This is a genomic window from Nonomuraea sp. NPDC049419 (assembly GCF_040676995.1).
GTDB classification, from domain to species: Bacteria; Actinomycetota; Actinomycetes; order Streptosporangiales; family Streptosporangiaceae; genus Nonomuraea; species Nonomuraea salmonea.
The window spans coordinates 111,216-216,879 of record NZ_JBFAQB010000017.1; the positions used below are offsets into that span (position 1 = coordinate 111,216).

The window sequence follows — 105,664 nt, forward strand, 5'->3', positions numbered from 1 at the left end:
CGCTCCCGCCCAGCTCGGCGGCCCCGGCGGTGCCGACCCATTCGCCCTGCTCGTCGTGGACGCGCAGGGTCACCCCGATGAAGCCCGAGTCGATCATCTCCTCGATGATCTGCTGCAACTGGGGGCGGGCCTGGGCGGAACGCGTGATGGACATGGTGCTCCTTCGGTGAGACGGGTGGCTTTACAGGCTGCGGGCGGTGATGTCGCCGTACGCGGTGGTCGCGTGGATGGTCAGGTCGGCGGCGCCGCTGTTCGTCAGGGAGTTGTTGATGCGGCCGTACGTGGTGCCGGCGTCCAGCGAGGCCGAGGTGCCGCGGGCGGCGCCGACCTCGATGTCGCCGTGCTCGGTGCGCAGCGTGACGGTGCCGCGTACGGCCTCGGCGACGCGCAGGTCGCCCTTCAGGGTGCTGATCCGCGCCGGGCCGGTGAGGCGGCCGACGGTGACGTCACCGGCCTGGAGCGTCAGGTCGGCGCTCGCGGCCTCGTCGAGCTTGACCGTGCCGCTCGCGGCGGTGTAGGACACCTCCCCGAGCCGCCCGACGCCCCGGAGGTCGCCGGCGGCCGCCTTCGCCTCGACCCGCGAGCCGGCGGGCAGCTGCACCGTCACCTCGACGGAGCCGGAGGGGCCGAAGAACTGGTTCTTGGGCTCGGGGGTGTGGATCCGCAGGACGCCGTCGTCGTAGGTGACCGCGGTCTCCTCGGCGGCCTTCACGTCGCGGCTCTTGGAGGCGTCCGCGGGCCGGACCTCGACCGTGGTGTCGGCGCGGTCGGCGGCGACGAACGTGATGTGCCCGGCGGCGATGTCGAGGACCGTCGAGATGGTGGCGGGGGTGTCGAAGCGCTGCATGGTGTTGCTCCTCTTGTCCGTTCGTTTCCGACGAACGAAAAGCTACGTTGCTTTCCAAATTCTGACAACACAATCGTTGCTCTAGGACGGAGTATTAGCAGCTAGTAGCCATGAAATCATTGCAACCGCCTTGAATCTAACGCAATGAACGCGACCCTGTTGCGTTGCAACAGATCAGCGATGAACGCTATGGTGTGCGGACACCGCGGATCACGGAGGAGGCCCACGATGCCGGGCGGCAGACTCACCCAGCAGGAACGCCAGCAGATCGCACTGGGCCTGGCCGACGGCCTCGCCTACGCCGAGATCGCCCGCCGCCTCGACCGCCCGACCTCGACCGTCACCCGCGAGGTCATGCGCAACGGCGGCCCCACCTCCTACCGCGCCGACCTCGCCCACCTCACCGCGGAACGCCGCGCCCACCGCCGCAAGAAGCCCGCCACCCGCGCGCCGGGCGCGGCCCCGCAGCCCGACGGCCGCGACACCGAGGCCGTACGCGAGTACGAGGAGACCTTCACCACCGTCTTCATGCAGTCGGGCCTGCCCAAGATGACGGCCCGCCTCCTGACCGCCCTCTACACCACCGACAGCGGCAGCCTCACCGCCGCCGAGCTGGCCGCCCACCTCCAGGTCAGCCCGGCATCGGTGTCGAAGGCGGTCACGTTCCTCGAGAGCCAGGGCCTCATCCGCCGCGAGCGCGACGAACGCCGCCGCGAACGCTACGTCGTGGACGACGACGTCTTGTACCAGTCCACGATGGCCAGCGCCCACTCCATCGCCCACCTGGGCGAGATCGCCCGTCAGGGCGTCGGCATCCTCGGCCCCGGCACCCCGGCCGCCGCCCGCCTGGAGAACATCGCCCGCTTCGTCGACTTCGTCGCGGAAAGCATCACCCGCGCCGCCGGCCAGGCCCGCGAAATCCTCCACACCAAACCCACCGAACGGTGATCGGTGCTGTCGGTGGCAGCGCGTGGCATCGCCGGGCATCCGACTGGGCTCACACGAAAGGGAAGACATGGAGACGGAGCTGCAGGTCGCGTTCGACTGTGCCGATCCGCAGCGGGCCCCCGAGTCCAAGGCCACGAAGAACCGGCTCCACCTCGACATCCGGGTCTCGAAGGGCCTCACCGGCGACGAGCGCAAAAGCCGCATCGAGGAGGAAGTGACCCGCCTGACGAAGCTCGGCGCCACGGTCGTCGAGCGCCGCACGCCGCCGGAGCTGTGGGTGGTGACGGCCGACGTCGAGGGCAACGAGTTCTGCGTGATCTGAGACCGTCGCGGGGACTGTCGGTGGGGTCGGCCATACTTCGCCGGGTCAGGTGATCACGAGGTGAGGGTGGCGGGCGATGGCGCGGTTGTTGCGGAGTCTCGATGACGAGGTCTACGTCGAGTACAACTCGATCGGGCTCGACGGCACCGACCTGCCGGCCTGGGGGTCGCCCACCGAGGAGATATACCACTTCACCGCGGCCGTCCGGCTCGAGTCCTGGGACGCCGAGCCGGAGCCCGCGCACGGCTCGTGGACGCCGGTCAGCTCGTCGACGTTCGTCGCGGAGAGCGGGGTGGTCGCCGTCCTCGCGTCGATGGACGGCAGAGGGCACGACTTCCTGATCGGGCCGCCGCACTTCGAGTACGGCGTCCAGATGCACTTACGCGAGCCCCGGCCGGGCGACGGGCACGGCACGGGCGAGTGCGACGAGACGTGGCTGCTGAGGTTCTGGCCGATCCGGGACGTCTTCGACCCGATCGTGCACGCGGCCCCGTTCTCCTACATCGCCCGCGGCGTCCTCTACTACTCGATCGACCTCGAGCCCGAGCAGCTCGTCCAGCCTCCGTCGCGCCGGGAGGCGCCGGTGCCGGTCTCGGCGGCGGCCGACTGGGCGTCGCTGCGGGCCGAGCCCGACCTCGACACCTTCGACGGCTGGCTGCGTCAGGTCCACCGCCTGGCCGAGAAGGAGGGCGTCACCGTACACGCGTGGCTGCGCGAGAAGGGGCTCGACATCGAGGACGGCGCCGACCTCACGGCGGCGACCTGCATGCCGCCGGGCATGCGTGCGGGCCGGTACGCCGATCCGCTGCTCGACCGCTACTACGCCGAGCAGCGGCACCGGAACCCGCTGTCCGGGCAGGACCCCGACGAGGACCGGCTGCGCGAACGCGCCGACGCCGACCGCATCGCCAAGGAGCTGTGCCGCGCCGGCACGCACACGTTCTCGGTGCCCGTCGAAGGCCGGGGCGGCCTCTACCTGCGGCCGGGCGTCAGCCGGCGCGTGTGGCGGTGGGAGGACGACTACCTGGGCGGCGAGCTCATGGACGGCGGGCTGACGGTGGACCGGCAGGTGCTGGCCAGGAACCCGTGGACCAGGCAGGTCCTCGTCTCCGGCATCGTGACGATCCTGTGCCCCGACCCCGACAGGGGCGCCTCCGGCGACACCGTCCGGTACCGCGTACGCGATGCCGAGCCGCACGAGGCGGCCAGGGTGCTGTGCGCGGAGGCCACCTGGGAGGAGGACCCGGAGCATCGGCGGGCCCTGGACGAGGTGGCCAAGCAGAAGCTCATCGAGCTGCGCGCGACCTACCGGAGCCGGGAGGGCTGAGCGGCGAGAACCCAGGTGAGCGCCGCCGGGGTCGGCGATCGACCGCGCCCGAGCACGGGGCTGCACGCTGGTGCAGCTCACCAGCAACAAGCGCCGCACCGGCGCCCACCGCTTCTACGACTCCCTCGGCTTCACGAGGAGCCACGACGGCTTCGAACTGCCCCGCTGACCCCCGGCTCAGGCGGCCGGGGAGTCTGACGAGGCCAGGCCCGCGCCACCCAGCAGATCCAGCTCGATCATCTCGGCCGACTGAACGAGCCGCATCGCCGCGGCAGCCTCCGGACTACCGGCCACCTGCTGCAGAGCGTCGTCGAGGTCGGCCTGACTACGCCAGAGCTCGGTCACCCAGATGGTGTCGGGCGCATCAGTCTGCCGATTGACCAGGTACAACTCACACCCGGCCACTCCCTTCAGAGCGTTCGCGGCCCCGAGCAACAGCTCGGCCAGCTCCGCCCCCTGCCCATCCTGAGCGACGAACTTCCCATATCGCGTGACCTTCTCCATAGCGCCCGAGCTTACGCGGTTCTCGGTGCAGGTCGCCGGTGCTGGTCCTGACGCAAAAGGAAGGGGCCCTGCGTCGAGGGGCCCCTTCCTGGCGAGCGTCAGCCGCAGCGGGTCCAGCCGGACTGCCAGCTGTCGCCGGCGCCGGCGCCGTTCGAGGCGACGCCGCCCCACGAGACGCACGTGCCCTTGGCGCTCACCTTCACGGGACCGGCGTAGATCTTGTAGAAGTCGGTGTCGTCGATCCGGCCGCCGCCCTGCTTCTGGATGGAGGCGCCCGTGGTGCTGAGCCTGCCCTGGTACTTGCCGGCCTTCCAGGTCACCACGCAGTTGGTGCTGGGGTGGTTCATGCGCGGTTCAGGGTTTCTCGGACGCCGTGTTCTGCGAAGTCGGACAGTGTGGCGCGGAGGTGGGTGACGAAGTCCGGGTGGTCGGCCAGGTCGGGGGCCACCTCGGCGAGCAGGCGTCGGGGGGTGTGGGCCAGGCGGCGGAGGTCCTCTGCCCGGGGATCGTTGACGTCCACCGGGCGGCCTGCGTCGTCTACGGAGACGGTGACGTGTCTCAGCCAGGCGGCCACCGCCAGGCAGGTCCAATGGGGGAAAGCGCCGGCGGACAGGCGGTCGCGGGCGGTGCCCAGAAGGCGGATCGGGACCTTCAGGGAGCCGTCCATGGCTATTTGGGCGCAGCGGTGGCGCAGCGCGCGGTTGCGCATTCTGGTCACCACCTGCTCGCCGTACGAGGGCAGGTCCACGCCGGGAGGCGGGGTCAGGGTGGGCAGGACGTCCTCAGCCAGCAGTCGCTCGGCGAGGTGGGCGAGTGACGGGTCGTCGAGGGCGTCGGCGATGTACTCGTGGCCGGTCAGCGCGCCCGTGTAGGCGAGCGCGCTGTGCACGCCGTTGAGCACCCGCAGCTTGGCCCGCTCGTACGGCTCCACGTCCGCGACGAACCGCGCCCCCGCCCGCTCCCAGGAAGGCCGCCCACCGGGGAAGTCGTCCTGGAGCACCCACTGGCTGATCGGCTCGGCCACCACGGCCGCCAGGTCAGGCCGCCCGGTCAGCCGTTCCGCGGTCGTGAGGTCGTCGGGGGTGGTGGCGGGCACCATCCGGTCCACGACGGTGGCGGGGAACGACACGCCTTCCGGCACGTTGCCGCAAGCGTGCTGCACGGCTGCACGTACGCGGGCGCCGTTGGCGAGCAGGTTGTCGCAACTGACCACCGCCACAGGACCGGCACCGGCGGCGGATCTGCGGGACAGCCCGGCCGCCAGCAGGCCGATGGGGCTGCCGGGCGCGGTGTCGGCGTACGCCTTCTCGGTGATCGTGAGCGTGATCACCCGGACCGAGGGGTCGGCGACGTACCGGATGACCTGCTCGGCCTCGGTCGGCGCGTGCAGGGTGCGGCGGATGGAGGTGACCTCGGTGGCGGAGACGCGGTCGCCGTCGCGTACCAGCAGGGTGTAGCGGTGGTCCTGGGCCCGCAGCGCGCGCACGACGTCGGGGGAGCGCGGCGCGACGGCGCAGATCGTCCAGCCGTCGCCCGCCTCCTGCGTGTGGACGGCCTGGTGGGCGCGGTGGAAGGCGCCGAGGCCGAAGTGCAGGATCATGACAGGAGTCCGGGAATGTCGTCGAGGTCGCGGGCCGGCGCGGCCACGACGGTGCCGACATGGGTGTGGTCGGGGGAGGCGACGATCACGATGCCGGGCGCCGGGTCGTCCACCATGCGGTCGAAGTCGTCAGGCGCGTACCAGGCCGGCGGCTCGTGTCCGCCGGGCGGCACCGAGTGGTCGAACGCCGCCACCCTTGCCCGGTCGGGGTCCATCACGCCGGCCAGGGTGTCGCCGCGCTCGATGAGCGGCAGCACGAAGCTCGTCAGCCCTCGGCTGGACAGCCCGCACATGACGTACCGTTTCATACCGCTCGCCTCCGCAAACGCAGTCATGGGATCCTCCTCGGTTCCTGTGTCATGATGCCGAGAGCGGTCATGAAATTGCAACAAACGATTGCAGAAGGCGTGTCGTGGACGACCCGGCGGCGATCAACAGCACCCGGGGTGATGGTCATTACGGCTCATCGACGCGCTCGGCGTACCGGAGAAGCGGGAGAGAGGTGAGGAAGAAGGCGCGGCAATCGATGGCAGCAATAGCAGCATGATCCTGCAATCGCAGTCGGCCTCGGCCGGTCCGCGCCTGCGATATGGTCGCCTTCGTTGCAGCAAACCAGGAGGGCCAGGCACATGCCAGTCACGCTTGCGGACGTCGCTCAGGCAACGGGGCTGTCCGCGTCGACCGTCTCGCGGGCGCTGTCCGATCCCGACAAGGTCAACGTGCACACGCGCGAAAGAGTGCGCCGCGCGGCCCGCGAACTGGGCTACGTCCCCAACCAGACGGCCCGCTCGCTGATCTCGGGGCACCACGACATCCTCGGCCTCATCGTGCCCGACATCGCCAACCCGTTCTTCCCGCCGATCATCAAGGCGATCCAGGCGCGGGCGGGCCTCAAGGGCAAGACCGTGATCATCACGGACGTCGACGAACACCCCGGCGACGAGGTGGAACGGGCGCAGATCCTCCGCAAGCGGGTGGACGGGCTCATCATGGTCTCGCCGCGCACCGGCGACGAGCGGCTCGCCGAGCTGGCCAGGCTCAAGCCCATCGTGTTCGTCAACCGGCGGGTCGAGGGCGCGGCCAACGTCCTGGTCGACAACGCCGACGGCATGATCGAGGCCGTCGAGCACCTCACCGCGCTCGGCCACCGCAAGCTCGCCTACCTCAACGGGCCACGGCGTTCGTGGTCCAACGCGCAGCGGCGCAAGGCCGTCGTCGCGGCCTGCCTGGCGCAGGACATCGAGCTGGTCGAGTACGGCCCCTTCGAGCCGCAGGTCCAGGCCGGGGTACGGGCCGCCGACCTGGTGCACGCCGGCGACGTCACCGCGGTCATCGCCTACGACGACCTGATCGCCCTCGGCCTGATGACCCGGTTGGCCGAGCGCGGCGTACGGGTCGGCCAGGACCTCAGCGTGATCGGCATCGACGACAGCCCGATGTCCGGCATGGCTTACCCGACGCTGACCTCCATCCACGTGCCGGGCACGGAAGCCGGGATGGCCGCCGTCGACCTGCTCCTCGACATGATCGCCAACCCGACGGACGAGGCACCTCCGGTCGTCCAGCTGGAAACCCGCCTGGTGGTCCGCGGCTCCACCACCCCGGCCCCCACCACCTGACCATCGGCCTTCCAGGGCGGACGCGGCGTCGAAGGGTGAGGCGTCGTGCCGGTCCTGTCATGCGACGGACGCGGGGCGAGAGGCCGCGGGGTCGTTCCGCGCGACCTCCCGTCCGGGGTCACATGACGGCGCCGAGTTGCCAGGGGGCGAACTCCTCGTCGCCGAAGCCGAGCAGTTCGCTGGCCGTCTGCCGGCCAGATGCGGTGGCCAGGATCAGGTCGTAGATGGCGCGGCCGATCTCATCGATCGTGGCTTCGCCTGTGGCGATCGGGCCGCAGTCGATGTCCATGTCGTCGCGCATGCGGCGGTAGACGTCGCTGTTGGTGGCGAGCTTCAGGCTCGGGACCGGTTTGCAGCCGTAGACGGAGCCGCGTCCCGTGGTGAAGCAGACGATGTTCGCGCCGCCGGCCACCATGCCGGTGACCGAGACGGGGTCGTAGCCGGGAGTGTCCATGAAGGCGAGGCCGGGCTGTCGTACGGCCTCGGCGAAGCCGTGGACGCCGGTCAAGGGCGCGCTTCCGGCCTTGGCGACCGCGCCGAGCGACTTCTCCAGGATCGTGGTGATCCCGCCCTCCTTGTTGCCCGGGGACGGGTTGTTGTCGAGGGAGCCGCCGTGCCGCGCGGTGTAGTCGCGCCACCAGTCGATGCGGTCGAGCAGCGCCCGCGCGACCTTCTCGTCCACGGCCCTGGCCGCGAGCAGCCGCTCGGCGCCGTAGATCTCCGGCGTCTCGGCCAGGATCGCCGTGCCGCCCTGCGCGATCAGCAGGTCGGCGGCGACGCCCAGCGCCGGGTTGGCGGTGATGCCGGAGTAGCCGTCGGAGCCGCCGCACTTGAGCCCGAGCACCAGGTGCGAGGCGGGCACGGGCGTGCGGGTCACGTCGAGCACGGGCAGCAGCTCGCGGATGGCCTCGACGCCCTTGCGCACGGCCGCCGCCGTGCCGCCCGCCTCCTGGATGGTCATCGTCGCGATCGGGGTGCCGGTGGGCAGGTCGAGCTCGGCGATCTGGTTGACCTCGCAGCCGAGGCCGAGCACCAGCAGCGCGCCGAAGTTGGGGTGGGCGGCGTAGCCGGACAGCGTACGGCGCAGGAGGTCGAGCCCCTCGCCGTCGGAGGCCAGCCCGCATCCGCTGCCGTGGGTGATGGCGACGACGTCGTCCACGTGCGGGGCCGCGTCCAGCACCCCTGAGCGGCGGGTCTGGTCGGCGATGAGCTTGGCGACGGTCGCCGAGCAGTTGACCGAGGTGATGATGCCGACGTAGTTGCGGGTGGCGATCCGGCCGTCGGGACGCACGATGCCCTGGAACGTCTCGGGCTCCTGGGGGACGACCGTCCCCGGCGTGGGGACGACCTCGGCCCGCTCGGTGTCGTGGAAGCCGAGGTTGTGCGTGTGCACGTGGCGGCCGGGTGCGATGGGTTCGGTGGCGTGCCCGATGACCTGGCCGTACTTGATGACCTCCGCCCCGGGCTCGACGGCGGTGAGGCTGACCTTGTGGCCGGGCGGGACGTCCTGGGCCGCCGTGAGCCCGTACCCGATGGGGTCGCCGGGGGCGAGCCCGTCGAGCGTGACGGCCACCGTGTCGCCCTCTCGCAACCGGATGACTCTGGTCATGCGCTGTTCCCTTCTGTGCCGATCCACCTGCCGCGCAGGACGGTCGCCCACGGATGGAAGCCTTCGTCGAAGACGGCGAGGTCGGCGTCGGCGCCGGGCGCGATCACACCCTTGCGGCCGGTCAGGCCGAGCACCCGCGCCGGCGTGGCGGTGGCGGCGGCCACGGCCTCGGGTACGGGCCAGCCGAGGTCGCCGGTCAGGTGGCGGAGCATGGCGGGCAGCGCCGAGGTGGATCCGGCGAACGCGTCCGCGCCCACCACGAGCCCGACGCCGTCGCCGACCTCGCAGGTCACGGTGCCGAGGCGGTAGCGGGCGCCGCGCGGCAGGCCGGTGCCGGGCGTGCCGTCGGAGACCACGCACAGGCGCTCGCCCACGCAGCGGCGGGCGATCTCCAGCAGCGCAGGCGGCAGGTGGCGGCCGTCGGCGATCACCTCGGCGGTCAGGTGGTCGGCGGCCAGCGACTCCTCCAGCAAGCCGGGCAGCCGCCACGGGCCCTGCCTGATCGTGCTCGACTGGCCGCTCCACAGGTGGGTGACGTGGGTGAGCCCGGCGTCGACGGCCGCGCGCAGGTCGTCGCCGCGTGCCTCGCTGTGACCTGCGGCGACGACGACCCCGGCGGCGGCGAGGCGGGCCGTGGCCGCGACGGCGCCGGGCAGCTCGGGGGCGAGCGTGATCATGCTGAGCACGTCGCGGTGCTCCAGGAGCACGCCGACGTCCGCGGTGGTCGGCGGGCGCAGCACGGCGGGGTCGTGCGCGCCGCACTGCGCCGCCGCCAGGAACGGCCCTTCCAGGTGGACGCCGAGCAGCTCCGCGCCGCCCTCGACGGTACGGTCCACGCCGCCGAACCCGGCCAGCGACTCCTCCAGCCGCCCGACGGACGCCGACACCAGCGACGCCTGTACGCTGGTGACTCCTTGCCCGGCCAGGCCACGCAGCACCGCGACCCCCTGGCCTGGTCCCTCGTCGAAGCACGCGCCCGCGAACCCGTGCACGTGCAGGTCGATCAGCCCCGGCGTGACCAGCCGCCCACCGACGTCGATCACCTGCCCGTCGGCACGGCTCCCGCGCGCCGCCACCGCCGCGACGCGCCCACCCGAGACGACCACGTCCACGTCATCACGAACCCCCTCGGCCAGCACCACCCGGCCACCGGTCAGGATCACGTCCACGTCACCACGCTTCGGAAGGGGGCCGCCGGTCAGGGTCGCGTCCACGTCACCACGCTTTTCGGATGGGGGCCGCCGGTCAGGGTCGCGTCCGTGGCGTCGCGGACGCCCTCAGGAGGGATCACGTCGGCGACGCCTTCGCACCGGAGCACCCGATCACCGTGGCAGGTCGAGCTTGCCGGCGGAGTCGCAGTCGAGGAACAGGGTGGCGTGGGGGGTGCGGCGGAGGATCGTGGCGGGGCAGGCGGGTGAGATCGGGTCGGTGAGGGTGGCGGCGACGGCGGCGGCCTTGCGCTGCTCGGGGACGCACACCTGCACCGACGCGGCCGCCAGCAGCGCGGGCACGGTGAGTGAGATCGCGGTGGCGGGCACGTCGGTGACGGTGGCGAAGTGGCCCTCGCCGACCTGCTGCTCGCGCGAGCGCTGCGTCAGCGTGATCACCCTGGCCCACCGCTCGTCGTCGAAGCGCGCCTGGTGCGGCTCGTTGAAGGCCAGGTGGCCGTTCTCGCCGACGCCCATGCACACCAGGTCGAGCGGCAGCGTACGCAGCTCGGCCTCGTAACGGGCGCACTCCGCCTCGGGGTCGGGGGCGTCGCCGTGGATGTAGTGGACGGCGGCGGGCGCGAACGGGTCCTCGATGCGCTCCTTGATCCACCGGCGGAACGAGGCGGGGTGGTCGGCCGCGATGCCGACGTACTCGTCCATGTGGAAGACCGTCACCCGATCCCACGGGATCTCCTGCTCGCGCAGCGCGTCGGTGAACGCGTACTGGGAGTTTCCCGTGGCTATGACGACGCGGGCGGCGCCGCGCCGCGCCACCGCTTCCCCGATGGTCGCGGCGGCGCGCTCGGCCGCGGCGCGGCCGAGGTCCGCCTCGCTCGGGTGAACCTCGACGGGCAGGCTGTCCGCCGTGAATCGGGTCAGTGGGGTGGACAAGGTGCTCCTCCTCGGGCCAGGCGTACACCACCATACTGCAAACGTATGCAGCACTTGCAAGGAGAAGCAGCGATCATCCCGGGGACGATTGGGGTGATCTCGGTGGAAGCGATTGCCACACGAGCGTCCGTGCGGCAATCGCTGCAAGCCCGCTACGGGCGGCGCGCGTCCGTCCGCCGGAGTTCGTGCCTGATGGCGAGCCTGATCGTCCAGTAGAGGAAGAAGAGGACGACTGCCGCTGGAATGACCCAGTAGAACAGCAACATCATCACTTCGGCCAACCCGATGTTCATCACGTCGCTCCTCCTCTGGACGGCAGGCGTCCAGCATCCCTCAGGCGTTTCCGCGCGTACAGCGGATCATCGATCGCGTGGGTCCTTCAGCGAGCGCATGGTGTCGACCAGGGTCTCGTGGATGTACTCCAGCTCCGGCGAGGTGAAGTCCGTCCAGTCACCGGCGTCCTCACCGGCGTCCTCGGCGGTGTCCTCGGCGGTGTCCTCGGCGGCGTCCGCCGACGCGTCGTCGGAGTCGCTCCAGGTGCTCCCGGCCGCCGCAGGGTCGTGGCGGTACACCCACCACAGGTTCCCCGAAGGGTCCTGGAAGCGGGCGAGGATGTCGCCGAAGAAGCCGGTCGGGCGGGTCACGACGCGGGCCCCGCGCGCCGCCGCCCGGTCGAGGGTGACCTCGACGTCGTCCACGTAGACGCGGGTGAGCGCCGGCGTGAACGGCCAGTCGGGCTTGCGGTCGGCGATGGTCAGCAGCGAGTCACCGACGCGCAGCTCGGAGTGCAGGACGAGCCCGTCCTTGTCGTTCGTACGGGCCTCGGGCACGTCCACCGCACCGAACACCGCGATGAGGAAGTCGATCAGTCCGGCGGCGTCGTCGGTGACGATGAACGGGTTCACGGTGTTGGAACCCGCGGGCACTGCGGTCATGGTGCGTCCTTTCAGCAAGCGGAACGAAGGGATGCACGCATGGTCGCCAGCGGTGCGGCCACTTGATGTCCTGAATGCGGCCGCTTTTCAGATCGGGAAGCGGCCGTCGCGCCACTGCCAGTGGCGGCCCGCCTTGAGGTGGTCGATGACCGCCCGCTGGAGCGCGGTGCGGCGCGGCAACTGGTCGAGCGGCGTGGTCAGCGTACGGAAGACGAACCGCAGCACCTCGACGTCGGCGTCTATCCCCTCGGGCTCCTCGTACGGCTGCAGCTCGAACCTGCGCTGGAACCGCACGATGTTGGAGTCGGCCGGCAGGTATTCGCTGAGCTGCGGATCGAGCAGCCACGAGCCGCAGGAGAACGCCGTGTGGCGCTCGTCGGGGAAGTGGCGGGGGAAGAACGCGCGGGCCCGGTCGAGCGAGGCGTCGATGGCCTCGGGGGTCAGCGGACCCGACTCGGGGATGTGCAGCTGAACGGCGGTGTCGCCGCGGTGGAACTGCAGCCGGCCCAGGTCGTAGAGGCCGCCGCGGACGTGCAGCGTCAGCCAGTTCTGGATGACCGGCCAGCCCTCGCGCTCCATCCGCCGGTCGATGGCGAGGTTGCGGCCGAGGTCGGCGAGGGTCGTCCAGGACACGTCCTCGGGTACGCCGTGGTCGCGGTGGTAGCCGAGGACGACGTCGATCAGCGCGAGGTAGGCGTAGACGTACAGGTGCCGCCAGGCGGGGCCCCGATCGCGCGGCAGCGAGGGGCCGAACGGCAACCAGCCGTAACCGCCGAGGTCGGCGCGGACCATGGCGGTCGCGCGGTCGAGCAGCCAGCGCAGCTCCGGCGTCCACAGCGGGGAATCGGGGTCCGGCCAGCCCTCCATGATCTCGGCGGCGTCGTCGGGGCGTACGGCGAGCCGGTCGAGGATCGCGGGTGCGTCGGCCTTGGCGGGCGGCGGCGCGGACGGGAGATCGCCGGCGAGGCGATGCACGCGCTCGACGTCCTCGAGGGGAACCCCGAGCCGGGAGGCGATGTCGTCAAGCTTCATCTGGCCGACTTTACCTGCGGGAGGTTAGGATACAACTGTATCCATAAGGAGATCGCCAGCATGCCCGACCAGCCGTCCGCCTTCACCAGCGACCGTGCCCGTGACCGCTACCACGCCGTCTACGACCGCCTGCTTCAGGAGCTGTGGCCGGTGCCTGTGGACGCCTTCGACGTCGAGACCCGGGCCGGCACCGTCCGCGTGCATCGCGCGGGCCCCGTCGGTCGAGGCCCCCGAGCTGGTCGCCGACCGTATCCTCTCCTTTCCCGGGACCGAGCAGGCGGGAGACGCGCATGCCCCGACAGGTGGATCATGACGAGCGGCGGCGGCAGCTGACCGAGGCGCTGCTGCGCATCGCGAGCACGCGCGGGCTGGGGGCGGTGTCGATGCGGGAGATCGCCGCCGAGGCCGGGGTCTCGCTGCGCGTCGTCCAGTACTACTTCGCCAACAAGCAGGCCCTGCTCGAATCGGGCCTGACCGAGCTGGGCGCCCGCATGAACCGCCGGGTCAGGCGGCGCATCACCGACTCGGGCACGCCGGCGCCGCGCGAGCTGCTCGCCGCCGTGCTCGCGACGATCGTCCCGTACGACGAGCAGAGCCGCCTCGACTCCCTGGCCTGGACCGCCTACTACACGGCCGCGCTCACCGACCCGGCGCTCGCCGCCGCCGGCCTCACCCTGCCCGACGCGCTGGAGGACTTCCTCACCGTACGGCTGGCCGGCGCCATCGCCGCGGACCGCGACCCGCGCATCGAGGTCGCGTCCCTGCTGGCCCTCGCCAACGGCCTGACCTCCAGCGTCCTCAGCGGCCAGCGCAGCCACGAGGACGCACTCAGAATCATCGACTACCGCCTGGACCGCCTCTTCGAGCAGGACTGACCGGCGACACGCACCCCTGACCACCGTGCCGCGGTCTTCACGTGAGGGACACTCGGCTCGTGACCCTGGAGACTCCCGCCTCTACGGCGGCGCTGGCGGTGGCCCGGCGCTTCTACCCGCCGGCGCTGCTCGACCACTGCGTCCGCACCCGCCTGTGGGGCACGACGTACGCCGCGGCGCACGGCATCGCCATCGACGACGAGCTGTTCTCCGTCGCCGCCCTGCTGCACGACATGGGCCTGACGAAGGCGTTCGACAGCCACACGATGCCGTTCGAAGAGGCGGGCGGGTGCCTCGGCTGGGTCTTCTGCACGGCGGCCGGCTGGCCGGACGAGCGGGCCGCCAGAGCCGAGGAGATCATCGTGCTGCACATGCGCGCCGACGTGTCCGCCGCCGACGACCCCGAGGCGCACGTCCTCCAGGTCGCGTCCAGCTTCGAGGTGGTGGGACGCTGGCACGAGCGGTTCCCCGACGACGTGCGCGCGGACGTGCTCGCCCGCCACCCCCGCCGCGACTTCGCCGCCGACCTCCTGGCCGCCTTCGAGGACCAGGCGCGCCGCAAACCCGGCAGCGCCGCCGCCCGATCGGTGCGCAACGCGCTCGCCGAGCGGATGGCCGCCAACCTCCTCGAAAGCTGAGGTCTCCCAGGGCGGCGGCCATGCGTCGGCCGCTCGGGTGATGCGGGCGACGCGAGAACCCCTGGCCCACGCCGCCCGAGCAACCGTCCCCACGCTACGGCTCCGCGGGCCCGTCCGGTGTCCGGTGAACACCCGACAAACCGCGCCTTCCCGTACGGTGGCGATCATGACGGACGCATTCCGGGAGCGGCTGGCGCGACAGGTCGCCGGCATCACCCCGTGGGACGAGCAGGAGGCCGCGCACCTCGCCGAGACGCTCGCCTGGATCGCCAGCGGCGTGCCGCTGCACCGGGCGGACGCGCCCGACGTCCCCGACCCGCATCTCGTCGCCTACACCGTGGTCATGGACCCGGACGGGCGGCTGCTGCTCGTCGACCACCGCAAGGCGGGGCTGTGGCTGCCCAGCGGCGGGCACGTCGAGCCGGGCGAGGAGGTGTGGGAGACCGTCGAGCGGGAGTGCCGGGAGCTGCACATGGCGGCGCGGCCGGGTCCCGTCGCCGGGCGGCGGCCGTTCTTCGCCACCGCGACGCGGACCAGGGGCGCGCACCCGCACACCGACGTCTCGCTCTGGTTCCTGCTGGAGGCGGACGCCGTCACCTCCTACGACGAGGGGGAGTTCGCCGGCATCAGGTGGCTGTCGCCGCGGGAGGTGCTCGACGAGCCGGCCGGGCGGCTCGACCCGCACATGCACCGCTTCACCGCGAAGCTCATCGACGCCGTAGGGGCGTGACGCCTCACCACCATCCGAAGGCGGCCCAGGTCAGGGCCGGTGCGACGACGATCGAGATCAGTCCGTACGTGAGGAGCTGCCGGAACAGCCTGGGCCGCACCGCGGGCTCGGCGGCGCCCAGGATGAGGCCGCCGGTGATGCCCAGCGGGTTGAGGTCCACCAGCACCGAGGCCAGCGCCAGGGCCAGCACGCCGCCGACCGGGGGGAGGCCGGCGTCCACCAGCGGGGGCAGCAGCGGCATGACGGTCGCGAACACCGCGATCGAGCTGGCCGCGAAGGACGTGATGCCGGCGACGTAACACAGCACGAGCAGGCTGAGCAGCGGCGCGCCCGTCACCCCCAGCAGGTCGCTGATCTGCTTGAACGCGCCCAGGTGCTGCATCAGCCCCACGTACGTCAGCAGGCCGCCGATCAGCAGCACCACGTTCCACGGGATCCTGGACACCACCTCGCCGATCGGCATCCTGAACGCCAGCTGCAGGATCAGGGCGGCGGTGAGGCCGAGGTACCCCACGTTCATGCCGAACCCGACGGACAACACGACCACCGCACCCATGCACACGAGGGTGAAGGCGCGAGCCCCCGGCCGCTGCGGCGCCATGGCAGGCGCCTCCGGCTCAGCGGTGACCGTCACTGTCCCGCCCCCTGACGACGTGGGGGTGGGAGTGGTGGGCGCGATGGGAGGGGTTCGGGCGGGGGTCGAGGTGCGGCCGCGGGGGATGCCGCCTTTCCAGCGGCCCACCGCCAGGACGCCCGCGCACACGACGAGCCCGGCGAGCAGGCCGCCGGCCAGGAACGTGACCGGGGCGGAGCCGGGCAGGCCGATGCCGAGCTTGCCGCCCAGCTCGCGCGCCGTGACCCCGTACACGGCAAGGGGCGACAGCAGGCCGCTGATGATGCCGGTGACGCCGAGCACGGCGGCGAGCATCGGTGAGATGCGGTAGCGCGCGGCGAAGCCGAGCGCGATGGGGGAGACGATGGCGGTCGCGGCGGCGGGCAGGGTGCCGGCGGCGGTGAGGACGGCGCCGATGGCGAACGGGGCCAGCGCGATCAGCACGAGCCGCCCGCCGGCCAGCCGCAGCAGCAGGTCGAGCAGCCAGTCGAGGGTGCCGTTGTGGTGGGCGACGGCGAACAGCGCGGTCACCCCGACGATGAGCACGAAGAAGTCGGCGGGGAAGAACGCCGTCACGTCGTTCTCGGTGACGCCGGCCGCGAGCCCGAGCAGGAACGCCGCCGCCAGGGCGCCGAGCCCGAGGTCGAAGCCGGGGATCAGGGTGGCCGCGAGCAGTCCGGCCAGCACGATGATGGACAGGGTCGCCAGGGTCATGGGCAGCCTCTTCCGTCGGTCAGGCGAGCCCTGCGCGGGCAGGGAAGGTTCGCTCGGAGGTTGTCAGGGTCAGGTCGGTCAGACCACTCCTCGGTGGCGCAGGGCTTGGATCTCGGGGTCGGTGAGGCCGGCGAGGTCGCGGAGGACGTCGGCGGTGTGTTCGCCCAGGGCGGGGGCGGGGATGCCGGGTGCGAGGTCGAAGCCGGAGAAGCGGCCGGCCGGGGCCTGCATGAGCCGGGCGCGGCCGGTCCTGGCGTCGGGCACCTCGACGATCGAGCCGCGGGCGCGGATGTGCGGGTCGGCGCAGATGTCGGCGGCGGTGTTCACCGGTCCGGCGGCCACGCCGGCCTCGGTGAGCAGCGCCATCAGGGGGTCGAGGTCGTGCGCGGCGACGAAGGCGGCGACCCGCGCCTCGATCTCGGCGCGGTGGTCCAGCCGGGCGGTCATGGTGTCGTGGACGGCGAGGTCGCCCGCGTCCATGACCTTGACGAGCCGGCGCCACATCTGCTCGGTCGAGGCGGGCAGGGCCAGCCAGCGGCCGTCGCGGGTGCGGTAGAGGTCGTTGGGGCTGATGTGCGGGTTGCGGTTGCCCTGGCGCTCGCGGTTCTCGCCGGTGACGCCGTACTCGACGATGAAGTCCTCCATCATCCGCAGCAGCGGCTCGTACAGGGGGATGTCGGCGAGCTGGGCCTGCCCCGTGCGGTCGCGCTGGCGCAGCGCGAGCATGGCGGCGAACGCGGCGTAGATGCCGGTCACGCCGTCGGCCACGGGATAGCCGGCGAAGACGGGCGGCCCGTCGGGCGATCCGGTGCGGTGGGTGAGGCCGGCGAACGCCTCGGCGACGCGGGCGAAGCCGGGCCGGTCGGCGTAGGGGCCGGTCCTGCCGAACGCGCTCACCTGCACCATCACCAGGTCGGGCCGGTAGGCGCGCAGGTCGTCGAAGTCGATGCGGAAGCGGCGCAGGGTGGCGGGGCGGAAGTTGGTGACGACGACGTCCACGGCCGCGGCCAGCCGCCCTACCAGGGCGGCGGCCTCGGCGTGGTGCAGGTCGATGGTGACGCTGCGCTTGCCGCGCCCGACCATCGTCCAGGCGGCGGACTCGCCGTCCTCCAGGGGCGGGTAGTGGCGGGCCGGGTCGCCCGTGGCGGGATGCTCGACTTTGATCACTTCGGCGCCGAACTCTCCGAGCAGCGCGGCCGCCAGGGGCCCCGCCAGGATCGTCGACACGTCCAGGACGCGCACCCCGCTGAGCGGACGGTCAGACAAAGAACTTTCCTTTCACCCGAGAGTACGAGGGTCACGATCCCCCTCAGCCGGAGCGGCGGGAAGACGGCGGAGGGATTCACAGGTGGAAGGCTTCGCCTTTATGGTGGCGCGGTGCGGGTGGAACGGGCGCGATACTTCCTGGCCGCGATCGAGACGGGCTCGCTGCGTGCGGCGGCGGCCAGGTGCGGGGTCAGCCAGCCGACCGTCGGGCAGCAGATCGCGCTGCTGGAGGAGGAGCTCGACGTCGTGCTGCTCACCCGCAGCAGGCACGGCGTGCACCCGACACCGGCGGGCCAGGCGCTGATCGAGCCGCTGCGCAGGCTGGTCGCGGCCGAGGAGGCGGTGCGCGAGTCGGCGATGGAGACGAGCGGCTCCTATCGCGGGCGGGTGCAGATCGGCGGCGTCACGGTGGCCGTGGAGACCGTGATCGCGCCGGTGGTGGGCCGGTTGCGGCGCTATCACCCGGGGCTGCGGTTCAGCGTGCGCGAGGGGGCGTCGGCGGCCGTGGAGGCGGCGGTGCTGGACGGCGAGCTGGACTTCGGGGTGGTCACCATGCCGGCCGGGCCGGCCGCGCCGGGGCTGCGCAGGATCCCGCTGGCGTCCGCGCCGGTCGGCGTGTACGCGCGTACCGACCACCCCTTGGCGGGCCGTGACCAGGTGCAGTGGCGTGACCTGGAGAGCTGGCCGGTCGTCACCATGCGGGCGGGCACCGTGATGTGGGAGACCCTGCACCGGCATGTGCCGGCACCCGACGTCGTCGTGCAGGCGATGTCGGCGCGGACGGTCAAGGTGATGGTCGGCCAAGGGGTCGGGCTGGGCGTGCTCGCCCGCTTCGACACCTCGGCCGACATCACCGACGTGGTGTGGATCCCGCTGTCCGACGCCGAGCCCGTGCACCTGTGCCTGACCCAGCGTCAGGACAGCAGGCCGTCGCCGTCCGCGCTCATCGTGCGCCGGCTCATCAGGGACCGGGCGGGCGAGCTGGTCAGCTGATGGCGCAGGTGTTGACCAGGTCACCCGAGGTCGCGCGGGGGACGGTGGCGCTGCGCGGCGGCTGCTCGCCGCGGTCCGTCCAGCGCTCCAGGGCCTCGAACGCCGTCCGCATGCACGGCAGCAGGGGCCGCATGCGGTCGGGGAACATGTCGTACTCGATGTCGAGGTGCGAGGCGCCCTCCATGCGGTAGTAGCGGTGCAGCGCGCTCCTGCCCTGCTCGCGCACGGCCTGGGCGTACGCGTCGCCGTGCACCCTGATCGGCAGCAGCGTGTCGAGCGTGCCCATCACGGTGATCAGCGGCTTGCCGATGCGGCCGGAGTGGGAGGCCCGCCGTACGGCGTCGTGCACGCTCTTCGGACGATTGGCGTAGTCGTAGTCGGCGTCGCAGTTGGGGGTGCCGCTCCGGCAGTACGGGATGCCGGCGTCCAGGTCGCCGTCGAAGCCGGGGTCCACCTCCTCGCGGTAGCGGCGCTGGGTGCCGTCCCACAGGACGCTGTAGTTGAAGTCCCACAGGAACTCAGAGCCGGGCGCGAAGCCCGCCCGCAGCATCGCGGCGTGCGCCTGCTCGTCGCCCGTGGCCTTGTACGTGGGGTATTCGCGCAGCGCCACCGGCAGGTACGTCAGCGCGTTGCGCTGCTGCCTGCCCGGCGGCCAGTAGGTGCCCTCGGAGTCGACGCCGCCGTCGTACAGCTCGGGGTGGTTCTCCAGCGCCCACCGGACGAGCTGGCCGCCGTTGGAGATGCCCATCGCGTACGTCCTGCGCGCCTGCCGGCCGTAGTGGCGGGCCACGGTGGCCTTGGCGGCGACCGTCACCTCGGTCATCCGGTGGTACCACTCCCTGATGGCGTCCCCTGGCCGCTTGCCGTCGTGGTAGAAGTTCGCGTCCACGTTGCCCTTGTCGGTGGAGGCGTAGGCGTACCCCTTGGCCAGCACGAAGTCCGCGATCGTGTAGTCGTTGGCGTACTGGCGGCGGTTGCCCGGCGCGCCGGCGACGACCAGCCCGCCGTTCCACCGCTCGGGGAGGCGGATGACGAACTGGGCGTCGTGGTTCCAGCCGTGGGTGGGGTTGGCGGTGGAGGTGTCGGCGAAGTAGCCGTCGAGCTGGATGCCGGGCACGCCGCTCGGGTTGCGGGTGCCGGCCGCGTGCAGGCCCTGCCAGTCGGCCTGGTCGGTGTGGCCCGAGGCGACCGTGCCCGCGGTGGTGAGGTCGTCCAGGCAGGCGGCGACCTGGTGCTGCGCGCCGGGCACGCGCAGCCGGTTCATGCCGTGGCAGCGGGCGTCCGCGGCGGCGGGGGACGCCATCGGCGCCAGGGGGATCGCCACGAGCGCGGCCATCAGGGCGGAGAGAGACGTTCGGCGAAGGGACAGAGGCATGTGCGACTCCCATCGATCAGACGGACGCCATGCTGATCCAGCGTTCCCGGCGCGGCGACGTACGTGGTCTCCACTGTTCGGCGGCGACCTGTGGAGAGGGTGTCCATCGGTTCGCCGGTGAGAGCCCGATCGGCCGGCCGGAAAGCCGGAACAGGCGACGGATGCCGCGTACCGGTGTGTGTCACCGCATAGCGGGCGGTCCGAATGTGTGGGTGCCTCACCTGGTCCGCCGTCGTGGGCGCGACCTAGCGTTCACGGTGTCCGAGGTCGCGTTGTGACACGTGAGGAGGGCGCATGGGAGCAGGACCCACGGGGTCCGCAGGTCCCGCGGCGCAGGCTGCGAGCCCGCCCGCCGGGCCGGTGCTGCGGGCGCGCGGGCTGGTCAGGGAGTTCCGCGGGTTCCGCGCCGTGGACGGCGTCGATCTCGACGTGGCCGAGGGCAGCGTACACGCGCTGGTGGGGCCGAACGGCGCCGGCAAGACCACCCTGTTCAACCTGCTCACCGGCTTCCTGAAGCCCACGGCGGGCAGCGTGGTGATCGACGGGCACCGCGAGCTGGCCGGCCGCAGCCCCGAGGCGATCAGCCGGCTCGGCGTGGCGCGCTCGTTCCAGATCACCAGCCTGTTCACCGACCTGACCCCGCAGCAGCACGTCGAGCTGGCGCTGGCCGGGCCGACGGGCCTGGGCTGGCGGTTCTGGCGCTCCGACCGGGCACTGGACCGCTTCGCCGCGCCCGCCGCCGAGCTGCTGGACCGGGTCGGGCTCGCGGGCCACGCGGGCGTCCCCGCCGGCTCGCTGTCGTACGGCCGCAAGAGGGCGCTCGAACTGGCGCTCGCGCTGGCCATGGACCCCAAGGTGCTGCTGCTCGACGAGCCGACCGCCGGGATGGGCGTCGAGGACGTGGACCGCACCATCGAGCTCGTCCGCACGATCCGCGCGGGCCGCACCGTCGTCATGGTGGAGCACAACATGAACGTGGTCGCCAGCCTCGCCGACCGGGTGACCGTGCTGCAGCACGGCAAGGTGCTGGTCGAGGGCGCGTACGCCGAGATCCGCCACGACCCCCGCGTCATCACCGCCTACCTCGGAGACTCCGATGCTGCGCGTTGAAGGACTGTCCGCCTGGTACGGCGAGGCGCAGGCACTGCGCGAGGTGTCCATGCGGGTCGACGAGGGCGAGATCGTCACCCTGGTCGGCCGCAACGGCGCCGGCAAGACCACGCTGCTGCGCTGCCTGATGGGCCTGCACGGCACGTACGGCAGGACGACCGGCACGATCGCGCTGTCCGGCGCCGACATCACCGCGCTGCCCCCGCATGCCAGGGCCCGGCGCGGCCTCGGCTACGTCCCCGACGACCGCGGCATCTACGCGACGCTGTCGGTGGAGGAGAACCTGACGCTGGCGCCGCCGGTCAAGGGCGGCGGCCCCGCGCCGTGGTCGCTGGAGCGGGTCTACGAGACGTTCCCGCATCTGAAGGAGCGGCGCCGCTCGCCCGGCACCACGCTGTCGGGCGGCGAGCAGCAGATGCTCGTGCTGGCCAGGGTGCTGCGCACCGGCGCCAGGCTGCTGCTCTGCGACGAGCCGACCGAGGGCCTGTCGCCGCTGTTCGTGCAGCGCATCGGCGAGATCCTGCGCGAGGTGCGCGCGGCGGGCACGACGGTGCTGCTGGTCGAGCAGAACGTGCACTTCGCCGCGACGGTCGCCGACCGCCACTACCTGCTGGCCGAAGGGCGGATCGTCGAGTCGCTCGACCGCGACCAGGTGCGCGAACGCGAGCACCAGCTCCTCGAATACCTCGGAATCTGACGACATATGGACGATTCGCCACCCCTGAGGAAGACAGAACGGTAGAGGAGATGCCGCACATGAGAATCACGGGCTGGAGCGGCGGGCTGGCCGCCGCGACGCTGGTGCTGGCCGGATGCGGCGGCGGGCCCGGCGGTGGCGGCGGCGCGATCAGCGACGGCGGGGTGGTGCTGGCCGTGCTGAACGACCAGTCGGGCATCTACGCCGACACCTCGGGCCGCAGCACGGTCGAGGCCGTCAAGATGGCGGTCGACGACTACCGCGCCAAATACGGCGACAAGGCGGTGGCCAAGCAGGTCGAGGTGGTGGCCGCCGACCACCAGAACAAGCCCGAGATCGCCAACTCCAAGGCGCAGGAGCTCTACGACCGCGAGCACGCCGACGTCATCCTCGACGTGCCCACCTCGTCGGCCGCGCTCGCCGTCGCCACGGTCGCCAAGAACAAGAAGAAGGTCTTCATCGACGTCGGCGCCGCCAGCACCGAGCTGGAGGGCAAGGCGTGCAACAAGTACACCTTCCACTACGGCTACAACAGCTACATGCTGGCCCACGGCACCGGCACCGAGGTCACCAAGGACGGCGCGAAGAACTGGTACATCGTCTACCCCGACTACGCGTTCGGGCAGGACATGAACAAGACATTCAGCACCGCCATCCAGGGGGCCGGCGGCTCCGTGGTGCAGTCGGACCCGACGCCGTTCCCCAACGACAACTTCTCCACGTTCCTGCTCAAGGCCCCCGGACTCGACCCGAAGCCGCAGGTGCTCGGCACCATGCACGCCGGCGGTGACCTGATCAACCTGGTCAAGCAGTACAACGAGTACAAGCTGCGCGACAAGGGCGTGCAGCTCGCGCTCGGCCTGCTGTCGATGAGCGACATCCACTCGCTCGGGCCCGACGCCCTCGCCGGCACCCGCTACACCACCATGTGGGCCTGGACCTTCGACGAGCAGACCCGCGCCTGGGCCGACAAGTTCCAGGCCAAGGTCGGCAAGCGGCCCACCTCCAACATGGCCGCCAACTACTCGGCCGCCCTGCAGTACCTGGAAGCCGTGCAGCGCGCCGGCACCGACAACTCCGACAAGGTGGTCGCGCAGCTCGAAGGCCACTCCATGGAGGACATGTTCGTCCGCAACGGCACCATCCGCGCTCAGGACCACCTGCTGCTGCACGACGCGTACCTGACGGAGGTCAAGGCGAAGAGCGAGGTCAAGGAGCCGTACGACTACGAGAAGGTGCTCAAGACCATCCCGGCCGCTGAGGCGTTCCAGCCGCAGCCCGACCCGGCCTGCAAGCTGTAGGCGGCCGGCGTGCTCCAGCAGGCGTTCAACGGGCTGGTGGGCGGGTCGTTCTACGCCCTGCTCGCCCTCGGCCTGGCCGTCATCTTCGGCATGCTGGGCGTGGTCAACCTCGCCCACGGCGCGTTCTACATGCTCGGCGCCTTCGGCGCGTTCATCGCGCTCGACTCGTTCGGGCTGAACTTCTGGGTGGCGCTCGCGCTGGTGCCGCTGCTGCTCGGCGTGGCGGGCGCGGTGCTGGAACGGCTGTTCATCCGGCGGCTCGCGCCGCTCGACCCGCTCTACAACTTCCTGTTCACGTTCGGGCTCGCGCTGATACTCCAGGACCTCATCCGCCGCGAGTACGGCGTCAACTCCCAGCCCTACCCCCGGCCGCCCGCCCTGGAGGGCACAGTGGATCTGGGGCTGTTCACCTACCCGGCGTACCAGGTGTTCGTGCTCGGCGTCTCGGTCCTGATGTGCCTCGCGGTCTGGGTGGTGCTCACCAGGACCCGCGTCGGCATGATCGTCAGAGCCTCGACCGAGCGGCCCGAGCTGACCCGCGCGCTCGGCATCGACGTCGGCCGCTGGGTGACGCCGGTGTTCGGGTTCGGGATCGCGCTGGCCGCCTTCGCCGGGGTGCTGGCCGCGCCGATGCGCGCGGTCAACCCGCTGATGGGCGCCGACCTGATCATCACGGTCTTCGCCGTGGTCGTGATCGGCGGGCTCGGCTCGGTGTTCGGCTCCGTCGCCGCCGGGTTCGCCGTGGGGCTGGTGTCGGCGCTGGGCAACCTCTACGTGCCCGCGCTCTCCCAGATCCTCGTCTTCATCCTGATGGCCGCCGTGCTGCTGTGGCGGCCCGCCGGGTTGTTCGGACGCGAGGAGGCGTACCGGTGATCATGTCCAGGCTGGCCCGCTCCGGCAGGGGCGGGATCGTGCTCCTGGTGGCCGGGCTCGTCGCCGCCCTCGTCCTGCCGTGGCTCATCTACCCGCCGGTCGCGCTCGACATCGTCTGCTGGGCGCTGTTCGCCGCGGCCGTGGACCTGCTGCTCGGCTTCACCGGGCTGCTGTCGTTCGGGCATGCCGCGTTCTGGGGCGGGTCGGCGTACGCCACGGGGCTGATCGTGCTGCACGGCGGGCTGCCGTTCCCGGTGGCGATCATCGGCGGCGCGGCGTTCGCGGCGCTGCTCGCGCTGCCCATCGGCTATCTCTCGGTACGCCTGACCGGCATCTACTTCGCCATGGTCACCCTGGCCTTCGCCCAGATGCTCTACTTCCTGGCCAACCAGTGGCGCGGCGTCACCGGCGGCGAGAACGGCCTGCAGGGCATCCCGCGCGACCTGCTCGGCCTCGACCTCAACGACCCCTTCTCCTTCTATTACGCGGGCCTGCCGTTCGTGCTGCTCGGCCTCGCCGCCGCCTGGCGGATCGTGCGCTCGCCGTTCGGCCGGGTGCTGGTCTCCATCAGGGACAACCCCTCCCGCGCCCGCGCACTCGGCTACCCCGTCGAGCGCTACCGGCTGCTCGCGTTCGTGCTGTCGGCCGCGCTCGCGGGCGTCGCCGGCGGCGTCTTCGCCATCGGGCACGGCTTCGCCTCGCTCGACGGCCTCTACTGGACCACCTCGGGCCAGGTCGTGATGATGGTCATCCTCGGCGGCATCGGCACGCTGTGGGGCGGTGCCATCGGCGCCGCGATCGTCGTCCAGCTCCAGGACTTCCTCGCCACCGCCGGGTTCGAGGGCATCGGCATCGTCACCGGCACCATCTTCATCGTCATCGTGCTGCTGTTCCGCCGCGGCATCTGGGGGACCGTCCGCCACCTGCTCGCCACCCGCCGTACCGCGCCGCCGCTCAGCTCCGCAGCCGATGCAGGCGCAGCGCCAGCTGGATCTCCAGAGCCCGCTCCGGCTCCTGCCAGTCCTCGCCCAGCAGGCGGCTCACCCGATGCAGCCGCTGGTGAACGGTGTTGATGTGGACGTGCAGCCGCTCCGCCGTCCTGGACAGCGCGCACCTGCTGCCGAAGTACGTCTCCAGCGTCCGCACCAGCGACGTGCCCCGGCGCGCGTCGTAATCCAGCACCGGGCCCAGCGTCGCCTCCAGGAACCCCTTGGCGTCGCGGTGCGCGCCGATCAGCAGGCCGACGAAGCCCAGCTCGCGGGCGTCGGCGCCGTCGTCCATGCGGTCGAGCGCGAGCAGCGTGTCGGCGCAGCGCCTGGCCTCCCGGTGCGCGGCGGGCACCCCGGACAGGTCGCGCACCGGGCCCGCCGCGCCGACCGTCACCGGCGCCGCCAGCGCCGCCCCCAGCTCCTTGGCCACCCGTCGTGCCGTCTCACCTGGCACGTCGCCGGGCAGCAGCAGGACGACCTCCTCGCCGCGCGCCGCCGCCAGCCCGTGCGCCGCCGCCGCATACGACGCCGCCCAGAACGCGGCCCGTCCGCGATGCCTGGGCGAGGCGCAGCGCGCCGACAGCACCACGTAGGGCACGTCGCGCTCCAAACCCACGCGCCGGATCCGCGCTTCGAGCCCCGGCACCCCATCCGCCGCGCCGCCGCCGGTCCGGCCCGTCACCCCGTCCGTCACCCCGTCCGTCACCCCGTCCGTCGCCCCGTCCGTCGCCCAGCCGTCGGACCAGCCGCCGGTCCTTTGACCCACTTTGCCGTCCAGGAGGTCGTCCAGAAGTTCGCCCTGGACGCGCGCCTCCGCCTCCGCCGGGCTTCTGCGCAGGAGCATCGCGAGCGCCGTCACCAGGGCGGCGCGTTCCAGGATGCGGCGGTCGGCGTCGTCCAGGTCGGCGTCCGTACGCAGGGCCAGCGTGCCCAGCACCTCGCCGGGCGTCGAGATCGGGGTGACCCATAGGTCGCCGTGGCGGGTGGTGCCGCCCCGGGGATGCGCGGCGGCGGTGACGGCCGGCAGGTCGTCCTCGGCCGGCGGCACCGCCCCGCCCGAGGCGACCAGGCAGCGGCCGGCCGCGTCCAGCACGTACAGGGTGCCGCCCAGCACCTCGGTGACCACCGCCGCCACGTCGCCCGCGTCGCCGCCCTTGACGACCAGCGCCGTCATCCGGTCGTGCGCCTGCGCCGCCCGCTCGATCGCCGCGCCGCGCGCCCGCAGCCGCCCGTTGACCGCGTCCAGCTCCTCGACCGTCGCCCTGGTCTCCGCCAGCAGCCGCGCGGTGCCGATGGCCAGCGCCGCGTGCGCGGCCAGCGAGCCCAGCAGCACCGCCTGCTCGGGCGCGAACGGCCGCTCGGTGCGGTTGGCCGCGTACAGCACGCCGATCACCCGGCTGCCCACCCGCATCGGCACGCCCAGGATCGCCACCAGCGCCTCCTCGGCCACCGCCGCGTCGATGAACGCCTGGTGCCTGAACTGCGGGTCGCGCAGGTAGTGCTCGGTGCTGTACGGCATCGCGGTCTGCGCCACCAGCCCGCCGAGCCCGTCGCCCAGCGGGATCCGCAGCCGCCGGAACGCGGCCGAGATCGAGCCGTCCGTCATGCGCATGCGGGTCTCGCCGCACTCGTCGTCGTTGAGCGTCACGTACGCGATGTCGGCGTTCAGCAGCCGCCTGGCGCGGCGCACGATCGCCTCCAGGATCGCGTCGAGGTCGCGCAGCCCGGCCAGGTCGCCGGCCAGGTCGAACAGCGCGGTCAGCTCGGCCTCGCGGCGCGCCTGCCTGCGCATGCCGGCGCTCACCCGCAGCGCGGTCAGCTTGGCCGCCTCCAGCTGGGCCAGCGTCTCAGGGGTCGCGCCCGCCGCGCGGGCCGAGGCCACCGGCTCCTCGAACTCGACCGGCGCGGCCTCCCTGGCCAGCAGGTCGAGGAAGACGTTGCACGATGCGAGGGGGGTTTGCACGGTCATTTGCACGGTCATCGGCGCGTCCGTCCGGGTGCGGGGGGTCGGCGGCGGCACAGTCTGGGGCACGCCCTGGGGCGCTGGCCGGGGCGCTGCTGGGGGCGCTGCTGGGGGCGCTGTCGGGGGCGCTGCCCGGGGTGCGGGCCGGGGCGCTGGCCGGGGCGCGGGCACGGCATGGTCACGCATGCGGGCCGGCGGGTCGTGGGCGTGGAAGGGTGGTCAGGTCCTGCGACAGGGCATGCAATGGGGCCTCCAGAGCACAACGAGCAGGGGTCTGATCGGAGTCCGCCAGGTTACTAAGCGCATAGTCAGTCCGTGAACGGTCGCTTGTCAACCGGTGGCCGGACTATTCGCCGTCCGGCGCCAGCAGCTTCAGCGCGAGGTCGGCATAGAACTCGCCGAGCTGCTCAGGGGAGTCGGCCCCGTCCAGCCGGTACCACCGGACCAGGTCTATGGTCAGCGACAACATCGCCCGCGTGACCCGCTTGACGTCGACTTTCGCGAACGACCCGTCCGCCACGCCGCGCGCCACCGCGCCCCTGAAGTAGCCGTTGGTCTGGTGGCGCAGCTCCACGATCTCGCCGTAGTGCTCGGGGGTCAGATGGTTCAGCTCCATCTGGCAGACGCGCGCCGTCACGTGGTGACGGGCATGCCACACCGTGTACGCCGACACGATCGCCCGCAGCCGCTCCGCCGAGCCCTCAAGCGCCACGATCGCCGGGTCCCTGATGTGCGCGAGCACCCGCTCATGACCGGCCCTGATCACCTCGAACAGGACCAGCTCCTTCGACGGGAAGTGCACGTAGAGCGCGGCCGGGCTGAGCCCGACGCACTCGGCGATGTCGCGCGTCGTCGTGGCGTGGAAGCCGTTGGCGGCGAAGCAGCGCACCGCCGACGACAGCAGGCCGCGCTGCACCTCCCCGAGGTCCGCCCTCCACAGATCGGGAGAGTGGTCACGCAGCCGGGGATCTGCCGCCAAGTCCTGCGCGGTGAATCGGGCCTGCCGTCGGGCCATCCGCGACCCTCGCCCCCTTCGACTCCGAGTGCGTGGTATCGATGCCGCCCGCGGAGCCCGCCGGCCACCTGGTCGTGACCTCTTGCCGCGAGTGTTTCGTACTCGCAGTCTAGAGCTGACTATGCGCTTAGTCACCACCTCTCTCGGAGCTCGTTGCTCAGCCGGGCAGCGCGTCCCGGATGAGCGCCGCGTCACGGTCGAGCAGGCCCCGCGCCCGCCGCCGCCCACCGGCGGCGAGCACGATCCCGTCACCCGGATAACGCGGCACCACATGGAGGTGAAGGTGAAAGACCTCCTGCCCGGCAGCCTCCCCGTCGGCCGACGACACCCGCACCCCCTCACACCGCAGCCCGGCTCCCTGTGGGCCGGCCGCTGCGCGCAGGGCGGCGGCGACCCTTCGGGCGGCGCGCCAGAGGGGCGCCGCCCATCGCATCCGCATTACGCGTCGCCGCAGCCGCAGCCGCAGGAGTCGCCGTCGCCGGTGCCGCGTCCCGGGTCGTCATCGGCGCTTCTCCAGCGCGGCGTACGCGTCCCTGACCCCGCACTCACTCAGGCCGCCGCAGGCGCGGGACGGGCCACCTACCGCTCATGCCACCAGGAAAGCGCCGCTGTCGGTTCTGTACAAGACCGGCAGGGACTCGGCCGCCTAGTGTCTCGTTCATCGACGAAAGCGAAAGAAGGAAAGAGGACCCAACCGTGGGCAAGATCGTGTCGAGCTTCTTCATCTCGGTGGACGGCGTGGTCGAGTCGCCGGACCAGTGGCACTTTCCGTACTGGTGCGATGAGATGGGAGCGTTCGTCCAGGCGGGGATGGAGAGCGCGTACGGCTTCCTGATGGGCAGGAAGCTGTACGACGAGTGGTCCAGCTATTGGACGACCACCGACGCCGACCCGGAGATCGCCGCGACGTTCAACGAGGCCAGGAAGTTCGTCGTCTCCAGCTCCCTGGAGAAGGCCGACTGGGCCAACACCACCGTCATCTCGGGCGACGTCGCCGCCGGGCTGCGCGAGCTCAAGGAGCGGAGCGAGGGCGACCTGCAGATGTCGGGGTCGGCGACGACCGTGCGGTGGCTGCTCGCCAACGGCCTGCTGGACGAGCTGCACCTGCTCGTCCACCCGATCGCGGTGGGACGCGGGCAGCGACTGTTCGAGGACACGCCGACGCACCCGCTCAAGCTGACCGGGTCGGAGACGTGGTCGTCGGGCGTGATCCTGGCGAGCTACGCCCCTGCCGACGCCTGAGGGGTCGCGCTCAGCGGGGGGACTCGCGCGGGTAGCATGTGGCGAACCCGCGCCATCTGGCCGCGACCGCTGATCGTCTCACCGCCGCGCAGGGTCACGTCTTTGATTCGGCCGACGACGACGATGCGCCGATCTTGGCGGTGGCGTACTGCGTGAGCACCCATTCGGCGCAGTTCGGCGCCCAGATGCCGACCCATGCCGCGCGCGAGCAGGCCGAGCGCCACCTCGTTCACGGCGGCGTCGAACTCCGCGTACGTCCACCGCCGCCCCGTCGCCACCTCCACCAGCGCCTCCCGCCCTGCGGTTTTCCGCAGGGGAAGTGGACGGAGCACCGCATTCTGCCGCGATCCGGCGGTCCCTAGCGTTGGGGATCATGATGCAGACGCTGATGAACGTGCTGGTGGCGGCGAGTGTGGCGACGGCGAGCCCGGGGGTGGGCCAGGACCTGGAGAAGATCGTCGCGGGCAAGGGCGCGACGGCCGCGCTGGCCCGCGTGACCGACGGCGGGAAGACATGGGCGGGCGCCGCCGGCGTACGCGACCTGCGCCGCGCCGGCAAGCCCGCGCCGAACGGCTACTTCAGGATCGGCAGCGTGACCAAGACCTTCGTCGCCACTGTGGTGCTCCAGCTCGTGGACGAGGGCAAGGTGCGCCTCGACGACCCCATCGCCGATCACCTGCCAGGGCTGGTGCCCGGCGGCGAGAAGATCACCGTCCGGGCGCTCCTCGACCACACGAGCCACCTGTACGACTACATGAGCGAGCCCGGCCACTCCACCAACCGGTGGCGCGGCACGGCCAGGTTCCGCTCGTACCGGCCGAAGGACCTGCTCAAGGTGGCCTTCGCCAAGAAGCTGCCCGACGACGGGAAGTGGCACTACTCCAACACCAACTACGTGGTGCTCGGCCTGCTGGTGGAGAAGCTGACCGGCCGCCCGTACGGGAAGGAGGTCGAGCGCCGCATCCTGCGCCCGCTGAGGCTGCGGCACACGCTGGTGCCGGGGAACAGGGCGGGGGTGCCGTCGCCGCATGCCAAGGGGTACGAGCCGGTGGACGGCAAGCTGGTGGACGCGACCAGGATGAATCCGTCGCTCGACTGGGCGGCCGGCGAGATGATCTCGACCGCGGCCGACCTCGAGCGGTTCATGGCGGCGCTGCTGGGCGGCAAGCTGACCAGCGCCGAGTCGCTGCGCGCCATGCGCACGACCGTCGAGACGGGGGCCGGGTTCGGTTACGGGCTGGGGCTGCAGGCGTACAAGCTGCCGTGCGGCACGGTCTGGGGGCACAGCGGCGAGCTGATCGGCTACCTGACCTTCGTCTTCCGCTCCGACACCGGCAAGTCGCTCACCCTCTCGCTCAACCCCTCGACCCGCAACCCGTCGACGGAGGAGGTCATGGGCATCGCGGTGCGGACGTTCTGCGGCTGACGCGAGGTCCGAAGGCCGCCAGCGCACGCGGTGAGCACCCGCGACAGTGGACGTTCATGACCACGACCGTCCACGCTCACACCGCGATCGAGCCGAACATCCTCTACTTCGGCACCCCCGTCGTCCTGATCTCCACCGCGAACGAGGACGGCACGCCCAACCTGGCCCCGATGTCGTCGGCCTTCTGGCTCGGCTGGCGGGCCGTGCTCGGCCTCGGCCGGCGCGCCAAGACCGCGCAGAACCTGCTGCGCACCCGCGAGTGCGTGCTGAACCTGCCGTCGGACGCGCTCGCCGCCGCCGTGGACCGGCTGGCGCTCACCACCGGCTCCGACCCCGTGCCCGAGGGCAAGCAGCGGCGGGGATACCGGTTCGTCCGCGACAAGTTCGGCCGCGCCGGGCTCACCCCGCTCGCCTCGGAGACGGTGGCGCCGCCCCGCGCGGCCGAGTGCCCGGTCGCCATGGAGGCCGTGCTGGAGCGCCACCACGCCGTCGACGACGGCGGCGTGCTGGCGTTCGAGGTGCGGGTGCAGCGCGTCTGGGTGCACGAGGGCATCCGCATGACGGGCACGGACGACCGCATCGACCCGGACGCCTGGCGGCCGCTCATCATGAGCTTCCAGCACCTGTACGGCCTGGGCCCCCAGGTGCACCGCTCGACGCTGGCGACGATCCCCGAGCGCCTCTACCGGCCGGACGACGACCTGGAGCGGGCGCACAGCGTCTAGAGCAGCAGCGACCACGTCTGCTCGCCGCAGAGGCGGTCGATCTCGGCCCGGGTGAGCCACGCCGCCCTGGTGCTCTCGGACCCGGCCGGCGGGCGGGTGGCGGCGCCGGGCCCCGGCAGCGCGGCCCGGCACATCACCATGTAGGCCAGCGAGGGGTAGCGGTAGCCGGCGGGCGGCGGCTCCAGCAGCTCGATGCGCTGCCAGGCGAAGACCGACAGGGCGGACGGCGGCAGCCGCAGCCCGGTCTCCTCATGGAGCTCCCTGGCCGCCGCCTCGACGGCGCCCTCACCGGGCTCCAGGTGGCCGCCCGGAATGTCCCAGCCGCGGCCCACGCGATCGACGCACGTCATCAGCGTGCGGCCGGCGGAGTCGGACACGAACGCGAACGCCGACGTCGTCCGCCCGTCGGGCGGCAGGCTCGCGGTCCTGACGACCTCGAGGCGGTGGGCCACCGGGATCCACGGCACGGTCAGCGTGGCCAGCACTTGAGTCACCGGCTCACTCTGGTCCCCGCCGCGCGCGGGTGTCAAAACGGCTCAGAGACCCTTGCTCATGGCGCGGTTGCCCAGGTAGAGGCCGATCGCGGCGACGACGCAGGCGGTGAGCGTGCCGTACAGGACGCTGGGCGCGGCCAGGTTCCCGGCGAAGAGGGCGCGCTGGGCGTCCACGATGTACGTGACCGGGTTGATCTGCCCCAGCACCTTCAGCCACCCCGGCGCGGTCTCCAGCGGCAGCAGCACCCCCGACAGCAGCAGCAACGGGAACAGCAGCGACTGGCTGACCACGTAGAACAGGGTGCCGCTCGGCACCGACTTCATCGCCAGCACGAACGACAGCGCCCCCAGCCCCACCCCGAAGATCGCCAGTTGTGCCAGCCCGGCCAGCACCCCCGCCGCGTGCAGCTCGAACCCGAGCGGCAGCGCCAGCACGATGATCAGCACGGCCTGCACGACCAGCGTGACCACCGCTTTCATGCTCTTGCCGACCAGCATCGCCGTACGGCTCAGCGGCGTCACCATCATGCGCTCCATCGCGCCGCCGATCAGCTCGACCAGCAGCGTGTAGCCGGAGCTCATCGGCCCGGTCAGGCACATCATGACCAGGATGCCCGGCACGAACCACTGCCACGACGACCCGACCGCCCCGCCCAGCAACGACCCGAACAGGAACAGGAACAGCAGCGGCTGCCCCATGTCGAACAGCATCGCGGCCGGGTTGCGCAGGCTGGGCCGCAGCTCCCTGGTGAAGACGGTGGCGGTGTCACGCAGGAACGTCGTCATCTTTGATGCTTCTCCCCGTGAGAGTCAGGAACACGTCGTCGAGGGTCGGGCGGGTGGTCTCGGCCGTGGTGACCTTGATGCCGGCGGCGTCGAGCGCCCGCAGGTAGTCGGGCAGCGCGGCGGGGGCCTGGGCGACCCGCAGCCGCACGGTGGTGCCCTCGGCGCTGCCGCCGCCGATCCCGGCCGCCGCCGCGGCCTCGCGCTCGGTGCCGGTGGTGATCGTGATGTGGTCGCCGGCCAGGTCGTTCTTGAGCCGCTCCGCGGTCCCGTCCGCGATGATCAGGCCGTTGTCGATGATCACCACCCGCTCGGCCATGGTGTCGGCCTCCTCCAGGTAGTGGGTGGTCAGGAACAGCGTCGTCCCGTACGTCTCGCGCAGCCGCAGGATGTGCCGCCAGACGTCGGCGCGGCTCTTGGGGTCGAGCCCCGTCGAGGGCTCGTCGAGGAACAGCAGGTCGGGGCGGTGGATGAGGCCGAGCGCGATGTCGAGGCGGCGGCGCTGCCCGCCCGAGAGCGTGCCCGGCGCCCGCTTGGCCAGCGGGGTCAGCTCCAGCAGGTCGAGCAGCTCGTCGGCGCGGGCGCCCGCCTCCTTCGGGCGCAGGCCGTAGCAGCGGCCCTGGGAGACCAGCTCGTCGCGGACGAGCTGGTCCTCGCCCGCGCCGTTGCGCTGCCCGACGTAGCCGATGCGGGAGCGCACCGCCCTCGGGTCGGCGGCCACGTCGTGGCCTGCCACGGTGGCGGTGCCCGAGGTGGGCGGCAGCAGCGTGGTGAGCATCCGCAGGGTGGTGGACTTCCCCGCGCCGTTCGGGCCGAGGAACGCGACGAGCTGGCCGGCTTCGACGTCGAGGTCGATGCCGCGTACGGCGGTGACGGTCTCCTTCTTCACCTTGAAGTCACGGGTCAGTCCCCGTGTGTGGATCATGGTCGGCCTCCTGCGGGCATGACGAAGAAACCCCTGGTCGGGGCCGCATTCGTGGGTCGGCTCAAGTTTGGGCGCCGGATCGGATTTCAGCAAACGTGAATGTCACGTACACAAATGCCTCTGACCTGCGAAAACGACGTCATTCCCACGTCCTTGACATAAGCCGATTTCCGGCCGCTGAAGTGCGGTTTCTCCCTACGTCATGAAGATTTTTTGCGACGATGCCCGTCATGTGCGAACTGGTCGTCCTCGTGAACGGACTCCCGGGCTCAGGAAAGAGCACCCTGGCCCGCCGGCTCGGCCGGCGGCTGCGGCTGCCGGTCTTCGGTAAGGACCTGCTGAAGGAGACCCTGGCCGACTCGATCCCGCGTCCCGAGAGCCTGGAGCCGCGCGAGTGGAGCAGGCATCTCGGCAGGGCCGCGGCCGAGAGCCTGTGGACGCTGCTCGCCACCGCCGGGCCCGGCGCGGTCCTGGAGAGCCCCTGGCTTGCGCCGCTGCGGCCGGTGGTGGAGGCCGGGCTGCGGCGGGCGGGCGTCGAGCCGGGCCCGCACGTGCGCGAGGTCTGGTGCGACGTCCCGCTCGACCTCGCCAGGAGCCGGTACGAGAGCCGCGTACGGCATCCCGTGCACCACGACGACGAGGTCGGGGACGAGCGATGGGCCGAATGGGCGGCCGGGGCGCGGCCTTTGGCACTGGGCCCGGTCCAGCGGGTGGGCACCACAAAAGACGTTGATATTTCCGAGCTTGCGAAATGGTGTAAGGGTCCGGAATGATCACCGGCGTGAAACGTCTGTTGTTATCTACGGTGATCGCCTCGATCGGCATGACCGGCGTCGCCCATGCCGCCGATGACGTGCCCGGCGTGGACGTCAGTAATTGGACGGGCGAGATCGACTGGCCCGCCGTCGTGGCCGGTGGCGGGAAATTCGCGTTCGTGCAGGCCACCGAGGGTACGAACTATCGCAATCCGATTTTCGACTCCCAGTACGGCGGCGCCGCCGCGGCCGGTCTCATCCGCGGCGCATATCACTTCGCGCAACCGCACGAATCCGATGGGACAGCGCAGGCCGACTATTTCCTGCAGAACGGCGGTAACTGGGTCAGCGACGGCCAGACACTTCCGGGTGTGCTCGATTTGGAGGACAACCCGTACCAGTCGAAGAACGGCAAGAACTCGTGTTACGGCCTGTCCGCCAAGGACATGGTCACCTGGATCACGGACTGGACGAAGAAGTACCACGAGGCCACCGGGCGGCGGGCGATCATCTACACCACCACGAGCTGGTGGCGTACGTGTACGGGCGACTCCAAGAAGTTCGCCGCCAACCCGCTCTGGCTGGCCCGCTGGGGGAGCGAGCCGGGCGAGCTGCCGAAGAGCTGGAAGAAGCACACGTTCTGGCAGTCGGCGGAGAAGGGGCCGCTGGTCGGCGGCGGCAACGCGTTCAACGGCTCGGAGCCGAGCCTGAAGGAGCTGGCCAACCCGCCCGCCGAGGTGCGGGTGTCGGGCCGGGTCGGCGGCAGGACGTCGTACGCGGTCACGATCGGCAACACCGGCCCGCACCCGGTCACGAACGTCAAGTTGTCCGGCCGCGCCTTCGGCGGGCAGCGCGTGGTGAAGGCGCCTGGCTGCACGTTCAGCGGCACGGCGGTGCGCTGCGTGGTCAAGGAGCTGCCGCGCGGGAAGAAGATCACCTTCGTGTTCACGACCAAGCCGAGGAAGTCGAAGGGCACGGTCGGGATGAACGTGACGGTGGGATCGGTGAAACTTACCCTTAAAGCCCGATAAATCGGTGTTTGGGGGGCGGAATGAGGCGGCGGTCAGCCGTGACGGCGGCGCTGCTCCTGCTGACCGCCCTGGCATCGGTCATGGCACTGGTCACGGCATCAGTGCCACTGGGGCTGTCCCTGCCCCCATTGACCGTGCGGCTCGCGTACGAGATCCAGCAGCGCGGCATCGCCTACTCCTGGGGCGGCGGCCACGCTCCCGACCCCGGACCGTCCAAGGGCACCTGCAGGGGCTACCGCGGCTCGATCAAGCCCTGCCCGGCCGCCAAGACGCGCGGGCTCGACTGCTCCGGCTTCACCCGCTGGGTGTACGCGCTCGCTCACGGCCGCGACGTGCTGGGCCCCGGCAACACCGACGCGCACGTACGCAGGATGCGCCGGGTCAGCCGGCCCAAGCCGGGTGACCTGGTCTTCTTCGGCAAGATCGGCAAGAAGCGGATCAGGACCCACCACGTCGGCATCTACCTCGGCGGCGGCAGGATGATGAACGCCCCCGAGACCGGGGCCGTGGTGCGCGTCGACTCCATCGCCGAGAAGAAGGACCTCGCCGGCTTCTACCGGTACTGAACGCCCGGCTCCTACCGATTCGGTATGCCGGTAACGCGTGGTGCGCGACGAAAAATGAGAGACCCCAGGGCTACTCTGTGCCGTTGTGGAAAGGCCAACGGGAAGGCGCTGGGTCGGCGTCGACGGCTGGGAGGTCGTCGGAGCCGTGCGCGCGGGGCGGCAGGTGCTGCGGGTGCGCAGAAACGGGTGGGTGGTCGCCGACTGCACGTCCGTGGCGGAGGTGGCCTCGCTCGTCGATCTGGCCGATCTGTGCGAGGTCGTCGAGTTCCCGCGGCGGCGGCCGGTCGGCCCCGTGACGGACCCCGTGACGGGCTCTTCGGCGGGTGCTTCGGCGGGCTCTTCTGGAGAGGGCCGAACGAGTTCGCATCATCGGTGAGTGCCGTGTATGGTTACACCTGTCCGCAGCGCCGGACAGGCCCCTATAGCTCAGTCGGCAGAGCGTCTCCATGGTAAGGAGAAGGTCAACGGTTCGATTCCGTTTGGGGGCTCCACTTCGCACCGACATCACGCCCGCTCCGGGTTTCGGAGCCGGGCGTTTTTCGTTGTCCGGACCCGCCCGCTGGGGGGAGCGGCCGGGGGGCGGCGCGGATTCGCGCCGGGACCGTCAAGGCCCGGGACCGTCAGGGCAGGGTGGCGGGCGCGTGCGGGTTCGCGGCGGTCGGGTGGCGCTGCTACGCTGATCACCCTCGCGTGGTGCGGCATGGGGGATGCCGCACAAACGATTTCGATTGACGGGGGTTCCTGAGGCATACTGGGAGCACCCCACCCGATCGGGCGAGTTACTCACGTGCTCACCGCTTCGGGTATCCTCTACGGGCCGGGTCGTTCCGGCTCAAAGGCGGAGTAGCTCAGTCAGGCAGAGCAAACGGCTCATAATCGTTGTGTCGCCGGTTCAAGTCCGGCCTCCGCTACTGCCCTAGCCCAGGTCCACCGACCTGGGCACGGGCGTGTCCATGTCCCGAACGTAGAAAGGCACTCCCAAGTGGCTGCCACCGACGTTAGGCCGAAGATCACGCTGGCCTGCCAGGAGTGCAAGCACCGCAACTACATCACGCGGAAGAACCGGCGCAACGACCCGGATCGGCTTGAGCTGAAGAAGTACTGCCCCAACTGCCGCTGCCACCGCGCGCACCGCGAGACCCGCTAGGTTCTCCGGGCAGGGCTTCTGCCTCCATATCTCTCATAACGCACAACCGGCGTCCCTTCGCAGGGCGCCGGTTCGTCGTGTCTGAGGCCCCGGTTCCGTGCCCTCGGCAAAAAGGCTTTCATCGTAGGGACAGCCGAACGTTGTTCTGTTAGCGTCTCGCTCATTGACGCCGGTACGGAGACATGCGAGGGAGCAACCATGGCCTTGAACCGTGACTTCGTGGGCAGAACGTATCCGCCCAGTGCCCCGTACGAGGTCAGCCGGGTGAAGATCAAAGAGTTCGCGGCCGCCATCGGCGACAACAACCCGCTCTACCGCGACCGCGAGGCCGCCAGGGCCGCCGGCCACCCCGACGTCATCGCGCCCCCCACGTTCCCCATCGTCTTCAGCCTGCAGAGCGGCGGCGAGGCGCTCGTGGACCCCGACCTGGGCCTCAACCTCGCCATGGTCGTCCACGGCGAGCAGCGCTTCGAGTACGTCCGCCCGATCCACGCCGGTGACGAGCTGGTCATCACCTCCGCCATCACCGACATCCGCACCGCCGGGCACAACGAGCTGCTGACCGTCAGGAGCGACGTGCGCACGGTCGAGGGCGAGCCGGTCTGCGTGACCTACAACACGATCGTCGAGCGCGGAGGGGCGAGCTGAGATGGGCGCTGCCGTGAAGTACGACGAGGTCGAGGTCGGGCAGGAGATCCCGGCCGTGGACTACCGGGTGCGCCGCCTGGACCTGGTGATGTACGCCGGCGCCTCGGGCGACTTCAACCAGATCCACTGGAACGAGCGCTTCGCCAGGATGGTCGGGCTGCCCGACGTGATCGCGCACGGCATGTACACGATGGCGCAGGCCGGCCGGTTCGTCACCGACTGGGCGGGCGATCCGGGGGCGGTCGTGGACTTCGGGGTGCGGTTCTCGTCGATGGTGGTCGTGCCGGACGACGACAGGGGCGCGACGATCACGGTGAGCGGGGTCGTCGAGGACAAGCTGCCCGACAAGCGGGTGGTCATCGGGCTGACCGCCACGTCGGGCGACGCGAGGGTGCTCTCCAAGGCCCGCGCGGTCGTCCAGCTCGCGTGACTCGTTTCCCGGCCGCGTGGGTCGTCCGGCTCGCGTGACTCGCTTCCCGGCCCGCGCGGTCGTCCGGCTCGCTTAAACGCTCAGTGATAAGTGGGCGGGTCTCGGGTAGCGCGTGACCCTATGAGTGAAGCCGTACGACACATTTGGCCCACGGTTCGATCGATCCCCGTTTCCGCCGTGACCGACGCGAGACCCCCAGGACATCTCAAGGCCGCCCGCATCGAGCAGGTCGCGGGCGGCACCGGCACCGGGCGTGACACGGCGGGCGGTGCGCGTACCGGTGCGACTACCGGGGTGGAAGGCAGGCGGGCGTCCGGGGTGGGGACGCGCGGCACCCACGCCCGCATGAACCCGGCCGCCGAGCTGGGCTTCTCCGGCGACCCCGGCCAGCACGGCGCTCCCGGTGACGAGATGCTGCATGCCCAGCGCACCTGGGACGGCACGCTGGCCACCAACCGGCTCGACGACCTCGGCGTGAACGTCGAGCGGCAGCGCGTGGCGACGCAGGACGTGACGGAGTGCGTCGGCGTGCTGGTGGACGGCTGGCCCGAGGACGTCAGGCGCTGCCTGGAGTCGGTGATCGCGCACACCAGGGCGAAGGTGCTCGCCCTGGACCTGGGCAACGTGGACGGCGCCGGAGACGTGCTGGCCGAGCTGGCGCAGCGGCACCCCGAGCGGATCACCGCCTGGCACGTGGCCGAGACCCCGCACTGGCGCGGCGGCACCGCCACCTGGGGTGAGAGCCGCGCGAAGCTGCTGCACCTGGACGACTCCGAAGTGCACGTCCTCATGGAGACCGGCCTGGAGCTGCACGGCGACGCGCTGACCCCGCTCGTGGCCGCGGTCAACGAGGGCGCGGTCGCGGCCGGGTGGCGGGGCGCGGAGCCGGCCGACGACGAGCGTACGTGGCTGGAGGCGGGCCCCGGCAAGGTGCGGGCGCTCACGGGCGGCATCATCGCCGTACGGCGGGCGCAGGCCCTGACCGCGCTGCCCGAGGACGCCCACTACGGCCGCCACGCCGACCTGGAGCTCTCCCTGGCCCTGCCGGGCGACCTGGTGGTGCCCCAGGGACGGCCGCCGGTGCTGCCGCTGCAACCGCACGACGTCCCCGCCGACTATCTGGAGCGCGAGTCACGCCGCAACCACGACGAGGTGCTGCGCAGGCTGCATGCCTCATAAGCTTGTCGGTCATGGAGATGCTCGCGCCGTACACCACGCTGCGCCTGGGAGGCCCCGCCCGAGACTTCGCCGAAGCCACATCGGCGGAGCAGCTCGTCTCGCTGGTCGCGGAGGCCGACAGGACCTCGACCCCCACGCTGGTGCTCGGCGGGGGCAGCAACCTCGTGGTGGCTGACGAGGGCTTCGACGGGCTGGTCATCAAGGTCGCCACCGAGGGAGTCACGTTCACCCGCGACCGTGAGCAGATCGTCGTGACCGCCGAGGCCGGCGAAGACTGGGACGCCCTGGTGGCCCGCGCGGTCAGCGAGGGCTGGTCGGGCATCGAGTGCATGTCCGGCGTGCCGGGGCAGGTCGGCTCGACGCCGATCCAGAACGTCGGCGCCTACGGGCAGGAGGTGGCCCAGACCGTCCGGTGCGTGCGGGCCTACGACCGGCTCACCCGGCAGGTCGTGGACATCGAGGCGCGGCAGTGCGGGTTCTCCTACCGCGACAGCGTCTTCAAGCGTGACCTCTCGCGTTACGTGGTGCTCGCGGTGACATACACGCTCGACGTGTCCGCGCTGTCGGGGCCGCTGGCGTACGAGGAGCTGGCCCGCAGGCTCGGCACCGAGGCGGGAGGCCGGGTGCCGCTCGCTGAGGCCCGAGAGGCCGTGCTGGCGCTGCGCAGGGGCAAGGGCATGGTGCTCGACCCCGACGATCCCGACACGCGCAGCGCGGGCTCGTTCTTCACCAACCCGATTCTGACCGCCGAGCAGGCGGCGGAGCTGGCGGTCCGCGCGCCGGGGCATCCGCAGTGGGAGGTGCCCGGCGGGCTGGTCAAGGTGCCGGCCGCGTGGCTGATCGAGCAGGCGGGCTTCGCCAAGGGCTACGAGCGCGGGCCCGTGCGCATCTCGACCAAGCACACGCTCGCCCTCACCAACCCCACCGGCGCCGCCACCACGCGCGACCTGCTGGCCCTGGCCAGGGAGGTGCGCGACGGCGTGCGCGAGAAGTTCGGGGTCACGCTCGTCAACGAGCCGGTGATGGTGGGCTGCACCCTGGGGGAATAGCCACGGGCGGGCTGCTGTTAGGGTGTTCTGGAATTACCGAAGGGGAGTAGTCCCAATCGTGTGATCGACACACTGGCGCCTCAGGGCGCCCGGTCATGCGGGCCTTCGCGGGCGGACGAGACCTTCGGCCTGGCAAGCCATGTTGACGAGGCGTTGCCGGGCCGAATGTCGTGCCCGAAATCCCCTCGGTGCCGCGCTTCCGGTCCGGTCGCGCGGAAGGGGACCCCCTCTCTTGGAAGCGTTCTGGATCAGTCTCGGCGCGATCTTCATCGCCGAGCTGGGCGACAAGAGCCAGTTGATGGCCATGACGTTCGCGACCCGGTTCAAGATCTGGCCCGTGCTGGCCGGCATCACGATCGCCACCACCGCCGTCCACCTGGCGAGCGTTGCCCTGGGCGGGCTGATCGGCACCGCGCTGCCCACCACGGCCATCTCGATCGTGGCGGGAATCGCCTTCCTCGGCTTCGCGGTGTGGACGCTGCGTGGCGACGAGCTGACCGAGGAAGAGAAGAGCAAGGCCCGCCGCACCACCAGGAACGCCGTGATCGCGGTGACCGTGGCGTTCTTCCTGAGCGAGCTGGGCGACAAGACGATGCTGGCCACGATCACGCTGGCCACCCGGCACGACTGGCTGGGCACGTGGATCGGCTCGACGATCGGCATGGTCGCCGCCGACGCCCTGGCCATCGTGGTGGGCCGGCTGCTCGGCAAGCACCTGCCGGAGAAGGCCATCAAGTACGGCGCCGCCGCCGCGTTCGCCGTCTTCGGCGTCGTGATGCTGGCCGAGGCGATCTTCTAGGGCATTCCGTCAGCTCAGCAGCGACAGGCGGTGGGCCGCGGCGGCGGCCTCGCCGCGCGTCGTGACGCCGAGCTTGGCGAGGATGTTCGAGACGTGCACGCTCACCGTCTTCGCCGAGATGAACAGCTCGGCGGCGATGTCGCGGTTCGTCCGGCCCTGGGTGACCAGGCGCAGCACCTCCAGCTCGCGCGGCGTCAGCAGCTCCGACGGCTCCTGGGCGAGGTCGAGCCCGCCCACCCGGCGGCAGAGCGTCTCGATCTCCTCGATCAGCGGCGTCGCGCGCAGCGCCTCGGCCAGCGGCAGCGCCACCTTCAGCCGGGCCGCGGCGCCCTCCCTGTCGCCGGACCGCGCACTCACCCCCGCCGCCCTGAGCAGGGCCTTGGCCTGGTTGTGCGGGCGGCGCAGCCGCTCCCACGCGGCCGCGGCGGCGTCGAAGTCGCCCGTGTACGACAGCCGGTACGCCTCCACGACGGGCCCGTCCACCGACAACCCAGCGGCCACCTCGGCGGCGTGCGCACGCACGGCGGCGCTGCGTTCGGGCTCGGTCTCCTGGGCCGCGTCGCACACGTTGCGCAGCACCGCGAGCAGCCGCCAGGACAGCATGGCCTTGCTCGACCGCTTGGGCTGGGCCAGCACCTGCTCGGCCGCGGCCAGCGCGGCGGCCGGCTCACCCCGGGTGAGGTGCCAGCCGATGAGCAGCCTGGCGTTGCTGATGATGTCCTGGACGAACTCCTCCGCGCGTGACGTGAACAGCCCGATCTCCGACAGGATGCCCTTGACGAGCGGCATCTCGCCCCTGGCCAGCGCGATGTCGGCGCGGACGCGCAGCAGGGCATAGCGGGTGCGCAGCACGGGGCCGTGGCTGAGCGCCGTCTCGACGGTCTCGACGGCCTCGTCCCAGCGGCCCAGCGCCTCCAGCGCCTCGGCCCTGTTGTTCAGGATGAACGTGCCGCTGCCGCGCAGCCGCCCGTACTTCTTGGCGACCCGCCAGCCCTCGTCGGCCCGGCGCAGGGCCTCGTCCGCGCGGCCCATGTCGATCAGCGTGTCCACCAGGTTGCCGATCGCGCGGCTGATGACGCGGCCGCTGCGCTGCTCGCGGCCGATCGCGATCGCCTGCTCGTTGATGACGGTCGTGCTCTCCAGTTGCCCGCGCAGCGAGTGGCCGAGCGCCTGGTTCATCAGCAGGTCGCCTTCGAGGCAGCGGTCGCCGTGCTCCCTGACCCAGCGCAGGCCGTCGCTGATGAGCCGGTCGGCCTCCGCCAGCTCGCCGCGCAGCATCAGGTGGCGGCTCAGCGGGGTGACGACCTCGGCCCAGTCGAGGGTGTTCTCGGGGACGAGCCGCAGCGCGTGCCTGAGGTCGTCGATGACGCCGGGCTGGTTCTTGGAGTTCTTGAACGCGGCCCTGCGCACGATGAGCTGCGACACCCTGGCGGGCTCGCGGGTCTCGTCCAGCTCGGCGAGCGCCGCCTTGACGAACTTGACCCCTTTGTCCACGTCGCCGCCGGCGTTGGCGGCCTCGGAGGCGCGTTCGAGCACGGCGGTGTGGTCCACGCCGGTCAGCTCGGCCGCGTCGGGGACCCGGTCCCAGAGCATGAGCACGCGTTCGAGCAGCTGCAGGGCCTCGGTGTAGGCGAACGTCTTGAACGACTTGTGGGCGGCGTCCCAGGCCGACAGCAGGGCCCAGCGGTCGTCGCGGGCGCCGTACCAGTGGTGGGCCAGCTCGACGGCGGCCCTTCCCGGCGGGACGAGCGTGCGGTCCTTGGAGATCTCCTCGGCATAGCGCGCGTGCAGGCGCTGGTGCTCGCCGGGCAGCAGCTCGTCGTGGACGGCCTCGCGGATGAGCGAGTGGCGGAAGACGTACGCGCGGTTGTCGGCGATCTGCAGCACGTTGCCGGCGATCGCGGGGCGCAGCGCGGTCTCAAGCGCGACGTCCGTCAGGCCGCTGACGGCGGCGAGCAGCGCGTGGCCGACCCGGTTGCCGCCCGCGGCGGCGACCCGCAGCACCCGCTGGGTCTCCTCGGGCAGGCGCTCGACGGAGGCGAGGATGAGGTCCTGCATGGAGTCGGGGAACGTGCACCCGTCACCGTTCTCCAGCATGGCCTCGACGAACAGCGGGATGCCCTCGCTGCGCTCGTAGACGTTCTCGATCTTGGCGTACTCGGGGGTCCTGCCGAGGATGGCCGTCATCTGCTGGGCGACCTCGTCCCTGGACAGGCGGGGCAGGTCGACGCGGAGCACGCCCTGCACGCGGCCCAGCTCGGCCAGCACGGGCCTGAGCGGGTGCTGGCGGTGCAGGTCGTCGGAGCGGTAGGTCATCACCAGCAGCACCTGCGGGGTGCGCAGGTTGCGGCTGAGGAAGGCGATGAGGTCGCGGCTGGAGCGGTCGGCCCAGTGGATGTCCTCGATGACGAGGACCGTGGGGCGGTGGTCCGCGAGGCGTTCGAGGAGGGTGAGGAACTGCTCGAAGAGCCGGGCGCGGCCGGTGTCGGTCTCGCCGTCGCCGTTCGGCTCGCCGAACTCGGGCAGCAGCCGGGCGAGGTCGCGCTCGGCGCCGTCGGGCAGCAGCCCGGTCACCGCGGCCGGGCCCTGCTCCCTGACGAGCTGGCGCAGGGCGGCGGTGAAGGGCGCGTACGCGAGGCCCTCGGCCGACAGCTCCACGCAGCCGCCGACGAGCACGTGGGCCCCGCCGGCCGTGCACTGCTCGGCGAAGCGCTGCACCAGCCGCGTCTTGCCGACTCCTGCTTCGCCGCCCAGCAGGACGGCGGTCAGTGTGCCTTTCCTGGCGTCGTCGAGGCTTTCCGATAGAGCCGTCAGCTCCTCTTCCCGCCCGACGAAGACGGGACTGACAGATCGTCCCCGCATGTCATCCAGCATGTCACGCCACATCCGCTGTTATCGACGCTTTTGTCCGGCTGTTGGACACGGTCTCAAGGGGGCTGGGAGGCCCGGCCACGTGGCAGTGGGTGGCCGGGCTCTCGTGCGGCGGTCATGCGTGACGGCGGCGGCCGAAGAGCGAGCGGCGCTCGGACTTGTTGCGCCGCTCGGCGTCGCGGGCGAGGCGGTGCTCGGCGGCGGCCGCGCGCAGCTCGCGGGCCTGGCTCTTCATGAACTCGAACTCGATCTCGGGATGCATCGAGAATCTCCTGAAATGTTGTGCTTCTTGCTGACATATTCAAGATTCGGGCTAAGGCCCGGACTCGCACATCAGGTGGATGCCCTATCTCTCCCGTCGCGCCGCCTCCGGCATACCTAGCCCGGCCGCCTCAGACCTCCCCGCATCCCTAGGACCAGGCCCGCCGTGCCCTAAGGTGATCCGGTTTGGAGGAGGCGGCCCTGGTCGGCGATGCTGTCTAGGTGTCAACTGTGACTACCTCGCTTGCCGACGTCGCCTCATCCGACGCGGCGCTGCGAGCATTCCTGCACGGCCTGCCCGGCGTCGACCGGGTCGGCGCCGACCAGCGGGCGGCGATGCTCGGCACCCGATCGATCAAGACCACGGCCAAGGCGCAGGCCATCGACCTGGCCATCTCCATGGTCGACCTGACCACACTCGAAGGGGCCGACACGGCCGGCAAGGTGCGCGCGCTGTGCGCCAAGGCCGTGCGCCCCGGCGGCGACGCGCCCTCCGTCGCGGCCGTCTGCGTCTACCCCGACCTCGTCGCCGTCGCGGCCGAGGCGCTCAAGGGCAGCGGCGTCAAGGTCGCCTCCGTCGCCACCGCGTTCCCCAGCGGGCGCACCTCGCTGGAGGTCAAGGTGAGCGACACCAGGCTCGCCGTGGCCGCCGGCGCCGACGAGATCGACATGGTGATCGACCGCGGCGCGTTCCTGTCCGGCCAGTACATGAAGGTCTACGAGCAGATCGTCGCCGTGAAGGAGGCCTGCGGCGCCGCCCACCTCAAGGTGATCCTCGAGACCGGCGAGCTGTCCACCTACGACAACGTGCGGCGCGCGTCCTGGCTGGCGATGCTGGCGGGCGCCGACTTCATCAAGACCTCCACCGGCAAGGTGTCGCCGGCCGCCACGCCGCCGGTGACGCTCATCATGCTGGAGGCCGTACGCGACTTCCGCGAGGCCACCGGCCGCCAGGTGGGCGTGAAGCCCGCGGGCGGCATCCGCACGTCGAAGGACGCCATCAAGAACCTCGTGCTGGTCAACGAGACCGCCGGCGACGACTGGCTGACCCCCGACTGGTTCAGGCTGGGCGCCTCCTCGCTCCTCAACGACCTGCTCATGCAGCGCGAGAAGCTCGCCACCGGCCGCTACGCGGGCCCCGACTACTTCACCCAGGACTAGACGATGTTCGAATATGCACCGGCACCCGAGTCGCGCGACGTCGTCGATCTGAAGTCCTCCTACGGGCTGTTCATCAACGGCGAGTTCGTCGACGGCTCAGGGCCCTCGTTCAAGACCGTCAACCCCGCCACCGAGGAGACGCTGGCCGAGGTCGCCACCGCCTCGTCCGACGACGTCGACCGCGCCGTGCAGGCGGCGCGCAAGGCGTTCGGCGTGTGGAGCGCCCTGCCCGGCGCCGAGCGGGCCAAATACCTCTTCCGCATCGCGCGGATCATCCAGGAGCGGGCCAGGGAGCTGGCCGTGCTGGAGACGCTCGACAACGGCAAGCCCATCCGCGAGTCGCGCGACGTGGACCTGCCGCTGGTCGCGGCCCACTTCTTCTACTACGCGGGCTGGGCCGACAAGCTGGAGTACGCCGGGTTCGGCACGCCGAAGCCGCTCGGCGTGGCCGGCCAGGTCATCCCCTGGAACTTCCCGCTGCTCATGCTGGCCTGGAAGATCGCCCCCGCGCTGGCCTGCGGCAACACGGTCGTGCTCAAGCCCGCCGAGACCACGCCGCTGACCGCGCTCGCGTTCGCCGACATCTGCCGCCAGGCCGACCTGCCGCCCGGCGTGGTGAACATCGTCACCGGCGCGGGCGAGACCGGCGCCGCCGTGGTCGCGCACCCCGACGTCGACAAGGTCGCCTTCACCGGCTCCACCGAGGTCGGCCGGATCATCGCCCGCACGGTCGCGGGCACCGGCAAGAAGCTGACGCTGGAGCTGGGCGGCAAGGCCGCCAACATCGTGTTCGACGACGCCGCCATCGACCAGGCCGTCGAGGGCATCGTCAACGGCATCTTCTTCAACCAGGGCCACGTCTGCTGCGCCGGGTCGCGGCTGCTGGTGCAGGAGTCCGTCCAGGAGGAGCTGCTGGCCGCGCTCAAGCGCCGGCTCGGCACGCTGCGGCTCGGCGACCCGCTCGACAAGAACACCGACATCGGCGCCATCAACTCCGCCGACCAGCTCGCCAAGATCCGGCAGCTCAGCGACCTGGGCGAGACGGAGGGCGCCGAGCGCTGGTCGCCCGCCTGCGAGCTGCCCGAGCGCGGCTACTGGTTCCCGCCGACGCTGTTCACCGGGGTCGCGCAGTCCCACAGCATCGCCAGGGAGGAGATCTTCGGGCCCGTGCTGTCCGTGCTGACCTTCCGCACCCCGGCCGAGGCCGTCGAGAAGGCCAACAACACCCCGTACGGCCTCTCGGCCGGCGTCTGGACCGAGAAGGGCTCGCGCATCCTGTGGATGGCCGACCGGCTGCGCGCCGGCGTGGTGTGGGCCAACACCTTCAACAAGTTCGACCCCACCTCGCCGTTCGGCGGCTACAAGGAGTCGGGCTACGGCCGCGAGGGCGGACGCCACGGGCTGGAGGCATACCTTGACGTGTGAGTACCGCAGGCCCCGCCGCAGGAAGCTGCGCGCCCAGGCCACCAGGGGGCACGCCTACGCCAGGGCCGGGCGGCCCGTACGCACCGGCTGGTACGCCCACCGCTGCGGCGTCAGCCGGTGCGGTCAGGTCTTCGTGCCGGTCCAGATGTCGCAGGAGTCCACGTGGAGGGGTCGGGGCGATGAATAGGTTGTCCGTCAGAAAGACCTACAAGCTGTACATCGGCGGGGCCTTCCCGCGCTCCGAGAGTGGGAGGTCCTACCCGGTGACCTCGGCCAAGGGCGACTTCCTCGCCAACGCCTCGCGGGCCTCGCGCAAGGACGCCCGCGACGCCGTGGTGGCCGCCCGCAAGGCGTTCCCCGGCTGGTCGGGGGCGACGGCGTACAACAGGGGGCAGATCCTCTACCGCGTCGCCGAGATGCTGGAAGGGCGGCGCGCGCAGTTCGCCGACGAGCTGGGCGGCACCAAGCGGGCGGCGCTGGAGCAGGTCGACGCGACGATCGACCGGCTCGTCTGGTACGCGGGCTGGTCCGACAAGATCGCCTCCGTGCACGGCGGCGCCAACCCCGTCGCCGGGCCCTACTTCAACCTGTCCACGCCCGAGCCGACCGGCGTCGTCGCCGTGGTGGCGCCCGACGACCCGCTGCTCGGCCTGGTGTCGGCGGTCGCGCCGGTGATCGTGACCGGCAACACCTGCGTCGTGGTGGCGTCCGAGCCGTCCCCGCTGGCGGCGATCACCCTGGCCGAGGTGCTCGCCACGTCCGACCTGCCCGGCGGCGTGGTGAACATCCTCACCGGGCGGCGCGCCGAGCTCGCCCCCTGGCTGTCCGCCCACATGGACGTCAACGGGCTCGACCTGACCGGCGTCGCCGACGCCGAGCTGGCGCTGAGCTGCGAGCAGGCGGCCGCCGAGAACCTCAAGCGGGTCTCGCGGCCGGTCCAGGAGGACTGGACGGCCGACCCCGGGATCGGGCGCATGACCCGCTTCCTGGAGACCAAGACCGTCTGGCACCCCGTCGGGATCTAGGGGTTGAAGCCCGGTGGGCTGAGTGGTGGGTGTGCGGCCTGGAGCTGGGCGGCCAGTCCCAGGAGGTGGGGCTCGCCGCCCGGCGGGGCGACGATCTGCACGGCGATCGGCAGGCCGCTCGAATGGGTGGCCAGCGGCACGGCGACGGCGGGCCAGCCGCACATGTTCCACGGCCCGGTGGCGGGTGCGTAGGCGACGTTGGTGAGGGCGTTGCGCAGGAAACCGCGCTCGCCCCACCGCTCCGCCTTGGGCGGGATGCCGGCCAGCGCCGGCGTGACGAGCGCGTCGGCCCGGCCGAACCACTGGTCGGCGCCGTAGCCGCTCCAGCGCTCCCGGCCGCGCACGCCGTCCAGCTTGAGCGCCGCGAGCACCCGGCCCGTCCTGGCCAGCCCCTTGGTACGCCGTTCGAGCCGCTGCCGGTCGAGCCCCTCCACCGCCTCGGCGGCCCTGACCAGCCAGGTCGCGATCGTGCTCGGCCCCAGCCAGGCGGGCAGCGACCGTTCGTGCTCCACCACCGTGTGCCCGGAAACCCGCAGCGTCTCGGCTGCGCCGCGTACCGCCGCCTTGAACTCGGCGTCCACCCGCAGCCCCGGCGGCAGCGGCTGCGGCGCGTACGCCACCCGCAGATCGAACGGCTCAGGGCTGTCGGGCGGCGGCTGCGGCTCCCACACCTCGTCGTCGTCCGCCCAGACCGAGCGCAGCATGCGCGGCGGCGGCTCCACGCGACGCCCCGCGCGCCACGCCTCGGCCAGCGCCGGATCGGCGGCCAGCACGGACAGCGCGAGCGCCAGGTCGGCGGCGGTCCGCGCGATCGGGCCGTTCTCGGTCAGGTGATCCCAGTCGTTCGCCGGCGGCGGCACCAGGCCGAGGCCCGGCTTGATCGCCAGCACGCCGCAGCAGGCCGCGGGGATGCGTAACGAGCCCATGCCGTCGTTGCCGAGCGCGATCGGCACCATGCCGGCCGCCACCGCCGCCGCGCTGCCCGAGGAGGAGCCGCCGGCCGTCCGTGCGGGGTTCCAGGGGTTGCGGACGATGCCGTACGCGCTGTCGCCGAACGCCACCAGCCCCAGCTCCGGCAGGTTCGTCAGCCCGACGATCAGCGCGCCCGCCGCCCGCAGCCGCGCCACCGTCTCGTGATCGTGCGGCGCGGGAGCCTCGGACGTCGCCGCCGAGCCGCCCCTGGTCGCCTCGCCCGCGACCTCCAGGTTGTCCTTGACCGCCACCGGCACCCCGGCCAGCGGCAGCTCGGCCAGGTCGCGCCGCTTCCGCAGGGCCCGCGCCTCGTCCACGGCCTGCTCCCTGACCAGCCGGAACGCCCCGATGCCAGGATCGCGCCGCGCGATGACGTGGAGATGCTCCTCCACCACGGTCGTGGCCTTGACGTCACCGCTCCTGACGGCCGCCGCGATCTCGATGGCGGACCTTCCTGCCCACACCATGGTTAGAGTGTGCAGCTTTTCACTGATCGTTGCGAGGATCGGTAGGGTCCTTGCACGTGAACGGACCTTCGCTTGCCCTCCGCCAGCGCTCCCTGGGCGATCCCTCGGCCGAGTTCCCGCTGTTCCCGCCGCTGACGCGCGGCTGCCCCAAGACCAGCACCGCCGAGCTGGCCTACCCGCTGGAGGTCGTCTACGACTACGCGAAGGTCGACAGAGGGCTCTTCACCCGGCCGCCCGGCCCCGACATCGCGCGCTGGTCGCCGCTGCTGCCGCCGCTCGACGCGCCCACGCTGGGCGAGGGCGGCACGCCGCTGATCGGGTTCGGTGACGTGCACATCAAGGACGAGTCGCGCAACCCGACCTGGTCGCACAAAGACCGGCTCAACCGGGTGGCCGTCAGCGCCGCCGTGGCGTCCGGGGCGCCGGGCGTCGTCGTCGCCTCCTCCGGCAATCACGGCGCCTCCGCCGCCGCCTACGCGGCCAGGGCCGGGCTGCCCGCGATCGTGCTGGCCTCCGCCGACTCGCCGCCCGCCGTGCAGGCGTTCGTGCGGTCGTACGGCGCCAAGGTCGTCTCCGTGCCCGTCGAGGCGCGCTGGCCGCTGCTCCGGCAGGTCGTGGACGAGCTGGGCTACCACCCCGTCAGCAACCAGACCGTGACGCACACCGGGCATCCGTTCGGGCCCGAGGGCTACAAGACGATCGCGTACGAGCTGTTCCTGCAGCTGGGCGCCGTCCCTGCCGCCGTCTTCACGCCCACCGGCTACGCCGAGCTGCTGTACGGCGTGTGGAAGGGGTTCGCCGAGCTGCGGCTGCTGGGGGTCGCCGACCGGACGCCGCGGATGTTCTCCTGCGAGACGGCCGCCGGCGGGCCGCACGCCAAGGCCCTGGCCACCGGCGCCCCCGCGGCCGTCGTCGGGCTGGGGCCGACGGACGCGTACGGGGTGGCCTGTTCGGTCGGCGGGCACCGGGGCGTGGTGGCCGTCCGCGACAGCGGCGGCGACCCGGTCCTGGTCACCGACGAGGAACTCCGCCTGGCCCAGCGGGATCTCGCCCGTGCCGGCCTGTGGCAGGAGCTCTCCGGCGCCGCCGGCCTCGCCGGCTACCGCCGCCTGCGCCGCGACTTCGACGGCCCCGTGGTGTGCATCGCGACGTCCAGCGGCTTCAAGGACACCGGCGTGGCCACCGAACGCTACCCCGGCCTCCCAGAGCCGACCTTGGAGGACCTCATCCCCTGAGCTTCAGGGTTTGTGCCAGACCCGGAGGGGACCGGTGGTGGTGAAGCCGTGGGTGAGGGCGTCTGAGGGGTCGATCTCGTAGCCGACCAGCGGGCGGCCGGGGAACAGGTGGGCGGCCATGGCCGTCACGCCCTCCCAGGCCGAGCTCGGGCCGAACACGTTCGAGACGCCCACCACGGGGCCGGTCGAGGTGAGGACCGCGCCCTCGGTGATGGCGTCGCCGGTGCGGGCGTACACGATCGTGGCCCCCTGCTCTTCGAGCAGGGCCGGGGTGAACAGGTCGGTGAGGTCGCAGGCGCTCGCCCAGGCGGCCAGCGTGGCGGCGTCCTCGACCGCCTGCCAGGTCGTCTCCGCCGGGCCGGGGGCCGGGCGGTGGATCCAGCGCGCCTCGAACAGGACCTCGAAGCCCGGCAGGTCGAGCGTGGCGAAGCTGTCCTTGACCGAGGCGCCGGAGCCGGCGTCGATGTGGGGCAGCACGTCGGTGGCCGTGGCGAGCGGGGAGAGCGTGACGGCGTCGGGGTAGAAGGGCGGGGTGCGGACGGGGTTCGTCCACGCCACGCCGGCGAACGTGCCGGGCCTGCCGTGCGCGCGGCACATCAGGTCGCACCAGGCGGCGTTGTCGCGGGCCGCCGCGATCACTTCGTGCGGCGCGTCGGCTGAGCGGTGAGGGGGTCTTCCGGCCATGGGTGCTTAGGGTAACGACCGCGCATTTCAGCCCGTACGTGCCGGTAGCCCTCACGCCAGAACGACGCCAGGTCAGCCGTCACCGCCAGCGGGCGGCCTGCGGGGGAGAGCAGGTGCACGAGGACCGGCACCCCGGCGATCCGCGGGGTCTCCTGCCAGCCGAACAGCTCCTGCAGCTTCACCGCCAGCACCGGCTGCTCGCCCGAGTAGTCGATGCGGATCCTGGAGCCGGTGGGGACCTCGATGCGCTCCGGGGCGGTCCTGTCCAGGCGCTCGCTCCACGGGACGAGGCGTTTGAGCGCGCTCGCCACGTCGATGCGTTCCAGGTCGGCGCGGCGGCGGGCGCGGGACAGCTCGGGCTCCAGCCACTGGTCGGCCAGGTCGATGAGGTCCTTCATGCCGCCGGTCGGTGGCCAGGGGGCGCCCAGGGCCCGATGGCAGAAGGCCAGGCGGTCTCTGAGGTCTTTGGCGGCCTTCGTCCAGGTGAGGACGTCTTCGGTGCGCAGGCCGTACAGGATGGCCTCCCGTACGTCGGCGTCCTTGAGCGGGGTGGCGTTCAGCTCGATCGCGCCCATCCGCTCCACGCGGCGGGCCGACACGTCGCCGCGGCGCTCGCCCGGCGGGACCTTCCAGGCGACCTCGTCCTCGACCGTCGTGCCCACGGCCATGCGAGCGGTGGCCTCGTCGATCGCCACGGCCTGCCTGATGCGGGCCGACGCCGCCCCCGCCGGACGGTCGGCGACCGCGATCGCCAGCCACTCGGCGCTCCCCAGCCGCGAACCCTCCTGCAGTTGGGCCTGCGTCCCCGACACCATGAGGTACCCCCCACCCCGCCGCCGCGCCACCCTCTCGGGAAACGCCGACGCCACCACCATCCCCGCCACCTCATCCTCGGACCTCCCCTTGGAGGGGGTGCTGGTGGCGCTGTGGCGGAGGCGGCGGGTTTCTTGCTTCCAGCGGGTGGCGAAGGGGGTGGTGGTGCGGCGGGTGGTGCGCCAGACGTGCACCAGGTCGTCCGATGCGTCGCGGGGGAGCTGTTCCGAGAGCAGGGCGACCACCTCGGCCGCTTCCTGGCCGAGGTCGAGGAGGGCGCGGGCCAGGCGTGGGTGGACGCCCGCCAGGGCCATCCGCCGGCCTCGCTCGGTCACTCGGAGGCCGGCTTTGCCGGGTTCGAGGGCGCCGAGCATGGTGAGGGTCTCGGTGGCGGCGGCGATGGCTGCGGGCGGGGGCGGGTCCAAGAGGGCGAGGGCCTTGGCGTCAGGGGTGCCCCAGCAGGCGGCCTGGAGGGTGAAGGCCGTCAGGTCGGCCAGGGCGATCTCGGGGCGGGGATGGTCGGCCAGGCGGGCGTGGTCGGTCTCCGTCCAGCAGCGGTAGACCGTGCCGGGGGCCTCGCGGCCCGCCCGGCCCGCTCGCTGGGTGGCCGCGGCCTTCGAGGCTCTGACCGTGGTGAGCGAGCCCAGGCCGCGGGAATGGTCGGTACGCGGCTCGCGGGCCAGCCCGGAGTCCACCACCACGCGTACGCCGGGGACGGTCAGGCTCGACTCGGCCACCGACGTGGCCAGCACCACCCGGCGGCCCGCCCCGGGGGTCAGGACGGCGTCCTGGACGTGCGCCGGGGCCTGGCCGTGCACCTGGAGGACCTGGTCCACGTCGCCCGCCAGCTGCCCGGCCACCCTGGCGATCTCGGCGACGCCGGGCAGGAAGCACAGCACGTCGCCGTCCCGCTCCGCGAGAGCCCTGCGGACGACCGAGGCCACATGGGTCAGCAGCGCGGGATCGACACGCAGGCCGTGCGGCGGGGCGACCGGGCGCGGTGGCGGGGCCCAGATCGTCTCCACGGGGTGGGTGGCGCCGGTGGCGGCCACCACCGGGCCGCCGATCAGCCGCGCCCACGGCTCGGCGTCGGCGGTCGCGGACGTGGCCAGCAGGCGCAGGTCGGGCCGGAGCGTGTCGCGTACGTCGAGGAGGAACGCGAGCGCGGTGTCGGCGTCGAGGTGGCGTTCGTGGCACTCGTCGAGGATGACCGCGTCGACGCCGGTCAGCTCCTGGTCCCGCTGGAGGCGCTGGAGCAGGACGCCGGTGGTGACGACCTCGACCCTGGGGTTGGCGCCTTTGTGGCGTTCGCCCCTGATCGTGTAGCTCACGCCCATGCGGCGGGCCGCCGCGCGTACGGCCAGGCGGCGCGGCTCGGCCACCAGCACGCGCAGGCCCGGCTCGGCCAGCGCCAGCGGCACCACGGTCGTCTTGCCGGTGCCGGGCGGCGCGGTCAGCACCGCGCTGCCGTGCCGGTCGAGCACGGCGAGCAGCTCGGGCAGGACGCCCCTGATGGGCAGGTCGGTTCCGGTCACAGGCGGCGACTCTGCTCGTCAGCGGGACCCGGCGGACACGTGAGGGCCCGCGGCGCTCGCCTCGCCCACGTGGGGCGCGGCGGGTTCACCTGCGCGGGACGCCGCGGATTCGCGCGGGCGCGCGGCGGGTGCGTCGCCCGTGACGCTCATCGTGCTCGCGTGCGTGATGGGAGTGCGGTGGAGGGTGGTGGCGGTGAGGATGGCCGGCAGGAGGCCGGGGAAGCGGGATTCCAGGTCCTCGTGGCGCAGGCTCATGTATTTCAGGCGGCCGTCCTGCTCCGTTCGCACCACGCCGGCCTCGCGGAGGGTGCGGTAGTGGTGTGAGGCGGTCGACTTGTGGACGCCGAGGGCGTCGCCGGCGACCGTGCAGTTCATCTGCCCGGCGGCGGCCAGGCGAGCGACGATCTCCAGGCGCACGGGGTCGCTGAGCGCCCGCAGGACCTCGGTGAGCTGGATGTTCTCCGTGGCGGGTTGCGGGAGCAGGCGCATGGGGAAACCCTACCTCCGTCCCATGGTTTGACAACAATCCAACTATACGTCAGTTTGATGGGCATCCAACTTTCTCGGGGGAGGCCCACATGCGCTCGCGGCTTTATCCGTTGGCCGCCGGAAATTTCGCGATCGGTACCGGTACGTTCGTCACCGCCGGTCTGCTGGCACCCATCTCCGCCGACCTGGGAGTGTCCCGGCCGGCCGCGGGCCAGCTGATGACGGTGTTCGCCCTCGCGTACGCCGTGCTCTCCCCCGTGCTCGCCGCCCTCACCGCCCGCATGTCCCGCAGGACCCTGCTGCTGCTCGCCATGGGCGTGTTCGTGGCGGGCAACGTGCTGACCGCGCTGGCCCCGACGTACGCGCTGGTGCTCATCACCCGCGTGGTGGCGGCGGCGGGTGCGGCGATGTTCACGCCGACGTCCTCGGCCGTGGCCAACGCGCTGAGCGCCCCCGAGCGGCGCGGGCGTGCGCTGGCACTCGTGATGGGCGGGCTGAGCGTGTCCTCGGCCATCGGGGTGCCGCTCGGCACCTGGTTGGGCGAGGCCGTGAGCTGGCGGGCCACGCTGTGGCTCGTCGCCGGGCTCGGCGTGCTGGGCCTCGCCGGGGTGGCGGCGCTGGTGCCGGAGCTGCGGCTGCCGGCGTCGGGACGGCTGCGCGAGCGGTTCGAGCCGCTGCGCGACCGGCGGGTGCCCGCGGTGATGGTGACGCAGCTGCTGTTCTTCGCCGCCGGGTTCACCGCCTACACCTACATCGGCTCCCTGTTCGACCTGCCGCTGGCCGCGCTGCTGTGGGCGTGGGGGCTGGGCGGCATCGTGGGCAACCTGCTCGGCGGGCGGCTCACCGACGCGTACGGCCCCCGCCGCATGATCATCGGCGGCCTGGCCATGGCCGTGGTGTTCGTGGCCCTGATCCCGGTGGCGAACCTGGCGCTGCCCGCCGCCCTCGTGTGGGGCTTCCTCTGGGGCGCGACCGGCTGGATGATCGCTCCCGCACAGCAGTTCAGGACGGTCACGGCGGTGCCGGGCAACGTCTCGATCGGGCTGGGGCTGCTGTCGTCGGCGCAGTACCTCGGGCTGGTGGTGGCGGGGCTGGCCGGCGGGGCGGCGCTGGAGACGTACGGGAGGACGGGCGTGGTCGTGCTGTCGGCCGGGCTCGGCCTGGCGGTGCTGATCTTCACGCTGGTGACGTACCGGCCGGCGAGAGTCCTGGCGGCCGAGCCCGCGCCCGCCTCCTCCTGACAGCGGACGCCCGGTCACCCGCCGGGAGGACGACCGGCGACCACCCGCCCGCCTACGGTCGGCGGCATGCTCAGAGACCAGGTGACCTTCCGCCGCGTCGCGGCGGGCGTGCTGCTGATCGTGGCACCGCTGCTCCAGGCCGTCGCCGTCGCCGTCGATCCAGGGACCTGGGGCGACGAGCGCGAGGCGGTCAGCTTCGGCGCGAACCCCGCGCTGGCCCAGGCGCAGTCCGTGCTCTACCACTGGAGCTGGCTGCTGATGGCGGTCGCGGTCATCGGCCTGACGCACCTGACCAGGCGGCGGGCCACCCGGCTCGGGCACGTCGGCGGGGCGCTGGCGGTGATCGGCTACCTGCAGCTGTCGGGGCTGCTGATCGTCGACCCCGTCGAGTGGTGGCTCGGGCGTCACCACTCACCCGAGGAGGCGCAGCGCATCCTCGACGAGATGATGGACCTGCCGGGCGTGACGTTCGGCTTCCAGTTCCCGTGGATGTTCCTCGGCTTCGTCGGGCTGCCGCTGCTGACGGTGGCGGTGTGGCGGGGCGGGTTCGCGGGGTGGTGGGTGCCGGTGCTGGTGGCGGCCGGGTATCTCGGCGGCTTCCTGGTGTCGTACGGGCCGCTGACCGTGCCGCTGTGGGCCGCCCCCGCCGTCGCCCTCGGCTTCCTGGGCCTGAAGGTGCTGCGCATGGGCGACGACGCGTGGGCGGCCTACTACCGGCTCAGCCCTGAGCGGGAATCCAGCCCAGTGTGACGGCCAGGATGACGAAGAAGCCGAGCGCGATGCGGTAGATGACGAAGCCGGTGAAGCGGTGGGTGCTGATGTAGCGCAGGAACCAGGCCACCGCCGCGTAGCCGACGAGGAACGAGATGACCGTGGCCAGGATGGTGGGGCCCCAGTCGGGGGCCGGCCCCTCGCCGATCTCGGCCAGTTCCAGCACCCCCGAGGCCAGCACGGCCGGGATGGCCAGCAGGAACGAGTATTTCGCCGCGTCCTCGCGGCGGTAGTCGAGCAGCAGACCGGCGGTCACCGTGCCGCCCGAGCGGGACACACCGGGGACCAGGGCGAGCGACTGCGCGAAGCCGTAGATGATCGCGTGGGTGAAGCTGAGGTGCTTCTCCAGCGTCAGCTTGTTGCGCGCCGTGTGGTCGGCGAACCACAGGACGACGGCGAAGACGATGAGCGTGGTGCCGACCAGGCGCAGGTCGCGGAACGAGGTCTCGATCTGGTCCTTCAGCGCCAGGCCGAGTATGGCGATGGGCAGGGTGCCGACGATGACGTACCAGCCCATGCGGGCCGCCCAGTGGCCGCGCAGCTCTTTGACGAACAGCGAGCGGGTCCAGGTGGAGATGATCTCCCAGATCTCCTGACGGAAGTAGATGAGCACGGCGGCCTCGGTGCCGAGCTGGATGACCGCCGTGAACGCCGCCCCGGGGTCCGGCCACTGGGCGAAAGCGGACACCACCCGGATGTGGGCGCTGGAGGAGATCGGCAGGAACTCCGTGAGCCCCTGGACCAACCCCAGAACCACCGCTTCTAGCCAGCCGATCACGACGACACCTTCCGTGGACGCAGCGAGTGTGAGGGTGAGGCTAGCGGAATCGGAGGTCAAGCGATTGCTCTCGTAAGGCGTTGAGCTGCTGTGATCGCGCGCCGTGGCGAGGTCGATGCGTCCTGTTCATGAAGAATTGGCCGGTTGTTCGCCCGCTCATAGGGCCGGGCGCCCCGCTGGTTGAGCAGGGGAATCCCATGTGCCATCGTCTGACGCATGGATCAGCTCGCGGCGCTGCTCGACGGGCCCAGAGCGCACGGCGCCTTTCTCCTTCGCTCGATCCTCGATCCGCCGTGGTCCCTGCGCATCCAGGACGAGGCTCCGCTGTCGGTGGTGGCGCAGGTGCGGGGCGAGTCGTGGATCACGTTCGATGGCTGCGAGCCCGTACGCGTCGAGCCGGGGCGGGTGGCGATCGTCCGGGGGCCCGAGCCGTACACGGTGGCCGACGACCCGGCGACGAAGCCGCAGATCGTCATCCACCCCGGCCAGCGCTGCACCACCCTCGACGGTGAGTCCGTCTACCAGGCGATGGACCTCGGCGTCCGTACGTGGGGCAACGACCCCGGCGGCGGCACCGTGCTGCTCACCGGCACCTACAACCTGGAGGGCGAGGTCAGCAGGCGGCTGCTCGACGCGCTGCCCCGGCTGATCGTGGAGCCAGGCGGGCCGCTCATCGGGCTGATGAGCGGCGAGATCGTCAAGGACGAGCCAGGCCAGGAGGCCGTTCTCGACCGGCTGCTCGACCTGCTGCTCATCGCGGTGCTGCGGGCCCACTTCGCGGCGAACGAGGCGCCGGGCTGGTACCGCGCGATGAGCGACCCGATCGTCGGCAAGGCGATGCGCATGCTGCACAACAACCCGGCACACCCGTGGACGGTCGCCGCGCTGGCGGCCGAGGTGGGGGTGTCGCGGGCCTCGCTGGCGAGGCGCTTCACCGACCTGGTGGGCGAGCCGCCGATGGCGTTCCTCACCGACTGGCGGCTGGCCCTGGCCGCCGACCTGCTGCGCGAGCCCGACGCCACGATCGGCTCGGTGGCGAGGAAGGTCGGTTACTCCAGCCCGTTCGCGCTCAGCGCGGCGTTCAAGCGGGTCCGCGGGGTCAGCCCCCAGCAGCACAGGGCCGGGGCCGTCACGTGAAACCCCTGCTCCTGCTCGACGTGGACGGCGTGCTGAACCCCATGTGCCGGCCCAGCCCCGACTTCCGGCCCTACCGGTGCACGATCGGCGCGGAGGTCTACACCGTCTACCTCAACCCGCGCCACGGCCGCCGCCTGCTGGAGCTGGCCCTGGCCACCGGCTCCGAGCTGGCCTGGGCCACCACGTGGGAGCATCACGCCAACGAGTGGATCGCGCCGCGCGTCGGCCTGCCGTCGCTGCCGGTCATCGCCGTTCCGCCCGACACGCCGCCGAGCGAGCACGGGGAGATGTTCAAGACCCCGCACGTGGCGGCGTACGCGGGGCGGCGGCCGTTCGTGTGGTTCGACGACCAGGTGTGGGCGGAGGACGAGGAGTACCTCAGGGTCCATCAGGGACTGACCGATTTCCTGCTCGTGCACGTGGATCCGGCGCGGGGACTGACCAGCCGCGATCTGGGCATGGCACAGGAGTGGCTGACCCTCTCAGGGTTTTCTCAGGGTCCCTGACGGGAGTCGGGCCGCTGTGTCGTCCGTTCTTCAAGTAGGTCGACAACCACGACGGAGGAACAGCACATGTACCGCTCACGAGAGCACAGGATCCTGGCCGGCGTCTGCGGCGGCATCGCCGACAAGACGGGCATGCCCCCCACGCTCGTCCGGATCCTCTGGCTGCTGCTGTCGCTCATCCCCGGCCCGCTCTGGGTGGTCTACGTCGCCATGTGGATCCTCGTCCCGGAGGCCCCGAAGGGCTACCGGGCGGCATAGCGGCCACGGTCCGCCGCACGGAAGAGCGCGAGCGCGATCAGCTCGGCGCCGACCGCGGCGGCCGGCAACCACCCGCTCCCGTACGTCTCCAGCACCACCCCGCCGAGCGCGGCACCGCAGGACACGCCCACGTAGACGGCACTGCTGTTGAGCGCGAGCGCCTGCGGGGCCGCAGGACCGGCGAGGGCGATCATGCGGGACTGCGCGGGCGGCGGGATCCACCACGACGCACCCGCCCAGAGCAGCAGCAGCGGCAGCAGGGCGAGCAACGGCACGGGCCTGACGAGCTGGCAGCAGGTCAGGGCGGCCATCACCGCCGCGAAGGCGGCGACGCCGGTGGTCATCGCCCGGCTCGCGCCCCAGCGGTCGGCGGCCCGGCCGCCCAGTTGCCCGCCGGCCAGCCCGGCGAGCCCGGCCAGCACGAACACCCAGCCCAGCTCGGCTGGTCCGGCGCCGGTCAGGTCGCGCAGGAACGGGGCGAGATAGCTCAGCACCATCATGCTGCCCAGCACGATCGCGACGATCCCGAGGAGGCCGAGCAGCACCTGGGGGCGGGCCAGCGGGGCCAGCCGCCGCCCGACGGGCATGGCGGGCGCGGGCGGCGTCTCGGGCAGCGTGGCCCGTACCGCGACCAGCGCGATCAGCCCCAGCAGTGCCCCCAGCCCGAACGTGGCCTGCCAGCCGAAGGCGCCGCCGACCCAGGTGCCGAGCGGCACGCCGAACGTGAGCGACGCGGTCAGCCCGCCCATCACCAGCGCGAGGTAGCGGCCCTGCCGCTCGGCGGGCGCGAGGGAGGTGGTGATCGCGTACGCGGCGGGGACGACCGCCGCCGCGGCGACGGCGGCCAGCACGCGCAGGCCGAGGAGCAGCGCGTACGAGCCGGCGAACGCGGCCGCCGCGTTGGCCGCGACGAACAGCGCCAGCGCCCAGGTCAGCAGCCCGCGCCGCGACCAGGTGGCGGTCACCACGGATGCGACGGGCGCGGCCAGCGCGAACGCCAGTGAGAAGGCGGTGACGAGCTGGCCGCCCACGGCCTCGCTCACCTCCAGGTCGGCGGAGAGCGCGGGCAGCACGCCGGCGATCACGTAGTCGTCGGTGGCGAAGGTGAAGGTGGTGAAGGTCAGCGCGAGCAGCCACGTGGGCAGCCGGGCACGCCGGCGCACGTCGATGGGCATGGGTATCCCCTGGAATTAAGGTAACAGTCGTTTCCTCGATAGGGTAACAGTCGTCACCTCAATGGCGTCAAAGGGGAATCGCGCATGGCCAGGACCGCCGACCCGCACCGCCGCGGCGAGCTGCTCGACCAGATCATCGACTACCTGGCCGAGCACGGCCTGTCCACGCTGTCCATGCGCCCGCTGGCCCAGCACCTCGGCAAGTCCACCCGCGTGCTCACCCACCACTTCGCCGACAAGGAGGAGCTGCTGTCGGCCACCATGGAGCGGCTCGACGAGCGCCACCGCGACTGGCTGCGCGGGCTGCCCGGCTGGTCCGGCTCCGACAGCGTGGGCACGATCATCCGCCGCACCTGGGACTGGCAGACCCGCGAGGACAACCAGCCGATCGCCCGGCTCATCCACGAGATCGAGGGGCTCGCGGTGGCCGGCAAGCTGGCCGGGCACGTGCCGCGGCTGCTGTCGGACCGGTCGGAGTTCGTGGCCGGGCTGCTGCGCGAGCGCGGGGTGCCCGAGCCCGAGGCGACGCGGATCTCGACGCTGGCGAACTCGGCGTACACCGGGCTGCAGATCGACTTCCTCACGACGGGCGAGCGCGAGCGGGTGGAGGCCGCGCTGGACCGGCTCTGCGCGCTGGTGGACGAGTGGGTCGCGGCCTGCTGACGACCTGCGGCGGGGTCAGTCAAAGGACGGGCATATCCTCGAAACATGAGGGCAAGGCCGCTGACGCTCATCCACGATGGGCTCGTCGATTACGACCAGGCGATGGAGCGCATGACCGACCTCGTCGGGCAGCGCCAACGGGACGAGCGGCCGGACACGCTCTGGCTGCTGAGTCACCCGTCCGTCTACACGATCGGGCGCCGCACCCCGATCACCCACCTGCCCGACCCCTCGCGCGGCATCCCCGTGGTCGAGACCGGCCGGGGCGGCCAGCTCACCTATCACGGGCCTGGCCAGCTCGTCGGCTACCTCATCGTCAAGCTGGACGAGGGGGAGGGCATCGTCGACTACGTCCGCGAGGTCGAGCTGCGGCTGGTGGAGGCGCTGGGCAAGCTGGGGCTGCCGGCCGAGCGCCGTGATACGCCGCCCGGCTCCGAGCTGCTGACCGGCGTGTGGACGGTGGAGACCAGGCGGAAGATCATCTCGATCGGCATGCGCCAGAGCAGGGGCGTCACCAGCCACGGGTTCGCGCTCAACGTCGACGGCGACCTGACGCCGTGGAACTGGGCGGTCGCGTGCGGGATGCCCGACGTCGACATGACCTCGCTCAAGCGCGAGCTGGGCAGGGCGGACATGGACGAGGTCCGCGAGGTCGTGGCGGAGGCGTTCGAGGCGTCCTGACGGGACGAGTCATCCTCAGGGATGAAAAATCGTCATTTCTCCCCGCACATAACTCCAGATAAGCGATGATCCATCTTCGGTCGCACGCCCCGACGGGGGGATCGACAGAAGATTGGAGCATCGTGCGAAAGAGGTTCACGCTGCTCGCCGCCGCCTTAGTGGCGGTGGCGACATTGTCGCCCGCGGCGCCCGCCAACGCGGCGGCCCCGCAGGCGCAACGCACCATCACCTGGGCTCCGTGCGAGGAGGAGCCGTCGGCCGAGTGCGGCACGCTCACCGTGCCGATCGACTGGTCGAAGCCCGACGGCCCGACCGTCGACATCGCGGTCGCCCGCCGCAAGGCCACCGACCCCGACGCCAGGATCGGCTCGCTGGTCATCAACCCGGGCGGGCCGGGCGGCTCGGGGGTCGAGGCCGTGTACGGCGCGCCCGGCTCCTACACCGAGGAGCTGCAGCGCCGCTTCGACATCGTCGGCTTCGACCCTCGGGGTGTGGGTCGCAGCCACCCGGTGATCTGCTCGGCCTCGGTCTACAACCAGATGCCGCACACGGTGATGAAGAGCCAGGCCGACTTCGAGGCCTGGGACGCCTTCACCAAGCGCCTGCACCAGGACTGCCGCGAGCGCACCGGCCCCCTGTACGACCACGTCGACTCCGTGGACGTGGCCCGCGACATGGACGCCCTGCGCGCCGCCCTGGGTGAGGAGAAGCTCACCTACTACGGCATCTCGTACGGCACCCTGATCGGCCAGATGTACGCCGAGCTGTTCCCCGACCGCGTCCGCGCGCTCGGCCTCGACAGCAACATGGACCACAGCCTCGACGTCGTGGGCTTCATGACGACCGAGGCGCTGGCCGTCGAGGACGCCTTCGACCAGTTCGTCGGCTGGTGCGACCAGGAGCCGAGCTGCGTCCTGCACGGCCAGGACGTGCGGGCGATCTGGAAGAGCCTGCGGGAGAAGGCCAAGCGGGGCGAGCTGGTCTACCCGAGCACCGGCACGAAGATGACGGAGCTGCAGCTCATCTACAACGCCGCGCTGGGCAACGAGGGGCCCGACTGGTGGACGCTCAGCCAGACCATCAACTGGCTGAACGGCGGGCCGGAGCCCGACTGGGTGCCGCCGCTGCCGGGCCGGGGGCCCGTGGAGGGCGACGTGGCCGAGCTGCCGACCACGATCCTGTGCCAGGACTACAACCTCAGGGTGCGCAACTACGCCGAATACGCCGCCCTCATGGCGATCTCCGGCAAGCTGGCGCCCGACACGCGGTACCACCCGTACCCGGTGGACGACCTGCCGATCTGCATGAACTACCCGACGACGAACAAGCCCCACAAGCTGCGGTACACGGGTGACGCTCCTCTGCTGCTCGGCAACTCGCTGCACGACCCCGCCACGCCGTGGATCTGGTCGGCCAACGCGGCCCGCCAGCTCGGCCCGAAGGCGGTGCTGCTCACGTACGAGGGGTGGGGGCACCGCATCTACGGCAAGGACAAGTGCCAGACGGACATCTTCGACGAGTACCTGATCTCGCTGAAGGTGCCCCCGCACGGCACGCGCTGCGCGGTGGGCACGCCTGAGGAGGAGAGCCTGCTCAAGCGCAAGGCCGGCACGCCCGCCTGGCCGACGGACCGGCTGAGCTGGGCCGGCTAGAGCACGTTGGAGAACGCCCGGGGGCCAGCAGGCCCCCGGGCGTTTCGCGTCAGGGGACGAGGTTCTCGTCGTCCACCGTTCGGCGCGGCCCGGTGAACCAGTGGCGGGCCGACAGCGCCCACCACAGCGCGATGCCGACGAGCACGATGCCCACCGCGACGGGCGCGTAGTTGACCGACGTCCAGGTGAAGTCCGCGCTGCCGGGCACGCCGGCCGGCGAGAACGGCATGATGAAGTAGACCGACACGATCACGATCTCGACGCAGGCGATCCAGCACAGCGCCTTGTACTTGCGGCCCAGCGTCCACGGCCCCGGCGTAAAGGCGTCGCCCATGCGCAGCCGCAGCCAGATCGGGATGAGGAAGGCCAGGTAGAGGCCGATGACCGCGATCGAGACGACGGCGTAGAACGCGACCGGAGTGGTCAGCCCGGGAGGGGCGTAGAGCGCGGGCAGCGTGATGAGGGCGGCGGCCACGCAGCCGGCCACGATGGCGTTGACCGGGGTGCGGTTGCGGTCCACCTTCGACCAGAGCCGCCAGCCGGGCACGGCGCCGTCGCGCGAGAACGCGTACGTCATGCGCGACATCGAGGTCACGCAGCTCATCCCGCAGAAGAACTGGCCGATGGTGGAGATCGCGAAGATCGCGGTGGCCAGCGGGGACGACAACGCGGTCTCGAAGATGGCGCCGACGAAGCCGGACTGGGCGTTGATCTCGTCCACGTTCGTGGCCGCGAACAGGAACGCGAGCAGCAGGATCCAGCCGCCGATCGCCGAGTAGAAGATCGACTGCCACAGGCCGCGGGCGGCGGTCCTCGCCGCTCCCTGCGTCTCCTCCGACACGTGGGCGCAGGCGTCGAAGCCGGTGATCGTGTACTGGGTGAGCAGGAAGCCGAGCGGCAGCACGTACAGCCAGAAGGGCAGGCCGTCGGACCCGTCGCCGAAGCCCGAGGTGTTGTTGGTGCCGAAGAAGACGAAGCTCGCCGACTGGTGCTCGCTGGGCGCGAAGACGAGGATGGCGACGACGATCGCGGCGCCGGCGACGTGCCACCAGACGGAGATGTTCTGCAGCAGCGAGATCAGCCGGTGGCTGAAGATGTTGATCAGCGCGTGCAGCGCCAGGACGATCACGAACAGCAGGAACGCCTGGGGGAGCGTGGCCTCCCACGCGCCGCCCGTCAGCCGGTTGAGTGTGATGTTGAGGAACGTCGCGCAGCCGTAGTCCACCGAGGCGGTGACCGCGATGAGCCCGATGAGGTTGAGCCAGCCGGTGAACCAGCCGTGGATCGGCTTGCCCAGCTTGGCGGCCCACCAGTAGATGCCGCCCGCCGTCGGGTACGCCGAGACCAGCTCCGACATGCAGAAACCGATGACGAGGATGAACAGGGAGATCAGCGGCCAGCCCCAGGAGATGGCGATGGGGCCGCCGTTGTTCCACGCCTGTCCGAAGGTCGTGAAGCAGCCGGCGAGGATGGAGATGATCGAGAAGGAGATCGCGAAGTTGGAGAAACCGCTCCAGGTGCGGGCCAGCTCCTGCTTGTAGCCGAGCTCGGCCAGTCGCCTGGAATCCTCTTCTGTGCTCATTGAGGTCTCCCTGGGGGGCGCGGAGGACGCTCCTTTTGGTCTACGTCTAGACCATTTCTCCCCAGGGGACAAGGCGTTACGGCCGGGTTTCGATCCGGCGGGGCCGGGGCGGCCGCCTTTTCCGCGAGGCCGCCCCGGTGGGTCCTACTTGTCGCCGAAGAGGTCGGTCACGGCCTGGCAGAACGCCTTGAGGTCGTCCGGCTTACGGCTGGTCACCAGCGTGTTGCCGCCTTCCGTGCACACCACGACCTCCTTGTCCACCCAGGTCGCCCCTGCGTTGCGCAGGTCGGTCTGCAGGCTCGGCCACGAGGTGAGCGTGCGCCCGCGGACGACGTCCGCCTCGACGAGCGTCCACGGCGCGTGACAGATGGCCGCCACCGGCTTGCCGGCGTCGAAGAAGGACCTGGCGAAGCGCACGGCGTCTGGCGACATGCGCAGGAAGTCCGGGTTGGCGACACCGCCCGGCAGCACCAGGCCGTCGTACGACGCCGGGTCGGCCTGATCCACGGTGTCGTCCACGGCGAAGGTGTCGGCCTTGTCCAGATGGTTGAACGCCTGGATCTGGCCGGGGGAGGTGGAGACCAGCCTGGGCGTGCCGCCCGCCTGCTTGACCGCCTTCCACGGCTCGGTGAGCTCCACCTGCTCGACTCCCTCGGGTGCCACCAGGAAAGCGATGGTCTTGCCGTCCAGCATGAGAACCCCCTTGGACTGCGTGTTTCCCGTCCCCTTACCGGGCGGCGCGCATGTATGCGTCTTTACCCCTAGGGGGTATAGAGTGAGCGCATCGGAGCCGATCCAGGAAGGAGCGTTCGCATGACCGTCGCCACATACCAGGTCGAGGGCATGACCTGCGGCCATTGTGTCAGCGCCGTGACAGAAGAGGTGAGCGGCATCGCCGGGGTGAGCGGAGTCGAGGTCGATCTCGCCTCCGGCGCGGTGACCGTCACCAGCCAGGCCCCCATCGACGACGCGCTGATCGGCGCCGCCGTCACGGAGGCCGGCTACGAGCTGGCGGGCCGGGCGGCCCCCGTCGAGCTGCTGCCGATGGCGGGGGAGTCGTGCTGCGGCTCCGGGGGCTGCTGCTAGCTCACCACGGCAACGGGCCCTGCGCGGTGAAGAAACCGCCGGTCGGGCCGTCGGGGCCGACTTGCGCCATCCGTACGATGATCTCGGCGCCCTCCTCGACGGTCTGCGTGCCGGTGTTGAAGTTGAGGTCGGTCTTGGTGTAGCCGGGCTCGACCGCGTTGATCCGCATCTCGGGGAACGCCTTGGCGTACTGCACGGTGAGCCGGTTGACCGCGGCCTTCGAGGCCGGGTACGCGACGCCGGGGTAGGCGTACACCGGGGTGCCCTCGGTGGTGCCGATGGCCAGCGAGCCCAGGCTGCTGCTCACGTTCACCACGACGGGCGCGGCCGAGCGGCGCAGCAGCGGCAGGAACGCGTGCAGCACGCGCACCACGCCGAACACGTTCGTCTCGAACGTCGTGCGCATCTGCTCGGCCGTCACCTCGGCCGGCGTGCAGACCGTGCCGTCCGGCCGCCGCTCCTCGATCCCGGCATTGTTGACCAGCACGTCGAGCCCGCCGTCGGCCTCCACCGCGGCGGCCGCGGCGGCCACGGACGCGTCGTCGGTGACGTCGATGAGCACGTGCCGCGCCCCCAGCCGCTCCGTCGCCCGGCGGCCGCGCTCGGCGTCCCTGCTGCCCACGTAGACGGTGTGGCCCGCGGCGACGAGGCGGCGGGCGGTCTCGTATCCGAGCCCCTTGTTGGCTCCGGTGATCAGTGTCGTCGTCATGGTTCCAGCTTGCGTCGCGGCCCGCTGACCAGCCGGCACCCTCCCCTTCCTGGTACTCGCGGTACCAGGAAGGGGCAGACTGGGGGAACATGACCACGAAGGAGTTCGGGCAGCGCCACATGATGGCGCCCGCGGGGACATGACGCCAGCTCACGGCCGTGCCAAGGGCACTGAAAATTTACACCGCCGTTGGAAACGAAGATGAAACAATTTTCCGCCACTCGTTGACACGCGGTCTCCGTATGGTGTGCCTTCTTCTACACAGAGACCCCCCGCCTGAAGGTGAGGCACTTATGAGGAAATGGTTCGCACGCCTGGCTGCGCTGGGCGTCGCGCTATTAGTGGCCGGTCAGGGCACCACGGCTGCCCTCGCCCAGGACCCGGCGGCGGGGAAGAAGATCGTACGCGTCGGCGCCACGCAGGCGATGGACTCGATGAACCCCTTCCTCGCGGTCCGCCTGGTCTCCACGTCGATCCACCGCTGGATGTACGGCTTCCTCACGGTGCCCGACTCCAAGACGCTCGCGCCGAGCCCCGACCTGGCCGAGTCGTGGAGCACGTCGGAGGACGGGCTCACCTGGACCTTCAAGATCCGTGCCGCGAAGTGGTCCGACGGCCAGCCGATCACGGCCGAGGACGCCGCCTGGACGTTCAACAAGATGATGACCGACGAGGCCGCCAAGACGGCCAACGGTCCCGCGGTGGAGAACTTCGAGAGCGTCACCGCGAGCGGCCAGGACCTGGTCATCAAGCTCAAGGCGCCGCAGGCCAGCATGCTGGACAACCCGGTCCCGATCATGCCCAAGCATGTCTGGGAATCGGTCACCGACATGGCCAACTACGACGCGGAGAAGTACCCGACCGTCAGCAGCGGCCCGTACTTCGCGATCGAGCACAAGAAGGACCAGTACGTCAAGCTGCAGGCCAACCCCAACTACTGGCGGGGCAAGCCCAAGATCGACGAACTGCAGGTCATCTTCTACGACAACCCGCAGGCCGCCATCGCGGGCCTGAAGAACGGCGACATCGACCTGCTCGGCCGGATGAACCCGCCGGAGTTCGAGGCCATCCAGAACGACCCCAACATCGTCGCCTGGAACGAGCAGGGCCGGCGCGCGGCGTACCTGCAGATCAACCACGGCGCCACCACCAGCGACGACAAGCCCGTCGGTGACGGCCACCCGGCGCTGAAGGACCAGAAGGTCCGCCAGGCGCTCCACTACGCCATCGACAAGCAGAAGCTCGTCGACGAGGTCCAGAACGGCCTGGCCAAGCCGGCCGACGGCTCGATCGTCCCGCCGATGTACCAGGACTTCTTCTGGGAGGCCACCGGTGACGAGAAGGTCAGCTACGACCCGGCCAAGGCCAACCAGATCCTCGACGACGCCGGCTACAAGAAGGGCGCCGACGGCGTCCGTACGATGCCCGACGGCAAGCGCAAGCTGGAGTTCCGGTTCAGCATCCACACGGACACCCCGATCGAGGACAAGCTGGCCGAATACCTGACGGGCTTCTTCAAGGAGATCGGCATCACGCTGACCACCAAGAAGCTCGACTCCAGCAAGTTCACCGAGGAGACCGGGGTCACGGGCCTGTTCGACATCGCCATCAGCGGCTGGTCGGTCAACCCCGACCCCGAAGAGGTCCTCGCCACCCACCTGTGCAGCCGGCGGCCCAGCCCGACCGGTGAGGGCGGCGGCACCGAGTCCTTCTACTGCGACGACGAGTTCGAGCAGCTCTACAAGGACCAGCAGAAGGAGCTCGACCGGCCCAAGCGCGCCGAGATCATCAAGAAGATGCAGGAGCGTCTCTACACCGACGCCCCGGTCATCGCGATCTACTACACCAACGACCTTGAGGGCTACCGCAAGGACCGCATCACCAGCATCACCCCGATCCCCGAGGACAACGGCATCCTCTACGGCGGCAGCGGCTACTGGCCGTTCTACACCGTGGACGCCAAGGCCGTGGCCGCGTCCGGCTCCAGCGCGGAGGGCGGCTCCAACACCGGCCTGATCGCGGGCGTCGTGGGCGGCGTGGTGGTCATCGGCCTCGCGGTGTTCCTCCTGAGCAGGCGGCGCAAGAGCACCGCAGACGAACGCGAATGACGACACCGCTCGAAGCAGCAGAGCCCGCCGCCCAGGCGGCGGGCCCTGGTGACGAGCGCCCCACCAGCCGCGGCATGCTGCGATATGCGCTGTCCAAGGCCGGTGGGGCGCTGTTCAGCATCGCCATGGTGATCATCGGAACGTTCTTCGTGTTCCGGCTGCTCCCCGGCGACCCCGTACGCAACCTGGCCCAGGGCCGCAACATGACCCCGGCCCAGCTCGACCTCGAACGCCGCAGGCTCGGCCTGGACAAGCCGCTCATCGACCAGTTCTTCCAGTTCGTGGGCGACACGCTCAGGCTCGACCTCGGCACCTCCTACGAGTACAAGCGCCCGGTCGTCGACCTCATCGGCGAGCGCATCGGCCCGACGCTGCTGCTCGCCGGCACCGGCCTGGTCATCGCGGTCAGCCTGGGCGTCTGGCAGGGCACCAGGGCGGGCTGGCACCACGGCAGCCGCTTCGACCGCTTCTCCACCGGGCTGTCGCTGCTGCTGTGGTCGGTCCCGACGTTCTGGCTCGGCCTGCTGCTGATGATGGTCTTCGGCGTCGGCATCGGGCCCATCCCCGGCATCTTCCCCTTCCGTGGCATCGAGAGCGTGGACGCGCCCGACGGGTTCGCGTACGTGCTCGACGTCGCCTCCCACATGGTGCTGCCCTGCCTGACGCTGGTGGCCGTCGTGTACGCCCAATACCTGCTCATCATGCGCTCGTCGCTGCTTGAGGAGGTCAGCCAGGACTACGTGACGGTGGCCAGGGCCAAGGGGCTGCGCGACGACGACGTACGCCGCAGGCACGCGGTGCCCAACGCGCTGCTGCCCACGGTCACGCTGGTGTTCATGCGCATCGGCTTCGTCGTCGGCGGCGCCGTCACCGTGGAGACGATCTTCACCTGGCCGGGGCTCGGGCAGCTGTTCTACGAGGCGGTCAGAGTGCCCGACTTCACGCTCATGCAGGGGACGTTCCTGCTGATCACGGTCGCCGTCATCATCATGAACACGCTGGCCGACGTGGTCTACCACGTGCTCGACCCGAGGGTGAGGTCCGCATGACGGCTGTCGCCACGGCCCGCAGGAAGCAGGCGCTGAGCCGCTTCTGGGCCGGATTCCGCACCCACCGCGGCGGCGTCGCGGGCCTCGTCGTCCTCGTCGTCGCGGTGGTGCTCGCGCTCGCCGCGCCGCTGTTCATCGACGAGACGGTCACCAGCGTCATCCAGAACACCGGGCAGCGGTGGGCCGCGCCCAGCCTCGCCGAGCCGTTCGGCACCGACGAGTCGGGCCGGTCGATCCTGCTCATGGTCTGGTGGGGCTCGCGCACGTCGCTGTTCATCGGCTTCCTCGCCGCGCTGCTCAGCATCGTGATCGGGCTGATCGTGGGCGTCGCCGCCGGGCACTTCAGGGGCTGGGCGGGCGGCGCGCTCATGCGCGTCACCGACTGGTTCCTGGTGCTGCCCTCGCTGGTCACCGCGCTCGTCCTGGCCGCCATCCTGGGCGGCAGCACGTTCACGATCATCGCCGCGATCGGCATCACCACCTGGCCGTCCACCGCCCGGCTGATCCGGGCGCAGACGCTCGCCGTCGAGGCCAGGCCGTACATCGAACGCTCCAAGGCGCTCGGCGCCGGCCACTGGCACATCACCACCCGGCACGTGCTGCCGAACGTGGCGCCGCTGCTGCTGGCCAGCACCACCCTGGAGGTGGCCAGCGCCATCGTCACCGAGTCCACGCTGGCCTTCCTCGGCGCCAGCTCCAACCGCACGTCCTGGGGCACCATGCTCCGGGCCTCCTACGACTTCGGCGCCACCACCCAGGGCGCCTGGTGGTACATCCTCATCCCCGGCCTCGCCATCCTGCTCGTCGTGATGGCGTTCACGCTGGTCGGAAGGGCCCTGGAGGCCGTGCTCAACCCGAGGCTGAGGAGGGCCGCATGAGCCTGCTCGAACTCGACGACGTGTCCGTGACCTACCGCATCGCCTCGGGCGAGGTGCCCGCCGTACGCGGGGTGTCACTGGCGCTCGACGCCGGAGCGGCGCTCGGCGTCGCCGGCGAGTCGGGGTCAGGCAAGTCGACGCTGGCCATGGCGCTGCTGCGGCTCCTGCCCAAGGACGCGCAGGTCGGCGGCCGGATCCTGCTCGACGGCGAGGACGTCCTGACCATGAAGTGGGGACGCATGCGCGCCGTCCGCTGGGCCGAGGCGTCCATCGTCTTCCAGGGCGCCCAGCACGGGCTCAACCCCGTGCGCAGGATCGGCGAGCAGATCGCCGAGCCGCTGCTCGTGCACGACCTGGCCAAGCCCGACGCCGCCCGCGCCCGCGTCGCCGAGCTGCTCGACCAAGTGGGCCTGCCCGCCTGGCGGGCCCGCAGTTACCCGCACGAGCTGTCCGGCGGCCAGCGGCAGCGCATCATGATCGCGATGGCGCTGGCCTGCTCGCCGCGCCTGATCATCGCCGACGAGCCGACCACCGCGCTCGACGTGATGGTGCAGGCGCAGGTGCTCACCCTGATCAAGGACCTGGTCGCCGAGCACGGCATCTCGCTCATCATGATCTCGCACGACCTGTCGGTGCTCGCCGACGTCTGTGACCAGCTCGCGGTCATGTACGCCGGCCGCGTCGTCGAGCACGGCCCGTCCGCCGAGGTGTTCCACGACGCCAAGCACCCCTACAGCAAGGCGCTCGCGGCGGCGTTCCCCACCGTCGGCGACCCGGTCTCGCGCATGGCCCCCAAGGGCCTGGGCGGCGACCCGCCCGACCCGATGGAGCTGCCCACCGGCTGCGCCTTCCACCCGCGCTGCCCGGTCGCGCTCGACACGTGCGCCGACCTCGACGTGCGGCTCTGGCCGGCCGGGCCCAACCGTACGGCGGCCTGTGTGCACGCCAGGGCCGACGAGGAGGTCGCCTCATGACGGAGACCCGCACCGCCGCGGAGGAGGTCGGCACCACCAGGTCCGCCCTGCTCGAAGCGCGGGACCTGCACGTCGAGTTCGCCTCCAGGGGCCGCCGCGCCCGCGCGGTGGACGGCGTGAACCTGGCCATCGGCGAGGGTGAGATCGTCGCCCTGGTCGGCGAGTCGGGCTGCGGCAAGACCACGCTCGCCCGCACCCTGCTCGGCCTCGAACGCCCCACCTCGGGCGAGGTCCGCTACGACGGCGCGGGCCTCGGCTACACCACCAAGGCGCTGCGCGCCTACCGCAGGCAGGTGCAGCTCGTCCTGCAGGACCCGACCGGCTCGCTCAACCCCCGCCACACCGTGTACGAGGCCGTCGCGGAAGGCCCCCGCATCCACGGGCTGGCCGACGAGCGCGACATCGTGGCCACCGCCCTGTCCAGGGCCGGGCTGCGGCCGCCCGAGCGGTTCTTCCAGCGCTACCCGCACGAGCTGTCCGGCGGCCAGCGGCAGCGCGTCGTCATCGCGGGCGCGCTGGCGCTCAACCCGAAGGTGCTGGTCGCCGACGAGCCCGTGGCCTCGCTGGACGCGTCCGTACGCGGTGAGATCCTCGCCCTGCTGCTCAAGCTGCGCGCGGAGCTGGGGCTGTCGGCGCTGGTCGTCACCCACGACCTCGGCCTGGCCTGGAACATCGCCGACCGGGTCGCCGTGATGTACCTCGGCAGGATCGTCGAGTCGGGCCCCGTCGAGCAGGTGCTGACGGCGCCGCGGCATCCGTACACGCAGGCGCTGCTGTCGGTGCTGCCCGAGTCGCCCGAGCGGATCGTCCTGACCGGCGAGCCGCCCGACCCGACCCGCATCCCCGGCGGCTGCCGCTTCCACGCCCGCTGCCAGGTGCTGGCGTCGGGCAAGGCGGCGGAGGCGGGAGTGGACGGCCGCTGCCGCACTCAGCTCCTTGACATCCTGCCCGCCGTCCCGGACGCCCAGGCCGCCTGCCACTACGCGGAGACCGTCTCCTGACGCTCAGGTGAGGTCGGCGTCGTGGACGAGGATGGCGGCCTGTACGCGGTTGGCCAGGCCCAGCTTGGCCAGCACGCGGCTGACGTGGGCCTTGACCGTGGCCTCCGTCAGGCGCAGCTCGCGGCCGATCTCCGCGTTGGACAGGCCGCGGGCCAGGGCCCTGATGACGTCCTCCTCCCGGCCGGTCAGCCCGGCGAGCTGCCGGCGGGCGGCCTCGGCGCGGGAGGGGGCGCGGTCGGCGTAGGAGGCGATCAGGCGCTTGGTGACCGAGGGGGAGAGCATCGCCTGACCGGCCGCGACCGTGCGCACGGCGGCGGCCAGCTCGCGCGGCGGGGTGTCCTTGAGCAGGAACCCGACCGCGCCGTGCCGCAGCGCCTCGTGGACGTACTCGTCGAGGTCGAACGTGGTCAGCATGATCACCTTGGGCGGCTCGGGCGCCGCGAGGATCCTGGCCGCCGCGGCCAGCCCGTCGAGGCCCGGCATGCGGACGTCCATCAGCACCACCTCGGGCCGCAACCGTCGTACGGCCGACACCGCCTCCTCGCCATCCCGCGCCTCACCCGCGACGGCGATGTCCCCCGACGCCTCCAGGATCAGCCGCAGCCCCGACCGCACCAGCTCCTCGTCATCCACGACGAGCACCCTGATCACGCGGGAACCCCGGCACTCATGAGAACGCCGCCCACTTGGGCGGTGTCACTGATCATGAGGGGATCCTGGCGCTCACGAGGAAGCCGCCGCCTTCCTGGGCGCTGCTGCGGAGCGTGCCGCCGAGAAGCTCGACGCGCTCGCGCAGCCCCACCAGCCCCCATCCCGCTCCCGGCACCGCCCCGCCCTCGCGGGGAGCGTGCGGGGCCTCGTTGCACACCTCCACCCGCAGCTCGTCCTCGCCGTAGCGGATCAGCACGTCGGTGCCCGCGTCGCCCGCGTGCTTGTGCACGTTGGTGAGCGCCTCCTGGATCACCCGGTACGCCGTGCGCTCCACCGTCTCCTCCATCTGCCGGGGCTCGCCCTCGTCGCGCCTGGTCACGTCGATGCCCAGGGCCCGCGACTGGTCGAGCAGCCGGTCGAGGTCGCCGAGCGTGGGCGGCGGGCTGAGGGCGGCGCCGGTCGGCTCGTGCCGGGGCGCGCGCAGCACGCCGAGCACGTCACGCAGGTTGGCCAGCGCCTCGCGGCCGATGCCGCCGATCAGCGCCGCGGTCTCGGCCGCCTCCGGGTCGCCGGTACGCAGCTCCAGGGCGCCCGCGTGCAGCACGATCAGCGAGACCCGGTGGGCCACCACGTCGTGCATCTCCCGCGCGATCCTCGCCCGCTCCTGCGCCCTGGCCTGCTCGGCCCGCATGACCTGCTCGCGTTCGAGCCGCTCCGCCCGCTCCTTGGCGGCGGCCAGCACCTCGGCCCTGGCCCGCGTCCACATGCCGAGCGCCAGCGGCAGCCCGACGACGGCCACCGCCATGAGCAGCGCGTTGCCCGGCCCCGTGGCGGGCGCCTGCTGCGGCCCGCCGACCGCGAGCGGAAGGGCGCACACCACCAGGCAGCCGGCGGCGTACGCGACGAGGTGACGGGCGCCGCGCAGCGTGCGGCCCGCCTGATAGGAGGCGACCAGCAGCGGCGGCCACATCAGCAGCCACACGTACGCCAGCGCGCCCAGGGCGGCCAGCGGCCACCAGGCGCGGCGCGCATGCCAGGCGGCGACCCCGGCCACGGCGGCGATCAGGACGAGCACGGGGACCGGCAGCCCGGACGGCACCCCCGCCTGCCCGGCCCCGGTGAACCACGACAGCCCGGCCACCACCGCGCCGAGCAGAACGAACCGCATGGCCACAGCGTAGGCCGCACGCCGCGCGGCGCTTTACGACGAAAGTAGTAACCCGCCGACCGGGACGCGCCTTACGACGAAAGTAGTAAGCGACGATCGACGATCGGGGCGGACACCTCGGCGGCCCGGCGCGCCAGCCTGGCAACCATGCACAAGTCCCTGGCCCTCACGGCCCTCACCCTGACCCTCCCCACGACCCTCGCCACCCCACCGGCCCACGCATCGGCTCACGCATCGGCCCACGGGACGGCCACCGCCCCCGTTCAGGCCCACGTCTCGGAGCTCGAGCTGCCGGCTCCCACCGGACGGCGGCCCGTGGGGACGGAGAGCCTGCACCTCGTGGATCGCAGCCGGCGGGACCCGTGGAATCCCGACGCGGAGCACAGGGAGCTGATGGTGACGCTCTGGTACCCGGCGAAGAAGGCCGTCGGGGCGCGGGCGGCGTACATGACGCGGGCGGAGTCGGAGGCGGTGCTCGCCGACTACGACGTGCCGGACAAGAGCGTGCTCAGCCGGATCGTCACGCACGCGCGGCTCAAGGCGCCCGTCGCCAAGGGCAGGCTGCCGCTGGTCGTCATGTCGCCGGGGTTCAGCTTCCCGAGGGCGACGCTGACGTCGCTGGCCGAGGACTTCGCCGCCAGGGGGTATCTCGTCGCGGCGGTGGAGCACACGTACGAGTCGGTCGGCACCACGTTCCCCGACGGCCGCACCACCACGTGCCTGTCCTGCGAGCAGCGGCCGGACGGCGCGGACGTGGCGGCGGGCCGGGTGAAGGACGTGCGGTTCGTGCTGGACGAGCTGCTCGACGGCCGCTGGGGCCGGCGCATCGACCGCGAGAAGATCGCCATGGTGGGCCACTCCATGGGCGGGTACGCCGCCGCCCAGACCATGCTCGCTGACCACCGCATCAAGGCGGGCGTCAACCTGGACGGCACCTTCAAGGTCGGCAAGCCGCTCAAGCGCCCGTTCATGATGATCGGCACCCCGTCACACGCCCCCGGCGAGGGGAGCGGCAGCTGGGACGAGGCATGGACGCACCTGAAGGGGCCGAAGCGGTGGATCACGGTGGCGGACACCGACCACTCGGCGTTCGTCGACTACGCGCTGCTCAGGAAGCCGCTGGGCATCCCGGCGCAGAAGCTCGACGGCGCCCGGGCGTTGGAGATCACCCGGGCGCACCTGGCCGCGTTCGCGGACCGGCACCTGCTGGGCCGGCGCACGCCGGTGAAGGACTATCCGGAGGTCACCGACCACTCCCGTACCGCGGCGAAAGCTGAGCGGCCCTCAGGCGGCGCTTGAGCGCCCCGGACGTCAGAAGGCGCTGATGGTGGCGGGGGCGCGCTCGGCGCGGCTCAGCGTGCGGATGACGGCCGTGGGGCCGTGGCGGTGGACGGCGAGGCGGGCCAGCAGCTCGACCACCGGGTCGATCACCGACGGCGGCAGCCGAGGCGTCTCGACCCCGACGCTGGCGGCCAGGTCGTCGCCGTGGACGACCAGCTCCACGAGCCGGGTGAGCAGGAAGTCGTCGAGGAGCAGCGTCCAGCCGGCGGGCGTGTTGACGACCCGGTCGGCGGGCTCGGAGCCGAGCGCCGCGCGCTGCATGTCGAGCAGCGCCTGGCTGCGCTCGACCAGCAGGGCGGGCCCGGCGGCGGCGGCCGCCTCACCGCCGCGCCTGATGCTGAGGTTGCTCTCGTGGTCGAGCCCGGCCTGAACCCACGGCGAGCGCGTGTAGTGCTCCATGAGCGTGACGGGCGGCTGGACGGTCCCGCTGGGGGTGAGCGCCTCGCCGACCCTGACGAGCTGATGCGCCAGGTGCCCGGCGAGCCCCGCGACGCTGAACTCCATCAGCGCGCTCGGCTTGTCCCATGACGCCGCCACCGCCGGGTGACGGAGGAGCTCCACCGCCGACTCCGCGGCCAGCAAATAGGACTGCCTGCTTTCGACCATAGGTCGCACTCTCCCGGGATGAGGTGTGTCGATACGTAGCTCGTAACAACCGGCTCCCGGATTGCCATCCCGCTCCGGGCTTCAGGCCAGCGCCCGGGCGATCGCCGACCTGACGAACGCGCGGGCCAGCCGTCCCCGCCTGTATCGGCTGAGCACCGGCTGCTCGGTGCCGTAGCGGCGGGCGCGGATGTCGGCGATCAGCACGGCGGGGGCGCCCAGCTCGTGCAGCACCTCGAGTGCCTCCCGCTTGCTGATCAGCCGGCCGTCCCGCAGGGTGACCGTGGCCCTGGCCACCGTCACCATGCCCAGATCCACCCAGACGTCCTGTAGCCAGCGCCGCCGCCCCTGCGCCCGGACGAGCCAGAAGTCGCGCAGATCCGCGCGGATGAAGCGGGCCAGCTCCTCGTCCGAGACGGGGGGCAGCAGCCCGGCGGGCGGGGGGCCGTACAGGACACGGGCGCCCTCGTGCAGCTCGCGCCGCGTCACCGCCGTCACAGGGCGCCGGAAGATGCGCTCGTGCGCCCACGTGATGTGCTCGGCGCCGAGGTCGTCGAGCTCCTGTCGCGCCATGTACGAGCAGTGCAGCCGCTCCGCGAGCGGCAGGCGTAGCCTCCTGTGGACCGCCTTGATCCGCCGCCAGTGATCCATGGTCGGCGTGGTGTCGAGCACCGCGACCAGGTCGAGGTCACTGCGTCCTGGTTGATAGTCGCCGGCCGCTAACGAGCCGTGGGCCCAGAGCGCGACCAGGGGGACGGCCGGCTCGACGCCCTCGAGAAAAACCTCCAGCAGGCGTTCCGTCGCTGCGTGCATGATGGCAACTATGATCGATACCCGGCTGTCTGGAAAGGTCGCGCTGATCACCGGAGCCAATCAGGGCATCGGCGCGGCGGCCGCCCGCGCGCTGGCGGCCGAGGGCGTGGCGGTCTTCCTCACGTACAAGCGGCTGACGCCGCTGAACGACCCGGTCTATCCCGCGGCCTACGACCAGGCGCGCGCCGCCGACGCCGCCGAGGTCGTGGCCCGCATCCGCGAGGCGGGCGGCACAGCGGAAGCGGTGGAGGCCGACCTCGCCGACCCGGCCGTCCCCAAGGCCCTGTTCGACCAGGCCGAGAAGGCGTTCGGCCCGGTGGAGATCCTGGTCAACAACGCCAGCGGCTGGCTCAGCGACACTTTCTCGCCCGCCGAGCGCGACTCCTTCGGCCGCCCGCTGCGCCCGGTCGACGCCGAGACCCACGAGCGGCTGTTCGCCGTCGACGTACGCGCGCCCGCCCTGCTGATCGCCGAGTTCGCCCGCCGCCACCTGGAGCGCGGCGCGAGCTGGGGCCGCATCATCGGCCTCACCTCGGGCGGCCCCGACGGCTTCCCCACCGAGGTCAGCTACGGCGCGGCCAAGGCCGCCCAGGAGAACTACACCATGTCGGCCGCGCGCGAGCTGGGCCGCCACGGCGTCACGGCCAACATGGTCCATCCGCCCGTCACCGACACCGGCTGGGTCAACGAGAAGGTCGCCATCGCGGTCGCCGCCGACGGCGTGCTGCCCGAGGTGGCACAGCCCGACGACGTCGCCGAGGTGATCACGTTCCTGGCCTCGCACCAGGGGCGGCGGGTGACGGGTCAGGTGGTCAGGATGTACTGAACAGGGCGCTGACCGACTCGCCGTCGTGGATCCGCCGCATGGCCTCGGCCAGGGCGGGCGCGATCGACAGCACGGTCAGGTTGTCGGCGGGCTTGGGCGGCGGCACGGTGTTGGTGCAGACGATCTCCTCGACCTCGGGCAGCGAGGTGAGGCGTTCGAGCGCGCCGCTGGAGAACAGGCCATGCGTGCAGGCCACGCGTACGGACCTGACCTTCTGCTCGCGCAGCCGGTCGAGCAGCTCGATGACCGTGCTGCCCTTGGCGATCTCGTCGTCGAGGATGATCACGTCTTTGCCGGTCACCTCGCCGATCACGGAGCTGATCACCACGCGGTCGTCGCTGAAGCGCTGCTTGGCGCCCATGGCGACGCCGGTGCCGAGCAGCCGCGCGAAGGCGGCGGCCTCCTTGGCGTTGCCCAGGTCGGGGGAGACGACGACGGTGTTGGACAGGTCGTAGCGGCGGAAGTGGGCGGCCAGCTCGCGCAGCGCGTGGAGGTGGTCGACCGGCACGCTGAAGAAGCCGTGCACCTGCGGCGAGTGCAGGGTCATGGCCAGCACCCTGCTGGCGCCCGCGGCGACCATCAGGTCGGCGACCAGGCGGGCGCCGATGGAGATGCGCGGGGCGTCCTTCTTGTCGCTGCGGGCGTAGGCGTAGTGCGGCAGCACCACGGTCGTCCGCGCGGCGGAGGCGCCGCGCGCGGCGTCGAGCATCAGCAGCAACTCCACGAGGTGCTCCTGCACCGGCGGGACGAGCGGCTGGATGAGGAACACGTCGCGCTCCCGGCAGTTGGCCTGGAGCTGCACTTCGAGTACGTCGTTGGCGAAGCGGTTGATCTGTACGGGGTGGAGAGGAGTGCCCAGCTGGGCGCAGATCTCCTCGGCCAGCTCGGGGTGGGCACTGCCACTGAAAACCGTGATGTCTCGCACGATTCCCACATCGTAGCCACCTGCGGTGACATGGCCTGGCAGCAGCCCCGCGAGTCGTGAAGGGGGCCGGGCTCAGCCGATCAGCTCGGGGGTGAGCGCGTCGAGGCCGGGCAGCACCCGCCAGGCCAGGGCGAGCGCGTCGGGCGCGGGCGGGTAGCGCGGGTGCGGCACCGCGATCACGTGCATCCCCGCCGCGTACGCCGACCGCAGCCCGTTGCTGGAGTCCTCGACCGCCACGCAGCCCCGGGGATCGACGCCGAGCCGCCGCGCCGCCTCCAGGTAGCCGTCGGGCGCCGGCTTGCCCCGCTCGACCTCCTCGGTGGACACGGTGGCCGCGAAGCACTCCGTCAGCCCCGCCGTGTCGAGCACGACGTCGATCAGCCGCCGGGGGGACGAGCTGGCCAGGCCGAGCGTGGCCGTCGCGGCCAGGCGGCGGACGGTCTCGACGGCCTTCGGCATCAGCGGGACGCCGTCGCGGTAGCGGGCCGCCATCTCGTCGATCACGCCGCGCGCGATGTCGCCCGGCTCCTGCTCGACGCCGATCTCGTGCAGGTAGGCCGCCCATTCGCCGGTGCTCATGCCCATCAGCTTCGTCTGCGTGTCGGGCTGCCAGGTGCCGCCGTGATCGGCGACGTACGCCCGCCGCACCTCCTCCCACACCGGCTCGGAGTCCACCAGCACACCGTCGAGATCGAATACGCACGCATCCACGTGACCACCCTAATCACCTCCGGGCTTGCCGGAGATTCATCCTCTTTAGTGCATCTATTGGGCTATATGTCTGGTTCTCTGGGGCATGCGGCTTGGCATGGCAGACCTTCCATTTCACGACCGTGCCGACTTCGAGGACGCCGACCGGGGCTTCATCGCCGCCCTCACCCCAGGCGTCGTCAAATCGGTGGACGGCGACGTCGTGTGGGACAACGACGCCTACGACTTCCTCAAGGAGGACTGCCCGCGGACCGCCCATCCCGGCCTGTGGCGGCAGGGCGCGCTCTGCGCCCGCCAGGGCCTGTACGAGGTCACCGACGGCATCTACCAGGTACGCGGCCTCGACCTGTCGAACATGACCCTGGCCGAGGGCGAGAGCGGCGTCGTCGTCATCGACCCGCTGATCTCCACCGAGTGCGCCGCCGCCGCGCTCAAGCTCTACCGCGCCCATCGCGGCGACCGCCCGGTCACCGGCGTGGTCTACACCCACTCCCACGTGGACCACTTCGGCGGCGTGCGCGGGGTGACCGGCGGCGGCGTGCCGATCCTTGCCCCGGCCGGCTTCATGGAGCACGCGGTCACCGAGAACGTCTACGCGGGCCCCGCGATGGCCCGCCGCGCCGTCTACATGTACGGCCCCGCCCTGCCCCGCTCCCCGGAGGGCCAGGTCGGCGCCGGGCTCGGCATGACGGTCTCGACCGGCACGATGTCGCTCATCCCGCCGACCGCGGAGATCACGCGTACCGGCCAGGAGGAGGTCGTGGACGGCGTACGGATGATCTTCCAGCTGACGCCGGGCGCGGAGGCCCCCGCCGAGATGAACGTGTTCTTCCCCGGTCGCCGTGCCCTGTGCCTGGCCGAGAACGCCACCCACAACCAGCACAACATCCTGCCGCTGCGCGGCGCGCAGGTCCGCGACGCGCGGGCCTGGGCGCGCTACCTCACCGAGGCGCTCGCCCTGTTCCTCGACGGCACGGACGTCGCCTTCGCCTCCCACCACTGGCCCACCTGGGGCCGCGAGCGCATCGAGCGCTTCCTGTCGCAGCAGCGCGACCTGTACGCCTACCTGCACGACCAGACCCTGCGCCTGCTCAACAAGGGCCTGACGGCGGCCGAGATCGCCGAGGTCGTCCAGCTCCCGCCCGAGCTGGAGCAGGCGTGGCACGCGCACGGCTTCTACGGCAGCGTCAGCCACAACGTGAAAGCCGTCTACCAGCGCTACCTCGGCTGGTTCGACGGCAACCCGGCCCACCTGTGGGAGCACCCGCCGAAGGAGAGCGCGATCAGGTACGTCGAGTGCCTCGGCGGCGGCGCGGCGGTGGTGGCCTTCGCCCGCCGCTACATCGACGAGAACGACCTGCGCTTCGCCGCCCAGCTGCTCAACCACGCGGTCTTCGCCGACGAGGGCAACAAGGAGGCTCGCGACCTGCTGGCCGAGGTCTACACCCGGCTGGGCCACGGCGCCGAGAACGCCACCTGGCGCAACTTCTACCTCATGGGCGCGCTGGAGCTGGCCGACGGCATCGTGCCGGCCGGCTCCAGCGCGGCCGACCGCCCCGAGGCCGACTTCTTCGCCGCGCTCTCGGTGGAGCAGATCTTCGACTCGATCGCCATCAGGGTGGACGGGCCGCGCGCCTGGCACGAGCGGCTGACCATCGACTGGCACCTGACCGACCTGGGCCGGCGCTACCGTACGTCACTGTCGAACGGCGCGTTCGTCCAGCAGCGCGACCCGCGCGACGACGGCGCCGCCGACCTCACCCTGCGGCTGACCAGGGCGCAGCTCGCCGGCCTGCTCTCGGGCAAGGGCGTGGAGGGCGTCGAGCGCGAGGGCGACACGAACGTGCTGCGCCGGCTGGTGGCCGTGCTCGACCACCCGGTGCCGGACTTCGCGATCGTGACCGCCTAGCGCCCCAATTCGGCGCGCAGCGCCTTGCAGGCGAGCGCGAGCAGCGTCACGACGGCCGCGGCCACGCCCGGCCCGACGAGCAGCGGCAGGGTCAGCTCACCGGCGTGCCAGGCCGCCGCGATGATCGCCGACGAGGTCAGCACCGACACGCCGAACATCGCCGCCCACAGCGGCAGCACGTGCAGGTACGCGAACAGCAGCGGGAACGCCAGCCACACGAACGGCGGCGCCGCCACGGCCAGCACCGCCCACCCGGCGCTCACGAGCCCGAGCCACACCGCCCTGGCCGGGCCCGGGGTGGCGGGCGCGGCGGCGTAGAGGAGGCCGAGCAGCACCCCGCCGGACGCGACCGCCAGGCGGTCCTGCTGCCACGTGGTGACCACGGAGACCGCCAGCACCCCGAGCCCCGTCGCGTGCACCGCCCAGGTCAGCAGCCGATACGGAACGTTCATCGTCACGCACCAAGCGTAACCACCCGGGTCAGCTCCGCACGCGGGTGCGCAGCCGCGGCACCGCCGACAGCGCGAAGTACAGGATCCCGGCCAGCACCAGCGCGATCACCACGCCGATGTTCGCCGACCCGAACGTGCCGCCCTCCAGCTCCGCGCTCATGAGGAAACCGACCACGTTCGCGATGTTCGGGTCGGCCGAGGTGATCAGCCCGAGCCCGGTGATCGACGCCACGACCAGCGACAGCAGCCCCGCCCAGTTGAGCGCGGGCGCGCCGGCCCGCAGCAGCCGCTCGTCGTAGCCCCGGCCGCCGGCCCGCAGCCGCCACATGTCCACCAGGAAGATCGCCGCCCATGCCGCCATCACCACGCCCACGATCGCGAGGAACGCCTGGAAGGTGGCCAGGAAGCTGGTGGAGACGAACAGCAGGTAGTAGCCGCCGAGCACCATGAGCAGCCCGTCGATCAGCACCGCGTAGTGGCGCCTGATCGGCACGCCGAGCGCCAGCATCGACAGGCCCGACGAGTAGATGTCCATGATCGCCCCGGCCAGGAATCCGCCGATCGCGGTCAGCAGGTACGGCAGCAGGAACCAGGTCGGCAGCGCCGCCGCCAGCGCCGCCACCGGGTTGGCGCCCGCCTCCTCGGCCAGCTTGGGGTCACCGCCCGCCAGCAGCACGCCGAACACCAGCAGCACCATCGGCGGCAGCGCGCCCCCGAGCGTCGTCCACAGGGTCACCGAGCGCGGGGACGAGGTGGCGGGCAGGTAGCGGGAGTAGTCGGCGCCGCAGTTGACCCAGCCGAGCCCGAGCAGCGTCATGGCGAAGATGACGCCGCCCACCCAGCCGCCGGGGCCGGCCGTGGTCTCCAGCGAGACGCCGAGGTCGGGGGCCATGAGCACCATGTAGACGACGGTGAGCACGACGAACACGTACGTCAGGTAGCGCTGGACGACCATGATCATCGCGTGGCCGTACACGCCGACCGCGATCACCACGACGGCGGCGACGGCGAAGCAGATCGCGGTGGTCGTCGTCTCCGGGATGCCGGGCGCGACGCGGCCGAGGATCTCGGCCCCGCTCTGCGCGGCGAGCGTGACCAGCACGATCTCCCAGCCGACGTTCGAGATGTAGGAGAACAGGGCCGGCAGCTTGTTGCCGTGGTAGCCGAACGGCGCCCGCCCGAGCGTCATCGTCGGCACGCCGGACCGCGCCCCGCCCACCGCGACCAGCCCGACCAGCAGGAACGACAGCACGTAACCCACGGCGCCGGTGATGATCGCGGGCACCACGCCGAGCTGCAGCCCGACGATGTAGACGCCGAACGCCACCCCGAACAGCGACAGGTTCGAGCCCGCCCAGGGCCAGAACAGGTCGCGCGGCCTCCCACGCCGCTCACCTTCGGGGACGGCGTTGATGCCGTTCTGCTCGACCTCCATCGTGCTCATGATCGGACGGTACTCGTGAGGGGGCATTCCGGGCAAAGAAAATCCTGGTGGGCGATATCTCCGCTTTCCCAGGGAATCATCCAGCTCGGTTTCCGGCGGAGGAGGTGATCGGCGCGTTCGGCTCCGACCCGCGACGGCGCGCCCTGGCCGTATGCCTGACCTCCGCCTTCATGACGGGGCTCGACGTGAGCATCGTCAACGTCGCGCTGCCGTCGATCCGCGAGGCCCTGCACGCCGGCGACGACGCCCTGCAGTGGACGGTGTCCGGCTACGCCCTCACCTTCGGCCTGTTCCTCATCCCCGCCGGGCGGCTGGGCGACGCCAGGAGCCGCCGCACGATCTTCCTGTGGGGCGTCACGCTGTTCACCCTCTCCAGCGCGTTCTGCGGCCTCGCCTGGCAGATGCCCGTCCTGATCGTCTCCAGGCTCGTCCAGGGCATGGCGGCGGGGCTGCTGAACCCGCAGGTGTCCGGGCTGATCCAGCAGATGTTCCGGGGCTCGGAGCGGGGCCGCGCGTTCGGGGCGCTCGGCGCCACCATCGGCGTCTCCACCGCCGCCGGGCCGCTCATCGGCGGCGCGCTGGTGACCGTCTTCGGGCCCGAGCTGGGCTGGCGGTGGGTGTTCCTGGTGAACGTGCCGATCGGGCTGGCGCTGCTGCCGCTGGCCTGGCGGGCGCTGCCGCGCCCCGACGTCGATGAGCGCAGGCGCGAGAGCATGGACCCGGTCGGCGTGCTGCTGCTCGGAGCCGGCGTGGCCGGGCTGCTGGTGCCCGCCATCCAGCGGCACCGCTGGGACGCTCAGGTCTCCACGCTGATCGCCGTCTCCGCGCTGGTCGTGCTGGCCGCCTTCGTGGCCTGGGAGCGCCGCTATCCGCGCGAGCCGCTGGTCAACCTGGAGCTCTTCCGCAAGCGGTCGTACCGGCTGGGCACCGCCATCGCGCTGTTCTACTTCTCCGGCTTCACCGGCATCTTCTTCATCTTCACCCTCTACCTGCAGAGCGGCCACGGCTACAGCCCGCTGCTCGCCGGGCTCGCGATCACGCCGTTCGCGCTCGGCTCCGCCTCGGCCGCCGTGCTCGGCGGGCACCTCGTCTCCCGGATGGGGCGGCGGCTGACGGCGATCGGGCTGTGCATGGTGATCGCCGGGCTCATCGCCACGATGGTTGCCACCGCGCTCGTCCCAGGGCCGCGTACGGGCCTCGCGACCGTCCTGCCGCTGCTGCTCGCGGGCCTCGGCAGCGGCCTGGTGATCTCACCCAACCAGGCCATCACGCTCTCCGAGGTGCCGCCCGCGGGCGGCGGCAGCGCGGCCGGCGTGCTGCAGACCGGGCAGCGGCTCGGCTCGGCCATCGGCATCGCGGCGGCCGGCTCGACCTTCTTCGGCTCGCTGGGCGACGGCTGGGCCACCGCGTTCCGCCATGGGCTGTTCGTCGTGGTGTCGTCGGTCGGCGTCGCGCTGCTCGCCGCGCTGTACGACCTGATGCGCAGCCGCCGTGACGTTCACTGAGCGTGTCTATCGGAGAAGTGTTCGCAGGTTAGGTCCAACGTCAACGGAGGGTAAAGTCACCGACAGTGACGCGGGAGGGTGGGGATGGGATGACGGTCCGGCTGGTTCCGCTGGTGCCGCGCTCGATCAGGACACCGGGCGCGCTCCGGGCGCTGCCACGCTCGATCCGGGCGCGGCTGACCACGATCGCGACGCTGGCCGCCGCCGCCGTCTTCACCACCGGGGCCGTGCTCGCGCTCGCCGACCCGCGCAGGGCGCTGCTGTGGACGTCGCTCGGCGCGCCGCTCGTCCTGCTGGCCGTCGGCGGGCTCACCTGGAGCGCGGTCAGGTCGGCGCTGCGCCCGGTCGAGCGCATCCGCTCCGAGCTGGCCGAGATCACCGGGCAGGACCTGAGCAGGCGGGTGACCGTACCTGACACAGGGGACGAGATCGCCGGGCTGGCGGTCACCACCAACCACACCCTCGACCGGCTCGAACGCTCCGCCGAGACCCAGCGCCGCTTCGTCGCCGACGCCTCGCACGAGCTGCGCAGCCCCATCTCCGCGCTGCGCGCCCAGCTGGAGGTCGCGGGCAGCTACCCCGACGAGACGGACTGGCCGGTCACCTGCGCCCGCGCGCTCGCCGCCGCCGACCGGCTGACCTGCATCATCGACGAGCTGCTCATGCTGGCCAAGCTCGACGCGGGCGCCGTCACGCGGCGCCGCGTGGTGGACCTGTGCGGCGTCGCAGAGGATCAGGTACGCCGCCGCGAGGGCGCCCGCGTGCCCGTGCACCTCCGGCTCAGCGGCCCCGCCCCGGTGCTCGGCTCGCCCGTGCAGCTCGACCGCCTGCTGACGAACCTGCTCGACAACGCCACCAGGCACGCCGCCACCCGCATCGACGTCTCCGTGGCCGTGCGCGGGAACGAGGTGGTGGTGACCGTCACCGACGACGGCGACGGCATCGCGCCGCAGGACCGCGAGCGGGTCTTCGAGCGCTTCACCCGACTGGAGAGCGCCAGGGCCAAGGACAGCGGCGGCTCCGGGCTGGGGCTGCCGCTGTCCAGGGAGATCGCGGTGGCCCACGGCGGCACGCTGACCGCCGCCGACCACCGCCCCGGCGCCCGCTTCGTCGCCGTCCTTCCCCTGCACACTGCCTAGCTGGTCACTGCACCACCGTGATGCGGTCGGTGGCCGGCGGGGCGATCGGGTTGTCCCTGCCGAGGTGGTCGACGAAGGCGTCGATGTCCAGCGGCCCGCTCCACAGGTCCGTGCCCTCGGTGAAGCCGAGGAACGCGTCGCCGCCGCCCACCAGGAAGTTGTTCGCGGCCACCCGGATCGTCTGGGCGTCCGTCACCGGCTGGCCGTCGATCTTCATGTCCGACACCTTCGAGCCCCACAGCGCGCTCTGGCTGTAGGTGTAGGTGAAGTTCGCCGAGGGCTGCAGGATCTTGGTGAACGCCTGGTTGTTGGGGCCGCCGGTGAACTGCTGCTCCAGCACCGTCTTCAGCTGCGCGCCGGTCAGCGTGACGACCTGCATGAGGTTGTTGAACGGCTGCGTGGTGAACGCCTCGCCGTACGTCACGACCCCGTCGCCCTCACCCGCCGGCGAGCCCGCGTACGTGAGGGGCGCCCGCACCCCGCCCGGGTTCATCAGCGCGATCTGCGCGTTGCCGCCCTCCCGCGTGGCGGCGAGCTGGGCGTCGGCGATGAGATTGCCGAGCGGCGTCTCACCGGACGGCGCCGCGACCGTCGTGATGTCGGCGCTGATCGTGCCGACCGCCCGGTTCGCGACCGGGGCCACGCGGTCCTTCCAGGTCTGGACGAACGCCGAGATCTCCGGGTCCGGCGTCACCGTACGCGTCACCACGTGGTTGTCGGCCACGACGGAGGCCCGGTCGATGTCCCGCGTCTTGACGTTCACCTTCATGTCGACCTGCGTGATGACCCGCCCGAACGAGCCGCCCTGCGAGAAGAGCCGGTCCTTGCCCGCCGGGTCCTTCACCTTGCACACGTACGCCTGGTGGGAGTGGCCGCTGAGCACGATGTCGATCTCGGGGTCCACCTGGGTGGCGATGCGGTTGCCGGCGCCGGGGACCGCGCTGCACGCGTCGGGCGACTGCCCCGCGTTCACCTGGTCGCCCTCGTGCACCAGCACGACCTGGGCCTTCACGCCGACCAGCTTGAGCAGCTTGGAGGCGACGTTCGCGGCCTTGACCTCGTCCACGAACGTGAGGTCCTTGATGCCCTCGGTCGTGACGATGCTCGGGGTCGTCTGCGTGACCAGGCCGATGAAGCCGATCGGCACGCCGTTCATGATCTTGATGCTGACCGGCGGCAGCGCGGGCACGCCCCAGCCGGACAGCAGCTTCTTGATCTTCGAGCTGTGCGCGCCGCCGAGCGCGGCCAGCGCGTCGGTCTTCTCGTGCTTGTTCTTGAACAGCACGTTCGCGCCGACGTAGTCGAACGCGGCGCCCTTCCACTTGCCGGCGGGCGAGCAGCCGTCCACGGGGTGGCAGCCGCCCTTCATGATGCGGCGCAGCTCCGTGTAGCCCTCGTCGAACTCGTGGTTGCCGACCGCGGCCACCTTGAGCCCGAGCTTGCCCATGAACTCGACCGACGGCTCGTCGTGGTAGGCCGCCGAGATCAGCGGTGTGGCCCCGATGAGGTCGCCCTGGGCGACGGCGATCGTGTTCCTGTCGCGCAGGGCCTTCATGTGCGTGGCGACGTAGGCCGCGCCGCCGGCGTCGACCGTGTTGCCCTGCTCGTCCACCATGCGGCCCGAGGACCCGGTGGGAGGTTCGAGATTGCCGTGGAAGTCGTTGAGCGCCAGGAGCCGGACGGGAACCGTCCTGGGCGCCTTGCTCGCGTTCGCCGGGATGGTGGCCATCAGCACCGCACCCGAGGCGACGGCTCCGGCGAGCGCCAGCCGGAGGAAGGAACCAGACGTCATGGCCCAAGACGTTACGGCGGGAAGCTATGCAGCCAATGTCGCAAAGGTAACGATTTGCCGGGGTGCCTGATGGCGTTATTTGCCAGTCGTACGCCTAGAGTTCGTTCTGTGAACGTGCGCGTGGATATCCGGCAAAGGCTCGCTGACCAGGAGATCGCCGACGTACTCGGCTTGGTGGAGGCAGCGACGGAGGCCGACGGCGTCCGTCCGCTCAACGAACACGTCATGCTGCACCTGAGGTACGGCGGCGACCCGCAGGCCCGCTCGCTCCTCCTCTACGCCGGCGACGCGCTCGCCGGCTACGCCCACGTCGATCCCACCGACGAGGTCGAGGGGCCGAGCGCCGAGCTGGTCGTCCACCCCGCCCACCGCCGCCAGGGCCACGGCACCCGCCTGCTGCGCGCCGTCATGGACTCCGCCGGCGGCCGCCCCCGCCTGTGGGCCCACGGCGACCACGCGGGCGCGGCCGCGCTCGCCGCCGCCTTCGGCTTCGACCGCGTCCGCTCCCTGTGGCAGATGCGCCGCCCCCTGGCGGAACCGCTGCCGCCGGCGACGCTGCCCTCCGGGGTGATCCTGCGGACGTTCGTCCCCGGGCAGGACGAGGAGGAGTGGCTCAAGGTGAACGCCGCCGCCTTCGCCCACCACCCCGAACAGGGCGCCTGGACGATGGACGACCTGCTGCGGCGCGAGCAGGAGCCCTGGTTCGACCCCGAGGGCTTCTTCCTCGCCCAGCGCGGCGACCGCCTCGCCGGCTTCCACTGGACGAAGGTGCACGGCTCCTCTGAGCACGGCCACGACCCGCTGGGCGAGGTCTACGTCGTCGGCGTCGACCCCTCCCAGCAGGGCACCGGCCTCGGCAAGGCGCTCACCCTGGCCGGGCTCGAACACCTGCGCTCGCGCGGTCTCGCCCAGGCGATGCTGTACGTGGACGAGACCAACACGGCGGCGATCCGCCTCTACGAGGGCCTCGGTTTCACCCGCTATGACGTCGATGTCATGTACGCGCCCCCGCAGTAGGGGCCTTCTCGGGGGTCAGCCCTCCACGATGGCGTGCAGGACGAAGTAGGACAAGGCGGCCACGATGGCCGCGGCCGGGATGGTGAGGATCCACGCGGTCACGATGTTGCCCGCGACGCCCCACCGCACCGCGCTGAGCCGCTTGGTGGCCCCCACACCCATGATCGCCGTGGTGATGGTGTGGGTGGTGGAGATGGGGGCGCCGAAGCCGATGGCCGCGCCGTACAGGACGGTCGCCGCCGCCGACTCGGCCGCGAAACCCTGCGGCGGGTCCAGCGCGATGATGCGCCGGCCGAGGGTCCGCATGATGCGCCAGCCGCCCGCGTACGTGCCGAGGGAGATCGCCCCCGCCGCGGCGAGGATGACCCACTGCGGGATCGGGTCCGACTGCTGGGCGAACCCGCCGACGGTGAGCGCCAGGAAGATGACGCCCATCGTCTTCTGCGCGTCCTGCAGGCCGTGACCGAGCGCCATCGCCGCGGCCGAGACGGTCTGCGCGTACCGGAAGCCCCTGTTGGTCTTGCCGGGTTGCCCGTTGCGGAAGATCCAGTAGATTGCGATCATGATCGCGGCGGCCAGGCTGAAGCCGATCACCGGCGACAGCACCATCGGGATGACGACCTTCTCCAGGACGCCGTCCCAGTGCACCACGCTGCTGGAGGCCAGCGCCGAGCCCACCAGGCCGCCGATGAGCGCGTGACTGGAGGAGGACGGCAGGCCGAAATACCAGGTGATGAGGTTCCAGACGATCGCGCCTATCAGCGCGGCCGCCACGATCACCAGGCCGTGCGAGCCGTCGGGGGCGTCGATGATGCCTTTTCCGACGGTCTGGGCGACCTGGGTGCCGAGATGGGCGCCGATGAAGTTCATCGCCGCCGCCATGAAGAGCGCGGCCCTGGGGGTCAGGGCCCGGGTCGAGACGGAGGTCGCGATCGCGTTCGCCGCGTCGTGGAACCCGTTGGTGTAGTCGAAGGCCAACGCGATGACGACCACGCCGATGACGAGGCCAAGCGTGAGGTCCACTGCCGGGCCTAGCTTTCCTTGACCGCGATCGACTCGACGGTGTTGGCGACGTGCTCGAAGGCGTCGGCCGCCTCCTCGAGGGCGTCGACGACCTCCTTCATCTTCATCACGGTCAGCGCGTCGTACTCGCCGCTGAACAGCTTGGCCAGCAGCCGCCGGTAGACCTGGTCACCCTGGTTCTCCAGGCGGTTGACCTCGATCCAGTACTCGTTCAGGTTCTTCATCGAACGCAGGCGCGGCATGGCCTCGGCCGTCAGCTCCGCCGCCCGCTCCAGCACCTCGACCTGCCGGACGACGTCCTTCGGGAGATGGTCGATCTGGTAGAGGACGATCAGGTCGGAGGCCGCCTCCATGGCGTCCATCACGTCGTCGAGGTTCGAGGCGAGCCGGTAGATGTCCTCGCGGTCGAACGGAGTGATGAAGCTCTCGTTGAGCCGGTTCATGATCGCGTGAGTGCGTTCGTCACCGGCGTGCTCGCAGGCGCGCATCTTCTCGGCCAGGGCCTCCCTGTCCGAGCCGTCACTGATGATCTCCACCAGTAGCCGGGATGCCGTGACCAGGTTGTTCGCCGAGTCGGCGAACAGGTCGTAGTAGCTGTCCTCACGTGGCGTGAGACGCAGGCGCACGTCGTTCTCCAGATGTGCGGGGATGGTCCGTGGAAGAGTATGGCTTACCAGGCGAAATGCGAACTTCATGTCCCCTTCGCCTACTGGCTACCCGGTGTTCGTCCCACAACACCGGTGTAGCAGGTGGTTTCGGGGGCATTCGTGCAGCTCGGACCGGCGTTGCGACCGCTCAGAACGCCTTCATGATGGCTCCTCGACTCCTGTTGTTCACCTACCTGTTCCTCTACTGTTCATCTGTTGTTCACCTGAGGTCAGATCTTGGTCCGGTGGAAGTTCTGGAACGACCGCGACGGGGTCGGGCCACGCTGACCCTGGTACCGCGAACCGTACTTGTCGGACCCGTACGGATGCTCCGCCGGCGAGCTCAGCCGGAACACGCAGAGCTGCCCGATCTTCATCCCCGGCCACAACTTGATCGGCAACGTCGCCACGTTCGACAACTCCAGCGTCACGTGCCCGCTGAACCCGGGATCGATGAACCCCGCCGTCGAATGCGTCAGCAACCCCAGCCGGCCCAGCGAACTCTTGCCCTCCAGCCGCGACGCCAGATCATCCGGCAGGCTGACGACCTCGTACGTGGAGGCCAGCACGAACTCACCCGGATGCAGGATGAACGGCTCGTCCCCCCGGGGCTCCACCATCCGCGTCAGATCCGGCTGCTCCTCCGACGGATCGATGTGCGGGTAGCGATGGTTCTCAAACACCCGGAAAAATCGGTCAAGCCGGACATCGATGCTGGACGGCTGAAGCATCTCCGGATCGAACGGATCCAGCGACAGACGCCCGGCGTCGATCTCGGCCAGGATGTCACGGTCAGATAGCAGCACGGTGAGCAACTTACCGGTCGTGGACCGACGTGCGGGCTCGGGGATTGCTGTTGTGGCCCAAGTTTCCGCTAGAGTAGGGGCGCGACGTTCGGTCGTACGCGGGTGTAGTTCAATGGCAGAACATCAGCTTCCCAAGCTGACAGCGCGGGTTCGATTCCCGTCACCCGCTCTCACTATGAAGGCCCAGGTGGGGATGTGAATCCCGACCAGGGCCTTACTTGTTTCCTGCTTCGCTTGATCTTCGCGGGCCATCGCCAGCAGCCATCGCGGTGCCGGTCATCAGGGGCAGCGACGCCTGATTCGTTCTCTGCCACCACGACGGTCCGGCGGCGGCTGACGTACTTCCAGCCCCGCTCTGAGCAGGAGTTACACGGCGCAGTCATGCAACGAGGATTGCCCGAAGATCTGTCACGTCTCGATCGCTCCTGCGTACCGTCTGTGATCGGCCTGTCTCTTTTCGTCTCCTCTTTGTCTCGTCCGAGCCCGTCTCTGTCGCTAACCTGGGCTCATATGGCACCCCAGCCCGAGGCGCGGATCATGACTGACCAGCCGATCCTGTTGAAGATCCTCCTCACCCAACGCCATTGGCAGACGTACAGCACGTTCTGTAAGGAGTACGACAAGGCGGCCAAGAAGGTGGACCCGTCGTTGCAGGGCGGTTGGCCTAGCCGGGCGCAGCTCCACCGGTGGCTGAACGGCGAACTTGAGGGTTTGCCGTACTCGGGTCACTGCCGCGTCTTGGAGGCGATGTTCCCTGGCAGGTCGGCGCACGAGCTGTTCTCCACAGTTGCGTCGAGATCCCCGCCCAGAGAACAGAGCGGGACCCAGCCAGAAGCGCCGGCCCCGACGCCGCAGTAACCGCCGCTCGGTTGGCCGACGTGACCGCCGTCTTCAGCAGCCGTTCGGCTTTCTCCTCCGCATATCCAGCCTCGTCGTTGTTCGACGACGCGAAGGAGATCAACGCAGCGGGCCTGTCGCTCAACATCCTCTGCCAGAGTTACCCCGATCATCAGCTCAAGCGCCTACTCGACTCCGGCACGCGCATTCGCTGCCTCTTCCTCGATCCGAAGGGCCAGGCGATCCGCGCCCGCGAAGCGGAAGAGAGCTACACCGACAGCACGCTGACGACCCTCACAGCGCTCAACATCAGCATGCTGACCAGGCTGCGCGATCGGCTCGACACCACGTCGGCCCAGCGCCTTGAGCTCCACGTCTACGACGAGACGATCCGATTCAACCTGATCATCGTGGACCGGGCGTTGTGCGTGGTCCAGCCGTACCTGCCGCAGGCACGCGGAGTCGATTCACCTACCTTTGTGATCACGGACAACACCGCCGCAGAGGGGCTGTTCCCCGTCTTCGACCAGGTGTTCAGGGATATGTGGGAGCGGAGCAAACCTGTATGACCATCGACGCCCGATCGCTGCTCCCCATAGCCGAACAAGCCGTGTCAATCGCCAGCGAGATCATCCGCACCAAGGCTCCCGGCGTCATTACCGCCAAGGGTGACCGGGACATGGCGACGGAGGTGGATTACGCCGTCGAGCTTGCTGTGCGGGAGTTCCTGGCTCGTGAGACGCCTGAGATTGGCTTTCTAGGTGAGGAGGAAGGCGGCAGTCGCCTGGGCGATGGCCTGGTGTGGGCGCTGGACCCCGTGGACGGGACGGCCAACTTCCTGCACGGCATCCCACTATGCGGCGTTTCCCTGGGCCTCGTCGATAAGGACGTCCCCACGCTTGGTGTGATCGACCTGCCGTTCCTCGACCTTCGCTATGCGGCGGCTGAGGAGGCCGGCGCTGCCGTGAACGGCTCTGCGATCCGGGTGGGCGATGCCCGAGACTTGCGGAGTGCGATTGTGGCGATCGGTGACTACGCCGTGGGGGAGAACGCCGAGGAGCGTAACCGGCCGAGGTTCGCCCTGACCGAAGAGCTCGCCGCGCGCGTTCAGCGTATTCGGATGTTCGGCTCGGCCGCGGTCGATCTCGCGTGGGTGGCTCACAGCAGGATCGATGCCGCCATCATGCTTAGCAACAACCCATGGGACACCGCAGCAGGAGTCATCATCGCCCGAGAAGCTGGCGCAACGGTGATCGATCTCGACGGCAGCCCGCACAGCATGACCGCCCAAGCCACCATCGCCGCAAGCCCCAAACTGGTGGCTGATCTCGTCGAACTCATCGCAGAGGCCCGTAAGGCCGGGGTGTTCGACCGGAAAATTGCCGAATAGCTCTTGTAGGTATCAAGCGGCGGCGCGCCGCGCCGCCGTACAGCGGCCCGTCGCTTGCCCGCCGCTCGGGCATGCGGCCTGGGGGCCGGTCCCGGGCGGCAGCAGCACGGGCCGCCACGCTGATCGTGGCGCCCGCCGTACTGAGCAAGCTCACCGACCCCAGCGTCACGCCGCCACACGAATGCAGCCCTACGATCGCCACGTGTGGGCTGGCCTCAGGTAGTGGCTGGGGGCGATCGACGATCCGGTGCTTCGTTCCTCAGCACCGGCTCACCGGATAGCGGTGTCCTCAGGTCGCGAAGCCAAGCATGTGGTTGCTGACTCGGTCGTAGGTAGACAGCGGATCGTCTGTGCGCCCTTTCGGGATTTGGCTGCTGCCCATACTCTGTGCCCCAGCAAGAACGATCATGCATCGAAAGCGGGTCATCAGTGCTGCATACCTGGATCAGCACCGCCGGAGGTCCACTAATCGCCGTTCCCCAGTCCGAGCTAAACACGTGGGCGGGTGTGGACGACAACGATGGTCCCGTTGAGACCTGGGGAGACTACGGCCGGGCCTGTGCCGTTGAGGGCTACATCGGGACCGTCACCGTTGGTGCACAGCAGGCCCTTGTTCTCGGCGACGAACCTGCCATGACCACGTATCTGCCGACCGAACGCCTCTTCCTGCGCTGGGCCGCCGCATACTCCGAAGCCGAGCTGGTAACGGCAGCCAAGCGAGCCCTGGCGGCAGGGCCGGAATGGGACGATGACGAAGACCTAAATTGGGAGGTACGGGAGCCAGTTGTGCTCTTCGACTCCGCCATTCCCGGTGCTGAGCTGGAGCCTGACGACCGACTCATTATTGATCTCGAGTCTGGCCAGTACAGGGTTCGCGCGACCTACACGAAGGACGAGGACAACTGGATGATCCTCGCCCAACTCCAGCCAGCAACCTGGCGCTCCAACCCTGGGATGATCGCTGAGGGCGTGCCTACCACCGCGAGCCCATCAGCGGCTGAGTAAGGCCCTTGGCGCCTTGCGCAAGAAACACCCAGTCGCGGGCTGATCGCCGGGCCATTAGCGGGCCATTAAGAGGGGTGACGAGGGGTCAACCACGGTCACTCAGGACCGGCTCTCCGCCCAGCTCAGCGCCCTAGCGGGCCGTGATCGATGCAGTTCCCAAGCTGACAGCGCGGGTTCGATTCCCGTCACCCGCTCCACTCTCATGCTGTGGCAGGTTCATCTCTCGTGTGTGCGTGAAGGATGTCGCCCCTCCTCTGTAGTCTCTAGGGGACGAGGAAGGGAGCGGGCATGACCGCACAACCGCAGGACTTCATCTCCGTCGGCGCGCCTCTGCCTGAGAAGAACCTGCGGGCCATCCGTGCCGCGCTGGTCATCCCGGAAGATCGCGAAGCTTTCGACGCCGGGCTCAAAACCGTGCTCGATGAGGTCAGGGTGAGCCTGGATCTTGGAGCACTGAACGCTTTCGTGCACCGCTGGTGGATCTCCGCGTGTGACACCGCAAAGGATCCCGAGGGGCGCCGTCAGATGCACGTCCGCGCCCAGCAGGCTCTTGTCGGCGAACCCGTTCCCCAGGGAAGGCCGTGGCGGGAGATCCTCGCTGCTCGTGGGATCGATGTCTAGGTGTTCAAGCTCATCATCGATCCTGTAGCCGAGGAACAGATCGCCGCGCTACCCGATCACGCACTACATCCGCTCGCGGATCTGTTCGCGCTGCTGGAGACCGCTCCTTGGAGTGGAGACCCGTACAACACCAAAAACCCCAGAGCGAACATGCTTACGCACGCGTTCGGAGAACGTGGTCTCGCCACTTATGTGGTCCTGGACCGGCAGCGTGAGGTCTATCTTGTTCGCATTGAATGGCCCTAGGTTCGTGCCCGTTACCAGAGCGATCAGCGGGGAGTCACGGGAACTCACGGTCACTCCATCCGCAGATGCCTAGGTCAGCGTTCCCCTGCTCAGAGGTTTTGATCTCGAAATAGTTCCCAAGCGGACAGCGCGGGTTCGATTCCCGTCACCCGCTCCAATCCTTTTCCTGGGCCTCACTGCATGGCCTTCCACCTGGGACGCTTCGCGCACGGGTGTTCCAGACCGTTCTTCCCAGGGGGCTTTGCCCCCTTCGACCCCCTGAAAATCCCGCTCGCTTCGCTCGCCCTCAATCCCGCCCGTTGCCTGCTCACACGGTGGGCTGGCTGACGCCCGCCCTTGAACGGGCTTCGCTGACGCTCGAATGACCCCTCTCGCGATAGCGGCTTTGGCTCCGGATGATCACCCCTTAGTTACTGGAAGCGTACGAGTTGGTGGAGGAACCACCTGACCGCGCAACAGACAGTCCCTCCACCAGGACCAAGACGCGGCGGAGCAGCACCCCTGTTCGCGTCCGGGCTGCGGCCTGGGGGACGGCTCCGGATGGTGGCGGGACACCGGGCCGGGCGCCGCACGCCGGCCCCGCCGCACGGACCGCACGCTCCGATCGGGGTTGCCGCGCCGCCGACACATACACCTCACGATCACCACGGCGTGGCCGCCACACGCGCTCGGGGACGATCACCGACCCATGCAACATTCTTCACCGCAGCTCATTGGAGAAGCTGAAGGGGTGTTTCGCCCCTGGCAGCTTCCAAGACAATCATCACGTGATCGATCACTACCGCAATCTCTTCAACCAGCAGCAGTGGTTTGAAAACGGACTCTGCTGGACCGTAGTGCAACCCCTCGACGAAAAGATCACCGTGAATGACCTCCTGTGGCGGCTGAACGGAGGCCATGATCCCGAGGAACGCACCATGGCGTACCCCAGGGAGAAGGCCAGCGAAGAGTTCCTGCCCGTGCTCTTCGTCTACGAGGGCGAAGGAGCCTGGGGATTCCTCGAGTTCTCCCAAGGCTTCGCCACGCCCGACTACATCCTCACCGAACTCAGCATGAAATCACGCGTGTGGATGACGACCTGGCACTTCAACGGGGGATACACGATCCTCTACGCGGCCGACGGCAAGATCAGGGCGCGGATGCGCAACTTCATCTTCACCGAACACATCATCCAAGAGGGCGACCCGAGCATCCTGGCCGAATTCCGCGCCATGCTCGACAGCCTCGACCCGGAGGATTACCGCGGCAAGCGCAGCGCAGCGTTCGCCTTCATCGAAGCGTCCACCGGCATGGGAATCGAACCCGAATGGCTGGATATGGAAGAGGCACCCGTCGTCATCCTCGACAACTGGAATGAGGCCTGAACCGCAGCGCTCGACCCTGGCGCTGGTGAACGTGAAAGCCACGCCTCCGGCAGGGGCGCTCCAGTTCCGGGTGATCGCCACGCGTCACGCCAGGCTCGTAGGCGGCTGAGGTGGAAGCCTGATCATCCCGTCCGCCATCGACCCGGGACAAGCCGAGCGGGCCAGGGCCACGGGGCCAAGGTCGTTCGTCCGGTGGGGCGCTCCACCTTGGCCTCGTGGCCTTGGCCCGCTTCCGCTTCGGGCGGGTCGACGGCAGACGGGATGATCAGGCATGCGGGGTGCGCACATCGCACGGTGAACACCAGGTCGCGGGCCGATCGTCGTGCCATTAAGCGTGCCATTAAGGGCGGTGACGAGGGGTCAACCACGGTCACTCGCGACCGGCCTCAAGCCCAGGTCAACGCCTCTGCGAGCCAAGATCGCTGCAATTCCCAAGCTGAAGCGCGGGTTCGATTCCCGTCACCCGCTCTTGATGCGAAAGCCCAGGTCGACCGAGGTGTTGGGGACTTGGGCTTTGATCTTGCGTGTGCCTGGTTGCACTGCCGTGCCAGAACGATTGATCTTGCGGTGACCACCCGCCCGGTTCGAGTGCTTCGCCCTCGTCGCCATCGGCCTTGAGCGCTTGCTTGACGATCTCACCGAGGGCATCGGTGATGGTCCGGTGACGGTCCTTTGTGGTGCCAGATAGATCGTCGCCGCCTTGGTGCTGTGACCTGTGCGGGCCGAGCTCCCATCTCGGTGGTGAAGGGACGTCTCAGACAGGCATGTCGACCTTCAGTCCGGCTGTCTGGGCAGCATCGGCCAGTCGTTTGTCGTACGTGACGAATGATGTGAGCTGGGAGCGGATGCGGAGAGCGGTTGCCAGGTGGGTAGCGTCCAGACTGCGTACGGTCACCGGTCTCACCGTTTGGGCCAGGATGCGAATGCCGGCGTCCAGTTCCACCAACTCGATCAGGTCGAGCACAAGGTGAAGCCGGGTGATGGCCTCTGGTGCGTAGCGCGCCAGGGCCCGTGATGACTCGATCTCCAGCAGAACCGAACTTGTCCATCCGGTCTCCGCCCGTTCGTCGAGCCAGCCGCGCAATGCCTGTGACTCAGCCTCGGCATGGACGAGTTTCACGACGGCGGCCGAGTCGAGATAAATCATCAGCGTTCGTCCTCGCGGCTGTGGGCGATCTCCGCGGCGATGTCGATGCCGTCCGGTTCGCCGAGCGGCATACGTAGGACAGCGCGACGCATAGCGGCAGCGCGTTCTTTACGGAGAGCGGCTTCCAGCACGGCTTGGCGGATTGCCGCCGAGCGTGAGCTGCCGTCGTGAGTGAGGACATCCAGTGCGTGCTCGGTCTCGGGGTCGCTGCGGATGGTGATGGTGTCAGCCATGCAGCCACTGTAAGACGTTTTGTCTTACAGTGGCAAGCCCTGGCCTGCCTTCCCCGCGATGACCATGGTCAGGTTCGTGGCTCCGTTTCCAACTCCCGCCGGCAACACCCCGGCCGCCGTGACCGAAGCCTTCCCCAAGGAACCGATGCCCTCAGGTGAGGAATAGTTTCGGACCCAAGCGGCGGCGCGGCGCGCCGCCGTAGCCCCGGCCCTTTGCCCGCCGCCGTCCGGGCGTGCGGCCTGGGGGCCGGTTCCGAACGACGGCGGGACACCGGGCCGGTCACCGCACGCCGCAGCCGCCGTACCAACCGAACGCACCGGCCGGGGTTGCCACGCCGCCGCGCAACTGCAGCCCTTACGATCGCCACGGCATGGCTGGCCACTGTGCATGGTTGGGGGGCGATCGACGATCCAGGGTTCGTTCCCCACCTTGGCTCACCGGGTAACGGGGCTGATCGCCGCCGATCAGTTGCTGCTGACTAATACTCCAGCCGCACTTCGTGATCTGGGCTGGTCGAAGTCCCGGACGTGAGACGGCCACCGCCGCGACCATGGGGTTGTGAAGCTCCAAGGTGATCGGCGATGGCCGTGGTGTCCACGGTAGCCCAGGCGGTCCCGGCGTGTTGGGACGATGCGCTGGATGAGCTGTTCGCCCAAGTAATGGCGCCGTTTTTCGTGCGGCGTGAGCCGCGGCTGCGGGCGCGGGCGGCCTTGGAAGGACTGCTGAGCGATCTGGAACGCAAGAACAGCTGGTCACTGGCCGAGTACGCCGGAGACTCATCTCCCGATGGGATGCAACGGTTGTTCAACCACGCACGGTGGGACGCCGATTCGGTCCGTGACGCGCTGCGAGCACAGGTTGGCGAGCGGTTCGGCGACCTCAACGGCGTGCTGGTGATCGACGACACCGGATTCGAGAAGAAGGGCACCTGCTCGGCCGGGGTGCAACGGCAGTACACCGGCACCGCCGGGAAGATCACCAATTGCCAGATCGGCGTGTTCGCCTCCTACGCCACGCCCGGCGGACGACGCGTGCTGATCGACCGGGAGTTGTACCTGCCGGCGAGCTGGTTTGCCGAGCCCGAGCGGCTGAGCGTTGCCGGCGCGCCGCCGGGGTCGGTCTTCCTCACCAAGCCCGAGCTGGCCTGGAAGATGATCGAGCGCGCCGCCGACGATGTGCTGCTGAGTTTCGGCTGGGTCACCGGCGATGAGGCCTACGGCGACAACACCGTCCTGCGCGGGCGGTGCCGCAGCCGCGGCCTGAACCAGGTGTTCGCGGTTTCCTGCGACCATCCGGTCACCGTGGCCGCCACCAAGACCCGCGCCGATGTCGCCGTCGCCGCTTTGGAAGAGTCGGCCTGGCAACGCTATGCATGTGGTGAGGGCGTCAAGGGCCGCCGGTTCTACGACTGGGCCTGGATCACCGTCGGTGAGCACGGCAGCCACGACTGGCTGATGGCCCGCCGCTCGATCAGCGACCCCAGTCAGGTGGCCTACTACCGGTGCTGGGCCACCGACCCGGTCGCCCTGACCGCCCTGGTGCGCGCGGCCGGAGCTCGGTGGAGCATCGAGGAGTGCTTCCAGGCCACCAAGAACGAGGTCGGTCTGGACCACTACCAAGTCCGCAAGTACACCGCTTGGTACCGGTACATCACCTTGGTCATGGTCGCTCACGCGCATCTGGCCTTCCTGGCCGACCGGCTGACCGCTCCACCTGCCACACAGGGGGCCCACGGTTGGACAATCACCGCCGGAGCCCGCAAAGCCCATCAGCTCGGACGACTCGCGCGAGCTGATCCCGCTCACCGTCAACGAGATCCGCCGGCTCCATGCTCGCCTCCACCGGCCACGACATCTCGTCGAGCACTATCTGCACTGGTCACACTGGCGGCGCCGCCACCAAGCCCGCGCCCGCCGTGCCCATTACCAACGCCAGCGCCGACTCATCGATCACTAAGTGCGGCTGGAGTACTAAGCCCGTAGATCAATCCGGCCGCGAATGCTGGCGCCAGGCCACCATCAGCGCTGCGGCCGTCATGAGCGCCAGCAGTAGGTGCACGCTGTACCACCAGATGGTCGGCACCTGCTCGAAGGTCTCCCCGGCGGGCACAGCGCCAGTCGCCACGAGTCCGACTACCACGTTCAGCGCACCCAGCCCAAGCAGCGCGAGCACGGGCAGAACCTGGAGGAACCTCCGGATGGATACCAGTCGGAAGACGGCCACCACCACAAAAGCCAGCCCTGCCCACTGGTGCAACGCTCGCACGAGCAGGCCACCAGGTGCCTCAAAGGCGAGTTCCAGTTCCGAGGCGTAGGCGGCGCTCATCTCCATACCTCGCAGCGGCTCATAGGGACCGTCATAAATGATCGAGTCGTCCGTGGGCGAGTAGGAGAACGCCAGGAAGGCACCGGTGACCAACACGATCCCAAGACAGCCGACGAGTAGGACGCTGGTCAGCCCCGTATATATCCTCACCGGTAAAGTTCACCACCGATCACCCGGCGCGCGTGTTGCGCGAGTAACACCAGGCGGCAGGCTGATCGACGGGCCATTAAGACGGGTGACGAGGGGTCAATACGGTCACTCACGACCCGGGGAGCCGCAGGTCAACGCCTCTACTAGCCAAGATCTCTCCAATTCCCAAGTTGGCAGGGCGGGTTCGTCCCCCCGTCATCCGCTCTCACCGTGAAGGCGCAGGTGGTTCGGTGGATTCGGTGCCTGGGCCCTGGTCTGCGATCGTTCGCGGGCATGAATACGGCCACCAGCTCGTGGACCAGCCCGATTGCGGCTTAATGCAGGTGCGTGAGGGTATCCGTTGTGGTTAGCCTTGCCGTTCATGACTGAGCAGACGACAGACGAGACGGCCCCCGACCAGCTTCCCTCGCATCGGAGCAGGCTCACGTTCCACGGGCCGTTGAGCGAAGAGCGGGCTGCGGGGTTCGTCGCGCGTCTGGCTGCGATGGAACCGAAGACTGTGCTGGACATCGGCTGCGGCTGGGGCGAGTTGAGTCTCCGGCTGCTCGCGGCCGCGCCTGGTGCTACGGGCATCGGCATCGACCTGCTCGATCGGGATCTGGAACGTGGCCGGGCCCTCGCGGTCAGTCGCGGTCTGGCGGACCGGATGGAGTACCTGAAGGAGTCGGCCACCGGCACCCAGCGCGGTCCCGCCGACGTGGTGCTGTGCGTGGGCTCCGGGCAGGCGCTCAGCGACGCCCCGGCACCCGACCAGTACGGTGAGGCTCTGCAGGAGCTGCGCCGGCTGGTCAACCCCGGCGGCCGCGTGCTGTACGGCGAGGGGTTCTGGGAACGCCGGCCGCGGCCGGAGGAGTTGGCCAGGATGTGGCCGGGCGCCAAGCCCGACGACCACCTTCCGCTGGACGGCATGGTCGAGGCGGCCGTGCAGGCCGGGTTCCGGGTGGAGTGGCTGGAAGTCGCCTCCCAGGAGGAGTGGGACCAGTTCGAGGCAGGCTACCTTGCCGACGTCGAGATATGGCTGGCCGCCAACGCCGACCATCCCAAGGCCGCAAAATTGCGCGCCGACGCCGACCGGCAGCGCGCCTCGTACCTGACCGGCTATCGCGGAGTTCTGGGGCTTGTCTATCTGACGCTGGTCCCGGTGGCATGACGGGGACGCCCTGCCGGCTGTGTCATCCCATGATGCCGGCGACGGGCCGTGATTTATTCTTCCGTCTGCTTTCTGCACGTCCTAGTCGTCGAGGACGAGTGCCGCAGGGTCGTCCACGACGTACGTGGTCAGGTGCTTCTGCAGTGGTCAGTTTCGCCGGGTTCGAGGAAGGGTTGTAAGCGGGTCGGGGGTCCGGTCATGCTCGTTTCATGTCGCTGGACTCCTCGGACCGAGCACAGCTGCTTCGAGAGACGATCCGAGCGGAGGCAAGGCGGATCGATCGGCAGCGCAGCCGGAATCGGCGTCAGGCGTTCGCTCTGCGGATCGTAGTGGTTCTGGCATCGGCGACGACGACCGTACTTCTGGGATTCAAAGCCCAAGGAGGTCTCGGCACCACGCTCACCAATGTGGCTCTTGCCTGCAGCGCTACTGCCACCGTTGTTCTTGCGTGGGAAGCGTTCTACAACCCCCGATCACTTTGGGTGATCGAGGTCAACCATCTCGCGCAGTTGCAGGCGTTGGATCGCCGGCTGGCGGATATGTGTGCACGCTCGAGCAGGCCTTTGAGCGACGACGACTTGGATGAGCTGCGTGACGCATTCGAAGGGCTCATGGCCGCGCACCTGGCAGCTTGGACGTCCCTGCGAGCACAACAGGCGCCGGCCCCACCCCCTCTCAATTCCACCGCGTCACCGAACTCTCCTCCGCCCTCCACCTAAGTATGCTGACCCGGTTGAGATGGCAGTGAAGGCGGCGGTGGGACACGTGCCGGGCACCGCTCGCCAGCCCGCCCCACTTGCGACAGGGGTGCCACACCGCCGCTGAGTACGGCCGCTCCCGCACAGAACTGTTTCTGGCCCAGCATCGGCTTTCATGATCGGTCGCCGGATCTTCCTTGCGTTAGGCACCTTCTTCCTCATCACATCCGTTTTCAGATCCTGCGGCGCGATTGGCGGCTCGTTTCCGTCGCAACCAATCCGTGAGGTGCTGCCAGTCATGGCCATCGCGGGAGTGGGATTCATGATTGCTGCCGTGGCGATGGCCATAGTCGAGTACGGAGAGGCTCGACAGCCCAAGAGCGGTCACGAGGAGAAATCTTCGTGACGGAGTGTGATCAGGTTTCGCTCGCCGCTCCGTACCACCGCACAGCTACAGCCTGACGATCGAAATCGCACGGCCTCACATGCACCTCCATCCGTGACATGACACGGTTCCGCCTCTTCACCCGGACAGGATCAGTCGCCTCGGATGCGGGCGTGCAGGTGCATGCGTGTCTGCCGTCATCATGGACCGCGGCGCTCCGCGTCGGGCTTCGGTGTTCGGGTCGGAACATCGCCGAGTAGCTCTCGAATGGAGCAAGGTGGGGGTGCGGTGCGCGGCCGGGCTTCGGTCCTGCGCCCACCCGCCGGTCCGGGCGTGCGGCCTGAGGCCGGCCCGGCCGTCGGCAGGTCACCGGGCCGGGCGCCGCACGCTCGCCCTCCGTCAGCTCATACACCGGGGTTGACGCAGATGCAGTTTCACGGTCGCCGCTGCGGGGCTGATGTCGTACATGGCCGACCGGACAGCTTGCGCGCCGGAGTATTCAGCGGAGATATCCTCGTGTCGGCCTTCGAGCGTCAGCTCTGAACGGATTTCCAGGACTCCACCGTCGCTTCGGCGATGGCTTTGATGCGATCCCCGTACGCGGAATGTCCGTCGAACACGAAGCTGCCGTCCTTGACCGGCAGGCCGCTGAAAGAGGCCGAGAAGCCGGGAGGTTCGCCCTTCGGGAGCGGTGCGTATGCCGTCAACGGTGCCGTGTCGTGGCTCCGCCGTGCCCGGTGGTTGTTGCGTGCCACCCGATGGGCCGCCAGCCGGAGCAGTGCGTCAAGGCCCTGATCCACGTAGAGCTGCAACTGGCGATACTGGTCGTCGAGGTATTTCTCGTGGGCCCTGGAAGGATGCTGCAGGAGATACGTCACGACCACGCACGCGTGCCACCTGAACATCTGCGGATCCGACTGCTCCTCGGCCAGAATCCCGTGGTAATAGTCCACGCACATGCCCAGTGGGCCGGCCGTCGCACCGCAGTCGCACCTGTCCGTCATGGAGATATCTGCCATGGCCGCAACATAGGTGGTCGGACCGGACTCTGGCGACGACTTATCGGCGCCGGCTCATGCCCTACCCGGTTGTGGTCCTGTGGCCATGAGGTCCCTGTAACGAGCGCGGGTCAGCCGTTAGTGGTTCGCCTGTTGCCAGGTCGTACGGTGACGTTCAGATACCCATCCCTCGTCGAAGTCGAAGAGATCAGCTGAGCTGTTCTCATCCAGCCAGGCCCGAAGCTCTCCATAAGGCAGCTCCGGCGGGACGTTGACCGCGATCAGGTTCGGGAACGCGGAGACGCCCTCCCATCGCAACCCAGATCCGCCAGCTTGGCATGGACCTCTGCCGCGCACGCCTCGTCATGGAAGGCGATCCGCACCGTTGAATGGCCGACTCCCGCAGCAACGATTCGTACTCCCATCCGCCATCATCCTCGACCTGGCGGATACGCATCTCATCGCCCCACGCCACTCCGCGCACGAAGAACGGGGTATTGGCCAATCGCACCACGTGGGGCTCGTCGGTGAGTTCTGCCCACAGCGACTCCGTTCCCGCCGGAGGTCACCCATCAGGGAAGAGAACCTTCACGTGCTTGCTGATAGACACCACGGCTCCTGAGTCATGCTCCTTCGCCTCCGACGGAGGCGCTTCAGTCCCCGGATAGTCGCCGCGCGTCGCTGCCGCAGTAGTCCCGGCCATCCGGCCACCGGGCCCCATCTTCCTCGCCGTAAGGCTGCAGCGTCCCTGATCGCCCGCTCCGAGCTTCACCCCATCGCATGGAAATCGGGAGCAGTACGCAGTCGGCTACAGCCGTGAGATTTATTCGATAGGCGGATGCTGTTCGGACGTGGTGGAATGCGATCTACAAGAACGGCGGGGGTGACTGCCCACGCTGTTCCGATCTGGCTGACAGCATGATGAGGTCCGCTCGGTGTCGCAGCTGTTGAGCTACGCTCTCCGCCACAGCAGGGCGACGCCGCTCATGCTGCTCGCCGCAATCGTGCAGGTCGCAGCCGGTCTGGGGCTCACCCTGCTCATCGGTGAAGTGGTCGGCGCGGCTGCGGCGGTCGACGATGGGCCGTCGGGACACTTCCTCGTTCTGTGCGGGGCACTCATCGCCGTCTTCGCCCTTGAGCGGGCGCTGCCGCTGGTCACAGAGCTCACCACGCGGCGGATCGTCTATGACCTGGAACCCCTCGCGCACGAACGCATCGTCGATGCCCTCCTCCGTCCCGTACTGATCACTCATCTCGAAACGGCCGCATTTCGCGACACCGTCGAACGTGCGCGCGGGGTGGGGAGTTTCGGGGTCCGAACGGGGATCGAGGCGCTTGGTCCGCTGTTGGCCGCGCGGCTCACCGCGGGTGGGGCGGCGGTTCTCGTCGGCTTCGTCTTCTCCTGGTGGGCCGCCCTCGCCGTTCTCACCGCCACGTGGCTGGCGGAGTGGCATTCGGCCAGGTTGCTGATCGCCGAATCCGATCAGTGGGCCGACCAGACAGAGGAACAACGACGTGCCGCCTACATCCTTGAAGCCGGAATGGACCAGGCCGCCAAGGAGATACGGATATTCGGTCTCGCCGGCTGGTTCTCCGGCAAGTATCACGAGGTCTGGCGCACCTCCCTGCTCCCGCTGCTGCGCGAGCGGCGGCGCAATGCGCTTCTCACGTTCGGCGTTCACGGGCTGCATCTGCTGTGTCTCTTGGGAACCGTGGCGGTGATCGGCATCACGACGGCGGAGGGCGGTATGACCGTGGCCGGGGTCACCATCGCCATTACGGCCCTCCTGCAGTTGAGCACTTCGACCAATGCTCACCACGCATCACGGCTGATCAGGGGAGTAGAGGCATATAAGGCCACAGAGGGGTCGCGTCCGAGATGCGGTGTAAAAGTGAACGAGCGTAGGTTGCCGTGCTGAACCGACCAAAGTTCGCACAACGCTAGGACCTACGCTCGTG

At 70.5% G+C, this 105,664-nt stretch carries 109 protein-coding genes, 3 tRNA genes and 3 pseudogenes (1 of these 115 running past the window's edge); 65 read left to right on the forward strand and 50 right to left on the reverse strand.

The annotated features are described in order from the left end of the window. Both AB0K12_RS36135 and AB0K12_RS36140 read right to left on the reverse strand, forming a co-directional pair. Positions 1 to 154, reverse strand: the start of a protein-coding gene (locus AB0K12_RS36135) for a serine hydrolase domain-containing protein (RefSeq protein WP_364571490.1). The gene continues 968 nt to the left of window position 1, outside the view; the window shows 154 of its 1,122 coding nt (coding positions 1–154); it begins with the start codon at positions 152 to 154; its stop codon lies beyond the left edge, outside the window. A 27-nt stretch (positions 155 to 181) separates the two neighbouring features. Then, positions 182 to 847 carry a DUF4097 family beta strand repeat-containing protein gene (locus tag AB0K12_RS36140; protein WP_364571492.1) on the reverse strand — a complete coding sequence of 222 codons (666 nt, stop codon included), beginning with the start codon at positions 845 to 847 and terminating at the stop codon, positions 182 to 184. Positions 848 to 1,075: 228 nt separating this feature from the next. Between AB0K12_RS36140 and AB0K12_RS36145 the strand changes: the two genes are divergently transcribed. The 3 genes from AB0K12_RS36145 to AB0K12_RS36155 all read left to right on the forward strand — a co-directional run bounded on the left by AB0K12_RS36145 (position 1,076) and on the right by AB0K12_RS36155 (position 3,444). Then, complete coding sequence (locus AB0K12_RS36145; RefSeq protein WP_364571494.1) at positions 1,076 to 1,795, forward strand: helix-turn-helix domain-containing protein; 720 nt, start codon at positions 1,076 to 1,078, stop codon at positions 1,793 to 1,795. A 67-nt stretch (positions 1,796 to 1,862) separates the two neighbouring features. Then, complete coding sequence (locus AB0K12_RS36150; protein WP_364571496.1) at positions 1,863 to 2,117, forward strand: VOC family protein; 255 nt, start codon at positions 1,863 to 1,865, stop codon at positions 2,115 to 2,117. 76 nt (positions 2,118 to 2,193) lie between these two features. Then, the gene (locus AB0K12_RS36155; protein WP_364571498.1) at positions 2,194 to 3,444 is read left to right on the forward strand and encodes a hypothetical protein; all 1,251 of its coding nucleotides are present in this window, start codon (positions 2,194 to 2,196) and stop codon (positions 3,442 to 3,444) included. Between the two features lie 177 nt (positions 3,445 to 3,621). Here AB0K12_RS36155 and AB0K12_RS36160 read toward each other — a convergent pair whose 3' ends face one another. The 4 genes from AB0K12_RS36160 to AB0K12_RS36175 all read right to left on the reverse strand — a co-directional run bounded on the left by AB0K12_RS36160 (position 3,622) and on the right by AB0K12_RS36175 (position 5,883). Next, on the reverse strand, positions 3,622 to 3,948 hold the full coding sequence (locus AB0K12_RS36160; RefSeq protein ID WP_364571500.1) for an antibiotic biosynthesis monooxygenase family protein: 327 nt from the start codon (positions 3,946 to 3,948) through the stop codon (positions 3,622 to 3,624). 98 nt (positions 3,949 to 4,046) lie between these two features. After that, positions 4,047 to 4,295: a hypothetical protein gene (locus AB0K12_RS36165; RefSeq protein WP_364571502.1), complete on the reverse strand. Its 249-nt coding sequence runs from the start codon at positions 4,293 to 4,295 to the stop codon at positions 4,047 to 4,049. Next, positions 4,292 to 5,548, reverse strand: a complete 1,257-nt coding sequence (locus AB0K12_RS36170; RefSeq protein ID WP_364571504.1) for a mannitol dehydrogenase family protein — start codon at positions 5,546 to 5,548, stop codon at positions 4,292 to 4,294. The genes AB0K12_RS36165 and AB0K12_RS36170 overlap by 4 nt, the downstream gene beginning before the upstream one ends. Further along, positions 5,545 to 5,883: a Gfo/Idh/MocA family oxidoreductase gene (locus AB0K12_RS36175; RefSeq protein WP_364571506.1), complete on the reverse strand. Its 339-nt coding sequence runs from the start codon at positions 5,881 to 5,883 to the stop codon at positions 5,545 to 5,547. The genes AB0K12_RS36170 and AB0K12_RS36175 overlap by 4 nt, the downstream gene beginning before the upstream one ends. 294 nt (positions 5,884 to 6,177) lie before the next feature. Between AB0K12_RS36175 and AB0K12_RS36180 the strand changes: the two genes are divergently transcribed. Then, positions 6,178 to 7,167, forward strand: a complete 990-nt coding sequence (locus tag AB0K12_RS36180) for a LacI family DNA-binding transcriptional regulator (protein ID WP_364571508.1) — start codon at positions 6,178 to 6,180, stop codon at positions 7,165 to 7,167. Positions 7,168 to 7,285: 118 nt separating this feature from the next. Here the strand turns inward: AB0K12_RS36180 and AB0K12_RS36185 are convergent, their stop codons facing one another. From AB0K12_RS36185 to AB0K12_RS36210, 6 genes are all read right to left on the reverse strand, one after another. Next, positions 7,286 to 8,776, reverse strand: coding sequence for an altronate dehydratase family protein (locus tag AB0K12_RS36185; protein ID WP_364571510.1), 1,491 nt, complete (start codon positions 8,774 to 8,776; stop codon positions 7,286 to 7,288). Next, positions 8,773 to 9,990 (reverse strand): amidohydrolase family protein, encoded by a 1,218-nt coding sequence (locus AB0K12_RS36190; RefSeq protein ID WP_364571512.1) that lies wholly within the window; start codon positions 9,988 to 9,990, stop codon positions 8,773 to 8,775. Before AB0K12_RS36190 ends, AB0K12_RS36185 begins: the two co-directional genes overlap by 4 nt. 108 nt (positions 9,991 to 10,098) lie before the next feature. Next, on the reverse strand, positions 10,099 to 10,878 hold the full coding sequence (locus AB0K12_RS36195; RefSeq protein ID WP_364571514.1) for a glucosamine-6-phosphate deaminase: 780 nt from the start codon (positions 10,876 to 10,878) through the stop codon (positions 10,099 to 10,101). A 152-nt stretch (positions 10,879 to 11,030) separates the two neighbouring features. Beyond that, positions 11,031 to 11,171, reverse strand: coding sequence for a hypothetical protein (locus AB0K12_RS36200; protein WP_364571516.1), 141 nt, complete (start codon positions 11,169 to 11,171; stop codon positions 11,031 to 11,033). 66 nt (positions 11,172 to 11,237) lie between these two features. Next, entirely contained in the window at positions 11,238 to 11,813 is a 576-nt protein-coding gene (locus AB0K12_RS36205) for a VOC family protein (RefSeq protein WP_364571518.1), read from the reverse strand. An 87-nt stretch (positions 11,814 to 11,900) separates the two neighbouring features. Continuing rightward, positions 11,901 to 12,845, reverse strand: coding sequence for an acyltransferase domain-containing protein (locus AB0K12_RS36210; RefSeq protein ID WP_364571520.1), 945 nt, complete (start codon positions 12,843 to 12,845; stop codon positions 11,901 to 11,903). Positions 12,846 to 13,135: 290 nt separating this feature from the next. Between AB0K12_RS36210 and AB0K12_RS36215 the strand changes: the two genes are divergently transcribed. The 3 genes from AB0K12_RS36215 to AB0K12_RS36225 all read left to right on the forward strand — a co-directional run bounded on the left by AB0K12_RS36215 (position 13,136) and on the right by AB0K12_RS36225 (position 15,088). Continuing rightward, positions 13,136 to 13,720, forward strand: a complete 585-nt coding sequence (locus AB0K12_RS36215) for a TetR/AcrR family transcriptional regulator (RefSeq protein WP_364571522.1) — start codon at positions 13,136 to 13,138, stop codon at positions 13,718 to 13,720. Positions 13,721 to 13,779: 59 nt separating this feature from the next. Beyond that, complete coding sequence (locus tag AB0K12_RS36220) at positions 13,780 to 14,358, forward strand: cyanamide hydratase (protein WP_364571524.1); 579 nt, start codon at positions 13,780 to 13,782, stop codon at positions 14,356 to 14,358. A 166-nt stretch (positions 14,359 to 14,524) separates the two neighbouring features. Further along, the gene (locus AB0K12_RS36225; protein ID WP_364571526.1) at positions 14,525 to 15,088 is read left to right on the forward strand and encodes an NUDIX domain-containing protein; all 564 of its coding nucleotides are present in this window, start codon (positions 14,525 to 14,527) and stop codon (positions 15,086 to 15,088) included. Positions 15,089 to 15,092: 4 nt separating this feature from the next. On the opposite strand, the gene AB0K12_RS36230 is transcribed toward AB0K12_RS36225, so the two are convergent. Both AB0K12_RS36230 and AB0K12_RS36235 read right to left on the reverse strand, forming a co-directional pair. Next, complete coding sequence (locus tag AB0K12_RS36230) at positions 15,093 to 16,415, reverse strand: SLC13 family permease (RefSeq protein ID WP_364571528.1); 1,323 nt, start codon at positions 16,413 to 16,415, stop codon at positions 15,093 to 15,095. Positions 16,416 to 16,493: 78 nt separating this feature from the next. Continuing rightward, a complete protein-coding gene (locus AB0K12_RS36235) occupies positions 16,494 to 17,681 on the reverse strand; it encodes a CoA transferase (RefSeq protein WP_364571530.1) in 1,188 nt (395 codons plus the stop codon). Positions 17,682 to 17,792: 111 nt separating this feature from the next. Here AB0K12_RS36235 and AB0K12_RS36240 point away from each other — a divergent pair, with 111 nt between their 5' ends. After that, positions 17,793 to 18,674 carry a LysR family transcriptional regulator gene (locus AB0K12_RS36240; protein ID WP_364571532.1) on the forward strand — a complete coding sequence of 294 codons (882 nt, stop codon included), beginning with the start codon at positions 17,793 to 17,795 and terminating at the stop codon, positions 18,672 to 18,674. On the opposite strand, the gene AB0K12_RS36245 is transcribed toward AB0K12_RS36240, so the two are convergent. Then, positions 18,667 to 20,049: a tannase/feruloyl esterase family alpha/beta hydrolase gene (locus AB0K12_RS36245; RefSeq protein WP_364571534.1), complete on the reverse strand. Its 1,383-nt coding sequence runs from the start codon at positions 20,047 to 20,049 to the stop codon at positions 18,667 to 18,669. The two genes, AB0K12_RS36240 and AB0K12_RS36245, sit on opposite strands and share 8 nt — an antisense overlap. A gap of 294 nt (positions 20,050 to 20,343) precedes the next feature. Here AB0K12_RS36245 and AB0K12_RS36250 point away from each other — a divergent pair, with 294 nt between their 5' ends. The 5 genes from AB0K12_RS36250 to AB0K12_RS36270 are packed head-to-tail and all read left to right on the forward strand — an operon-like array spanning position 20,344 to position 25,103. Continuing rightward, positions 20,344 to 21,159, forward strand: coding sequence for an ABC transporter ATP-binding protein (locus AB0K12_RS36250; RefSeq protein WP_364571536.1), 816 nt, complete (start codon positions 20,344 to 20,346; stop codon positions 21,157 to 21,159). After that, positions 21,146 to 21,856: an ABC transporter ATP-binding protein gene (locus AB0K12_RS36255; RefSeq protein ID WP_364571538.1), complete on the forward strand. Its 711-nt coding sequence runs from the start codon at positions 21,146 to 21,148 to the stop codon at positions 21,854 to 21,856. The genes AB0K12_RS36250 and AB0K12_RS36255 overlap by 14 nt, the downstream gene beginning before the upstream one ends. Positions 21,857 to 21,915: 59 nt before the next feature. After that, entirely contained in the window at positions 21,916 to 23,157 is a 1,242-nt protein-coding gene (locus AB0K12_RS36260; RefSeq protein WP_364375481.1) for an ABC transporter substrate-binding protein, read from the forward strand. 9 nt (positions 23,158 to 23,166) lie between these two features. Then, positions 23,167 to 24,030: a branched-chain amino acid ABC transporter permease gene (locus AB0K12_RS36265; RefSeq protein ID WP_355416738.1), complete on the forward strand. Its 864-nt coding sequence runs from the start codon at positions 23,167 to 23,169 to the stop codon at positions 24,028 to 24,030. A 2-nt stretch (positions 24,031 to 24,032) separates the two neighbouring features. After that, complete coding sequence (locus AB0K12_RS36270; protein WP_364571702.1) at positions 24,033 to 25,103, forward strand: branched-chain amino acid ABC transporter permease; 1,071 nt, start codon at positions 24,033 to 24,035, stop codon at positions 25,101 to 25,103. Here AB0K12_RS36270 and AB0K12_RS36275 read toward each other — a convergent pair. The 3 genes and pseudogenes from AB0K12_RS36275 to AB0K12_RS36285 form a co-directional block, all read right to left on the reverse strand. Next, positions 24,985 to 26,988: a GAF domain-containing protein gene (locus AB0K12_RS36275; RefSeq protein ID WP_364571541.1), complete on the reverse strand. Its 2,004-nt coding sequence runs from the start codon at positions 26,986 to 26,988 to the stop codon at positions 24,985 to 24,987. The genes AB0K12_RS36270 and AB0K12_RS36275 overlap by 119 nt on opposite strands. A 340-nt stretch (positions 26,989 to 27,328) precedes the next feature. Next, positions 27,329 to 27,961: a TetR/AcrR family transcriptional regulator gene (locus tag AB0K12_RS36280; protein ID WP_364571543.1), complete on the reverse strand. Its 633-nt coding sequence runs from the start codon at positions 27,959 to 27,961 to the stop codon at positions 27,329 to 27,331. Positions 27,962 to 28,310: 349 nt separating this feature from the next. Next, positions 28,311 to 28,436 (reverse strand): annotated as a pseudogene (locus AB0K12_RS36285) (hypothetical protein); the annotation flags it as partial. A gap of 257 nt (positions 28,437 to 28,693) precedes the next feature. Here AB0K12_RS36285 and AB0K12_RS36290 point away from each other — a divergent pair. Then, a complete protein-coding gene (locus AB0K12_RS36290) occupies positions 28,694 to 29,239 on the forward strand; it encodes a dihydrofolate reductase family protein (protein WP_364571545.1) in 546 nt (181 codons plus the stop codon). Here the strand turns inward: AB0K12_RS36290 and AB0K12_RS36295 are convergent. Beyond that, a complete protein-coding gene (locus tag AB0K12_RS36295; RefSeq protein WP_364571547.1) occupies positions 29,218 to 29,523 on the reverse strand; it encodes a hypothetical protein in 306 nt (101 codons plus the stop codon). The genes AB0K12_RS36290 and AB0K12_RS36295 overlap by 22 nt on opposite strands. 89 nt (positions 29,524 to 29,612) lie before the next feature. Here AB0K12_RS36295 and AB0K12_RS36300 point away from each other — a divergent pair, with 89 nt between their 5' ends. Further along, positions 29,613 to 30,665: a serine hydrolase domain-containing protein gene (locus tag AB0K12_RS36300; RefSeq protein ID WP_364571549.1), complete on the forward strand. Its 1,053-nt coding sequence runs from the start codon at positions 29,613 to 29,615 to the stop codon at positions 30,663 to 30,665. 56 nt (positions 30,666 to 30,721) lie between these two features. Next, positions 30,722 to 31,390 (forward strand): flavin reductase family protein, encoded by a 669-nt coding sequence (locus tag AB0K12_RS36305; RefSeq protein ID WP_364571551.1) that lies wholly within the window; start codon positions 30,722 to 30,724, stop codon positions 31,388 to 31,390. On the opposite strand, the gene AB0K12_RS36310 is transcribed toward AB0K12_RS36305, so the two are convergent. The 3 genes from AB0K12_RS36310 to AB0K12_RS36320 are packed head-to-tail and all read right to left on the reverse strand — an operon-like array spanning position 31,387 to position 33,592. Then, complete coding sequence (locus tag AB0K12_RS36310) at positions 31,387 to 31,884, reverse strand: NUDIX hydrolase (RefSeq protein WP_364571553.1); 498 nt, start codon at positions 31,882 to 31,884, stop codon at positions 31,387 to 31,389. The two genes, AB0K12_RS36305 and AB0K12_RS36310, sit on opposite strands and share 4 nt — an antisense overlap. A 42-nt stretch (positions 31,885 to 31,926) precedes the next feature. Continuing rightward, positions 31,927 to 32,670, reverse strand: a complete 744-nt coding sequence (locus AB0K12_RS36315; RefSeq protein WP_364571555.1) for an ABC transporter permease — start codon at positions 32,668 to 32,670, stop codon at positions 31,927 to 31,929. Next, positions 32,651 to 33,592, reverse strand: coding sequence for an ATP-binding cassette domain-containing protein (locus AB0K12_RS36320; protein ID WP_364571557.1), 942 nt, complete (start codon positions 33,590 to 33,592; stop codon positions 32,651 to 32,653). The genes AB0K12_RS36315 and AB0K12_RS36320 overlap by 20 nt, the downstream gene beginning before the upstream one ends. A gap of 230 nt (positions 33,593 to 33,822) precedes the next feature. Here AB0K12_RS36320 and AB0K12_RS36325 point away from each other — a divergent pair, with 230 nt between their 5' ends. The 12 genes from AB0K12_RS36325 to AB0K12_RS36380 all read left to right on the forward strand — a co-directional run bounded on the left by AB0K12_RS36325 (position 33,823) and on the right by AB0K12_RS36380 (position 41,196). Then, the gene (locus tag AB0K12_RS36325; protein WP_364571559.1) at positions 33,823 to 34,365 is read left to right on the forward strand and encodes an AAA family ATPase; all 543 of its coding nucleotides are present in this window, start codon (positions 33,823 to 33,825) and stop codon (positions 34,363 to 34,365) included. A gap of 8 nt (positions 34,366 to 34,373) precedes the next feature. Next, on the forward strand, positions 34,374 to 35,378 hold the full coding sequence (locus AB0K12_RS36330) for a lysozyme (protein ID WP_364571561.1): 1,005 nt from the start codon (positions 34,374 to 34,376) through the stop codon (positions 35,376 to 35,378). 20 nt (positions 35,379 to 35,398) lie between these two features. Next, positions 35,399 to 35,944, forward strand: coding sequence for a C40 family peptidase (locus AB0K12_RS36335; RefSeq protein ID WP_364571563.1), 546 nt, complete (start codon positions 35,399 to 35,401; stop codon positions 35,942 to 35,944). Positions 35,945 to 36,029: 85 nt separating this feature from the next. Next, complete coding sequence (locus AB0K12_RS36340) at positions 36,030 to 36,320, forward strand: hypothetical protein (protein ID WP_364571565.1); 291 nt, start codon at positions 36,030 to 36,032, stop codon at positions 36,318 to 36,320. A gap of 39 nt (positions 36,321 to 36,359) precedes the next feature. Continuing rightward, positions 36,360 to 36,435: transfer RNA gene (locus AB0K12_RS36345), tRNA-Thr, on the forward strand. 346 nt (positions 36,436 to 36,781) lie between these two features. After that, positions 36,782 to 36,855, forward strand: a tRNA-Met gene (locus AB0K12_RS36350). Between the two features lie 71 nt (positions 36,856 to 36,926). After that, entirely contained in the window at positions 36,927 to 37,091 is a 165-nt protein-coding gene (gene rpmG, locus AB0K12_RS36355; RefSeq protein WP_019632658.1) for a 50S ribosomal protein L33, read from the forward strand. Positions 37,092 to 37,289: 198 nt separating this feature from the next. Next, a complete protein-coding gene (locus tag AB0K12_RS36360; RefSeq protein ID WP_364571567.1) occupies positions 37,290 to 37,739 on the forward strand; it encodes a MaoC family dehydratase N-terminal domain-containing protein in 450 nt (149 codons plus the stop codon). 1 nt (position 37,740) lies between these two features. After that, a complete protein-coding gene (locus tag AB0K12_RS36365) occupies positions 37,741 to 38,169 on the forward strand; it encodes a MaoC family dehydratase (RefSeq protein ID WP_364571569.1) in 429 nt (142 codons plus the stop codon). 177 nt (positions 38,170 to 38,346) lie between these two features. After that, positions 38,347 to 39,348, forward strand: a complete 1,002-nt coding sequence (locus AB0K12_RS36370; protein WP_364571571.1) for a hypothetical protein — start codon at positions 38,347 to 38,349, stop codon at positions 39,346 to 39,348. Between the two features lie 11 nt (positions 39,349 to 39,359). Next, a complete protein-coding gene (locus AB0K12_RS36375; protein ID WP_364571573.1) occupies positions 39,360 to 40,397 on the forward strand; it encodes a UDP-N-acetylmuramate dehydrogenase in 1,038 nt (345 codons plus the stop codon). Positions 40,398 to 40,629: 232 nt separating this feature from the next. After that, positions 40,630 to 41,196 (forward strand): TMEM165/GDT1 family protein, encoded by a 567-nt coding sequence (locus AB0K12_RS36380; RefSeq protein WP_364571575.1) that lies wholly within the window; start codon positions 40,630 to 40,632, stop codon positions 41,194 to 41,196. Between the two features lie 9 nt (positions 41,197 to 41,205). On the opposite strand, the gene AB0K12_RS36385 is transcribed toward AB0K12_RS36380, so the two are convergent. Together AB0K12_RS36385 and AB0K12_RS36390 are read right to left on the reverse strand one after the other, a co-directional pair. After that, a complete protein-coding gene (locus tag AB0K12_RS36385; RefSeq protein WP_364571577.1) occupies positions 41,206 to 44,058 on the reverse strand; it encodes an AAA family ATPase in 2,853 nt (950 codons plus the stop codon). Positions 44,059 to 44,182: 124 nt separating this feature from the next. Then, entirely contained in the window at positions 44,183 to 44,329 is a 147-nt protein-coding gene (locus tag AB0K12_RS36390) for a hypothetical protein (RefSeq protein WP_364571579.1), read from the reverse strand. Between the two features lie 230 nt (positions 44,330 to 44,559). Here AB0K12_RS36390 and deoC point away from each other — a divergent pair, with 230 nt between their 5' ends. The 4 genes from deoC to AB0K12_RS36410 are packed head-to-tail and all read left to right on the forward strand — an operon-like array spanning position 44,560 to position 47,939. Continuing rightward, the gene (deoC, locus tag AB0K12_RS36395) at positions 44,560 to 45,489 is read left to right on the forward strand and encodes a deoxyribose-phosphate aldolase (RefSeq protein ID WP_364571581.1); all 930 of its coding nucleotides are present in this window, start codon (positions 44,560 to 44,562) and stop codon (positions 45,487 to 45,489) included. Between the two features lie 3 nt (positions 45,490 to 45,492). Further along, the gene (locus AB0K12_RS36400) at positions 45,493 to 46,914 is read left to right on the forward strand and encodes an aldehyde dehydrogenase family protein (RefSeq protein WP_355416811.1); all 1,422 of its coding nucleotides are present in this window, start codon (positions 45,493 to 45,495) and stop codon (positions 46,912 to 46,914) included. Beyond that, positions 46,904 to 47,101 carry a hypothetical protein gene (locus tag AB0K12_RS36405; protein WP_355416814.1) on the forward strand — a complete coding sequence of 66 codons (198 nt, stop codon included), beginning with the start codon at positions 46,904 to 46,906 and terminating at the stop codon, positions 47,099 to 47,101. Before AB0K12_RS36400 ends, AB0K12_RS36405 begins: the two co-directional genes overlap by 11 nt. After that, on the forward strand, positions 47,094 to 47,939 hold the full coding sequence (locus AB0K12_RS36410) for an aldehyde dehydrogenase family protein (RefSeq protein WP_364571584.1): 846 nt from the start codon (positions 47,094 to 47,096) through the stop codon (positions 47,937 to 47,939). The genes AB0K12_RS36405 and AB0K12_RS36410 overlap by 8 nt, the downstream gene beginning before the upstream one ends. On the opposite strand, the gene AB0K12_RS36415 is transcribed toward AB0K12_RS36410, so the two are convergent. Further along, positions 47,936 to 49,378: an amidase family protein gene (locus tag AB0K12_RS36415; protein ID WP_364571586.1), complete on the reverse strand. Its 1,443-nt coding sequence runs from the start codon at positions 49,376 to 49,378 to the stop codon at positions 47,936 to 47,938. The two genes, AB0K12_RS36410 and AB0K12_RS36415, sit on opposite strands and share 4 nt — an antisense overlap. A gap of 56 nt (positions 49,379 to 49,434) precedes the next feature. Between AB0K12_RS36415 and AB0K12_RS36420 the strand changes: the two genes are divergently transcribed. Beyond that, positions 49,435 to 50,613: a pyridoxal-phosphate dependent enzyme gene (locus AB0K12_RS36420; RefSeq protein ID WP_364571588.1), complete on the forward strand. Its 1,179-nt coding sequence runs from the start codon at positions 49,435 to 49,437 to the stop codon at positions 50,611 to 50,613. A gap of 3 nt (positions 50,614 to 50,616) precedes the next feature. Here the strand turns inward: AB0K12_RS36420 and AB0K12_RS36425 are convergent, their stop codons facing one another. Genes AB0K12_RS36425 through AB0K12_RS36435 form a run of 3 tightly spaced genes read right to left on the reverse strand, consistent with a single transcriptional unit; the run spans position 50,617 to position 54,134 of the window. Further along, positions 50,617 to 51,297 carry a hypothetical protein gene (locus AB0K12_RS36425; protein WP_364571590.1) on the reverse strand — a complete coding sequence of 227 codons (681 nt, stop codon included), beginning with the start codon at positions 51,295 to 51,297 and terminating at the stop codon, positions 50,617 to 50,619. Continuing rightward, positions 51,249 to 53,645 (reverse strand): ATP-dependent helicase HrpB, encoded by a 2,397-nt coding sequence (gene hrpB, locus AB0K12_RS36430; RefSeq protein ID WP_364571592.1) that lies wholly within the window; start codon positions 53,643 to 53,645, stop codon positions 51,249 to 51,251. Before hrpB ends, AB0K12_RS36425 begins: the two co-directional genes overlap by 49 nt. Before the next feature lie 18 nt (positions 53,646 to 53,663). Next, positions 53,664 to 54,134, reverse strand: a complete 471-nt coding sequence (locus AB0K12_RS36435) for a metalloregulator ArsR/SmtB family transcription factor (protein ID WP_364571594.1) — start codon at positions 54,132 to 54,134, stop codon at positions 53,664 to 53,666. An 89-nt stretch (positions 54,135 to 54,223) separates the two neighbouring features. Here AB0K12_RS36435 and AB0K12_RS36440 point away from each other — a divergent pair, with 89 nt between their 5' ends. After that, positions 54,224 to 55,375, forward strand: a complete 1,152-nt coding sequence (locus AB0K12_RS36440) for an MFS transporter (RefSeq protein ID WP_364571596.1) — start codon at positions 54,224 to 54,226, stop codon at positions 55,373 to 55,375. 66 nt (positions 55,376 to 55,441) lie between these two features. Next, positions 55,442 to 56,125 (forward strand): hypothetical protein, encoded by a 684-nt coding sequence (locus tag AB0K12_RS36445; protein ID WP_364571598.1) that lies wholly within the window; start codon positions 55,442 to 55,444, stop codon positions 56,123 to 56,125. On the opposite strand, the gene AB0K12_RS36450 is transcribed toward AB0K12_RS36445, so the two are convergent. After that, complete coding sequence (locus AB0K12_RS36450; protein WP_364375410.1) at positions 56,094 to 56,924, reverse strand: undecaprenyl-diphosphate phosphatase; 831 nt, start codon at positions 56,922 to 56,924, stop codon at positions 56,094 to 56,096. The genes AB0K12_RS36445 and AB0K12_RS36450 overlap by 32 nt on opposite strands. A 216-nt stretch (positions 56,925 to 57,140) precedes the next feature. Between AB0K12_RS36450 and AB0K12_RS36455 the strand changes: the two genes are divergently transcribed. From AB0K12_RS36455 to AB0K12_RS36465, 3 genes are all read left to right on the forward strand, one after another. Continuing rightward, a complete protein-coding gene (locus AB0K12_RS36455) occupies positions 57,141 to 58,061 on the forward strand; it encodes an AraC family transcriptional regulator (RefSeq protein WP_364571601.1) in 921 nt (306 codons plus the stop codon). Further along, positions 58,058 to 58,567 carry an HAD domain-containing protein gene (locus tag AB0K12_RS36460; protein WP_364571603.1) on the forward strand — a complete coding sequence of 170 codons (510 nt, stop codon included), beginning with the start codon at positions 58,058 to 58,060 and terminating at the stop codon, positions 58,565 to 58,567. Before AB0K12_RS36455 ends, AB0K12_RS36460 begins: the two co-directional genes overlap by 4 nt. Before the next feature lie 66 nt (positions 58,568 to 58,633). Further along, positions 58,634 to 58,825 carry a PspC domain-containing protein gene (locus tag AB0K12_RS36465; RefSeq protein ID WP_345394922.1) on the forward strand — a complete coding sequence of 64 codons (192 nt, stop codon included), beginning with the start codon at positions 58,634 to 58,636 and terminating at the stop codon, positions 58,823 to 58,825. On the opposite strand, the gene AB0K12_RS36470 is transcribed toward AB0K12_RS36465, so the two are convergent. After that, positions 58,810 to 60,000 (reverse strand): MFS transporter, encoded by a 1,191-nt coding sequence (locus tag AB0K12_RS36470; RefSeq protein WP_364571606.1) that lies wholly within the window; start codon positions 59,998 to 60,000, stop codon positions 58,810 to 58,812. The genes AB0K12_RS36465 and AB0K12_RS36470 overlap by 16 nt on opposite strands. 84 nt (positions 60,001 to 60,084) lie before the next feature. Here AB0K12_RS36470 and AB0K12_RS36475 point away from each other — a divergent pair, with 84 nt between their 5' ends. From AB0K12_RS36475 to AB0K12_RS36485, 3 genes are all read left to right on the forward strand, one after another. After that, entirely contained in the window at positions 60,085 to 60,663 is a 579-nt protein-coding gene (locus AB0K12_RS36475; RefSeq protein WP_355416852.1) for a TetR/AcrR family transcriptional regulator, read from the forward strand. Positions 60,664 to 60,708: 45 nt separating this feature from the next. Continuing rightward, the gene (gene lipB, locus AB0K12_RS36480) at positions 60,709 to 61,344 is read left to right on the forward strand and encodes a lipoyl(octanoyl) transferase LipB (RefSeq protein ID WP_364571609.1); all 636 of its coding nucleotides are present in this window, start codon (positions 60,709 to 60,711) and stop codon (positions 61,342 to 61,344) included. A gap of 122 nt (positions 61,345 to 61,466) precedes the next feature. Further along, on the forward strand, positions 61,467 to 62,996 hold the full coding sequence (locus tag AB0K12_RS36485; RefSeq protein ID WP_364571611.1) for an alpha/beta fold hydrolase: 1,530 nt from the start codon (positions 61,467 to 61,469) through the stop codon (positions 62,994 to 62,996). Positions 62,997 to 63,045: 49 nt separating this feature from the next. On the opposite strand, the gene AB0K12_RS36490 is transcribed toward AB0K12_RS36485, so the two are convergent. Both AB0K12_RS36490 and AB0K12_RS36495 read right to left on the reverse strand, forming a co-directional pair. Continuing rightward, positions 63,046 to 64,578 (reverse strand): amino acid permease, encoded by a 1,533-nt coding sequence (locus tag AB0K12_RS36490; protein WP_364571613.1) that lies wholly within the window; start codon positions 64,576 to 64,578, stop codon positions 63,046 to 63,048. Positions 64,579 to 64,722: 144 nt separating this feature from the next. Further along, a complete protein-coding gene (locus AB0K12_RS36495; RefSeq protein WP_364571615.1) occupies positions 64,723 to 65,271 on the reverse strand; it encodes a type 1 glutamine amidotransferase domain-containing protein in 549 nt (182 codons plus the stop codon). Positions 65,272 to 65,391: 120 nt separating this feature from the next. Between AB0K12_RS36495 and AB0K12_RS36500 the strand changes: the two are divergent. Then, a pseudogene (locus AB0K12_RS36500) lies at positions 65,392 to 65,595 on the forward strand (cation transporter); the annotation flags it as partial. A gap of 70 nt (positions 65,596 to 65,665) precedes the next feature. Here AB0K12_RS36500 and AB0K12_RS36505 read toward each other — a convergent pair. Further along, complete coding sequence (locus AB0K12_RS36505; RefSeq protein WP_364571617.1) at positions 65,666 to 66,373, reverse strand: SDR family NAD(P)-dependent oxidoreductase; 708 nt, start codon at positions 66,371 to 66,373, stop codon at positions 65,666 to 65,668. Between the two features lie 293 nt (positions 66,374 to 66,666). Here AB0K12_RS36505 and AB0K12_RS36510 point away from each other — a divergent pair, with 293 nt between their 5' ends. The 5 genes from AB0K12_RS36510 to AB0K12_RS36530 are packed head-to-tail and all read left to right on the forward strand — an operon-like array spanning position 66,667 to position 72,383. Further along, complete coding sequence (locus AB0K12_RS36510; RefSeq protein WP_364571619.1) at positions 66,667 to 68,481, forward strand: ABC transporter substrate-binding protein; 1,815 nt, start codon at positions 66,667 to 66,669, stop codon at positions 68,479 to 68,481. After that, on the forward strand, positions 68,478 to 69,530 hold the full coding sequence (locus AB0K12_RS36515; RefSeq protein ID WP_364571621.1) for an ABC transporter permease: 1,053 nt from the start codon (positions 68,478 to 68,480) through the stop codon (positions 69,528 to 69,530). Before AB0K12_RS36510 ends, AB0K12_RS36515 begins: the two co-directional genes overlap by 4 nt. Further along, positions 69,527 to 70,408 (forward strand): ABC transporter permease, encoded by an 882-nt coding sequence (locus AB0K12_RS36520; protein ID WP_364571623.1) that lies wholly within the window; start codon positions 69,527 to 69,529, stop codon positions 70,406 to 70,408. The genes AB0K12_RS36515 and AB0K12_RS36520 overlap by 4 nt, the downstream gene beginning before the upstream one ends. Continuing rightward, on the forward strand, positions 70,405 to 71,382 hold the full coding sequence (locus AB0K12_RS36525; protein WP_364571625.1) for an ABC transporter ATP-binding protein: 978 nt from the start codon (positions 70,405 to 70,407) through the stop codon (positions 71,380 to 71,382). The genes AB0K12_RS36520 and AB0K12_RS36525 overlap by 4 nt, the downstream gene beginning before the upstream one ends. After that, positions 71,379 to 72,383, forward strand: a complete 1,005-nt coding sequence (locus AB0K12_RS36530) for an ABC transporter ATP-binding protein (RefSeq protein WP_364571627.1) — start codon at positions 71,379 to 71,381, stop codon at positions 72,381 to 72,383. The genes AB0K12_RS36525 and AB0K12_RS36530 overlap by 4 nt, the downstream gene beginning before the upstream one ends. A gap of 3 nt (positions 72,384 to 72,386) precedes the next feature. Here the strand turns inward: AB0K12_RS36530 and AB0K12_RS36535 are convergent, their stop codons facing one another. Both AB0K12_RS36535 and AB0K12_RS36540 read right to left on the reverse strand, forming a co-directional pair. After that, positions 72,387 to 73,034: a response regulator transcription factor gene (locus AB0K12_RS36535; RefSeq protein ID WP_364571629.1), complete on the reverse strand. Its 648-nt coding sequence runs from the start codon at positions 73,032 to 73,034 to the stop codon at positions 72,387 to 72,389. 52 nt (positions 73,035 to 73,086) lie between these two features. Then, positions 73,087 to 74,202, reverse strand: a complete 1,116-nt coding sequence (locus AB0K12_RS36540; protein ID WP_364571631.1) for a histidine kinase — start codon at positions 74,200 to 74,202, stop codon at positions 73,087 to 73,089. A gap of 147 nt (positions 74,203 to 74,349) precedes the next feature. Between AB0K12_RS36540 and AB0K12_RS36545 the strand changes: the two genes are divergently transcribed. Beyond that, a complete protein-coding gene (locus tag AB0K12_RS36545; protein WP_364571633.1) occupies positions 74,350 to 75,501 on the forward strand; it encodes an alpha/beta fold hydrolase in 1,152 nt (383 codons plus the stop codon). 12 nt (positions 75,502 to 75,513) lie between these two features. Here the strand turns inward: AB0K12_RS36545 and AB0K12_RS36550 are convergent, their stop codons facing one another. Continuing rightward, entirely contained in the window at positions 75,514 to 76,149 is a 636-nt protein-coding gene (locus AB0K12_RS36550) for a maleylpyruvate isomerase N-terminal domain-containing protein (RefSeq protein WP_364571635.1), read from the reverse strand. 81 nt (positions 76,150 to 76,230) lie between these two features. Beyond that, on the reverse strand, positions 76,231 to 76,959 hold the full coding sequence (locus AB0K12_RS36555; protein ID WP_364571637.1) for a nucleotidyltransferase domain-containing protein: 729 nt from the start codon (positions 76,957 to 76,959) through the stop codon (positions 76,231 to 76,233). Positions 76,960 to 76,969: 10 nt separating this feature from the next. Here AB0K12_RS36555 and AB0K12_RS36560 point away from each other — a divergent pair, with 10 nt between their 5' ends. Beyond that, a complete protein-coding gene (locus AB0K12_RS36560) occupies positions 76,970 to 77,785 on the forward strand; it encodes an SDR family NAD(P)-dependent oxidoreductase (RefSeq protein ID WP_364571639.1) in 816 nt (271 codons plus the stop codon). Here the strand turns inward: AB0K12_RS36560 and AB0K12_RS36565 are convergent. Then, the gene (locus tag AB0K12_RS36565) at positions 77,772 to 78,710 is read right to left on the reverse strand and encodes a ribose-phosphate pyrophosphokinase (protein ID WP_364571641.1); all 939 of its coding nucleotides are present in this window, start codon (positions 78,708 to 78,710) and stop codon (positions 77,772 to 77,774) included. The two genes, AB0K12_RS36560 and AB0K12_RS36565, sit on opposite strands and share 14 nt — an antisense overlap. Positions 78,711 to 78,782: 72 nt before the next feature. After that, positions 78,783 to 79,421: an HAD family phosphatase gene (locus AB0K12_RS36570; RefSeq protein ID WP_364571643.1), complete on the reverse strand. Its 639-nt coding sequence runs from the start codon at positions 79,419 to 79,421 to the stop codon at positions 78,783 to 78,785. 97 nt (positions 79,422 to 79,518) lie between these two features. Here AB0K12_RS36570 and AB0K12_RS36575 point away from each other — a divergent pair, with 97 nt between their 5' ends. Continuing rightward, positions 79,519 to 81,330, forward strand: a complete 1,812-nt coding sequence (locus tag AB0K12_RS36575) for an alkyl sulfatase dimerization domain-containing protein (protein ID WP_364571645.1) — start codon at positions 79,519 to 79,521, stop codon at positions 81,328 to 81,330. Here the strand turns inward: AB0K12_RS36575 and AB0K12_RS36580 are convergent. Together AB0K12_RS36580 and AB0K12_RS36585 are read right to left on the reverse strand one after the other, a co-directional pair. Continuing rightward, positions 81,327 to 81,788: a hypothetical protein gene (locus tag AB0K12_RS36580; RefSeq protein ID WP_364571647.1), complete on the reverse strand. Its 462-nt coding sequence runs from the start codon at positions 81,786 to 81,788 to the stop codon at positions 81,327 to 81,329. The two genes, AB0K12_RS36575 and AB0K12_RS36580, sit on opposite strands and share 4 nt — an antisense overlap. Positions 81,789 to 81,810: 22 nt before the next feature. Then, positions 81,811 to 83,226: a cytosine permease gene (locus AB0K12_RS36585; RefSeq protein WP_364571649.1), complete on the reverse strand. Its 1,416-nt coding sequence runs from the start codon at positions 83,224 to 83,226 to the stop codon at positions 81,811 to 81,813. Positions 83,227 to 83,330: 104 nt separating this feature from the next. Between AB0K12_RS36585 and AB0K12_RS36590 the strand changes: the two genes are divergently transcribed. Continuing rightward, positions 83,331 to 84,731, forward strand: a complete 1,401-nt coding sequence (locus tag AB0K12_RS36590; RefSeq protein WP_364571651.1) for an MFS transporter — start codon at positions 83,331 to 83,333, stop codon at positions 84,729 to 84,731. Positions 84,732 to 84,820: 89 nt separating this feature from the next. Continuing rightward, entirely contained in the window at positions 84,821 to 85,870 is a 1,050-nt protein-coding gene (locus AB0K12_RS36595; protein WP_364571653.1) for a HAMP domain-containing sensor histidine kinase, read from the forward strand. Between the two features lie 4 nt (positions 85,871 to 85,874). Here the strand turns inward: AB0K12_RS36595 and AB0K12_RS36600 are convergent, their stop codons facing one another. Next, on the reverse strand, positions 85,875 to 87,662 hold the full coding sequence (locus AB0K12_RS36600; protein WP_364571655.1) for a bifunctional metallophosphatase/5'-nucleotidase: 1,788 nt from the start codon (positions 87,660 to 87,662) through the stop codon (positions 85,875 to 85,877). Positions 87,663 to 87,770: 108 nt separating this feature from the next. Between AB0K12_RS36600 and mshD the strand changes: the two genes are divergently transcribed. Then, on the forward strand, positions 87,771 to 88,679 hold the full coding sequence (gene mshD / locus AB0K12_RS36605; protein WP_364571657.1) for a mycothiol synthase: 909 nt from the start codon (positions 87,771 to 87,773) through the stop codon (positions 88,677 to 88,679). 15 nt (positions 88,680 to 88,694) lie between these two features. Here the strand turns inward: mshD and AB0K12_RS36610 are convergent, their stop codons facing one another. From AB0K12_RS36610 to dcd, 3 genes are all read right to left on the reverse strand, one after another. After that, complete coding sequence (locus tag AB0K12_RS36610; protein ID WP_364571659.1) at positions 88,695 to 89,702, reverse strand: inorganic phosphate transporter; 1,008 nt, start codon at positions 89,700 to 89,702, stop codon at positions 88,695 to 88,697. An 8-nt stretch (positions 89,703 to 89,710) separates the two neighbouring features. Continuing rightward, a complete protein-coding gene (locus tag AB0K12_RS36615) occupies positions 89,711 to 90,328 on the reverse strand; it encodes a DUF47 family protein (RefSeq protein WP_106243913.1) in 618 nt (205 codons plus the stop codon). 251 nt (positions 90,329 to 90,579) lie between these two features. Next, positions 90,580 to 91,155: a dCTP deaminase gene (dcd, locus tag AB0K12_RS36620; RefSeq protein WP_364571704.1), complete on the reverse strand. Its 576-nt coding sequence runs from the start codon at positions 91,153 to 91,155 to the stop codon at positions 90,580 to 90,582. 98 nt (positions 91,156 to 91,253) lie between these two features. On the opposite strand from dcd, the gene AB0K12_RS36625 reads away from it, so the two are divergent. The 7 genes from AB0K12_RS36625 (at position 91,254) to AB0K12_RS36655 (ending at position 96,618) form a co-directional block, all read left to right on the forward strand. After that, positions 91,254 to 91,324 (forward strand) — tRNA-Gly (locus tag AB0K12_RS36625). A 709-nt stretch (positions 91,325 to 92,033) separates the two neighbouring features. Next, a complete protein-coding gene (locus AB0K12_RS36630) occupies positions 92,034 to 92,561 on the forward strand; it encodes a DUF5919 domain-containing protein (RefSeq protein ID WP_364571661.1) in 528 nt (175 codons plus the stop codon). Then, a complete protein-coding gene (locus AB0K12_RS36635) occupies positions 92,558 to 93,382 on the forward strand; it encodes an inositol monophosphatase (RefSeq protein ID WP_364571663.1) in 825 nt (274 codons plus the stop codon). Before AB0K12_RS36630 ends, AB0K12_RS36635 begins: the two co-directional genes overlap by 4 nt. 429 nt (positions 93,383 to 93,811) lie before the next feature. After that, positions 93,812 to 94,387, forward strand: coding sequence for an Imm21 family immunity protein (locus AB0K12_RS36640; RefSeq protein WP_364571665.1), 576 nt, complete (start codon positions 93,812 to 93,814; stop codon positions 94,385 to 94,387). A 288-nt stretch (positions 94,388 to 94,675) separates the two neighbouring features. Beyond that, entirely contained in the window at positions 94,676 to 95,008 is a 333-nt protein-coding gene (locus tag AB0K12_RS36645; protein WP_364571667.1) for a DUF6247 family protein, read from the forward strand. Next, positions 95,009 to 95,254, forward strand: coding sequence for a hypothetical protein (locus tag AB0K12_RS36650; RefSeq protein ID WP_364571669.1), 246 nt, complete (start codon positions 95,009 to 95,011; stop codon positions 95,252 to 95,254). Between the two features lie 767 nt (positions 95,255 to 96,021). Further along, the gene (locus AB0K12_RS36655; protein ID WP_364571671.1) at positions 96,022 to 96,618 is read left to right on the forward strand and encodes a hypothetical protein; all 597 of its coding nucleotides are present in this window, start codon (positions 96,022 to 96,024) and stop codon (positions 96,616 to 96,618) included. 754 nt (positions 96,619 to 97,372) lie between these two features. Here the strand turns inward: AB0K12_RS36655 and AB0K12_RS36660 are convergent. Then, on the reverse strand, positions 97,373 to 97,765 hold the full coding sequence (locus tag AB0K12_RS36660) for a type II toxin-antitoxin system VapC family toxin (RefSeq protein ID WP_364571673.1): 393 nt from the start codon (positions 97,763 to 97,765) through the stop codon (positions 97,373 to 97,375). Next, the gene (locus tag AB0K12_RS36665; protein WP_364571675.1) at positions 97,765 to 97,998 is read right to left on the reverse strand and encodes a hypothetical protein; all 234 of its coding nucleotides are present in this window, start codon (positions 97,996 to 97,998) and stop codon (positions 97,765 to 97,767) included. Before AB0K12_RS36665 ends, AB0K12_RS36660 begins: the two co-directional genes overlap by 1 nt. 660 nt (positions 97,999 to 98,658) lie before the next feature. On the opposite strand from AB0K12_RS36665, the pseudogene AB0K12_RS36670 reads away from it, so the two are divergent. Continuing rightward, positions 98,659 to 99,693, forward strand: a pseudogene (locus tag AB0K12_RS36670) (IS701 family transposase); the annotation flags it as partial. Between the two features lie 289 nt (positions 99,694 to 99,982). On the opposite strand, the gene AB0K12_RS36675 reads toward AB0K12_RS36670, so the two are convergent. Next, positions 99,983 to 100,420, reverse strand: a complete 438-nt coding sequence (locus AB0K12_RS36675; RefSeq protein WP_364571677.1) for a hypothetical protein — start codon at positions 100,418 to 100,420, stop codon at positions 99,983 to 99,985. 415 nt (positions 100,421 to 100,835) lie between these two features. Between AB0K12_RS36675 and AB0K12_RS36680 the strand changes: the two genes are divergently transcribed. The 3 genes from AB0K12_RS36680 (at position 100,836) to AB0K12_RS36690 (ending at position 102,728) form a co-directional block, all read left to right on the forward strand. Further along, on the forward strand, positions 100,836 to 101,624 hold the full coding sequence (locus tag AB0K12_RS36680; protein WP_364571679.1) for a class I SAM-dependent methyltransferase: 789 nt from the start codon (positions 100,836 to 100,838) through the stop codon (positions 101,622 to 101,624). 209 nt (positions 101,625 to 101,833) lie between these two features. Next, the gene (locus AB0K12_RS36685) at positions 101,834 to 102,343 is read left to right on the forward strand and encodes an SLATT domain-containing protein (RefSeq protein ID WP_364571681.1); all 510 of its coding nucleotides are present in this window, start codon (positions 101,834 to 101,836) and stop codon (positions 102,341 to 102,343) included. A gap of 154 nt (positions 102,344 to 102,497) precedes the next feature. Next, entirely contained in the window at positions 102,498 to 102,728 is a 231-nt protein-coding gene (locus AB0K12_RS36690) for a hypothetical protein (RefSeq protein WP_364571683.1), read from the forward strand. A 512-nt stretch (positions 102,729 to 103,240) separates the two neighbouring features. Here the strand turns inward: AB0K12_RS36690 and AB0K12_RS36695 are convergent. Both AB0K12_RS36695 and AB0K12_RS36700 read right to left on the reverse strand, forming a co-directional pair. Next, the gene (locus tag AB0K12_RS36695) at positions 103,241 to 103,726 is read right to left on the reverse strand and encodes a DUF5946 family protein (RefSeq protein ID WP_364571685.1); all 486 of its coding nucleotides are present in this window, start codon (positions 103,724 to 103,726) and stop codon (positions 103,241 to 103,243) included. Positions 103,727 to 103,928: 202 nt separating this feature from the next. Continuing rightward, the gene (locus AB0K12_RS36700; RefSeq protein ID WP_364571706.1) at positions 103,929 to 104,249 is read right to left on the reverse strand and encodes a hypothetical protein; all 321 of its coding nucleotides are present in this window, start codon (positions 104,247 to 104,249) and stop codon (positions 103,929 to 103,931) included. A 391-nt stretch (positions 104,250 to 104,640) separates the two neighbouring features. On the opposite strand from AB0K12_RS36700, the gene AB0K12_RS36705 reads away from it, so the two are divergent. Then, on the forward strand, positions 104,641 to 105,624 hold the full coding sequence (locus AB0K12_RS36705; RefSeq protein WP_364571687.1) for a hypothetical protein: 984 nt from the start codon (positions 104,641 to 104,643) through the stop codon (positions 105,622 to 105,624). Positions 105,625 to 105,664: the final 40 nt, after the last annotated feature.

What these genes read in the sequence shown, in the direction of transcription:
- AB0K12_RS36140 (WP_364571492.1), bottom strand. Translation starts at nt 847, where the DNA reads ATGCAGCGCTTCGACACCCCCGCCACCATCTCGACGGTCCTCGACATC.
- AB0K12_RS36145 (WP_364571494.1), top strand. Translation starts at nt 1,076, where the DNA reads ATGCCGGGCGGCAGACTCACCCAGCAGGAACGCCAGCAGATCGCACTG.
- AB0K12_RS36150 (WP_364571496.1), top strand. Translation starts at nt 1,863, where the DNA reads ATGGAGACGGAGCTGCAGGTCGCGTTCGACTGTGCCGATCCGCAGCGG.
- AB0K12_RS36155 (WP_364571498.1), top strand. Translation starts at nt 2,194, where the DNA reads ATGGCGCGGTTGTTGCGGAGTCTCGATGACGAGGTCTACGTCGAGTAC.
- AB0K12_RS36160 (WP_364571500.1), bottom strand. Translation starts at nt 3,948, where the DNA reads ATGGAGAAGGTCACGCGATATGGGAAGTTCGTCGCTCAGGATGGGCAG.
- AB0K12_RS36165 (WP_364571502.1), bottom strand. Translation starts at nt 4,295, where the DNA reads ATGAACCACCCCAGCACCAACTGCGTGGTGACCTGGAAGGCCGGCAAG.
- AB0K12_RS36170 (WP_364571504.1), bottom strand. Translation starts at nt 5,548, where the DNA reads ATGATCCTGCACTTCGGCCTCGGCGCCTTCCACCGCGCCCACCAGGCC.
- AB0K12_RS36175 (WP_364571506.1), bottom strand. Translation starts at nt 5,883, where the DNA reads ATGACTGCGTTTGCGGAGGCGAGCGGTATGAAACGGTACGTCATGTGC.
- AB0K12_RS36180 (WP_364571508.1), top strand. Translation starts at nt 6,178, where the DNA reads ATGCCAGTCACGCTTGCGGACGTCGCTCAGGCAACGGGGCTGTCCGCG.
- AB0K12_RS36185 (WP_364571510.1), bottom strand. Translation starts at nt 8,776, where the DNA reads ATGACCAGAGTCATCCGGTTGCGAGAGGGCGACACGGTGGCCGTCACG.
- AB0K12_RS36200 (WP_364571516.1), bottom strand. Translation starts at nt 11,171, where the DNA reads ATGAACATCGGGTTGGCCGAAGTGATGATGTTGCTGTTCTACTGGGTC.
- AB0K12_RS36205 (WP_364571518.1), bottom strand. Translation starts at nt 11,813, where the DNA reads ATGACCGCAGTGCCCGCGGGTTCCAACACCGTGAACCCGTTCATCGTC.
- AB0K12_RS36210 (WP_364571520.1), bottom strand. Translation starts at nt 12,845, where the DNA reads ATGAAGCTTGACGACATCGCCTCCCGGCTCGGGGTTCCCCTCGAGGAC.
- AB0K12_RS36215 (WP_364571522.1), top strand. Translation starts at nt 13,136, where the DNA reads ATGCCCCGACAGGTGGATCATGACGAGCGGCGGCGGCAGCTGACCGAG.
- AB0K12_RS36225 (WP_364571526.1), top strand. Translation starts at nt 14,525, where the DNA reads ATGACGGACGCATTCCGGGAGCGGCTGGCGCGACAGGTCGCCGGCATC.
- AB0K12_RS36230 (WP_364571528.1), bottom strand. Translation starts at nt 16,415, where the DNA reads ATGACCCTGGCGACCCTGTCCATCATCGTGCTGGCCGGACTGCTCGCG.
- AB0K12_RS36245 (WP_364571534.1), bottom strand. Translation starts at nt 20,049, where the DNA reads ATGCCTCTGTCCCTTCGCCGAACGTCTCTCTCCGCCCTGATGGCCGCG.
- AB0K12_RS36250 (WP_364571536.1), top strand. Translation starts at nt 20,344, where the DNA reads ATGGGAGCAGGACCCACGGGGTCCGCAGGTCCCGCGGCGCAGGCTGCG.
- AB0K12_RS36255 (WP_364571538.1), top strand. Translation starts at nt 21,146, where the DNA reads ATGCTGCGCGTTGAAGGACTGTCCGCCTGGTACGGCGAGGCGCAGGCA.
- AB0K12_RS36260 (WP_364375481.1), top strand. Translation starts at nt 21,916, where the DNA reads ATGAGAATCACGGGCTGGAGCGGCGGGCTGGCCGCCGCGACGCTGGTG.
- AB0K12_RS36270 (WP_364571702.1), top strand. Translation starts at nt 24,033, where the DNA reads ATGTCCAGGCTGGCCCGCTCCGGCAGGGGCGGGATCGTGCTCCTGGTG.
- AB0K12_RS36275 (WP_364571541.1), bottom strand. Translation starts at nt 26,988, where the DNA reads ATGACCGTGCAAACCCCCCTCGCATCGTGCAACGTCTTCCTCGACCTG.
- AB0K12_RS36300 (WP_364571549.1), top strand. Translation starts at nt 29,613, where the DNA reads ATGATGCAGACGCTGATGAACGTGCTGGTGGCGGCGAGTGTGGCGACG.
- AB0K12_RS36305 (WP_364571551.1), top strand. Translation starts at nt 30,722, where the DNA reads ATGACCACGACCGTCCACGCTCACACCGCGATCGAGCCGAACATCCTC.
- AB0K12_RS36315 (WP_364571555.1), bottom strand. Translation starts at nt 32,670, where the DNA reads ATGACGACGTTCCTGCGTGACACCGCCACCGTCTTCACCAGGGAGCTG.
- AB0K12_RS36320 (WP_364571557.1), bottom strand. Translation starts at nt 33,592, where the DNA reads ATGATCCACACACGGGGACTGACCCGTGACTTCAAGGTGAAGAAGGAG.
- AB0K12_RS36325 (WP_364571559.1), top strand. Translation starts at nt 33,823, where the DNA reads ATGTGCGAACTGGTCGTCCTCGTGAACGGACTCCCGGGCTCAGGAAAG.
- AB0K12_RS36335 (WP_364571563.1), top strand. Translation starts at nt 35,399, where the DNA reads ATGAGGCGGCGGTCAGCCGTGACGGCGGCGCTGCTCCTGCTGACCGCC.
- AB0K12_RS36360 (WP_364571567.1), top strand. Translation starts at nt 37,290, where the DNA reads ATGGCCTTGAACCGTGACTTCGTGGGCAGAACGTATCCGCCCAGTGCC.
- AB0K12_RS36365 (WP_364571569.1), top strand. Translation starts at nt 37,741, where the DNA reads ATGGGCGCTGCCGTGAAGTACGACGAGGTCGAGGTCGGGCAGGAGATC.
- AB0K12_RS36375 (WP_364571573.1), top strand. Translation starts at nt 39,360, where the DNA reads ATGGAGATGCTCGCGCCGTACACCACGCTGCGCCTGGGAGGCCCCGCC.
- AB0K12_RS36385 (WP_364571577.1), bottom strand. Translation starts at nt 44,058, where the DNA reads ATGCGGGGACGATCTGTCAGTCCCGTCTTCGTCGGGCGGGAAGAGGAG.
- AB0K12_RS36390 (WP_364571579.1), bottom strand. Translation starts at nt 44,329, where the DNA reads ATGCATCCCGAGATCGAGTTCGAGTTCATGAAGAGCCAGGCCCGCGAG.
- AB0K12_RS36400 (WP_355416811.1), top strand. Translation starts at nt 45,493, where the DNA reads ATGTTCGAATATGCACCGGCACCCGAGTCGCGCGACGTCGTCGATCTG.
- AB0K12_RS36410 (WP_364571584.1), top strand. Translation starts at nt 47,094, where the DNA reads ATGAATAGGTTGTCCGTCAGAAAGACCTACAAGCTGTACATCGGCGGG.
- AB0K12_RS36415 (WP_364571586.1), bottom strand. Translation starts at nt 49,378, where the DNA reads ATGGTGTGGGCAGGAAGGTCCGCCATCGAGATCGCGGCGGCCGTCAGG.
- AB0K12_RS36425 (WP_364571590.1), bottom strand. Translation starts at nt 51,297, where the DNA reads ATGGCCGGAAGACCCCCTCACCGCTCAGCCGACGCGCCGCACGAAGTG.
- AB0K12_RS36435 (WP_364571594.1), bottom strand. Translation starts at nt 54,134, where the DNA reads ATGCGCCTGCTCCCGCAACCCGCCACGGAGAACATCCAGCTCACCGAG.
- AB0K12_RS36440 (WP_364571596.1), top strand. Translation starts at nt 54,224, where the DNA reads ATGCGCTCGCGGCTTTATCCGTTGGCCGCCGGAAATTTCGCGATCGGT.
- AB0K12_RS36445 (WP_364571598.1), top strand. Translation starts at nt 55,442, where the DNA reads ATGCTCAGAGACCAGGTGACCTTCCGCCGCGTCGCGGCGGGCGTGCTG.
- AB0K12_RS36455 (WP_364571601.1), top strand. Translation starts at nt 57,141, where the DNA reads ATGGATCAGCTCGCGGCGCTGCTCGACGGGCCCAGAGCGCACGGCGCC.
- AB0K12_RS36465 (WP_345394922.1), top strand. Translation starts at nt 58,634, where the DNA reads ATGTACCGCTCACGAGAGCACAGGATCCTGGCCGGCGTCTGCGGCGGC.
- AB0K12_RS36470 (WP_364571606.1), bottom strand. Translation starts at nt 60,000, where the DNA reads ATGCCCATCGACGTGCGCCGGCGTGCCCGGCTGCCCACGTGGCTGCTC.
- AB0K12_RS36475 (WP_355416852.1), top strand. Translation starts at nt 60,085, where the DNA reads ATGGCCAGGACCGCCGACCCGCACCGCCGCGGCGAGCTGCTCGACCAG.
- lipB (WP_364571609.1), top strand. Translation starts at nt 60,709, where the DNA reads ATGAGGGCAAGGCCGCTGACGCTCATCCACGATGGGCTCGTCGATTAC.
- AB0K12_RS36490 (WP_364571613.1), bottom strand. Translation starts at nt 64,578, where the DNA reads ATGAGCACAGAAGAGGATTCCAGGCGACTGGCCGAGCTCGGCTACAAG.
- AB0K12_RS36495 (WP_364571615.1), bottom strand. Translation starts at nt 65,271, where the DNA reads ATGCTGGACGGCAAGACCATCGCTTTCCTGGTGGCACCCGAGGGAGTC.
- AB0K12_RS36505 (WP_364571617.1), bottom strand. Translation starts at nt 66,373, where the DNA reads ATGACGACGACACTGATCACCGGAGCCAACAAGGGGCTCGGATACGAG.
- AB0K12_RS36510 (WP_364571619.1), top strand. Translation starts at nt 66,667, where the DNA reads ATGAGGAAATGGTTCGCACGCCTGGCTGCGCTGGGCGTCGCGCTATTA.
- AB0K12_RS36515 (WP_364571621.1), top strand. Translation starts at nt 68,478, where the DNA reads ATGACGACACCGCTCGAAGCAGCAGAGCCCGCCGCCCAGGCGGCGGGC.
- AB0K12_RS36520 (WP_364571623.1), top strand. Translation starts at nt 69,527, where the DNA reads ATGACGGCTGTCGCCACGGCCCGCAGGAAGCAGGCGCTGAGCCGCTTC.
- AB0K12_RS36525 (WP_364571625.1), top strand. Translation starts at nt 70,405, where the DNA reads ATGAGCCTGCTCGAACTCGACGACGTGTCCGTGACCTACCGCATCGCC.
- AB0K12_RS36530 (WP_364571627.1), top strand. Translation starts at nt 71,379, where the DNA reads ATGACGGAGACCCGCACCGCCGCGGAGGAGGTCGGCACCACCAGGTCC.
- AB0K12_RS36540 (WP_364571631.1), bottom strand. Translation starts at nt 74,202, where the DNA reads ATGCGGTTCGTTCTGCTCGGCGCGGTGGTGGCCGGGCTGTCGTGGTTC.
- AB0K12_RS36545 (WP_364571633.1), top strand. Translation starts at nt 74,350, where the DNA reads ATGCACAAGTCCCTGGCCCTCACGGCCCTCACCCTGACCCTCCCCACG.
- AB0K12_RS36550 (WP_364571635.1), bottom strand. Translation starts at nt 76,149, where the DNA reads ATGGTCGAAAGCAGGCAGTCCTATTTGCTGGCCGCGGAGTCGGCGGTG.
- AB0K12_RS36555 (WP_364571637.1), bottom strand. Translation starts at nt 76,959, where the DNA reads ATGCACGCAGCGACGGAACGCCTGCTGGAGGTTTTTCTCGAGGGCGTC.
- AB0K12_RS36560 (WP_364571639.1), top strand. Translation starts at nt 76,970, where the DNA reads ATGATCGATACCCGGCTGTCTGGAAAGGTCGCGCTGATCACCGGAGCC.
- AB0K12_RS36575 (WP_364571645.1), top strand. Translation starts at nt 79,519, where the DNA reads ATGGCAGACCTTCCATTTCACGACCGTGCCGACTTCGAGGACGCCGAC.
- AB0K12_RS36585 (WP_364571649.1), bottom strand. Translation starts at nt 83,226, where the DNA reads ATGAGCACGATGGAGGTCGAGCAGAACGGCATCAACGCCGTCCCCGAA.
- AB0K12_RS36595 (WP_364571653.1), top strand. Translation starts at nt 84,821, where the DNA reads ATGACGGTCCGGCTGGTTCCGCTGGTGCCGCGCTCGATCAGGACACCG.
- AB0K12_RS36600 (WP_364571655.1), bottom strand. Translation starts at nt 87,662, where the DNA reads ATGACGTCTGGTTCCTTCCTCCGGCTGGCGCTCGCCGGAGCCGTCGCC.
- AB0K12_RS36635 (WP_364571663.1), top strand. Translation starts at nt 92,558, where the DNA reads ATGACCATCGACGCCCGATCGCTGCTCCCCATAGCCGAACAAGCCGTG.
- AB0K12_RS36645 (WP_364571667.1), top strand. Translation starts at nt 94,676, where the DNA reads ATGACCGCACAACCGCAGGACTTCATCTCCGTCGGCGCGCCTCTGCCT.
- AB0K12_RS36660 (WP_364571673.1), bottom strand. Translation starts at nt 97,765, where the DNA reads ATGATTTATCTCGACTCGGCCGCCGTCGTGAAACTCGTCCATGCCGAG.
- AB0K12_RS36665 (WP_364571675.1), bottom strand. Translation starts at nt 97,998, where the DNA reads ATGGCTGACACCATCACCATCCGCAGCGACCCCGAGACCGAGCACGCA.
- AB0K12_RS36680 (WP_364571679.1), top strand. Translation starts at nt 100,836, where the DNA reads ATGACTGAGCAGACGACAGACGAGACGGCCCCCGACCAGCTTCCCTCG.
- AB0K12_RS36685 (WP_364571681.1), top strand. Translation starts at nt 101,834, where the DNA reads ATGTCGCTGGACTCCTCGGACCGAGCACAGCTGCTTCGAGAGACGATC.
- AB0K12_RS36690 (WP_364571683.1), top strand. Translation starts at nt 102,498, where the DNA reads ATGATCGGTCGCCGGATCTTCCTTGCGTTAGGCACCTTCTTCCTCATC.
- AB0K12_RS36695 (WP_364571685.1), bottom strand. Translation starts at nt 103,726, where the DNA reads ATGGCAGATATCTCCATGACGGACAGGTGCGACTGCGGTGCGACGGCC.